The following is a 115,343-nucleotide window of genomic DNA, read 5'->3' as shown; positions in this document are numbered from 1 at the left end:
CCGGTCTGGCCGCCGTGACGCTGACGACCTACCGCGACGTGCCCTGGAACGCCCCCTGGTACGCCCGGCACGGCTTCGCCGTGCTCGACCCCGCCGAGTGGGGGCCGGAGATGGCGGAGCTGGTGCGCCACGAGCGGGAGCTGGGCATCGAGATCGCTCCCCGCGTCGTGATGCGCCGCGTCCTCTGAGCCGCCCGTTGCCTCTCCGGCAGGAGCGGGGAAGGCATCCCCGAGCGGGTCAGAGCGCCAGGCCGATGGTCAGCAGCAGCCCGTACCCGAGCTGGAAGCGGCCCGTCTGCTGGAGCGTCGCGATGAGCGCCGGGCCCGTGGCGCCCGCCCGGACCGCCTTCACCGGGGCGACGGCGAGCGGGGCGGCGAGCAGCGCCAGCGCCGCGAACGGCTGCCAGGGCGCCAGTGCGGGGGCGATCAGCAGGGGCAGCACCAGGCAGAGGGTGTAGAGGACGCGGGTGCGGGGATCGCCGAGCACCACGGCCATGGTGCGCTTGCCCGCCGGGCCGTCGGTCACGATGTCGCGCAGGTTGTTGACCACGAGCATCGCGCAGGCCAGCAGGCCGGCCGGGACGGCCGCCGCCACCGCGAGCGGGGGCAGGTATTCGAGCTGGACGTACGTGGTGCCCGTCACGGCGACCAGACCGAAGAAGACGAACACCGAGATCTCGCCGAGCGCGCGGTAGCCGTACGGGTTGGAGCCGCCGGTGTAGAACCAGGCGGCGGCGATCGCCATGGCGCCGACCAGCAGTAGCCACCACGCCCCGGTGGCCACGACGAGCACCAGCCCCGCCACCGCGGCGGCGAGGAAGCACCCGAGGGCCGCGGCGAGGACCTGGCGGGGCGGCGCGGCACCCGAGCCGACCAGGCGCATCGGGCCGACCCGGCCCTCGTCGGTGCCGCGCACCCCGTCGCTGTAGTCGTTGGCGTAGTTGACGCCCACCTGGAGGGCGAGAGCCACGAACAGGGCCAGCAGGGCACGCCACCACACCCCTCCGCCGTATCCGACCGCGACTCCGGTGCCGATGGCGACGGGGACGACGGCGGCGGGAAGGGTGCGTGGACGTGCTCCGGCGATCCACTGGCTCGGGGTGGCCATGGGGGTGCGGTGTTCCTCTCCGGCTCTAGCTGATGTCGGTCGCCAGGCGGATCATCCGCACCGTACGACCCATGTCGATGACCCGTTCGGCTCCGTCGGCACCCCAGCCGGCGGACTCCAGGAAGCCGAGCACCGCGTAGTTGTCGGCGAACACCCAGGTCACGATGGTGTGGTAGCCGTCGTCACGGAGGTAGTCGACGGTGGCGTTGAGCAGCCGGCTGCCGTGACCGCGCCGGACGTGGTCGGGGTCGATGAGGAAGGTGAGCATCTCGCCGGCGGTGGTCGGGTCGAGGTCGGGGTCCTCTGCCGGGGCGTGCGAGGCCAGGCCCGCGACCTTCTCGGCGCCCTGCATCGCCGCCATGGCCTCGATGCCGCCGGGGCCGAGCGCGGGGAAGGCGTCGGTGTCGAGGACCACCTGCTCCACGGCCACCAGCACGCGGTGCCGGGAGCTGGGCGGCGAGGTGATCGCGTCGTCCCACTGCTGCCGCCACATGTTCTCGGCCGCCGGGCCGGTCATCTGCTCCAGCGGTCCTTCGGGAAGGAAATCCCGGTAGCCGTACTTCCAGGCGCGGATCTGGGTGCTCGTCACCGCGGCGACATCCTCGTGCCGAGCCGCCCGCACGCCTACGTCTGCCATCTCGGCCCGCTCCTTCTCTGCCGTCTGCCGTCGCCTCGGAACGCGCTGTCTCGCGGATCTCGTGCCACGCGAGCGGGCATCAGGCGGGTGGATCCGTGAGTCAGGCTCTTACACCGTATCGGGGAATCCGACTCAGAGATGACGTGAACCCGGCTCCGTCTGCCGACGGGCCCGATATGCCCTTGTCTTTGTGCGGTTGCCGCAGACCCTCATGGAGCACCACGAGCGTGAACGGTTCTTGGAGGAGTCGACGAACGCCCACTGGCAGGTGCTCTCGGCACAGACCTTCAGGCGCGACCACATCCCGCCCGCGTGGGTGCCCATCACGGCGGCGGCGATCTCGGCCAGCCCGCCGAGCACTCCCGTCACGACCGGTTCGAGCACCGGCCCGTCGGCGGTCAGGGTGACCCTGAGCGGAAGAGCGGCGAACGCCCGCGGTAGCCCGGCCCCATGGCCGTCCGCACCGCCGGGACGGTCATGGTCGTGCCGGAGCGCCGCGCGAAGACCCTCGCGAAGGCCGACGGCCGTCGCCAGATCCGTCTCGTCGGCCACCTCTCCCGGCCGGATCAGGCCCCGCCCGCCGAGCCAGGCGGCCAGCGCCGCGGGGGTGGGGATCGAGTCGGTGTCGCTCTCGACGTCGTAGGTGTTGACGAAGTCGATCACCAGGTCGGCGGGATTGTCCATGTCTTCACTCACCTCTTCGCAACCACTGTACGCCGTTAGGGGGTTGTAATTCCCTGCCTCTCCCACCGGGGCGAGAGGTCAGGAGGCGGCCAGGGCGGTGGCCAGTCTGCGGACGCCCTCGACCAGTTCAGCCGGGTGGACGGCCGCCGAGTGGGTCACCCTGATGCGGGGGCCGGGAGGCTCGGCCGGGTAGTAGATGCGCCCGGGGCTCACCAGGGCGCCCGCCCTCTTGGCCGCCTCCACCACGGCGTCCTCGTCTTGGTCGTCGGGCAGCCGTACCCACATGTGCAGGCCGCCGCGGGGGACGAGGTGGATCTCGGCGGTGGGGATGTGGGTGGTCAGGGCGGTGGCGAGGGTGTTCCTGCGAAGCGTCAGCTCGGTGTTCAGCGCGGTCAGGTGGCGTCGCCAGGAGGGCGAGCTGACGAACTCCAGTGCCGTCTCCTGGAGCGGCCTGGCCACGAAGAACGACTCCACGAGCTGGTTCGCCCGTACTCGTCGTGCGGCGGGGCCCCTGGCGACGACCCCGGCGACCCGCACGCTGGGTGACAGGGCCTTGGTCAGGGAGTTGATGTGCACGACCGTGCCGTGGGCGTCCAGGGTGACCATGGGCGGCGGCGGCGGGGCCGAGGTCAGGTAGCGCGCGTAGTCGTCCTCGATCACGAAGGCCCCGGCGGCGCGGGCGATCGCCAGCACCTGCTCGCGCCGTTCGAGGGGCAGGATCGCGCCGGTGGGGTTGTGCAGGGTCGGCTGGCAGAAGAAGACCCGCGCCCCGGTGATGGCGAACGCCTCCGCCAGGAGCTCGGGTTTGACCCCGTCGCGGTCCATGGGAACAGCCGTCGCGCGGAGCCCGGCGGCCCGTGCCGCGGCCAGCGCGCCCGGGTAGGTGGGTGTCTCGACGAGCAGGGGCGTGCCCGGGGCGGCGAGGGCGCGGAAGGTGTGAACGAGCGCCGCCTGCCCGCCGCTGACGACGAGGATGTCCGACGGGGCGATGTCGCCACTCAGCTCCTGGGCGAACCACCTGCGCAGCTCGGACACGCCGGCCAGGGGTGGCATCGCCCAGACGTCGGGCCGCCGCAGCGCGCGGGAGGCAGCGGCCGACAGGGCGCCGGAGGGGCGCAGGGCCGTGTTGAAATAGCCGCCGGTGAGCGGGATGACTCCTTCCGGCGGGGAGGCGAGCAGGCCGCTGACCCCGCTGTCGTCCACCATTCGGTCGCCGAGCGCCACCGTCTGCCAGGACATGTCGGTGTCGTCACTACCGTGCGTGATCGCCGGGGCCACGTAGGCGCCGCTGCCGGGTTTCGTGATCACCCGTCCTTCGGCGGCGAGCCTGCCGATCGCGCGCGACACGGTCACGGGGCTCACGTTGTGTAATCGGACCAGCTCACGGCTCGACGGTAGCCTGTCGCCGGGGCGGAGCCGCCTGATCTCGTCGCGCAGCATGGCGGCCAATCGGACGATACTGCTATCGTCATTCATGAGAGATAAGAGTAGCGCTATCGTGCCAAATCGAGTAGCGGTCGGCGACACTCCGGGCGAATCCGCGGTCGCGGGACTCGTGTCCTCCGATGTGACGGTCGTGACGGTGCCCGGCGCGGTAGTGCAGGGAGAAGCGCGCCAGGACCGTAAAGGCGCCGGCCGTCGACCGGCCGGAGTGGCGCCATCCGGTGGCGCGCCGCCGGGCGAGCGGGAAAAGACGGCGAGGGCGCGGCGGGGGACCCTGCTGGCCGGGCTCGGGGTGCTGTCGTTCTCGGGATCGTTCCCCTCGGCGGTCTTCGCGATGAGGGGCTTCGACCCCTACCTGGTCGCGATCGGACGTGCCGCCATCGCCGCCGTCGCGGCGGTCGCCTTCCTGCTCGTGGCCCGAGCGCCGCTGCTGCCGCCCAGGTCGCAGCTCCGGTCGTACCTCGTGATCGTGGCGGGCGTGGTGTTCGGCTTCCCTCTCTTCAGCGGTCTGGCACTCGACGCCGGCGCCTCCACCTCGCACGCCGCCGTGGTGATCGGGCTGTTGCCGGCGGCCACCGCCGCCTGTGCGGTGCTGCGGGCCGGGGAGCGGCCCAGAGCGCTGTTCTGGGTGTCCTGCGGTCTCGGGGCCGTGGCGATCACGGCCTTCACCCTCAGTGTCGGCGGCGGCCACATCACCGGGGCCGACCTGCTGCTCGTCGGCGCCCTGCTGTCGGCCGCCGTCGCCTACACCGAGGGTGGGCGCCTGTCCCGCGAAACCCCCGGCTGGCGGGTGATCTCCCACGCCCTCGTCGTCGCCGCCCCGCTGACCGTGCCGATCACGGTGACGCTGGCGCTGACCACCGACATGCGGCCGGACGCCGCCTCGCTGGCCGGGTTCGCGTACGCCGGGCTGGTCTCGATGTTCCTCGGCTTCATCCCCTGGTACGCGGGCCTGGCCATGGGCGGGATCGCCCGCGCCGGGCAGACCCAGCTCGCCCAGCCGTTGCTGACGATGCTCTGGGCCTGGCTGCTGCTCGACGAGTCGGTCGGGCCGGTCACGATCGCGGCGGCACTGGTGGTCCTCGCGTGCGTGGCCCTGACACAGCGATCCCGCTCCTGAGAACCGAGGTGGGCGGGCCCTGTTGTGCCGTCGGTGATTCGCCGGAGAATGGGGGCGGAACATCGGCTTCCGCTCTGGCCGGGTACGAGGATCCCGGCGGTGCGAGCGGAGGCCCTCCGACGGCGTAGGGAGACAACCCGTGGGCATGAACCTCGCGGTGGGAGACATGGTCGAGGACTTCGAGCTTCTCGACGAGACGGGCACGCGAAGGCGGCTCAGTGAGTTTCTGGCCAAGGGGCCGGTGGTGCTCTTCTTCTATCCGGCGGCCATGACGTCGGGATGCACGGCCGAGAGCTGTCACTTCCGCGACCTGGCGGCGGACTTCGCCGCCGTGGGGGCGACCAGGATCGGAATCAGCCGTGACGGGGTCGACCGGCAGGCGAGGTTCGCCCAGGCCAACCAGCTGGGCTTTCCGCTGCTGTCCGACCCGGACGGCGCGGTCGCCCGGCGCCTCGGCGCTCGCCGTACCGTCGCGGTGGGGCCCTTCCTCACCCGCCGGATGACCTTCGTCGTCGACGAGGACCATCGCCTCCTGGAAGTGATCCACAGTGAGACCCATATGGAGGCCCACGCGGACCGCGCCCTGGAGGTGCTGCGTTCCCGTCCGCACCCCTGACCTCTCGTCCGTCCGGGTGAAAGGCGCGGGCAGGGCGGTGGCCGAGGTCTCTCAGGGGTGCAGGGGGTGGGAGTAGACCAGGCGGAAGCGATCGCCGGGAATGATGATGTCACTGGTCTCCACCGGGCGGTCTCCGGCCCAGTGAGTGCGCTCGACGTGCAGGACGTTGACGCCCGCGGGCAGGGCGAGGGCGTCGCTCTCCGCGGGCTGCGGGACGCGGGTGTGGATCTGCTCGACGACCTCGGTGATCTTGACGCCGAAGGCGGACAGGCGGGCGATCAGGCTGCGCGGGTTCTCCTCGGTGACGGGCTCGCTGAACTCCGCGGGCTCGTAGGAGGTGGCCAGCTGGATCGGCTTGCCGTCGCCGCGGAAGAGATAGCGGGTGCGGGTCAGCGGGGCGGATTCGTCCAGCCGGAGGCGGTGGGCGATGTCGGGGGTGGCGTCGGCGGGTTCGGCCCGCCAGTCCCAGGTGGCCCGGGTGCCCTGTGACTGGATGTCGGCCGCGAAGGGGGCGTGGTGGTCGTGGAAGCGCCAGCGGTGCAGCGGGAGCAGCGTCGGCTGTTCCCGCACGTAGTGGCCCGAGCCGACGCGGCCGACGATCAGGCCTTCGGCGGTGAGCACGCGCAGCGCGTGCCTGGCGGCGGTCTCGCCCACGCCGTACTTCCTGGTCAGCTGGGCGCGAGAGGGGATCGGGGAGCCGGGGGGAAGGGAGCCGTCGACGATCTGGCGCCGGATGTCGGCGACGACGCGCAGGTAGACAGGATCGGAGCTTGCCACGTGTCCATCCCTGGGTTCTGGGGCGTTGTCCCATCCTGTCGTATTCGATGCGCAACGCAGGGTGATGGTGGAGATTTGGAACTCCAACTTTGCGTGCCGCTCCCAGAAGTGCCCAAAAATATCTCAGAGACCGTGTAACACCCGCGTAAGGAGCGCCGATTCAACGGTAGAGGTCGTCGATGTGTGTACCCCCGAGCACATATCGGCGGCCTCTTTTTTCTTCAAGAATTCCCTGTCGCCACCGAAGTGGACAAAAGTATCGTTAACCATGTAATCGGGCGCTAAGCCCTGGATATCGCTCCCGGCCCCTGATCACCCCAGGTCATCTCGCTTCTGCCCGGATCGATGTGGACGGTTCCGGTCGCGTGGCGGGCCCGGAGTCCCGTGACGAGTGCGGATCGGAGTCCTTCGCCACGGTGTCGTATATCCGCGTGTACGGTGTGCAGCGGGCACCTCGGGGGGATGTTCACTCTTGGGCCCATCGGTGGACGGAGGTTAGGCGGGGTGGCGGGGTCCACCGTTTCAGCGGATCCAGGTAGCGTTCGGTCTATGGCAGCGCCAACTGGAACCTACGACGCCCCCTTCGGCCGCATGCTGACCGCCATGGTCACGCCGTTCACGAGTGACGGAGCGGTCGACTACGAGACAGCGCGTCGTCTGGCCACCTATCTGGTGGATGAGCAGCGCAACGACGGCCTCGTCGTGAGCGGTACCACGGGAGAGTCCCCGACGACCACGGACGAGGAGAAGGAGCGCCTGCTGCGCGCCGTCGTCGAGGCGGTCGGTGACCGCGCCACGGTCGTCGCCGGAGCCGGCACCAACGACACGCACCACAGTGTCGAGGTGGCCCGAGCCGCCGAGCGCGCCGGGGCCCACGGTCTCCTGCTGGTGACGCCGTACTACAGCAAGCCCCCCCAGGAGGGGATCTACCGTCACTTCTGTACAGTGGCAGACGCCACGGCCCTGCCGGCCATGCTCTACGACATCCCAGGTCGCAGCGGTGTGCCGATCCAGAGGGAGACGCTGACGCGGCTCGCCGGGCACGAGCGGATCGTCGCGGTGAAGGACGCCAAGGCCGACCTGTTCGAGGGGTCGCAGGTCATCGCGTCCACCGGCCTCGCCTACTACTCGGGTGACGACACGCTCAACCTGCCGTGGCTGTCGGTGGGGGCCGTGGGGTGTGTCAGCGTGATCGGCCACGTCGCGGGCGCGGAGATCGCCGCGATGATCGAGGCGTACCGCTCCGGGGACGCGGCGGGTGCGCTCGCCATCCACCGCCGGCTGCTCCCCGTGGTCTCCGGGATCATGATGCAGGCCGGTGGCGCGATCATGGCGAAGGCGGCGTTGAACCTGGTGGGGCAGCCCGCGGGACCGATGCGGTCGCCTCTGGTGGAGGCAACCGGCGAGCAGCTCGCCAGGCTGCGCGAAGACTTGATCACGGGCGGTGTGAAGCTGCCCGACGAAGTTGTGACATGAGAGCGACGACCGCGGCCCTCACCGGCCGCATCCGGGAGGAACGAGAGTTTGCGAGAAAGAAGACACACTGGTCCGCTAGGGGACGGAGTGCTCGGCGAGGGAGTAGTCCTGCTGCCCACGGGGGCCTTTGCCGCATGTGAGACCGCTGAGAGAGGTGTGGCCTGATGAGTCACCCCCACCCCGAACTCGGGCCGCCGCCAACGCTGCCCGAAGGCGCCCTGCGCATCGTCGCGCTGGGCGGCCTCGGTGAGATCGGCCGCAACATGGCCGTGTTCGAGTACGAGGGCCGTCTGCTGATCGTCGACTGCGGGGTGCTGTTCCCCGAGCCCGACCAGCCCGGCATCGACCTGATCCTGCCCGACTTCGAGTACATCCGGGGCCGCCTGGACGACGTCGAGGCCGTGATCCTGACCCACGCGCACGAGGACCACATCGGTGCCGTGCCGTACCTGCTGCGCGAGCGTCGCGACATCCCGGTCGTGGGGTCCAAGCTGACGCTGGCGCTGATCGAGGCCAAGCTCACCGAGCACCGCATCCAGCCGGTCAAGCGCGAGGTCGTGGAGGGAGAGCGGCACCGGTTCGGGCCGTTCGAGTGCGAGTTCCTCGCCGTCAACCACTCCATCCCGGACGCGCTGGCCGTCGCGATCAGGACACCCGCGGGCATCGTCCTGCACACCGGTGACTTCAGGATGGACCAGTTGCCCAGTGACGGGCGGCTGACCGACCTGGGCGGGTTCGCCAGGCTCGGCGCGGAGGGCGTCGACCTGCTGATGTCCGACTCGACCAACGCCGAGGTGCCGGGCTTCGTCACCAGTGAGCGGGAGATCGCGCCGGTCATCGACGAGGTCGTCCGCACGGCGGGCAAGCGCGTGATCGTGGCGAGCTTCGCCTCCCACATCCACCGCGTCCAGCAGGTCATCGACGCGGCTGAGAAGCACGGTCGCAAGGTCGCGCTGGTCGGTCGCTCGATGGTGCGCAACATGGGCGTCGCCCGCGACCTGGGCTATCTGAGGGTCTCGCCGGGGCTGATCGTCGACTCCAAGGAGATCGAGGGCTGGCCGCCGGAGGACGTGGTGCTGATCTGCACCGGGTCCCAGGGCGAGCCGATGGCGGCGCTGTCGCGGATGGCCAACCGCGATCACCCGATCCGGATCGCCGAGGGCGACACGGTTCTCCTGGCCTCCTCGCTGGTGCCGGGTAACGAGACCGCGGTCAACAACGTGATCAACGGCCTGTCCCGCTGGGGCGCCCGCGTGGTGCACAAGGGCAACGCGAAGGTGCACGTCTCAGGGCACGCCGCCGCGGGCGAGCTGCTGTACGTGCTCAACCTGACGCGACCGTCCAACTTCATGCCGGTGCACGGCGAGTGGCGCCATCTGCGGGCGCACGCCAAGCTCGCCGCGCTGACCGGGGTGCCGGACGACCACATCGTGATCGCCGAGGACGGCGTCGTGGTGGACCTGGTCGACGGCCGGGCCAAGATCGTGGGCGCGGTTCCCGCCGGTTACGTCTACGTGGACGGCACCTCGGTGGGCGACGTCACCGACTTCGCGCTGAAGGACCGCCGCATCCTGGGCGAGGAGGGCTTCATCTCCATCGTCATCGTGGTGGACACCGCCACCGGCAAGCTCGCCGGAGGCCCGGAGATCCACGCCAGGGGGTCCGGCATCGACCCGGCCATGTTCGACGACATCCTGCCGCAGGTGGAGCGGGCGCTGCAGGAGAACGCGGCCGACGGGGTGGTGGACATCCAGCAGGTCCGCCGCGTGGTCCGCAGGACCGTGGGGCGTTGGGTGAGCGACACCTACCGCCGCCGCCCGATGATCGTTCCGGTCGTCATCGAGGTCTGATCCTCACCTCCGTACGGCGGCCGCACCGGTCGTCGTACGGACGCGAGTGCCACCCTCCCCGCCGGTCGAGGCGGGGCAGCAGACGCCGGGCAGGGAGCAGACCTTGGCCGCCATCTTCCTGGCGTCCCTCAACTGCTTGGCGAACTGGGCGTCGCTCGCTTCGCTGTGGTACTCGCCCCCATGGATGTAGATCGCCAGGGCGCGGCCCTCGCGGACGACGACGGCCCGCCGGCCGCCGTCCACGGGCCTGCTCAGGTCGCACGGGTTGAATCCGAGGTTCTTGATCAGCCTGTTGCTGATCTTCCACTCCTCCGCGTCCGGGTACCACAGCGGGGACGAGACGGTCTACGTCGGCAAGCCGGAGGGGCGCGGGCTCGACCGGATGCCCTCCCGGATCGAGTCATAACTGCTCACGAGATATCAGCTGATTTTGTGAAAGGTCGGGCGAGGGGGGCACCCCTCCGGCGAGTCGGCGAGCAATCCACCATCCGTCTCGTTAACCTCCCTAGCATGGCCACCCGTACGTCTAAAGGCTCCTCAGGAAAGCCCCCCGGCAAGGGCTCCCCCGGTCGCTCGGGCGCCTCCCAGGCCCGTACGGCCCCCGCTCGGAGGGCGTCCGCCAACCGGGGGAGGGGTGCGGGTGCGGCCCGCAGGCCGGCCTCTCCGCAGCACGACCCGATCAGCTGGGTTCTCACCATGATCGGCAAGCTGTTCATGGGCATCTGGATGCTCCTCGCGGGAGGCATCGGCAGCGCCGCGCGGGCCCTGGGGCAGAACGCGCGCGAACTCGACCCCGTCCACCGCCGCGACGGGCTCGGCCTGGCGGTGTTCGCCGGGGCGATCGTGCTGGCGGCCATGACCTGGCGGGAGAACACCGGCACGGTCTCCACGGTGGTCGACGAGGTCATGCGCGCCGTCTTCGGATCGCTGACCTGGCTGGTCCCGATCCTGCTCGTACTGCTGGCCTGGCGGCTGCTGCGTCACCCCGACCAGAACGCCGACACCGGCCGGATGATCATCGGGTGGTCCGCCCTCACCATCGGTGTGCTCGGTGTCGTGCACGTCGTTCACGACACGCCGTACCCCTCGGGGGGCGGCTCGGACGGCATGGACAAGGTGGCGGCCGCCGGAGGCATGATCGGCTTCATCGTCTCGGCGCCCCCGGCGAGCATCCTGCCCTCCTTCATCACCATCCCGCTGCTGCTGATCCTGTCGGGCTTCGGCATTCTGGTGATCACCGCCACCCCGGTGCACCGGGTTCCCGAGCGGCTGGCCGAGATCAGGCACATGCTCTTCAACCGCGACCTGCCCAGCGCGCCGCGGGCGTCCAGGAAGCGGCCCTCCACCCGCAAGAAGCCGGACTCCGGCGGGGCCGAGCTGGGCGACCACGTCAAGCCCTACGACACGCCCGTGGTCGCCGAGTCGCCGGGAGGGCTCGGAGGCCACTCCCCGGAGATCGTGCCCGGCCTGGTGGACGAGGCCGAACCCGCGCAGGTCAGGGCCGACGCGCCCGAGCCTCCCGACCCGACCCCGGCACCGCGCAAGGTCGAGCAGCTCGTCCTGTCCCCGCAGGCGGGTCCCTACACCCTGCCCGAGCCGCAGCTCCTGCGCCCCGGCACCGCCCCCAAGCCGCAGACGAAGGCCAACACGGTGGTCGTCAACGCGCTGACCAGCGTGATGGAGCAGTTCGCCATCGACGCCCAGGTGATCGGCTTCACCCGGGGGCCGACGGTGACGCGCTACGAGATCGAACTCGGCCCGGCGGTCAAGGTCGAGAAGGTCACCGCGCTCACCAAGAACATCGCCTACGCGGTCAAGTCGGCCGACGTCCGGATCCTGTCCCCGATCCCCGGCAAGTCGGCGATCGGCGTCGAGATCCCCAACACCGACAAGGACCTCGTCTCACTGGGCGACATCCTGCGCTCCCCGGTGGCCCAGGCGGACCACCACCCGATGATCGTCGGGCTGGGCAAGGACGTCGAGGGGCGCACGATAGTGGCCAACCTCGCCAAGATGCCGCACCTGCTCATCGCGGGTGCCACCGGCGCCGGAAAGTCGGTCTGCGTCAACGGTCTGATCACCTCGATCCTGATGCGGGCCACCCCCGACGAGGTCCGCATGGTCCTGGTCGACCCCAAGCGGGTCGAGCTCAGCGTCTACGAGGGCATTCCGCACCTCATCACGCCGATCATCACCAATCCCAAGAAGGCCGCCGAGGCCCTGGAATGGGTCGTCGGAGAGATGGACCGCCGCTACGACGACCTGGCCGCCAGCGGCTTCCGGCACGTCGACGACTTCAACAAGGCGGTGCGTACCGGCAAGCTGGTGCCGCCACCGGGCAGCGAGCGGGTCTACCAGCCCTACCCCTACCTGCTGGTGATCGTCGACGAGCTCGCCGACCTGATGATGGTCGCCCCGCGCGACGTCGAGGACTCCATCGTCCGCATCACCCAGCTCGCCCGCGCGGCCGGCATCCACCTGGTCATCGCGACCCAGCGCCCCTCGGTGGACGTGGTCACCGGGCTGATCAAGGCCAATGTCCCCTCCCGGCTGGCCTTCGCCACCTCCTCGCTGGCCGACTCCCGGGTCATCCTGGACCAGCCGGGCGCGGAGAAGCTCGTCGGCCAGGGCGACTCGCTCTTCCTGCCGATGGGCGCCAGCAAGCCCATGCGGCTGCAGAACGCGTTCGTCTCCGAGAAGGAGATCGGCGAGATCGTCGGGCACTGCAAGGCCCAGATGGCTGTCGAGTACCGCGACGACGTGGCCGCCGTGACGACCTCCAAGAAGGAGATCGACGAGGACATCGGTGACGACCTCGACCTGCTGATCCAGGCGGCCGAGCTCATCGTGACCACCCAGTTCGGTTCGACCTCGATGCTCCAGCGCAAGCTCAGGGTCGGCTTCGCCAAGGCGGGCCGTCTGATGGACCTGCTGGAGAGCAGGAACGTCGTCGGGCCCAGCGAGGGTTCGAAGGCCCGGGAGGTCATGGTCAAGCCCGACGAGCTCCCCGGCCTGCTGACCGACCTGCGTGGAGGATGACACACCGGGAGGGAACGGACCCCCCGCCGCACACCTCCCGTCCGGTTACTGATTGAATGGGGATCGCTACGCAACGTCGGGGGCTGAGGGGCGTGCGCCATGGGCATTGGAAGCGATCTGGCGGATGCCAGGCGGTCGATGGGGATGACCGTTGGGCAGTTGAGCGCGCGGACACGCATCCGCGAGGTGCTCATCCAGGCGATCGAGAGGAACGACTTCTCCCAGTGCGGGGGTGATTTCTACGCGCGGGGCCATATAAGAAACATCGCCAAGGTCGTCGGGCTCGATCCGGAGACGCTGGTGCACCGCTACGACGAGCAGCACGGGGGTGTCCCGCTGCCGGTGCGGGCCTCCAGCGTCTTCCAGGCCGACATGCCACTGAAGATCCGTGAGCGCCGCTCGCCCAACTGGACGACGGCCATGGCGGTGGCGCTGGGCATCGTGGTCATCTTCGGAGTGGTGCGGACCATGGGCGGGGGCGACACGCCCATAGCGGACGGCCATCCCGTGCCGGTGCCCGCCGCGCTGCCGCCGCCGGCCGGCAGCGCTCCCGGCTCACCGGGCCGGGCGGCGTCCCTGGCCGAGAAGAAGCGCAAGGACATGGTCGTCCTCCAGGTCAGGGCGGAGCGCACCTCCTGGCTGGACGTGGAGGACGCGGGCGGCAAGAGGCTCTTCTCCGGAACGCTCAAGGAGGGCAAGACCTCGACCTGGAAGGCGAAGGACAGGATGAGGGTCACCTTCGGCGACGGGGGGGCGTTCACCCTGAAGGTGAACGGCAAGAACCTGGGTGCCCCGGGGAGCCCGGGGCAGATCGTCAACCGCTCCTACGACGCCCCCGCCGCCAAGGAGCGCTGACGCGGCGACCGGGAGTTCTGCCGGGGTCGCGGCGACGGCCCCGGCCAGGCTCGTGGATCACCCGGTCGGGTGAACGTCCCTGGTCGGCACGGTGGTCCTCACCTTCCGGACTCCCGTCTTCACGGCGGGATGTCCGGGGCGGACGGGGATGCGGCGGTGCTGGAGTGGGGGAGGTGCATCGGGTAGTGGCCAACTCCCGATACCGTAGTGTTCACCATGTCATCCCGCCGAACCGCATCGCTGATCACACTTGGTTGCGCACGCAACGAGGTCGACTCCGAAGAGCTCGCCGCTCGTCTTGAGGCTGCCGGCTGGCAGCTGGGCGACGACGATCCCGACGTCGTCGTCGTCAACACGTGTGGCTTCATCGACTCAGCGAAAAAGGACTCCATCGACACGCTGCTCGCCGCGGCCGACTCCGGGGCCAAGGTGGTCGCCGCGGGTTGCATGGCGGAGCGGTACGGTGACCAGCTCGCCGAGGCGCTGCCCGAGGCCGCGGCGGTCATCTCCTTCGACGACTACACCGAGATCGGCACCCGCCTCGACGACGTGCTGGCGGGCAGGCCGCTCGTCCCGCACAGCCCCCGTGACCGCAGGACCCTGCTGCCCATCTCGCCGGTGGAGCGTGCCGCCGCCCCCAAGACCGCCATTCCCGGCCACGGTGAGCTGCCCGAGGGCCTGGCACCCGCCAGTGGTCCCCGGCCGCTCCGCAAGCGCCTGGGCGAAGGGCCGGTGGCCTCGCTGAAGCTGGCCTCCGGCTGTGACCGGCGCTGCACGTTCTGCGCCATCCCCGCCTTCCGCGGGGCGTACGTCTCGCGCCGCTCCGAGGAACTCCTCGGTGAGGCCGCCTGGCTGGCCGAACAGGGCGTCAAGGAGCTGGTGCTGGTCAGCGAGAACTCCACCTCCTACGGCAAGGACCTGGGCGACCTGCGGGCGCTGGAGAAGCTGCTGCCCTCGCTCGCCGCGACCGAGGGCATCAAACGGGTGCGCGTCAGCTACCTGCAGCCCGCCGAGCTCCGCCCGGGGCTGCTGGAGATCATCTCCTCGACGGAGGGGGTGGCCCCCTACTTCGACCTGTCCTTCCAGCACGCCAGCGGTCCCGTGCTCCGCCGGATGCGCCGCTTCGGTGACCCCGCGCGCTTCCTCGACCTCCTGGAGTCGATCCGCGCCCACGCCCCCGAGGCGGGCGTGCGCTCCAACTTCATCGTGGGCTTCCCCGGCGAGACCGAGGAGGAGTTCGGTGAGCTGGTGGGCTTCCTGGAGCAGGCCAGGCTCGACGTGATCGGCATCTTCGGTTACTCCGACGAGGAGGGCACCGAGGCGGCCTCGCTCCCGGGCAAGCTTGACCAGGAGATCGTCGACGCCAGGGTGTCCGCGCTCACCGAGCTGGCCGAGGAGCTCATGGCCCAGCGGGCCGAGGAACGGATCGGCACCGAGGTCGACGTCCTGATCGAGGAGGACCTGGGCGACGGCGGCTACGAGGGTCGCGCCGCCCACCAGGGGCCCGAGGTCGACGGCTCGGTGACGGTCCAGGGCATCGGACTGGTTCCCGGCCAGATCGTCCGGGCCGTCGTGGTCGACTCGGAGGGGGTCGACCTGATCGCCCGCATCAAGGCGGCCCCATGAACGCGCCACCGGGCCGGGAGAGCGTATGACCAACACGCCAGAGACCGGCACCGACTCGACAGCGACACCCGCGCGCCCCAAGGTGAGCGCCTGGAACATCGCCAATGTCGTGACGGTGATACGACTGGCGATGGTTCCGTTCTTCGCGGCCTGCCTCTTCCTGCCGGGATCCGGCTGGAGGGTGGCCGCGCTGGTGGTCTTCATGGTGGCCTCGCTCACCGACCTGCTCGACGGCGAGCTGGCCCGCCGCTACGGCCTGATCACCGATTTCGGGAAGATCGCCGATCCGATCGCCGACAAGGCCCTCATCGGTGCCGCACTGATCAGCCTGTCGGTGCTGGGGGAACTGCCCTGGTGGGTCACCATCGTGATCCTGGGCAGGGAGCTGGGCGTCACCGCGCTGAGGTTCGCGGTCATCCGGCACGGCGTCATCCCGGCCAGTTACGGTGGGAAGGTGAAGACCGTCCTGCAGATCGCTGCGATCGTCTCCTACATCTGGCCGGATGTGCCCGACCCGATCCGCTGGGTCGTCATGGGAGCGGCGGCCGTCGTCACCGTCGGCACCGGCCTTGACTACGTGATCCGGGCGATCAAGCTCAGGCAGGTCGCGAAGCGGGCGCGGGCCGTATGAGCCACCGCCTGCTCGCGACGACCACGGTCCTCTCCCTTCTCGTCCGCGGGGGCGAGACGGTGGCGGTGGCCGAGTCACTGACCGCCGGGCTGATCGGAGCGGCCCTCACAGAGCCGCCGGGAGCCTCCGCGGCCTTCCTGGGAGGGGTCATCTCCTACTCCAGCGAGCTCAAGCAGCGGCTGCTGAACGTCCCCGCGGACCTGCTCGACCGCGAGGGCGCCGTGCACCCGCAGATCGCCGCCGCCATGGCGACCGGGGTGCGCCTCCTGGCCGGCTCCACCTACGGTCTGGCCGTCACCGGTGTGGCCGGCCCCGAACCACAGGATGGTAAACCGGTCGGTACGGTTCATCTCGCCGTTAGCGGTCCGGACGGACGGGTATGGCACCGGGATCTGCAACTCGCGGGGACTCGTGAGCAGATCCGGGAATCGACGGTGAATGAGGCCGTAGACCTTCTCCGAGGTGTGCTGGAGGCGAACGTGGGGGAACATTCCGGGTGATTACCGCGTTACGTCCCCAGCGAACATGCTCCCCATGGTCTGCCGCGGTGTCGGTGGATACAGGTACGGTGGAACTGTGAGTGAGGTAAAGGTCAAGCGATGATGACGGCGAGGAGTATGTACCAAGGGTCGCGTTCGAAGAACGGGCGGCACGAACCGATAGCGCGGAGTGTCGCGAAGGCATCCGCGCCGGGGAGGGAGCGACAGATGGTCCTGCTGCGTCAGCTGCTCGGTGACGTGCTGCGGCGGCTGAGGGTGCGGCAGAGTCGCACCCTGCGTGAGGTGTCCACACTGGCTCGGGTTTCTCTTGGCTACTTGTCCGAGGTGGAGCGTGGGCAGAAGGAGGCCTCTTCAGAACTGCTCGCGTCGATTTGCGGTGCCCTGGGCGTGCCGCTTTCACAGGTTCTCCGTGAGGTCTCCGACCAGTTCGCGTTGGCCGAACTCCAGCACGCTCCGGTGCTGGCGGGCGATGTCCCCGAGCGGGAGCGTCTGCCGATTCCCGAGACCGTGCCCGATTCCGTCTTCCCCGAGGTCAACGACATGGTCGCCGCCTAGCCGGTCGGTTCTTCCGGCTGGCAGCGACGGCACCAGACGATCAGCCGTTCCTGCGGCTGTGCACCCATCTCCCCGCGACTGATCCGATGCCCGCAGCGCAGGCAAGGCCGCCCGGCCCTGCCGTAGACCCAGGTGCCCCGTCCCGGACGGGGGTCGCCCGTCGTGGTCCTGCTCGGGCGCTCCTTGTTCGCGTCCATCAACCGTCGCGCGAGCGAAACGATCGCCTCCAGATCCTTTACCGCACCCACCGGTCGCCACGGCCACACCCCGGTGAGAAAAAGCGTCTCGGCGCGATAGATGGTGCCGATTCCCGCCAGGTTGCGCTGATCGAGCAGCGCGACCCCGATGCTCGTCTCAGGCCGCCGCGCCAGCCGCCGTACGGCTTCGGCCTCGTCCCAGTCCTCTCCGAGCAGGTCGGGTCCGAGATGCCCGACGAGTCGCCCCTCCTCCTCGGCTCGGACCAGGTCGACCATGCCCAGCCGGACCCCCACCGCCTGCCACTCCGCGTTGGCCAGCACCAGGCGGACGACGTCGCCCCGGGGCAGTCCCCGCCCCGAGGGCGAGACCTGCCAGCTCCCGTCCATCCTCAGATGGGTGTGGACGGTCAGGTCACCTTCGACGCGGGTGAGCAGGTGTTTGCCGCGTGAGACGGTCTCCAGCACCGCACGCCCGGTGAGATCGGCCGTGGAGTGGCGCGGCACACGGAAGTCCGAGCGGGTCAGCGTCCGCCCGTCGAGTGCCCGGCAGAGCCGCAGTGCGGCCTGGTGGACGACGTCACCCTCGGGCATGGCACCCGCCGGGAGACACGTGCCGGCCGTGGGTGGGCGGTACCGGCACGATCACGGGGGACGTCGCGGGCGGCACGGTCAGTCCCAGGCCGCGGGGTCGGCGGACAGGCTGCGAACCCGCTCGGGAAGGGCCCCGGTGGCCACGTTCTCAAGCGTGACCTCTTCCAGGATCGCCCGCTCACTGGCGCGCAGCGCGATCCAGACCTGCTGCAGCGACTCGGCGGGACCCCGGTAGCCGACGTGCTCGGGCCGCTCCCCTCTGACGTTGGCAAGTGGGCCGTCAACGGCACGGATCACATCGGCCAGGCTGATCTCGGCGGGCGGGCGGGCCAGCACGTAGCCCCCCTCGGGGCCACGCTGGCCGCGGACCAGCCCGGCGCGGCGCATTTGGAGCAGGATGTTCTCAAGATACTTGGGAGGCATGTCCTGCTCTTTGGCCAGCTCCCCTACCGTGGTGGGGCCATCACCTGCGGCGGCGAGTTCGGCGGCGGCACGGAGGGCATAGTCGACACGAGCGGATAGGCGCATGTAACCGATTATCCCGCCTGCTATTGGTTACTTACGCGCGAGGTCCGCTGAGACGTCGAACGGCGTCCGTCGCCCTCGGTGAGGACGGGGCCGTACGGCGACGCGCCGGTGGGTCCCGGCGCGTGCACGACGTAGCGGTGGGGGGCCATCGCGGAGGTGCGGCCCGGCAGCAGGGCGAGGCAGGCCGCGTGGATCTCCTCGGCGGTTCCTGAGGTGACGTGGCAGGTCAGAAGCCCGTCCGGAGTGCGTGCCACGAGATGGGGCCTTCCCTGGACCGCCTCACCGACGAGCCGCTCCACCGCGCGGAGGCTCACCCAGCAGGAGTCGGTGTAGATCCAGTCCGCATCACGCTCGATAGGCGAAATTCCCGATATATTCGTAATGTCGCAAGCTTGGACATCCCCGTCTCCGGCCGCGATCAGGAGCCGGGCGAGCCCGGTCCCGAAGCCCTCCGCCTGCTCCCGGCTCATCACTCGCGGATCGGTCCAGAGCGTCAGATCCACCACCTCCTCCAGCCGGTTGGCCCAGAGCGCGAGGTGTGCGGGAAGCGAGGCCTCCGGCAGCCAGTCGCACTCGACCTCGGCGGCGGGCGCCGGTTCCGGCTCGGAGACGGTGACACCGCTCATGTCGTTGAAGACGCAGTCACGGGCGAAGTCCACACCCCGCTCGGCGTTGACCGCCTCGATCACCTCCCAGAGCGCTGTGGAGTCGAAACGGCTGTGCTGGTACGCGGAGAGGGAGGCGCCGCGGAAGCGGCGGACGGCCTCGTCGAAGGTGGGGGCGTCCAGCTCCGCGGTGATCAGCGCGTCCTGAGCCAGCGGCCCGACGTAGTCGCGCAGCTCGGGCCGTACCCGGTTGCTCGCCAGCGACGCGATCACGCAGGTTCGCTGCGTGTTCCACAGGCCGATCAGGACGCCCAGCGCGGCGAGTGTGATCGCCGAGCGGCTGGCCCCCGTGCGGCTCGCGATGGCTCCCAGCGCCTTGGCCGCCGGCGCCGAGCGGACCCGCAACCGGGGGCGGATCGCGTCGGCGTCGGCGTTCTCGTCGACCGTGAACATCGACTGCGGTGCCCGCCGCAGGCCGCTCTCCCAGTACCGCAGCGCAGCCTCGGTCCGGCGCAGGGCCGCGGGGGTGCTCTCGGCGGCCGCGAGGTCCAGCGGTTGCATCGGGTACGGCGCCGGTACGGCGATTCCCCGGATCAGGCGTTCCCACTCCCTCATGAGGGTGGCCAGGCCGATGGCGTCGACCGAGGTGTGGGGCAGGACGAACACCACCAGGCGAGGCTCCTCGCCCTCGGTGATCACGGCGACCCGGATCGGAAGCTCGCCCTCCAGCTCGAACCGGGTGCCCTGCATCCGCAGGCCCACATCCTCGGCGACCTCGTCCGCAAGGCCGGTCCCGGCACTGTGCACCCCGACGGGCAGCGAGCCGGAACCGGCCACGACCTGGACGCCGGAGTGGATGGTGGCCCGCAGTCCCTCGTGCCGGGAGAGCAGCCGCCCGACAGCCTCGGCGACGGCGGGCAGGGACCTTCTCCCGGGGAGGCGCCTGGTGACGCGGAAGTTCATGTGCAGCGGCGGGTCGCGGAGCACGCAACGCGCCATGTTGGCCTGGCCCATGGTCACGGGCCCCTGCCGGGCCTGTGGCCCCGTGTAGTCGGCCGCGATCCTCATGACGGTATCCATGTCGAGACCTGCCTCGTCACCGGTCGGCCAGGGGCTTACTGAAAAGAATCTTTACCATTTCCGGGAGTGTTCCACGCGCCGCGTCGACGTCGCAAGCCCTTGATTTTCTGGATTCGCGGTGGTTCGCCGACTCCTGGGCGACGGTGTGCGGGCGGCACGCGAGAACCGGAGGGGCCCATCCTGGAGGACGGGGCGGTAGGCGGGGCCGCGGCGTGGCGGGGGACCCTCGTGCACCTCCGCCGGGCCTCCGCCGGGCTAAACTATCAGGAAGTCTTATTAATGAATAGAACCGTTATTCTTGCTTGAATGTAATTGCGACGGGGAAGCGGCGAACAAGAGAGCATGCGTATGGAGCGACGTCCTGGCGTGCCCAGGCTATTGAGGGAGATCAACGACAGGGCCGCCCTGGAGCTGTTGCTCGCCTCCGGGCCGCTGACACGGGGGCAGATCGGGGAGCTCACGGGTCTTTCCAAGGTGACGGCGTCCCAGACGCTCGCCCGTCTGGAAGGGCGCGGCCTGGTGGAGGTGGCGGGGGAGCAGGCGGGGGGCCGCGGGCCTAATGCCGCGCTTTATGGGATTATTTCCTCCTCGGCCTATGTGGCGGGCCTGGATGTCGGCCCGGAATTCGTCACGACCGCCATCGCGGATATCCATGGGGAGATCGTCGCCGAAGTGCGGGTGGCGCCGAACGGGCATGAGGATCCGGTCGCTCTGGTGCACAGCGGGGTGGTCAAGGCCTGCCGGTCCGCCAAGGTCGCGCTCTCCAAGCTGCGCGCGGTCGTCATCGGCACTCCGGGCGTGGTCGACCCCCGCACCGGCGACGTGCGGTTCTCCTTCGACCTGCCGGGCTGGCACGAGGGCATCCACGAGGCGCTCGCCCGCGACCTGCGCCGCGACGTCAGGATAGAGAACGACGTGAACCTCGTCGCCATCGCCGAGCGCACCCTGGGCGCCGCCCGCGAGGTCGACGACTTCGTGCTCCTGTGGGTGGGCCGCGGCATCGGCCTGGGTGTCGTGCTCGGCGGGCGGCTGCACCGCGGCCGGTCCGGCAGCGCGGGTGAGATCGGCTACCTGCCGGTGCCCGGCGTGCCGCTGGCCGAGGACGTGCGGGCCGTGCCCGGCAGGCTGCCGTCGCTCGCCGGTGGCCTGCAGTCCCTGGTCAGCGCCGAGGCGGTCGCCGAACTCGCCGCGACGTACGGCTTCGAGGGGGAGAGCGCCGCCGAGTGTGTCGCGGCGGCGGTCGCGGCGGGGGAGCGGGGAGAGCCTCTGATCAACGACATCGCCGGGCGGCTGGCGCTGGGCGTGGCGTCGGTGTGCGTCGTGCTCGACCCCGGGCTCGTGGTGCTCGCCGGCGAGGTCAGTACGGCCGGAGGTGACGCGCTCACCTTCAGGATCGAGGAGGCGGTGGCCAGGAGCTGCCCGGTCCGGCCGCAGGTGGTGGCCAGCGAGGTGACCGGCAACCCGGTGCTGCGCGGGGCCGTCATAGCGGCTCTGGAGCAGGCCCGGGAGGAGATCTTCGCCTCCTGAGGCGTGTTTTGTGGATCTTCGCCTGCGCTGCGGAACGGCCGGACGGATGCCCCGCACGGCGGAGAGGGAACTCATGACGGAGTCACGGGCGACGACGACAACGCCGCGGGGCATTCGTCCGGGCGACCGCGGTAGGCGGAAAGATCCACAAAACACGCTCTAGTTCCGCGGCCGGTGGTGGCCCGCCAGGAGTTCGGCGGCGGCCCGGCCCGAGGCGGCGGTCGCGCCGTGGGTGGTGATGTGCGTGGCACCGGGGGTGGCCGGACCGGGCAGACCCATCTCCACCACGATCGCGTCAGGGCGGCGTGACAGCAGGGCGCCCAGGCGGTCCGCGACCCAGGCGTGCCGGTGGGCGTCGCGGACCACGATCACCAGTGGGCGCCCGGCGGTGGGCGGCGGGAGCGCGTCCTCGGCACCGAGCCGGAGAGCCGTCGTGCCCGGCAGCAGCGCGGCCAGCGGCGAGGCGACGCCCCACGGGGTGGCACGGTCGACGGCGATGTTCGTCTCGGAGACGAGCTCGATCACCTGCGGCGCCGAGGGCAGCGGGAGCCCGTCGCCGCGGACCCGCAGGGCCCGCCTGGCCGCGGCGAGACCGGCGGGTCCGTCTCCCGGGGCCGCCGCCCCGGCCGTCCGGCGCCGCGCGGCGGACCAGGCGGCCAGGCGGCGGACCCGGGAGGCGGCCTCGGCCAGGCGTTCCTCGGGAAGGGTGCCGTCGGCCACCGCGGCCATGATGGCGTTGCGGATGAAACCGACCACTCCGGGACCCTTGCGCTCGCCGCCCACGCAGATCGCGTCGGCCCCGGCGGCGAGGGCGCGGACCGCCGCCCCGGTCACGCCGTACCGCCCGGCGACCGAGGGCATCTCCACGCCGTCCGTCACGATCAGCCCGTCGAAGCCGAGTTCCTCCCTGAGCAGCCCGACCAGGATGCGGCCGCTCATGGTGGCGGGAGAGTCGGGGTCGTAGGCGGGGACGAGCAGGTGGCCGGTCATCACGGCCCGCACCCCGGCCTCGATGACGGCCCGGTAGGGCGGGAGCGTGGTGGCCGCGAGTTCCTCGGCCGAGTAGGCGACGGTCGGCAGGTCGTCGTGCGAGTCGACGGCGGTGGCGCCGTGGCCGGGGAAGTGCTTGGCACAGCCGGCCACCCCGGCGGACTGGAGGCCGGTGACCCAGGCGCGGGCGTGCCGGGCGACCAGCCAGGGGTCGGTGCCGAACGCGCGGGTGCCGACGACGGGGTTGTCCAGGTCGGAGTTGACGTCGACCACGGGGGCGTAGTTGAGGTTGATGCCCGCGGCGGCCATGTCCAGCCCGACCTCTCGGGCGATCAGCTCGGTCAGCTCGGGGTCGTCCACCGCGCCGAGTGCGAGGTTGCCGGGGCGCGAGCTGCCGGTGAGCGCCTCCAGCCGGGTGACGTCGCCCGCCTCCTCGTCGGTGGCGATCACCACGTCGGGGTTCTCCGCGCGCAGGGCGGCGGTCAGCGTTCTGACCTGCTCGCCGTCCACGAGATTCCGGGAGTAGAGCGCGACCCCGCCGAGCCCCCCGGCGAGCCGCCTCCGCAGCCAGTCGGGCGCCTCCACGCCCACGAATCCGGGTTGCAGCACGGTGTCGGCAAGCTCGGCCAGTTCGGGGCTCGCGCCATTCGGCCCGCCCGTCCGGCCGCCACGAACGATCATCAACGCCTCCGGCTCGGTTCGTCACACGTCGCTTGTCTCAGGCGTACCACATGTGTAGCATTCGGGAGGCATAAATAAACAAGAAACTTTCCTAATAATTGCCCGTCGGGGCCTGTGCCCCGGCGCCCATCCGAGGAGAGGTCACCCACGAGGGAGCAGGACAGGATGGCGCACACCCCCTTCGACCTGCGGGGAATCCCGCTGGCGCTGCACCTGAACGGTCCCGTCGACACTCCGGCGCTACTGGGCGCGTGCGCCGCCGTGGCCGGCCGGCACCCGGTGCTCGGCCGGGTCAGGGTCACCCGTACGGAGTCGACCCCCGAGGGTTACCCCGGGGTCGCGGCGGCCGAGGCCACCCGCCCGTTCGACCTGGAGCGCGGCCCGCTCGCCCGGTTCACGCTCGTCCGGGTGGGGCCCGAGCGCGTCCGGCTGCTCTTCACCGCGCACGGGCGGGTGTTCGACGCCGGTTCCAAGGACCTCCTGGTCCGCGACCTGGCCGACGCCTACTTCTCGCGTGCGCCCCTCCCGCCGCCGGACGGTACGCCGTCCGCGACGTGCGACCCGGCACGGCCCGACGGTGCCGAGGAGTTCTGGAGGGAGCGCGAGCGCGAGCCCGCAGAACCGGTCCTGCCCGGCCTGCGCGCCGTCCCGCACGGCACCGGCCCCGGTGAGATCGTCGAGATGGTGCTCGGCGCCGCGGAGTCCGGCGCCCTCACCGGGGCCGCCGCGATTCTCGGCGCGACCAGGTTCGAGTTGCTCCTGGCGGCCGTGGGCGTGCTGCTGCGGGGCTACGGCACGGTCGCCTCGCCGCTCGCCCTCGACCTCGGGACCCGCACCTGCCGGACGCGCGAGCGCATCGGGTCGTTCGTCGCGCGGGTGCCGTTCGCCCCGCACCCCGGCCCTGACGAGGAGTTTCCCGCCTACCTGCGCGCGGTCCGGGCCGAGCTCCACGCCATGTACCGGTTCCGGCACGCGCCGCCGGAGCCGCCCGCCTCACCGGTGCTGTTCAGCTACCGCAGGAGGGCGGCCGTCCCGGAGTTCCCCGGTATCGGGGCGGGGGTGGAGTGGACCGTCTTCAACGGGGTGGCCCACGGCGCGCTGCACGTCCAGGCCGTGGACGCGGAGCGGAGTCTCACCCTCGGCCTTCGTTTCAACCCCGCGGTGATCGGTCACGACGACGTGTCCCAGATCGCGGGTCACCTGCGCGCGCTGCTGCGCGCCCTCGCCGCGGAACCCGGCGCGAAGGTCTCGGAACTGCTGGAGCCATCCCGCCCCGAGCCTTCCTAGGCTCGGGGCGGGGACAGGGGTACGGGCGCTCAGACGCCGAGGAGTTCGGCGGCGGCCTGCGCGTTGGCGCGGGCGGCGCCGTAGGTGGCCACGTAGGTCACGCCCTCGGGGCGCCAGATGGGCAGGCCCATCTCGACCACCGTGGTGTCGGGGCGGGCGGCCAGCAGCGCGGAGATCACCGACTTGCTGGCCTCGTAGCGATGGGCGTCCTTGACGACGACGATCAGGGAGCGGCCCGAGGCGCGTTCCAGGATGTCCGGCACGTCGGCGGCCTCCGGCTTGACCCGCAGCACCTCCGCCCGCGGCAGCAGCGGTGTGAAACCCCACGGCACGTCGCCGACCGCGATGGTCGGCGGGGTGTCCACCTCCACCACCAGCGGGTCGACCGGGGGAGGTGCCGAGCCGGTGAGGCTGACCGCGCGGCGGGCGGCGGTTAGGCCGATCACGTCCCGCTCGGCCTCACCCGTGCGGGGCGTGCCGAACCAGGCGCGCAGGGCGGACACCCGCTCGGCGGCCTCCTCCAGGCGGGTCGCGGGCAGCCGCCCGTCCAGTACGGCGGCGACGATCTCGTCCAGGATCCGGTGGACGTCGTCCTCGGTGGGGATCGGGCCGAGGCAGAGCAGATCGGCTCCGGCGGCGAGGGATAGCACCGAGCCGCCTGCCAGGCCGTAGGTGTCGGTGACGGCCCGCATGTCGAGGGCGTCGGTGACGATCACACCGTCGTAGCCCAGCTCGCCGCGGAGCAGGCCGGTCAGGGTGGCGGGGGAGAGCGTCGCGGGGAGCCCGCCGGTGACGGCGGGGACACGCACGTGCGCGGTCATGATGGACCTGGTTCCGGCCTCGATCGCGGCGCGGAAGGGCACGAGCTCGCGCTCGCGCAGCAGTTCGGCGGAGGCGTCGACGAGCGGGACCTCCAGGTGGGAGTCCTGCCGGGTCGCGCCGTGGCCTGGGAAGTGCTTGACACAGGCGGCCACGCCCGCCGACTGCAGGCCGTGTACGGCGGCGACGGTGTGCCGGGCGACGAGCGCGGCCTGAGCCCCGAACGAGCGGGTGCCGATCACCGGGTTGTCCTCGGCGGTGTTGACGTCCGCGGACGGGGCCATGTCCAGGTTGACGCCGCACCGGGCCAGGTCGTCGCCGATGGACCGGTAGACCCGCCGGGTGAGCTCGACGTCGTCCACGGCACCGAGGGCGGCGTTGCCGGGATACGGGCTGCCGACGTGGTAGGCGAGCCTGGTGACGTCGCCCCCCTCCTCGTCCAGTGAGATGACCGGGTCGCTTGTCTCACGCAGACGGGAGGTGAGGGCGGACAACTGCGCGGCGTCGGCGACGTTGAAGCCGAAGAGCGTGACGCCGCCGAGACCGTTCTCCAGCTCCCGCAGGACCCACTCGGGTGCCTCGGTGCCCTGGAACGCGGCGAGCAGAGTGCCGGCCGCGAGACGACGCAGCCCCTGATCGCCGCGATCCGCGATGAGCTCAGACATGGCGGTAGGTGTTCCTTACCTGAGATGTAGGGGAGCGGACATGGAACAGGCAGGGCTGGTACGGCTCGCGCCTTGTGGGTACGAGCCGTACCAGCACCGATGGGGGATCAGCCCTTGACGGCGCCCGCGACGAGTCCGGAGACCATCCGCCGCTGCACCAGGAGAAAGAAGACGATGACCGGGATGGTCATCAGGGTGGAGGCGGCCATGATGCCGCCCCAGTCCACCGACCGCTGGCTGACGAAGTAGCGCAGCGCCACGGGCATGGTGTAGCTGCCCTGGTCGCCGATGAGCGTCAGCGCGAACACGAACTCGTTCCACGCGGTGATGAACGAGAAGATGCTCGTCGCGACGAGGCCGGGGGCCACCAGCGGGAACAGCACCCGCCAGAAGGTGGCGAACCGGCTCGCGCCGTCGATCCAGGCCGCCTCCTCCAGTTCCTTGGGAACCGCCGCGACGAAGGTGCGCAGCATCCAGATGGCGAACGGCAGCGTCATCGCGACGTTCACCACGATGAGGCCGAGGAGCTGGTCGTACAGCCCGGCCCGCCTGACCATCATGAACAGCGGGATGAGCAGTGCCTCGCCGGGGACCATCTGCACGATGAGCAGCAGGATCAGGAACGAGGTGCGCCCGCGGAAGCGGAAGCGGGCCACCGCGGTCGCCGCCAGCAGCGAGAAGACCGCGCCGATGAGCACGGTGCCGAGGGCCACGATGGAGCTGTTGAGCAGGTAGCGCCAGATGGAGTGGCCGGCGACGCCCTCGGTGAAGACCCGCCGCACGTGTTCGAGCGTGGGATCGGTGGGGAAGGGGATGAAGTCCGTCGTGAAGATCTGCTCGCTGCTCTTGAAGGCGGTGCTCACCATCCAGTAGACGGGGAAGACCGCGAACAGGAACACCAGGACGGCCGCGGTGTTCAGGCCGATGTTGCCGAGTCGCTTACGCTGCCGGAGATTTCCCCGCGGCCCGCGCCTGCCGTACGTCGTCATCGCACGTCCTCCGTCTTCACGATCTGGCGGACGTAGAAGAAGGTGATGAAGAGCAGGATCAGCGTCAGCACCACCGCGATGGCCGCGCCCATGCCCATCTTGGGCGGCGCGCTGAAGGCCTGGGTGAAGGCGAACAGCGACAGGTTGAACGCCTCCCGGTTGGAGGTGCCGCCCGCCAGCACGAACAGCTGGGTGAAGACCTTGAAGTCCCAGATCACCGAGAGCACGGTGAGCACCGCGAAGACCGGCTTCAGCAGCGGGAAGGTGATCTTCCAGAAGATCCGCCACGCGGAGGCGCCGTCCACCCTGGCCGCCTCGTACAGCTCCTTGGAGATGCTCTTCAGCCCGGCCAGCACCGAGACCGCGATGAACGGGAACGACGCCCAGACCACCGCGATGATCAGCACCAGGTAGATGGTGAACGCGTCGTTCAGCCACGGCTCGCCGGTCCAGTCGGAGCGGCCGAACAGCAGGGAGGAGAACCAGTCGGGCAGCGCGTTGAGCGCCCAGTTGATGACCCCGGACTCCGCGTCGAACAGCCAGCGCCAGATGATCGCGGTGGCGATCTGCGGGGTGGCCCAGGCGGCCATGATGCCGATGATCAGGAAGGTCGACATCTTCTTGCCCAGCTTGTGCAGGAGCAGGCCGACCAGCGTGCCGAGCAGCAGGGTGAGCGCCACCGTGACGACGGCGAAGACCACCGTGTTACGCAGCGAGGTCCAGAACAGCTCGGACTCGATGAGCTTCTGGTAGTTCTCCAGGCCGACGGACTCGGCCGGTACCCCCCGGATCTGCCGCAGTCCCACGTTCTGGAAGGACATGACGACCATCTGGAAGAGCGGGTAGAGCAGCAGGCCCGCGATGACGATCAGGCCGGGGACGAGCAGCGCGTAGGGGACCACCCGAACGGGCAGCCCGGACCTGCGCGGGGGCGTGGCGCCTCGGTGCCCCCGCGCCGGGACGGAGGGGGAGCCCCCGTCCCGGGCGATGGTTGAGGTGTTCGCCATGGCTACTGGTTCAGGATCTCTTCGAGTTCCTTGTTGGCGTCGGCCAGCGCGGTGTCGACGTCCTTCTTACCCTCGATGACCGAGCGGGCCGCGCTCTGCAGGACCGCCTTGGTGTCGTTGGCCTCGGCCCAGTTGGTGTCGTTCGGGAAGCCCTTGGCGACCTTGAAGGTCTCGGCGAACGGCGCCTGCACCGGGTCGGACGCGTACTCGGTCAGAGCCTCCGGGTAGAGCGGCAGCAGGCCACCCTCCTTGGCGTAGCGGGTGCCGAACTCCTTGCCGGCGGCCAGCTTGACGTACTCGGCGGACAGTTCGAGGTTCTTGGTGTCCTTCCAGATGGCGATGTCGTTGCCGCCCTGGAAGGCCGGGGCCGGGCCGCTGCCGTCCTTGGCCGGGAGCGAGAAGAAGGACATCTTCGAGTCGTCGACCTTGCCGCCGCTCTGCTCCTTGATCGTGGTGATGTCCCAGCCGCCGGTCACGTACATACCGACCTTGCCGTTGGCGAAGCGGGTCGCGATGTCCACCGAGTTCTGGGTCAGCGCGGACTTGCGCGAGACGCCGTGCTTGGTCACCAGGTCGGTGTAGTACTGGAAGCCCTCCTTGAACCCGGGCTCGGTCAGCTTGCCGACCCACTTGCCGCCCTCGAACGCGGCGAAGTCGCCGCCGGCCGACCAGACGAACGGGGAGAGCGACATGTTGGCGTCGGAGCCGCCGTTGAAGGCGAAGCCGTCGACGTCCTTGCCCTTCTTGGCGACGATCTTCTTGCCCGCCTCGACGAGCTCCTCCCAGGTCTTGGGCACCTCGATCTTCAGGTCCTCGAACCAGTCCTTGCGGTAGAGGACGGCGCGGGTGCCGCCACCCCACGGGGCGGCGTAGATCTTGCCGTCCACCGTCTCGTAGCCCCACAGGTTCTGCGGGATCTGCTGGAAGTCGGGGGCGGCCTTGACGATGTCGGTGATGTCGGTCAGCGCGTCCTGCGCCACCCAGGCAGCGACCTGGTCGTTGCCGAACTCGGTGACGTCGGGGCCCTCGCCGCCGGCGAGCGCGGCGGTCCACTTGGCCTGCGCGTCGGGCCACGGCACCCACTGGAGCTTGACCTCGGCGCCGGTGGTCTCCTTGAACTTGGCGTTCAGGTCGCCCATGAGCTTGTTCTGCTTCTCGTCCGGAGCGCCGAGGCGCCAGACGGTCAGGGTCTGACCTGCGAACTTGGGTCCGGACGCGGCGGGTGCCGACGCGTCGGAGCCGGCGGCCGGGGTGGCGGGCTCGCTGCTGCCACACGCGGCGAGACCCAGGGCGAGGGCGGCCGTGGTGGCCGTCGTGGTGGCGATTCTCGCGAACTTCACTGGAGTTCTCCCTTTCAGGCTTTCGCCGGAGTTTGCGCTCATCTGTTATGGCCGGGGTCCCCGCGACCCTCTGCACTCACTGGGAGCTGTCGGAACTGTCACAACCCGCGGTCCCGATCACTTGCCTGCGGGCTGGCTAGGGATAAACTAACAAGAAACTTTCTTAAAAGAAACGATCGTTAGCGGATCGTGACGGGAAGGACGGCCTTGTCCACACGCCCGGGGACCCCCCGGTTGCTGCGCCAGCTCAACGACCGTGCGGCGCTGGAGCTCCTGCTGTCCAGTGGCCCGCTAACCCGGGCTGAGCTGGGAGAACACACCGGGCTCTCCAAGGTGACCGCGGGTCAGCTGCTCGCCAGGCTCCAGGAGCGAGACCTTGTCGCGGTGGTCGGCGAGCAGGCCGGCGGGCGCGGCCCCAACGCCGCGCTCTACGGGGTGGTGCCCTCCTGCGCGTACGTGGTCGGGCTTGACGTGCTCCCCGACCGGATCAGCGCCGGGATCGCCGACATCACCGGCACACTCGTCGCCGAGGTCTCGGCCGACCCCAGCGGGCACGACGATCCGGTACGGCTGGTGCGCGGTGCGGTCGGCCAGGCGTGCGGGGCCGCGGGCATCGGCGCGGACCGGCTCCGCGCCTTCGTGATCGGCACCCGGGGCGTCGTCGACCCCGGCACCGGCGACGTGCGGTTCTCCTTCGACCTGCCCTCCTGGCACAACGGCGTGCTCGCCGAGCTCCGTCGCGACCTCGGCGTCCCGGTGACGATCGAGAACGACGTGAACCTGGCCGCGCTGGCCGAGCGCGCGCACGGCGCGGCGCTGGGCGTCGACGACTTCGTGCTCGTCTGGGCCGGGGTCGGCCAGGGGCTCGGCGTCATGCTGGGCGGGCGGTTGCACCGCGGTTTCACCGGCGGCGCGGGTGAGATCGGCTGGCTTCCCGTCCCGGGCGAGCCGCTCCCCACCGACGTGAGCGAACCCCAGTCGGGCTCGTTCCAGCGCCTGGTCGGCGGCGACGCCGTGGCCGGGCTCGCGAGCGCCTACGGCATCGGTTCCGCCGCCGACGCGACTCCGGTGGGGGAGCGGGTCCGTACGGCCGTCGCGGAGGGTGCCGAGGCCTTTCTGGACGAGTTGGCCGGGCGGCTGGCGGTCGGCGTCGCCGCGGTCGCCGTGGTCCTGGACCCCGGGCTGATCGTGCTCAGCGGCGACGTCGGCAGGGCTGGCGGGGACGCGCTCGCCGCCAGGGTGCAGGATGCCGTGGCCCGGGTCTGCCCGAGCCAGCCCAGGGTCGTGGTCTCGCGGGTCAGGGGCAACCCCGTGCTGCGCGGCGCGCTGGTGTCGGCGCTGCAGCAGGCTCGGGAGCAGGTGTTCTCCGACACCGTCTGATGTCACCGTCTGACGTTCTTCCGCCCGGAGGACGCCGGCGGCAGATCCGTTCTCGATCCTCGCGGGTTCCTTACCGGACGGCGACACCGGACGGCGACACCGGACGGCGACGGCGGACGGCGACACCGGACGGCGACGGCGGACGGCGACACCGGACGGCGACGGCGGACGGCGACGGTGGCCGGCGGGGTTCCGGAGCGCCGCTCTGCCGGGAAGGGCGAAGTTGACGATCCGCCGACCGGCCCGTGACCCCTTCTGGAGGACTGGGTCTCCAACCGGCAGGTGTTTGGTGAAGAATTGCCGTCATGCGTGACATCGTGCTGATCTCCGACGCCCGAGTCGCCTCGATCCCCGTCGAGGAGTCCGGTGAGCCCTTGATCGACGTGCGGGGGCGGTTGGAGACGGACGGGCGGCTCGCCGACGCCGAGGGGGCCTTCGCCCACCTGCGGCTCGGGCTGCTGGACCGGCTGGAGAAGGCGCAGGCGCAGCTTCCCGGGGGATACCGGCTGCTGGTCGTGGAGGGCTACCGGCCACTGGCGACCCAGAAAAAGATCTTCGATGACTACTCGGCGGAGTTGCGGGCGACATTTCCGGAAATGTCGCCCGCGGAGCTCCGGAGTGCGGCGAGCCGCTACGTCTCGCCCGTCGAGATCGCCCCGCACACCGCGGGAGCGGCGGTCGATCTGACCCTGTCCGCCGAGGACGGGACCGAGCTCGACATGGGCACCCCGCTCAACGCCACCCCCGAGCAGAGCGGCGGCGCCTGCTACACCGAGGCCCCCGGCCTGTCGGCCGAGGCCCGGCACCACCGCAAGATCCTCGGCGCGGCCCTGGAGGCGGTCGGCCTGGTCAACTATCCCACCGAGTGGTGGCACTGGTCCTACGGCGACCGCTACTGGGCCATGACCACCGGCGCCCCCTGCGCCGTCTACGGCCCGACCTCCACCTGACCACGGCTACTCGCCCGTCCGGCCGCGATCCGCCCCGCCGTCGAGGAACCGTTCTCGCGGCTCACCACGCGCGAACGCCAGATCCTCGATCTCATCGCGGCGGGGTTGTCCAACCGCGGGATCGCCGAGTGCCTGGCCCTGTCACCGAAGACCGTCCGCGCTCCAGGTCGCCGACCGCGCCCACGCCGTCATCCGCGCCCGCGAAGCGGGCCTCGGCCGCCGGGTCGGAGCGTCCGGCGTCGACGGGAGCGGTGTCAGGGACGGACCGCGCCGAGGAGCCGGCCCCACCAGTAGTCGTCGAGGTCGACCACTTTGATGATGTCGCCGGTCCGCGGGGCGTGCACCATCTTGCCGTTGCCCGCGTACATGCCCATGTGGCCCAGCCCCTTGCTGAAAAGCAGGTCACCGGGCTGCAACCGGTTCAGATCCAGGGGTACCCGCCTGCCGGCCCCCCAGCTCCACTGCTCCCAGGTGGTGCGGGGGATGCTGACCCCGGCGTTGCGCCAGGCGGTTTGCGTCAGGCCTGAACAGTCATACGATCCCGGCCCCTCCCCGCCCCACTGGTACGGCTTGCCGATCTGCGCGTAGGCGAACTGCAGAGCGGTCCTCGCGTTGCCGGAGGCTGAGCCGGTGTAGGTGATGCCGGCACTGTTGGGGTCGCCGACCCGGAAGGCGCCGAGCCTGCGCAGCAGCTTCGTCTGCTCGGCGATCAGGCGCTTGGTCCTGGTCCTTTCCGCGGCCAGCGTGTCTCGCGCCTTGTCCGCTTCGGTCAGCGCGTCCTTGGCCTTGCCGTGCTGCAGTCTGAGGGCTCGGGTGGCGGCGTCGAACGTACGCAGCGACTCCGCGTGCCCGGCCGATATCTGGTCGACCGCGGCCATGCCGCTCAGGAGCGAGCGTGGGTCGTCGCTGGAGATGAGCCCCGCCCCGCCGCTCAGCCCGCCGGCCTGGTAGGTGCTGACGGCCAACGTGACGAGGTTGCGGCGCAGGGCGTCGACTGATTCGCGCTGCTGACCGTAGACCTTGTTCAGCTTGTCGTAGTGCTTCTTGGCCTTCTTCCAGCGCTCGTTGGCCAGGTTGTAGCGGTCGACGATCTTGCCGGCCTGGTCGTTGAGCTTCGCGAGTTTCGCCCTGGCCTGGGAGAGGGTGGGCCGTGGCTCGGCGACCGCTCCGTCGAGAGGTGACAGCAGGATGGCGATCACGACTCCCGCCGCCACAGGTATCCGTCTGACTCGCACCGGCATGCCTGCAACGGCCACTGTGTGATGCCTTCCCTTGTCCCGATGTCGGGCGAAATGCTACAGAAGCAGGACAGGCTATTCACCCTTTACTCCGTATTTCCGCACCGGTGCGAGACGATCATGCTTGGCAGTCGGGCGGGGCTGTGGATCCGCCCGCGATGCGCCCTGTCACATGTTTGCTGCTCAACACGGATTTCCGAAGCTTGTTCGGAGGCCTCACCGGCTGCCGACCCGCCTGAGGGGGAGAGGTCGTTGGGCGAATGGAATGACTATCAGCCGTAGTAGAAGGCACCCTATGTCGTGCCGGGCAGCCAAGCGTGTGCGGTCGGCGCGTTGGGGGACAGGCCGGCCTCGGCGGTGTCTCCTCAGCCTGTGTCGGCTCAGCCGGGTGTCAGGACGGCGGCCACGAGGGCCGCGGTGACCGCGGTGACCGCGGTGACCGCGGTGACCGCGGCGAGGATATGGCCGCTGGTGAACCTGGAAAGCGTGTCCCCGATCAGGCTGGCCGCTGCGACGCTGGAGATGGCGGCGGCTCCGATGGAGGCGCCGAACTCGTGGAATGTGCTGACGATCTTCGCCTCGCGACGTACCACCCGGCCGTTTCTCGCCGCGGCGGGATCCGCGGGACCAGTACCTAGGGTGTGGGGGTCCGCCAGCGCAGTGGGCCGTCGGGAGTGGTGCCGATCAGGCGGCCGGCGTGGGCGGTGAGGGTGGTGCTCCCGGCGGCGGAACACAGGTCGGCCCACTCGCCGGGTCCCGGCAGTGGCAGCCGGGTGCGGACGCGATCGGCGCTGTCGACGGCGTAGAGGCGGCCGTTCATGGCGGTCATGGCCACCGCGCCCGTCGGCCCGCCCGCGAGTCCGCCCGTGCTCTCGTCGGCCGGGATCCACTCCGCGGTGTCCGAGGGCAGGTACCAAAGCCCGCCGGCGGCGGTGACGGCCCACAGGTCGCCGTCCACCAGGGCCAGCCCCACCCCGCCCGGCGGGGCGTCGCCGAGCGTGACCCAGGGGGCCCGCGTGCCCGGGTCGCGGTAGACGAGACGGCCGTCGCCGGTCAGCCCGTACAGGCCGACGGGCCTGGTGCCGGACGCCTCGCGCGGGGTGGCCATGGCCACGACGCCGCCGCCCGAGTCGATGCGGCGCCAGCGCAGGTTCTGGCCGCAGACGTCCCTGCGGTACAGCGCGTCGTCGGCGCCCACCCCGTACAGCCGCGAGTCGCACGCGGTCAGCGCGCGGATCGAGCCGCCGGGGCCGATCACCTCCCAGCCGGAGACGCGGCGGGAGAGCCGGTCGAGCACGTTGCGGGTGATCCGCTCCACCGCCGGGTCGTGCAGGGTGTTTCCCCAGTTCACGGTGGAGGCGGTGAACACGGTCCCGGCGCCGAGGCCGAAGACGCCCATGGTGGCCATGCCGCCCTGGCCGTACCGGTGCCAGTGCCGCAGGTCGGCGGTGGCCAGGATGACGAAGGACGGCGGGGTGCCGTCGCGCCCGGTGGCCACCGGCACGCCGTCCACCTCGGTGAAGTCGCAGGCATCGGTCTCGTAGCCGATGGCGCCCCTGCCGAACGTGTCGCCCTCGCCCAGCTTGGTGCCCTCGAACACCCAGTGTTCGGGGAAGCGGACCGTGTAGGACTCCTCGTGCATGAGCCGCATGTACGGACCCCAGGTCCCCGCGCCGTGCCGGAAGCTGACCCCGGTCAGGCTGTTCTCCGGACGGTTCACCGGCGCGCTGGACCACTCGACGGTGGTGAGGGCGGGATTCACCGTGGCCATCGGATCGGCGACCGCGTCGCGGTAGCAGACCATGGTGCGCCCGTCGTCCTCCAGCCGGAACTGCCACCAGCAGGTGTTGCCGGAGAAGACGGCCAGGTTTCCACCCCGGCCGACGAACTCCTCGACGCTGTCGCGCATCCCCGCCGACCAGTACTCGTCGTGCCCGCTGACCATCAGCAGCCGGTAGCCGGCCAGCAGTTCGCGCCCGGAGTGCAGGTCCAGGGCGGAGCAGTAGTCGACGTCGTATCCGGCGGGCCCCAGCCAGCGGATCATGCCCTCCTCCCAGCGCTCGGGCGGCGGCCCGCCGCCCGGCCGGTCGAAGGAGACGCGCGAGGCCCGGGTGGCCTGCTCGGTCCAGTAGATGGACTCGCCGGGAATGCCCGCCCGGTTGTACGCCTGCCAGGTCGGGAACGGGATCGACAGCAGGATCGGCGAGCCGGCCCTGGCGGCCCGTACGACGAAGTAGACCTCGCAGACCCCCTCGTCGGCGGTGAAGATCGCGCGGTAGAGCGAGCTGGGCCAGCCGGCGGAGACGTCGAGCGTCCAGGACGGGCCGGTGAACTCCCCTTCGAGCACCGCCAGGTCCGTGGCCACGTCCTCGATCAGCACCGAGCCGCGCAGCGGGGCCCGGGAGGCGCGGGCGAGGTGGAAGCGGAGTGAGCCGCCCTGGACGCAGGACGTCGACTCGGCGTAGGCGTGGACCGTCATCGGGCTCCGGTTCCGGGCAGGAGGCCGGGCGGTGGGCGCCGGCCGGGGTGGGCGTGGACCGTCATCGGGCACCTCCGGCGGGGAGCACCCGGGTTCTGGTCCGGGGAAGGAAGTGGCGGAGGAGTCAACCGACGGGCTCCAGCACCTCGCGGAACGCGGCCTCGACCAGCAGGGACTCCAGATCGAGGAGATAGCGTTCCATCGCGGGGCGGGACAGGTGGCGGGTGTCGGCGGTGAGCGAGACGCCCAGCCCGCCGGGCTCGCCGGTCACGTGCAGGCAGAACCGGCAGTTGAGCCTCTCCTGGCTGAGCGGCCAGGAGAGGGTCGTCTCCGCCAGCGCGTCCCGCACGGTCCGCTCGTCGGGGGAGGCGTCCACCTGGTCGGCGAAGCGCATGTCGTTGAAACAGCAGTACGGGTGGATCGGCGTGCCCCGCTCCCGGCTGATCCGCTCGGTGATCCCGTCCCGCTCGGCGGGGTCGTGGTAGGCGGATCGGTAGGCGCGCAGCGCGGCGGGCTTGGCCGCGCGCAGCAGTTCGGTGAAGTCGCCCCGGCGCAGGTCCAGCACGAACAGGCCCTCCTGGGAGAGCGTGGTGACGGCGCCGGCCGTGTCGCCGCGGAAGCGGTTGCCCACGATCGGCAGCATCGCGCACACGTCGTGGCCGTTCACCTTCCCGGCCAGTACGGACGCGGCGGTCAGCAGGACCGTCGAGGTGCTCGTGCCGCGCACGGCGGCGATCCGCCGCACCGCCAGGTCCATCGCCCGCGAGACGAGTCGCGCCCGCCAGATCGGCGGATCCGCGGGTACGTCCTCGCGCCGGTCGAACATGGTCGGCGGAATGCGCCGGTACTCGCTCTCCCAGTGCTCGGCGGCGATCCTCGCGACCTTCAGACCCTGCTCGGAGCCCTGCCAGCGGGCCAGATCCAGCGGTGAGGGCGGGGGCGGGCCCGGCAGGGAGCCGCGCAGCAGGAGCAGCCGCAGGTCCGTGACCGCCACCTCGGCCCCGAGGCCGTCGGCGGCCAGATGGCAGAAGACGAGCACGATGTGAGTGACCTCGCCGCGCTCGACGACGAGCCCGATCCGCAGCGGCCACTCGTTCCCGTAGTCGAAGGCGGTCTGTGCCAGCGCGTCCCGCAGCCGCTCGGGGTCGCCCTCGGAGACGGTGACCGGGACGGTCCCGGTGGTCTCCAGCACCTGCCACGGCTCCGTGCCGCCGCCGCTGTCTCCGTACCCGTGAGCCTTCGCGGAGGTCTGAAGGTACGGTCGCGCGCCGCCGTCCGCGGTTCCGTACGGGGGCTCGCCCAGCCTGGTGCGCAGCGACTCGTGCCGTTCCACCAGCGCGCGCAGCGCCTCGGCGGCCCGCGCCACGGTGAGCGGTCTGGCCCGCCGGGGCACGGCGAGCACCCGGCCGAAGTTGAAGTAGTGGTCGTCCGGCGCCGTCCTTTGGATCGTGTCCCAGATGGCGCGCTGCCCCCAGGTCAGCGGTGCCGTCCCCGATCGGCTCCCTGAGAACCGGATGTCCATGTGCTCCCCCTGTTGTAGGAGTCGGAGGTCAGGAGCGCGAGCGCCGTGCCTCGTCGATGTGGCGCTCCAGCGCGTCCAGGTCGTCCAGCAGGTCGAGCCCGTCGCCCGACAGGTCGATCTCCACCCCGAACTCGGTCTCCACCGCGTCGATCAGCCGCATCTGCGCCAGGGAGGTGACCCCCAGCGCGGACAGCGGGACCGTGGCGGTCAACGCCTCCCCGGCCGTGACCGCGCCGTCGGAGGCCGAGGCCACCATCGCCGCCAGCCGTTCCCTGACCATGACGATCTCCTCTCGTACGCTCCCCGGCACCACTCGGTCGGACATCTTCAGGACCTCCTCGCGCTGAGCGGGCGCAGGTCGGTCCAGACGCGGTCGATGTGGGCGAGGCAGTCCTCCCTGGTACCGCGGGCGCCCTCGTGCCGCCAGCCGTCCGGCAGGTCCCGGCCGTCCGGCCAGATCGAGTACTGCTCCTCGTGGTTGACCACGACGTGGTAGTCCAACTCAGCTCCCGGTCTCCATGAGGCGCGCGGCCTCCTCGTCGGACAGTTCGGCCAGTTCGGCGACGAGCAGTTCCTCCACCGCCGCCGCGAGGTCGGCCACGGTGCTCCGTGCGAACAGGGTGCGGATCGGCACGTCCACCTCGATGGCGGCGCGGAGCCTGGCGACGGCGCGGGTGGCCAGCAGCGAGTGACCGCCCAGCGCGAAGAAGTCGTCGAAGGCGCCGACCTCCTCGATCCCCAGCACCTCGCCGAAGATCTCGGCCACCAGCTCCTCGGCGTCGCCACGCGGGGCGGTTCTCGTCCGGGGGCCGGCCTCGGGCGCGGGCAGCGCGGCCCGGTCGAGCTTGCCGTTCCCGGTCAGCGGCAGGGTCGTGAGGTTCACCCAGAGCGTGGGGACCATGTGGGCGGGCAGCGCCCCGGCCAGATATCCGGCCAGTTCCTCGCCGGTGGCCGTGCCGACGACGTAGCCGACCAGGGTCTCCCGGCGCACCGCCACCGCGGCCTGGCCGACACCGGGGTGGGTCAGCAGCCATGCCTCGATCTCGCCGGGCTCGATCCGGAAGCCGCGGACCTTGACCTGGTCGTCGAGGCGGCCGAGGAACTCCAGCCGCCCGTCGGACCGCCAGCGCGCCAGGTCGCCGGTCCGGTAGATCCGTTCTCCACGCAGGACGGGGAAGCGCTCGGCGGTGAGGCCCGGCCTGGCGAGGTAGCCGGTGGCCACCCCGGCCCCGCCGACGCAGAGCTCGCCGGGGGCTCCCGGCGGGACCTCCTGGCCGGTGCCGTCCAGCAGCAGGACCGAGGTGTCGGCGATCGGGACGCCGATGGGCGGCCGTCCCGGGGAGCCGTCCAGCTCGGCGGTGGTGGCGATGATCGTCGCCTCGGTCGGGCCGTAGGTGTTGACCAGCCGCACCCGGTCGCCGAAACGCTCGCGCCAGCGGGTCACGGCCGCCTCGTGCACCTGCTCGCCGCCGAGGATCACCAGACGCAGGGTCGGCGGCCAGGGGATCTCGTCGATGTCGTCGACCAGCGCGTGCCAGTAGGCCGTGGGCAGGTCGAGCACGGTGACCTGGTCGAGGTGGTCGGGCAGGGTGACGCCGCCCTCGGGCAGCAGCTCCAGCCGGGCCCCGGCGGCCAGTGCCGGGTAGATCTCCTCGGCGTGGGTGTCGAAGCTCAGCGAGGCGAACTGGACCATCCGGTCGCCCGGACCCAGCCCGTACGCCTCGCGCATCCACGCGACGCGGGCGGCCAGGTTGCGGTGCGAGACCACGACGCCCTTCGGTGTTCCGGTGGACCCGGAGGTGTAGATCACATAGGCGGCCCCGCCGTCCGGCGCCGCCGGATCGGCGATCCGGCCGGTCTCCGGAGCGGGAGGCCGGTCGTCCACGTGGACGGCCGGGGTGGTGGAGGGCAGCCGGTCGCGCAGGGCCGCCGAGGTGAGGACGAGGCGGGTGGCGCTGTCGTCCAGCATGAAGGCGAGCCGCTCGGCGGGGTGGTCCGGGTCGAGCGGCAGGTAGGCCGCCCCCGCCCGCCAGACCGCGAGCAGGGCCGCGACGGCGTCGGGCGACCTGTCCAGGCAGACGCCGACCACGTCGCCCCCGGCGACGCCGTGCCCCCGCAGGAGCGCGGCCAGCTCGTCGGCGCGGGCGTCCAGCCCGGCGTAGCCGAGCGTGACGTCCCCGGATCCGATCGCGACCGCGCCCGGCGTGTCGCGTACGGTCGCCGCGAACAGGTCGGGCACCAGGGCGGCGGTGGGCCGTACCGGGCCACGGGAGAGGCGCAGGAGCAGGGCGTCGTCGTCCCCGGTGCGCAGCGGCAGCTCCGAGACGCGGTCGCCGGACGCGCCGGGCAGCGCGGTGAGCAGCAGGCGGAACCGCGCGGCCATGGCCTCGACCGTGGCCCGGTCGAAGAGCTCGGCGTCGTAGACGAAGCTGAGCATGAGCTCGTGCTCGTCCTGCCACGCCTCCAGCATCAGCTCCAGCTTGGCCTGCCGCATGCCGTGCTCGAACGCCGTGGCGGTCAGCCCGGCGAAGGCGTCTCGGGCCTGCCCGGAGTCCTGCGTGTGCAGGATGAGCATGGTCTGGAACAGCGGCGTGCGGGTGAGGTCGCGCTCGACCCCCAGGGCCCGCACCAGCTCCTCGAACGGCACGCCGCGGTGGGAGAAGGCGTCCAGGACACCGGTCCTGGTCTCGCGGAGCAGGTCCGAGAAGGTGGGGTCGGCCGACAGGTCGCCGCGCATGACCAGGGTGTCGCTGAGATAGCCGACGACCGGTTCGAGCTCGACCCGGTCCCGGCCGGCGGTGGCCGTACCGACGAGGATGTCGCTCCGGCCGCTGTGCCGGGACAGGAGAACCTGGTAGGCGGCGAGCAGGACCATGAACATGGTGGCGCCGTGTTCCCTGCCCAGCCGGGCCAGGGCGGCGGCCTCGGTCTCCGCCAGGCGGACGGTGGCCACCTCGCCGCGCCTGGCGGCCCCGGCGGTGCGTGGCCGGTCGACCGGCAGGTCCAGCGGGGTGGGGCCGGCGAGCCTGTCCCGCCAGTAGCCGAGCAGGCCGCCGAGGTCGTGCTCACGCTGCCAGCGGGCGACGTCGCCGAACTGGAGCGGGACCGGGGGCAGGGCGGTGTCGCCGGAGTACAGGCGTGACACCTCGTCGAAGACGAGGTTGAGCGACCAGCCGTCGCCGAGGATGTGGTGGAGCACGACGCACAGGACGTGGTCGTCCTCGGCGATCCGGATCAGCGCGACGCGCAGGGGCGGTTCGGCACCCAGCTCGAAGGGCGCGTTGGTCAGAGCCGAGACCAGCTCCAGTGCCTCGGCCTCGGCTGCGGCGCTCATCTCGTCGATGGCCACGGGACCCGGTGGATCGATGACCACGACCGGCGCGCCGTCCACCTCGGGGAAGCGGGTGCGCAGGCTCTCGTGGCGGGCGGCCGTGCCCGCCAGGGCGCGGGCCAGGGCGTCCCGGTCCAGTGGCCCGCGCAGCCGTCTGACCAGGCACATGTTGTACGACGCGTCGTCTCGGTCGAGCCGGTTGAGGAACCAGAGCCGCTCCTGGCCGAAGGAGAGCGGCGGGGCGGTTCCCTCGGGCCTCGGGCGCGGCCCGTCGCTCTCACGGACCGGGACGCCGAAGCCGGACCCCGCCCCCGCGATCGGGACGCCGGGGTCGGGCAGCAGTTCCGCCAGCCCGGCGACCGTCGGCCGGGTGAACACCTCGCCGACGGGAACCTCCGTTCCGGACAGCGCCGCCAGCCGTGAGGTGACCATGGTGGCCAGCAGCGAGTGCCCGCCCAGGGTGAAGAAGTCGTCGTGCGCCCCGATCTCCGCCGTCCCGAGCACCTCGGCGAAAACCTGGGCGACCATCCGCTCGGCGGGGGTGCGGGGGGCGGTCGCGTCCCGCGCGGGCGTCCCGCCCACCTCGGGAAGCGCGTTGCGGTCGACCTTCCCGTTGGGGGTCAGCGGCAACGCCGCCACCTCGACGAACACGCTGGGCACCATGTAGCCGGGCAGCTCGCGCGCGGCGTGCTCCCCGAGACCGTCGAGCGCTCCGCGGCCGTCCGGTCCTGGCCGCGCGGGCGGTGGCGCGGCGGGTACCGCGAAGGCCACCAGCCGGTCCCCGCGCACCGCGACGACCGCCTGCCGCACACCGGGGTGGGTGTCGAGCACCGCCTCGATCTCGCCGAGCTCGATGCGGTGACCGCGTAGCTTGACCTGGTTGTCGGTACGGCCGAGGAACTCCAGGGTGCCGTCGTTGCGGAGGCGGACGCGATCTCCTGTCCGGTAGTGCCGTGAGCCGCCGGGGCCGGGGACGAAGCGCTCCGCGGTCAGGGCCGGGCGGCCCAGATAGCCGGTGGCCACTCCCGCGCCGCCGATGAGCAGCTCTCCGGCCACCCCGATCGGGCACGGTCCGCCGGCGGGGTCGGTGACGTGGACGACGGTGTTGGCGATCGGGCGGCCGATGACGATCTCGCCGGGATTCTCCGGGACTTCCCAGGCCGTGGACCAGATGGTGGTCTCGGTCGGGCCGTAGACGTTGACGAGCCGGTCGAGGTGCGGGCGGAGCTCGCGGGCGAGCCGGGGCGCGAGCGGCTCACCGCCGGTCAGGCCCACCACGCGCGGCAGGTCCCCGGTGAGCAGGATCCGCCAGCCCGAGGGGGTGGCCTGTACGTGGGTCACGCCCTCGTCCCTGATCAGGCGCGCGAGCCGCGCGCCGTCCCGGGCCGTCTCCGCGTCGGCGACGACCACCCGGCCACCGGTCACCAGCGGCAGGTAGAGCTCCAGGGCGGAGATGTCGAACGACAGCGAGGTCAGCGCCAGCCACACGTCCCGGGGGGCGGAGCGCAGCAGCGCGCGCATCGCCAGCAGGAAGTTGGTCAGCGCCCGGTGGGGCACCACCACCCCCTTCGGCCGCCCGGTGGACCCGGAGGTGTAGAGCACGTACGCGGTGTCGCCGGGGCGTGGCCGCGTGGTCACGGCGGGGGCCGCGGTCGCCGGGGGAAGGTCGTCGAGGCCGGTCAGGACCAGCGCCGCCGCGGAGTCCTCGATCACGTACGCGACGCGGGCCTCGGGGTAGTCGGGGTCGACGGGAAGGTAGGCCGCGCCGCTCATCGCCACGCCCAGCAGGGCGACGAGCATGTCGGCACCGCGTTCCATCCGGACCGCGACCAGCGAGCCGTGCCCGATCCCCGCCGCGCCCAGCCGCCCGGCGAGCTCCGCCGCCCGCCCGGCCAGTTCCGCGTACGTGAGTTCCTCAGCTCCGGACCCGCCCGCCGGCGCGGTGCCGACGGGCGCGGCCCGTACCGCGATCGCGCCCGGGGTCGCCGCGGCCTGTTCGAGCAGCAGGTCGATCAGCGTGATCTCGGGCGGTTCGGTCCCGGTGTCGTTCCACTCCTCCAGCAGGGCGAGCTCGGCCTCCGGCAGCATCCGCAGTGAGCTCACCGGCGAGCCGGGGTCGGCCACCACGGCCGCGAGCAGTTCCTGGAAGCGGGCGACCAGCCGTTCCACGCTCTCGCGGTCGAACAGCTCGGTGCTGTAGATGACGGTGCCGTACAGGTGGCCGTCGTCGCCGGGGGAGAGGTCCATGGACAGGTCGAGCCGGGCACGGGACCAGCCGCTGGGGAAGGGCGTGGCGTCGAGGCCGGGCAGGGGCTCGGCCCACTCGCCGTGGGTGTGGAAGGCGAACATGGTCTGGAACAGCGGCGTGCGGCTGAGATCACGTTCCATGTCGAGGTCCGCCACCAGGCGCTCGAAGGGGACCTCCTGCCGCGAGAGCCCGTCCAGCACCATCCTGCGGGTGCGCCTGAGCAGGTCGTCGAAGGTGGGGTCGCCGGACAGGTCGCAGCGGAGGGCCAGCGTGGTCGAGAGGAAACCGATCATGGTCTCCAGCTCGGTGCTGCCGCGACCGGCCGAGGGGGTGCCCACGCAGAAGTCGTGCTGGCCGGTGTGCCGGTGGAGCAGGACCTGATAGGCCGCCAGCAGCACCATGAACGGCGTGCATCGGGCACGCCGGGCGAGGGCGCCGATCGAGGCGGCCATGCCGGCCTCGATCCGGAAGTCGACCTCGGCGCCCTCGCCGGTCCGCAGGGCGGGGCGCGGCCGGTCGGCCGGGAGCTCCAGGGCGGGCACCCCGGCGAGCCGCTCGGTCCACCAGCGGAGCTCGGAGTCCGCGGGGCGCAGGTCGCGCGCGTACTCGCCGTACTGCAGGGGAAGCTCGGGCAGCGCCGCGCCGCCCCGGCTGCCGTAGTGGACGGCGACCTCGGAGCGGAGCACGTTCAGCGACCAGCCGTCGCCGTTGATGTGGTGCAGGACGACGCAGAGCACGTGCTCCTCGGGGCCGAGTTCGATCAGCGAGACCCGGAACGGCGGCGCGGCGGCCAGGTCGAAGGCCGTGTTGGTGACCGCGGAGACCAGGGCGGCGGCCTCCCTCGCGTCCCGGGCCGCCAGTCGCTCGACCGGTACCGGCGAGGGCGGGTCGACGATCGCCAGGGGCTTCCCGTCCACCTCGCGGAACCTGGTCCGCAGGCTCTCGTGCCGGGTGGCCGCGGCGGTGAACGCGGCCTCCAGGGCGGCCCTGTCAAGGCGACCTTTCAACCTGTAAACATAGGATGTGTTGTAGGTCGAGTCGCCCGGGTCGAGCCGGTGCAGAAACCAGAGCCGCTGCTGGCCGGGTGACAGGGGGTACTCCATCGCCGGCCGGCCGGTTGGAACGGTCTCTGGTTGGAACACGCAGGGCTCCTTTTTCGGCCGCGGGTCCGGTAACTCGCGCAATCGCGCTGGAAATTGGTACGCAAAAGGCCCACTCCGTGCATATTTGCCCAGTTGGGCGGGCCTCGGGAAAGGTCACTTTCTGGAAAGAAACCTTTCAGTTAGTTCTGGGTGGTCAGTGTTACACCTTCACTCCAAGGGCGCAAGGCCCACTCTCGCGAGGGTTTTGTCCTCCCATCGAACCTCCGCCAAAGGTCTTGCAAGGCTGTGGCGATCATGTAAGACTGGCGCTCGATTTTGAATAGTAAAGATTCTTTCCTGTAGTGGCCTCAATGGCCACACGCCTTGATCGCATATACATCCGATCTTTAGTGGGAGGTTCACCCGGTGAACCTGACCGTCCCCCAACTGCTCGGAGACCGGGCACTCGCCGACCCCGACGGGGTCGCACTGATCGTGCACGGCTCGGCCCGGCTCACCTACCAGCAGTGGCACGAGCGGTCCCTCGCGCTCGCGAACGGCCTGCTCGCGCGCGGTGTCACCTCGGGTGACCGGGTGGGCCTGGTGTTCGGGGCCGCCGACTGGGCGGACTACGCCGTGGCGTTCTGCGGGGTTCTGGCGGCCGGGGCGGTGGCCGTACCGCTCTCCGACCGCCTCGCCCCCGATGACCTGCGTCTCATGCTGGCCAACTGCCGTGCGACCGGGATCGTCCACGCGGCCGGCCTCACCGCCGACCTCGCCGTGCCCGAGGTCGGCTGGAGCACGACCGTCGACCGCCTGAGCGCCGAAACGTCCTATGAGAAGGCCGACCTCGCGGCACCGGAGCCGGGAGATCTCGCCCAGATCCTCTACACCTCCGGCACCACGGGCCGCCCCAAGGGAGTCTCGGCCACCCATGCCAACCTGACCTATGGCTGCGGTTCCAGACGCCGCCCGTTCGCGCACTCCCGGCATCTCGTCCACGCCTTCCCGATCGGCACCAACGCCGGGCAGACGATGCTGATCAACGCGCTCGACGCCCAGCCGGCCGTCGTGACGCTGCCGCGCTTCACCCCCGGCCGCTTCGCGTCGCTGATCGAGTCCTACCGGGCGGGGACGGTCTTCCTGGTCCCCGCGATGGCCATCGAGCTGATCAACGCGGGAGTGGCCGAGCGGCACGACCTGTCCAGCGTGCTGCTGCTCGGCTCGGCCGCCGCGCCGCTGCCCTCGGCCGTCGCCCAGGCGCTGACCACGGCCTTCCCCAGCGCGACGATCGCCAACTACTACACCTCGACCGAGGCGGCCCCGGCTCAGACGATCATGATGTTCGACCCGGAGCGGCCGGGAAGCGTCGGCCGCGCCATCGCCGGGGGACGGGTCAGGATCGCCACCGCGACGGGTGAGCCGCTGGCGCGGGGGGAGACCGGAGAGGTCTGGATGCGATCCCCCGCGGTACCGCGCGCCTACTACGGCGACCCCGGCAGCGAGACCTTCCGCGATGGCTGGGTGCGGATGGGCGACCTCGGCTACCTCGACGCCGACGGTTACCTCTACCTCGTCGACCGGGAGAGCGACGTGGTGAAGTCCGGGGCCTTCAAGGTCTCCACGATCCACGTCGAAGAGGCCGTCCACCGGCACCCGGCGGTGATCGAGGCGGCCGCGTTCGGGGTTCCCCATCCGGTGCTCGGAAGCGTCGTCACCGTCGCCCTCGCCACCAGGGCGCCCCTCGCGCCGGAGGAACTGCGGATCTTCCTCAAGGGCCGGTTGGCCCCGCACGAGCTGCCCGCGCACATCGTCACCGTCGGTGCCCTGCCGCGCAACGACGGCGGCAAGGTCGACAAGAAGGCGCTGCGCCGGACGATGGGGGGCGTGTGATGTCCGGGTCCGAGGTCACGTTCACCCAGCAGGGCATGTGGGTGACCGAGCAGGCCGCGGGTGGTGGCACCGCCTACCACATGCCGTTGGTCGTTCACCTCCGCGGCGACCCGGACACCGGCGCGCTGCTGGCGGCCTGCGCCGCGGTGGTCGACCGGCACCCGGCGCTGGGCGGCGTGGTGGCGGAGGTGGGCGACGAGCTGCGGCTCGTGCCCGGCGCCGAGGTTCCGGTACGCCGGGCGGCGGCCTTCCCCGCTGATCTCCCGGCCGACACCCCGGGCTCCCCGGACCACGGGCCGGGCGTGCGGGAGGAGATCCTTCGCGCCTTCGACCTGGAGAAGGGCCCGCTGGCCCGCTTCACCCTGTTCGAGACCGGCCCCGGGCGGCACCTGCTGCTCTTCGTCGCCCATCACCTGATCTTCGACGGGCAGTCCAAGGACATCCTGGTGCGTGACCTGGCCGCCTTCTACAACGGCGAGCCGCCGCTCCCGCTGCCCGGAATCGACCACGGCAGGGCCGAGCGCGACCGGGTGGCCGCCGTGCTTCCCGCCGCGCGCGAGTTCTGGAAGCCCCGCTGGCGAGATCCGGGCGAGACCGTCGTGCTCGGCCGGGCGCTGAGGTCCCGGCGGGCGGGCGAGGGGCGGGTGCTCCGGTTCACCCTCGACCCACAGGTCCCCTCGGTTCCCGGCCTGACCCGCTTCGAGGTGCTGCTGGCCGCGCTGCACACGCGGCTCCTCGGCTACGGCAACGCCTCGGTGACCACCGCCGTCGACCTGTCCACCCGGCCCGAACAGGCCACCGGCCACATCGGCCTGTTCGTCAACGAGCTCCCGGTCGCCTCCACCCCGTCCGGGCGGGAGACCTTCCGCGAGTTCGCCACCGCGCTCCGCGCCGAGCTGCGCGAGGTCTACCGGTTCCGCCAGGTGCCGCTCTCCCGGGCGCTGCCCCGCATCCGGCCGCACGCCGCGCTGGTGCCCGTCTCCGTCAGCTACCGCACCCGCCGCGCCGCCGACCCGGTCTTCACCGGCCTCGACGCGTCCGTGGAGTGGACGGTCTTCAACCACGGGGTACGCGGCGCGCTGCACCTGCAGTGCGTGGACGGCCCCGGCGGGCTGGAGATCAGCCTGCGCCACGACCCCGAGACGGTGCCCGACGCCGCCGGGGTGGCCGAGGACCTGCGTCTCCTGCTGGAACGCGCCACCGATGACCCCGACCTGCCACTGCACGAACTTCTGGAGAACGAATGGGTTCCGTCACCACGCTGACCGACCAGGTGCGCGAGATCTGGGAGGAGGTCCTGGGCATCTCGCCGATCGAGGACGACGACGACATCTTCGACCTGGGCGGTCATTCGCTGACCATCACCCAGATCATCGCCCGGATGCGCAAGCGCCTGGACATCGAGGTCTCCCTGGACGACTTCTTCGACAACCCGACGATCGCCGGGATCGCCGGGATCGCGAGCTCCCTCGGCGATGACTGAGACCCTCGACGGGCTCCGTCTCTCCCGCCTCGCCGACGAGGACCTGGAGCTCCTGCTGCTGGTCAGGCACTTCGAGCTCAAGCTCCTGGAGCTGTACGGCAGGGGCGAGCTCAACGGCACCACCCACACCTGCCTGGGCCAGGAGTACGTCCCGGTCGCGCTCCGCCCCCTGCTCGGCCCGGCCGACCACGTCTTCAGCAACCACCGGGGCCACGGCCACTACCTGGCCAGGTTCCGCGACCCGCACGGCCTGCTCGCCGAGATCATGGGCAGGCAGGGTGCGGTCTGCGGAGGCGTCGGCGGCAGCCAGCACATCCACCGCGACCGCTACCTGTCCACCGGGGTGCAGGGCGAGAGCATGCCGGTCGCCGCCGGTGTCGCGCTCCATCTCAAGCGCGCCGAGCCAGGGGCCCTGGCCTGCGTCCACATCGGCGACGGCACCTGGGGCGAGGGAGCGGTCTACGAGGCACTGAACCTCGCCGCGCTCTGGCGGCTCCCGCTGCTCGTCGTGGTGGAGAACAACGGCATCGCCCAGTCCACCCCGACCGCGTCGCAGATGGCGGGCACGGTGGCCGGTCGGGCGGCGGCCTTCGGCATCCCGCACCTGCTGGTCGTCTCCACGGACGTCAACGAGATCCGCCTCGCGCTGGAGGAGGAGGTGGCGCGGGTGCGCGAGGCGGGGCCGCTGGTGGTCGAGTTCGTCACCCACCGCCTCGGGCCGCACAGCAAGGGCGACGACGTGCGCCCGGCCGACGCGGTACGGGCCGCCAGGGACAACGACTGGTACGGCCGCTACGCCCACGACCATCCCGGGCAGTTCCACCGGATCGACGGCGTGGTCAGGGCCGAGGTCCAGGCCGTCGCCGACGAGGTCGCGGCGCGCCCGCTCTCCCGCTGGGAGGCGCCGTGCGCGTAGCGGAGAACCTCAACGCGGCACTGCACGGGCTGCTGGACGACGACCCCACCGCCTACGTCCTCGGCGAGGACATCCTCGATCCGTACGGGGGCGCCTTCAAGGTCACCAAGGGCCTGTCCAGCCGCTTTCCCGGACGCGTGATCGGCACTCCGATCAGCGAGGGCGCGCTGACCGGCGTCGCGGCGGGTCTGGCGCTGACCGGCAACACGGCCGTGGCCGAGATCATGTTCGGCGACTTCGTGTCGCTCGCCTTCGACCAGCTCTGCAACTTCGCCGCCAAGTCGGTGTCGATGTACGGCGGGCGGCTGCCGCTGCGGATGGTGGTGCGCTGCCCGACCGGCGGCGGCCGGGGCTACGGCCCCACGCACAGCCAGAGCCTGCAGAAGCACTTCGTCGGCATGCCGGGGCTGTCGCTGTACGAGATGTCCCCCTTCCACGACAACCGCGTGGTGCTCGCGGCGATGCTGGAACGGGGCGAGCCGTGCGTGTTCTTCGAGGACAAGATCCTCTACACCCGGCCGATGGGCCGGGTGGACCCGCTGTTCCTCCTCCGCCGCGACGGAGACCTGGCCGTGGTGGACATCCGCGACTCCACAGAGCGCCCCGACTGCGTTGTCATCGCCCCCGGCGGGATGGCCCACCGGGTGCTGGCCGCGATGCGCTCCCTGCTGGTGGAACAGGAGATCTCCACCCGGCTGCTGGTGCCCTCCCGCCTCTATCCGCTGGACGCCGACGCGCTCCTGCCACACCTCGCGGACGTCGTCGTGGTCGCGGAGGAGAGCACCGCCGGGGGCACCTGGGGCAGCGAGGTGGCCCACCTGCTGCACGCCCGCGTCTGGGAGCGCCTGCGCGGCCCCGTCCGCCTCGTCCACTCGCGGGCCGCCGTGATCCCCACCGCCGCGCATCTGGAGAACGAGGTCCTGGTCGGGGAGTCCACGATTCACCGTGCCGTACGGGAGGCCCTGCGTGGCTGACATCCGCGTCCCCAAGCTCAACAACAACGACACCGAGTACCTGATCGTCGAGTGGCTCGTCGAGGACGGCGGTCCCGTCGTCGCGGGGGAGGCGGTCGCCGTGCTGGAGACCTCCAAGGCCGCCGACGAACTGGAGGCGGGGGAGTCCGGCCACCTGCACCACGCCGCCGCCCTCAACACCTGGATCGCTCCCGGCGCGCTCCTCGCCCGCGTCACCGCCGAGGCCACCCCGCCGCCCGCCTTCCCCGTCCTGGAGAGTCCCGCCCCGGCTCCGTCCGGCTCTGTCCTCTCCGGCTCTGTTCTTTCCGGCCCCGAGCCGGTGGCAGGCGAGGGCGTGGCGGGACGAGGGAACGCGCCGGCTCTCCAGCCGGTCGTCACCGATCCCGCCCGCGCCGCCATGGAGGAGTTCGGGGTCTCCGACTCCGATGTCGCGGCCCTGGGCCTGGCCGTCATCCGCCGGGCCGACGTGGCGGCCCTGGTCGCCCGCCGTACCGGGGAGACGACCACCACTGTGCGGGCCGACGCGCCGGAACCCGGCACGGATCCGGACAAAGCCGGCGGGCGACAGGCGGGCACCCACCGCCTGTCGCGGGTGCAGCGCGCCGTCGCGCGCGCCGTCACCGTCTCGCACGCCGCGATCCCCGCCGCGTACACGGTCGTGAGGTTCGAGGTGGGCCCGTTGCTGGCGCGGACCGGGGAGCTGAGCAGACAGGTCCGCAGGCCGGTCGGCCTGGCGGAGCTGTTCGTACAGGCCGTGGCGGCGCTGCACCCCGCCTTTCCGCTCTTCTTCGCCTCGATCGACGGGGACGAGGCACGGCTGGCCGACGCCCCGCGCGTCGGCGTCACATTCGACCTGGGCGAGGGCCTGTACGTGCCGGTCGTCCGCGACACCGGGTCGCTCAGGGAGATCGCCGAGGCGCTCATGCGTTACCGGCTCGCCGCGGCCGAGGGAGACTTCCGCGAGAAGGACCTCACCGGCGCCAACATCGCCGTCACCCTGCACACCGACGCCGACGTCGTCCTCGCGATCCCGCTCATCTTCCCCGGCACCGTCTGCGCCCTCGCGATCACCTCGCCGCAGTCCGAGCCGGTACTCGCCGAGGACGGCACGGTGACCGTGCGAACCGTCGCCAACATCGGCCTCGCCTACGACCATCGACTGATCAACGGCCGGGACGCCGCGCTCTTCCTCGCGGCCCTCAGAACGGAGCTGCGGGCTTGAGCGAGACAACGCTGTCGGACGCGAAGAAGGCACTGCTCGCGAGAAGGCTCCGGAACCGGGGGGAGTCGCGGGCCGTCGTCGCCCGCGCTCAGGGAACCGCCCCGCCCCTGTCCCACGCGCAGGAGCGCCTGTGGTTCCTGGAGCAGTACCGCCCCGGCACCACCACCTACACGGTCCCCGTCGCGGTGCGCCTGCGCGGGGAGCTGGACGCCGACGCGCTGCGCCGGGCGCTGGACGAGATCGTCGCGCGCCACGAGGCCCTGCGGATGCGGTTCCTCACCACCGAGGACGGCACCCCCGAACTCGTCGTCGACGAGCCGGGACCCGCCGAGCTGCGCGTCACCGAGGCGGCCGACGTGGCCGCCGCGATCGAGCTGCTCGACGCCGATCTCGCCGTCCCGTTCGACCTGGAGCGCGGCCCGCTCTTCCGCACGGTGCTGGTCCGGGTGGCGCCCGACGACCACGTGCTCCTGCTCGCCGCCCACCATACGGTCATCGACGGCTGGTCAAGCGACCTGCTCATCCGCGAGCTGCTCGCCCTGCACGACGGCGAGACCCCGCCGCCCGCGCCGGTCGGCTACGGCGACTACGCGCTCTGGCAGCGGGGCCGGGACCACCGCCGTGAGCTCGGTCACTGGCGCGACCGGCTCGCCGGGCTGCCCGCCCTCGAACTGCCCACCGACCGGCCGCGCCCCGCCGAGCAGCGTCACGAGGGAGCCGCGCTCGACGTCCGGGTGGACGCCGACCTCACCCGGCGGCTGGCCGAGCTGGGCGCCGCGTCCGGCGCCACGCCGTACATGACGTTGCTGGCCGCCTTCCAGGTGCTGCTGGCCCGCTACTCGGGGCAGGCGGACTTCGCCGTCGGCTCCCCGGTCGCCGGACGCGGGCTGCCCGAGCTGGACGGTGTCGTCGGCATGTTCGTCAACACCCTGGTCCTCCGCGCCGACCTGGCGGACGACCCGCCGTTCACCACCTTCCTGGCCCGTACCCGGGAGAGCGCGCTGGACGCCTTCGCGCACCAGGAGCTCCCGTTCGACCAGCTGGTCAGCGAGCTGAACGTGGTCCGCGACGTCAGCCGCTCGCCGCTCGCGCAGGTCACGTTCGCGCTGCAGAACTTCAAGGCGGGCCAGGAGGACGGGCGCGTCTCCTACCTCACCCTCCCGGCCAGGACGACCCGGTTCGACCTCGGCCTCTACCTGTTCGAGAGCCCGGACGGGCTGGTCGGTCACCTCTCCTACAGCACCGCGCTGTTCGACCCCGAGACCGTGGAGCTGCTGGCGGCGCGGTTCGAGACGCTACTGCGCTCGATCGTGGCGGATCCCGGTGCGCGGGTGGGCGAGCTCTCGCTGCTCGGTGATGACGAGCGGGACCGGGTCCTGGGCTTCGGGGCCGGACCCGCGCTCCGGCCGTCCGGCCATGACCTGCTCCACGACCTCCTCACCGCGCAGGCCGCGCTGACCCCCGGCGCGACGGCGGTGGTCCACGCCGGCTCGCCGGCTTCGGGCACGGCGTCCGCGGCGTCTGTGACGTTCGGGGTTCGCGGCGGCTCGCTGACCTACGCCGAGCTCGACGAGCGTTCCACTCGGATCGCCGCCCTGCTGCGGAACCGCCACGGCGTGGGGCCGGACAGCAGGGTCGGTGTCCTTCTCGAACAGTCCACGGACCTCGCGGCGGCGGTCATCGGCGTGCTGAAGGCCGGTGGCGCGTACCTGCCCCTCGACCCCAAGCAGCCTCGCGACCGCCTGGCGTACATGCTCGCCGACGCCGGGGTCGTCGCCGTCCTCACCGCCTCCGACCTGTGCGACCTGGTCCCCGATCTCCCCGAGGCGCCGGTGATCCGCCTGGACTCCGAGGCGCTGGACGAGACCGGGTTCGAGCCTCCCGGGGTCTCACCGGACCACCTGGCGTACGTGATCTACACCTCGGGGACCACCGGGCGGCCGAAGGGCGTCGGGGTGCAGCACCGGCAGGTGCTCAACTACCTCACCGGGGTCAGGGAGCGCTTCGAGGTCGAGCCCGCCTCGGTCCACACGCTGCTGCAGTCGCTCTCGTTCGACTTCGGGGTGACGATCCTCTACCTGTCGATCATGACCGGCGGTGAGCTGCACCTGGCCGACCCGCAGGCCCCGGCCGAGGAGCTCGCCGGGCAGCTGAGCCGCACCGACTACCTGAAGATGACCCCCTCCCACCTCGCCTCGCTGCTCGCCGCGGTGGACGACCCCGCCGAGCTGCTCCCGCGCAGGCTCCTCATCCTCGGCGGTGAGGCCTCCGGGTGGAGCTGGGCCCGCGAGCTGGCCGCGCACACCACGGTGGTCAACCACTACGGCCCCACCGAGGCCACGGTCGGCATCTCCACCCACGCCGTCACCGGCGAGGAGGAGCGGGCGCTGAACCTGCCGATCGGCAGGCCACTGCCCGGCGCCCGGGTCTACGTGCTGGACGAGCACCTGCGGCCGGTTCCGCCGGGTATGACCGGCGAGATCTACCTCGGCGGTGACCGGCTCGCCCGCGGATACCTCGGCCGCCCCGGGCTGACGGCCGACAGGTTCCTGCCCGACCCGTACGGCGAATCCGGTGCCCGGATGTACCGGACGGGTGATCTGGGCCGCTGGCTGCCCTCGGGCGACCTGTGCTTCCTCGGCCGCCGCGACCTGCAGGTCAAGGTCAGGGGCTACCGGGTGGAGCTGCCGGAGATCGAGTCGGTACTCGCCGGCCAGCCGGGGATCGCCCACGCCGTCGTCGAGCTGCGCGCGGACCGGCTGGTCGGGTACGTCGTCGCGGAGACCGCCGGCGACCGGAGCAGCGTCAGCGAGCTGCGGGCGAGGCTCGGCGAGCGGCTTCCCGAGTACATGATCCCCGGTCGGTTCGTCTGGTTGGACGAGCTGCCGCTGAAGTCGCACGGCAAGGTCGACCGGGCAAGGCTGCCGGAACCCGACGAGGCACGACCCGAGCAGGAGGCCGGATTCGTCCCGCCGGGAACGCCGCTCGAAGAGGCGATCGCAGCGGTATGGGCGAAGGTGCTGGGACTCGTCCAGGTCGGCGTGCTGGACGACTTCTTCGACCTGGGCGGACACTCGCTGCTCGCCGCGCAGGTGGTCGCCCGCCTCAGGAAGGCCATCCCGGAGGGCGGGCGCCAGGTCACCATCCTGGACCTGTTCAAGAACCGGACGGTCCGCGAGCTCGCCCGGCTCGTCGAGACGGCCGACGACGGCCCGCGCATGCTCCTGCACCGGCTCACCCCGGCCCGCACGGCCACCTCGACCCTGGTCTGCGTGCCGTACGGCGGTGGCAGCGCGGCCATCTACCAGCCGCTGGCCGACGCGCTGCCGGCGAACTGGGCACTGCACGCGGTCGCCGTCCCCGGCCAGGAGATGGGGCTGATCGAGGAGACCCGGCCGGTGGAGGAGGTCGCGCGGGGCTGCGTGGCGGAGATCCTCAGGGACGTCCGGGGGCCGCTCGCGCTGTACGGGCACTGCGGGCTCGGCGTCATGCTGACCGTGGAGATCGCCCGCCACCTGGAGGCGGCGGGCCGCCAGGTCGAGGCGATCTACCTCGGCGGCATCTTCCCCTTCGCGCGCCCCAACTCGCTGCTGGCCCGGCTGTCGAACCTGACCGACCGCCTCCGTAGCGACCAGGTCTGGGCCAACGCCCTGCAGGCCGCCGGTCTCGACGTGGAGGACCTGGAGCGCGACCAGCTCAAACTGATGATCGACAACCGCCGCAAGGGCACCAGGGAGGCGGAGCGCTACTTCACCCGCCTCTTCACCGACGGCGTCGAACCGCTCAGGGCGCCGATCATCTCCGTGGCGGGCGACCGCGATCCGGCCACCGAGTTCTACCAGGAGCGCTACCGCGAGTGGCACCTGCTGACCGGCTCCACGGCCGTGGTCGTCCTCGACGAGGCCGGGCACTTTTTCCTGAAATATCGGGCGGAGGAGCTCGCGGTCATCGTCACCGGCACCCACCGGGCCATCGCCTCCGGCGACACGGCGAAGCTGGGCCGCACCGACAGGTCCACCTGGTGGCTCGACGGCGTCTCCACCCAGGACGCCTCTGCTCGGGGCGTCTCCGTTCAGGACACATCGGCCCGGGCCGCCTTCACCCGAGCCGTCACGCCTCCGGCCGGGCCGGTAAAGGACACGGAGGCCGGAACCGGTCAGGACCCCGGTGAGCAGACCGTACCCACCGGAGCCGTCGTCCGGGCCGGGCGGACCCCGGCCGGGCCCGCTCTCGCCGGTCCCGGCACGGGCGGCGCGCCACCGGCGACCGGGCACCCCGGAGCGGCGGTCTCCTCGGTGAGTCCCGGCCCCCAGCCGAGCATGAGGCGGTTCGCCACCGTGGCCGCGGGACAACTCATCTCGATCGTCGGGTCGTCGCTGACCGAGTTCGCCGTACCGCTGTGGATCTACATCACCACCGGCTCACTCGCCAGGTTCGCCCTGTTCTCGGTCCTCGCGCTGGTCCCGGGCATGCTGGTCTCCCCCCTCGCCGGTGCCCTCGTCGACCGTTACGACCGGCGCCGGGTCATGCTCGCCGGAGACGTCGGCGCGTTCGGCACCCAGCTGGCCCTCGGCGTCCTGCTGTGGACCGGCAACCTTCAGGTCTGGCACATCTACCCGCTCCTGGTACTGCTCTCCGTGGCGCTGACCTTCCAGCGCCTCGCGTACAACTCGGCGGTACCGCAACTGGTCCCCAAGCGCTTCCTCGGCCACGCCAACGGGGTGGTCCAGATGGTCACCGGCACCGCGCAACTGGTCGTCCCGCTGCTCGCGGTCGGCCTGATGGCGGTGGTCGGCCTGGAGGGCATCCTCGTCCTGGACGTCGTCTCCTACGTCTTCGCGATCGGGGTGCTGCTCTTCGTCCGCTTCCCGAGGACCATGGCGTGGAAGCGCAGGGAGTCGCTGGTCGCCGAGATGGTCGAGGGCTGGAGGTTCTCCTGGGGTAACCGGGGCTTCCGCGGCATGCTGTTCTTCTTCGCGGTGCTCAACGTCTTCCTGTCCCCGCTCTTCCTGCTCATCTCGCCGCTGGTCCTTGGCTTCGCCACGCTGGAGGACGTCGGCCGGATCTCCTTCGCCGGCGGCCTCGGGGTCTTCCTCGGCGGCCTGACCATGACCGTCTGGGGAGGACCGAGGCGGCGGCGGCTGCGCGGCGTCATGCTCTCCACCCTTGTGCTGAGCCTCTTCTGCCTGGTCACCGGTTTGCGGCAGAACCTGCCCCTGATCGCGGTGGGCGCCTTCGGGATGTCGTTCTGGCTGACCATGCTCAACGGCGTCTACGCCACGATCATCCAGGTCAAGGTGCCGCAGCGGTTCCACGGCCGGGTCATCGCGCTCAACACGCTCATCGCCTGGTCCACCCTGCCGATCGGGTTCGGCCTGGTCGCGCCGTACGGCAGCGCCCTGTTCGAGCCGCTGCTCACGCCAGGAGGGCCGCTCGCCGGCACGGTCGGCCTCGTGCTCGGCACCGGCGAGGGCCGCGGCGTCGGCCTGATGTACGTGCTGTTCGCGGTCGCCATCGCGGTCACGGCGCTGGTCGCGATGCGGACCCGCACGCTGTCCAGGTTCGACCTGGACGTGCCCGACGCGCTCCCGGACGACCTGGTCGGCTTCCAGAGCATCCAGAGGCGCCAGGAACGGGAGCGCGACGAGCCGGCTGCCCAGGTGATCTCCACCTAGGCCCCGCCCCCTCCTCGCCGGGGCGAGGAGGGGGCGGGCGACGCCTCGCGGGGTGGAGGCTCGCGGGACGGGGACTCGCGGGGCGGGGGGAGGGAACCGTGGCGTGCCGCAGTGACCGGCGGCGACACGATGAGGCACCGCCCGGCGGGCCGAGGTGGGCAGAGGCTCCGACGGCCAGGTGCTAACCCCGCAGACGCAGCCCCCGGGGGGTCGGGTGGAAGCCCGCGGACTCCAGGGCGGCGGCCAGGGGGGAGTCGTTGATGGCGGTGCCGTCCGCGCGCTCGACGGTCAGCTTGCCGAGGGCGCCGTCGCGTACGGCGAGCGCGAGGGCGTCGACGGCGGGCCTGAGGCGGTCGTCTCCGGAGAAGGAGAGCAGGGTCTTACCGCCGCGCTCGACATAGAGGATCAGGTGCCCGTCGACGAGCACGACCAGGGATCCGGCCTTCCTGCCCGGCTTGTGGGACACCTCGCCAGGGTGGGCGGGCCACGGCAGGGCCGCCCCGTACGGGTTGGCCGGGTCGGTCGCCGCCAGCACCACCGCTCGCCGGCCGCTTTCCCCCGCGCCCTCGGGCTTCCGGGAGCTCCACGGGTCGGGTACCGGTGCCGCGCTCGGCGGTGCGGTGAGTGAGACGGACATGGCGCGCATCCGGTCGACGGCACCGGGAAGGGCGAACTGGGCGCCGCCCAGCCCCTCCACGAAGTAGCCCCTGCGGCACCGGCCGCTCTCCTCGAAGGCGCGAAGCACCTGGTAGACGGCGGCGAACCCGCCGGGCAGCCGCTCGGCGGTCACCGCGCCCCTGGTCACCACGCCGTACCGCTCCAGCAGCACCTCGGCCTGGGCGTGGGCGCGCTGGGTGGCGTCCTCGGCGGGGGCGGGCAGCGTCCACCAGCGCCCGCCCACCGTGGGCGGGCCGCTCCGGCTCGGCAGCACCGCCCGCCGACGCCGGGTCGGAGCCGGGCGATGCGCGGGGCGCCCCGTCCCGAGCGTGGCCCGCAGCGGCGCCAGCGTGTCACCGGTGATCCGGCCCGACCACACCAGGTCCCACACGGCGGCCGACAGGGCACGGTCGTCCGGGACCGAACCGGCCAGAAGAACGCCGGCCCGGCTCGCCAGCTCGCGGAAGAAGAGCGCGCCCCCACCGCCCAGCACCTCCAGCACCGCCCCGTGCACCGGGGTCAGCGTGATGTCGGCGGGATCGGGCATCAGCAGCGGCGCGGTGTCGGCGAAGTAGAGCGACACCCAGCCGTCGCCACCCGGCAGAGACCCCTGCCCCGCCCAGATCACCTCGCCGGAGGCCGTCAGCTCGTCCAGCAGCGACGGGTCGTATCCGGGCACCCGCGAGGGCAGGATCAGCGTCTCCAGCGCCGAAGCGGGCACCGCCGAGCCCTGTAACTGCTCGATCGCGCTCACCAGCGCGTCGATCGGCGGCCTGCCCCGCCGCGGGGAGTCGGTGATGCCGTGCCAGGCGGGGGCGAAGACGGCCAGAGTCTCCGCGGAGACCGGTTCCACCTCCTTGCGGAGCCTGGCCAGGGACCTGCGGCGCAGCATCCGCAGCACCCCGGCGTCACACCACTCCTCGCCTCGGCCACCCGGCCTGAACTCCCCGCTCACCACCCGCCCGGAGGCCGCCAGGCGGCGCAACGCGTCGGTGACGACCGCGGTGCCGAGGCCGAACCTGGCCGCGGCCGTGCTCGCGGAGAAGGGGGCGCGCGTGCGGGCGTGCCTGGCGAGCAGGTCGCCCAGCGGATCGTCCACCGGTTCCAGGAACGCGTGCGGCACTCCCATCGGCAGCGGCACGCCGAGCGCGTCGCGCAGCCGGGCGGCGTCCTCGATCGCCGCCCACCGCTCCTGCCCGGCCACCCGAACCCTGATCGCCCGCCGGGAACCCTCCAGCATGGCCAGCCACGCCGGGTCACCCTCGCGCACGCTCACGTCCTCGGCCACCAGGGGGCCGTGGGAGCGGAGCAGGTCGGCCAGGTCCTCGGCGTCGCGCAGCGGCCGGTCCAGCCGGGCCAGCTCCCGCTCGGTGTCGGCGATCACATCGGGGTCGAGCAGTTCGCGCAGGTCGGCCTGGCCCAGCAGCTCGGCCAGCAGGCTCGTGTCGAGCGCGAGTGCCTGGGCGCGGCGCTCGGCCAGCGGAGCATCCCCCTCGTACATGAACGCGCCGATGTAGTTGAACAGCAGCGACGCGGCGAACGGCGACGCCTTCCCGGTCTCCACCTCCACCAGCCGGACCCGCCGCGCCTCGATGTCGCGCATCAGCCGGACCAGCCCCGGAACGTCGAACACGTCCTGAAGACACTCGCGCATCGTCTCCAGCACCACGGGGAACGACGCGTAGCGGCCGGCCACGTTCAGCAGGTGCGACGCGCGCTGCCGCTGCTGCCAGAGCGGCGACCGCCTGCCCGGCACGCGGCGCGGCAGCAGCAGGGACCGCCCCGCGCACTCGCGGAACCGCGCCGCGAACAGCGCCGAACCGCCGAGCTCCTCGGTGACGATCCGCTCGATCTCGTCCGGGTCGAAGGCGGCGATGTCGGACGGAGGTTCCGAGAGAGTGTCGGGGATGCGCAGCACGATCCCGTCGTCGGAGTGCACGGCCTGCACGTCGACGCCGTAGCGCTCCCGCAGCCGCCGCCCGATCGCCAGCGCCCACGGCGCGTGTACCCGTGCTCCGTACGGGGAGTGCACCACCACCCGCCAGTCGCCCAGCTCGTCGTGGAACCGCTCGACCAGCAACGTCCGGTCGTCGGGCACATAACCGGTCGCCTGCCGCTGCTCGGCCAGGTAGGCGAGCAGGTTGGCCGCGGCGAACCCGTCCAGCCCCGCCGCCCTGATCCTCTCCAGCGCCCCATCCCGTGCCGCGTTTCCGGCCTCGGCGTTTTCCGTCCCCGCGCTTTCCGCTTCTGCCTTCGCCCTTCCCGACTTAGGGTTTCCCGTCCCTGAGCCCGGTGTTTCCGGATGCCCTGTCCTCGTGCCTCCCGTCCGTGCGTTCCCCGCGACCGAGCTCGGCGTTCCTCGGGCTCCCGCCCCCGCGTCCCTCGGCAGCGCGCTCTCCGTACCACCGTCTCCCGCCTCGGCGTCCGCGCCCGCCGAGGACATCTGGCGGAGGAACGCGCCGATGGCCTTCCCCAGCTCCGCCGGGCGCCCCGCGGTGTCGCCGTGCCAGAACGGGAGCTTCCCCGGCTGTCCGGGCGCGGGAGTGACCAGCACCCGGTCAGCCGTGATCTCCTCGATCCGCCAGGAGGTCGCGCCCAGCACGAACACGTCACCGGCCCGCGACTCGTAGACCATCTCCTCGTCCAGCTCACCCACCCGGGAGGACTTCTCCCCGACCAGGAACACGCCGAACAACCCCCGGTCGGGGATCGTGCCGCCGTTGGTGACCGCCAGCCGCTGGGCTCCGGGACGGCCTCGCAGGGTGCCGGCCACCCGATCCCAGACGATGCGCGGTCGCAGCTCGGCGAACTCCTCGCTCGGGTAGCGCCCGGCGAGCATGTCGAGGGTCGCCTCCAGCGCGCTTCTGGGCAGCGTCCGGTAGGGGGCGGCTCGTCGTACCACCTCCTCCAGCTCGTCGACGGTCCACTCGTCCAGCGCGGTCATCGCCACGATCTGCTGGGCGAGGACGTCGAGAGGATTGCGCGGATAGCGCAGCTCCTCGATCTCCCCACTTCTCATCCGTTCGGCCACCACGGCCGTCTGGACCAGGTCACCCCGGTACTTGGGAAAGATCACACCACGTGAGACGGCTCCCACCTGGTGCCCGGCCCTGCCGATCCGCTGCAGGCCGCTCGCCACGCTCGGCGGTGCCCCCACACAGGCCACCAGGTCCACCGCACCCATGTCGATGCCGAGTTCCAGGCTGGAGGTCGCGACCACGGCGGGCAGTCGCCCGGACTTGAGCGCCTCCTCGATCTGGGAACGCTCCTCCTTCGACACCGACCCGTGGTGGGCCCGCACGATCTCCGGGACGACCCCCTTGGCCGAACCGGCCTGCGCCATCATGGCCGCCGGGGTGGAGAGGGAGGCGGGGAGCTCGGGGAAGTTCTCGGCCCAGTGCGCGGGATCCGCCTCCGTGCCCTCCTCGGCCCGCTCCGCCTCGGCGGCCCGCCGCTCCCACGCCAGCTCGTTGAGGCGGGTACAGAGCCGTTCGGCCAGCCGCCGTGAGTTGGCGAACACGATCGTGGAACCGTGCCCCCCGATCAGGTCGAACAGCCGCTCCTCCACATGCGGCCAGATCGACCGCTTGGCCGGGGTCTCGGTCAGCCACCGGTCGTCGTCGGAGGCGGGGGAGGTGGGCGGCGTGTCGAGCTCTGTCATGTCCTCGATCGGGACGACCACCTCGACCTCGATCTCCTTACCCGCGGGCGGCTGGACCACGGTCGCCGGACGGGGCCCGCCCAGGAAGGCGGCGACCTCGCTCACCGGCCGTACGGTCGCCGACAGGCCGACGCGCTGCGCGGGCCGGGGCAGGAGGGCGTCGAGCCGCTCCAGGCTGAGTGCCAGGTGCGCGCCGCGCTTGGTGGCGGCCACCGCGTGCACCTCGTCGACGATGACCGTCTCCACGCCGCGCAGTGCCTCGCGGGCCTGGCTGGTGAGCAGCAGGAACAGCGACTCGGGGGTGGTGATCAGAATGTCTGACGGCCTGGTCGCGAACCGGCGCCGCTCCTCGGCTGAGGTGTCGCCCGAGCGGATCGCCACCGAGATCTCCGGCACCGGGAGGCCGAGCCTGCTCGCGGTCTGTCGCAGCCCGGCCAGCGGCGCCCGGAGGTTGCGCTCGATGTCGACGGCCAGAGCCTTGAGCGGCGACACGTAGAGGACCCGGCACAGCCTCGGTGGCTTCTCGTCCCGCCGGGAACGGCTCCGCCTCCCCCCGGCGCCCGTGCCGCCCGTCATGTCCGGGACGGCGGCGCCCGCCGGGGCGTCCATGATCGTGGTGGCGGCTCCGGCGCTTCCGGGGAACCCGGCGTCCTCGCCGGGCGGGGGAGACCCGGTGGCCGAGTGCCCGGCCGCCAGCCGGTCGAGCGACCACAGAAAGGCGGCCAGCGTCTTGCCGGAGCCCGTGGGGGCGACCACCAGGGTGTTGTCACCCCGGGCGATCGCCGCCCACGCCCCCTCCTGTGCCGCGGTCGGCGCGGCGAAGGCCCCGGTGAACCAGTCCCTGGTCATCCGGGTGAAGTGCCCCAGCGCCCCGTCCGCGCCCGCCGTCTCGCTCATCGCGCCCCCTGCCTCCCGGCTCGGCCGGCCAACCGGGCCACCGCCCATACTGCACGGCGCCACCGACAGAACCCGTCACCGCCTGCCGCGGGCCGGTGGCCGGCTCATCGGCTGCGGATACGTGATCCACCGGTGCCACCGCCAGATCACCGGATCTGTACGCCGGAGGCGTTCGACGGGGCATCGCCGGTATGGCTCGCCCCAGGAGTAGGTTGGCTCCTGTCGCCGCAGGCATGCTTTGGCGAACACAGGACGCATTGAGTGGTGAGCTAACGGTGAGCATCGACTACCAGGCCATCGAGGCGAAACGCGAGCGGATCAAGGCGGAGCACCTCAGGGAGAACCGTCCGCCGAGCAGCGCGAGAGGGCTGCACCACTTCGCGCTGATCTCCTCAGACGTCGAGACGACGATCAGGTTCTACCAGGACCTGCTGGAGTTCCCCCTCACGGAGATCTTCGAGAACCGCGACTACCAGGGGTCGAACCACTTCTTCTTCGACATCGGCAACGGCAACCTCCTCGCCTTCTTCGACTTCCCGGGGCTGGACCTCGGCCCCTACCGGGAGGTCCTCGGCGGGCTCCACCACGTCGCCATCTCCGTGGACCCCTCCACCTGGGAGCGCCTGCGAGGCAAGCTGGCGGCGGCGGGCGTGCCGCACCAGGTGGAGAGCGGTACCTCCATCTACTTCACCGACCCGGACGGGGCGCGCGTGGAACTGCTCGCCGACCCCCTCGGCGAGATGTACGGCTCCCGCGTGCTCTGACGGTCCGCGCCGCCCCTCAGCCGCGAGCCGGTCGCCCTCGGTTACGGTTCCCGCGTGCTCCGACGGTCCGCCCTGCCCCCGTGGCGGCCCGTACTCCCGCCGACGCGCGGACCCCGCCCCCGCCGGTCCCCGTCCCCGGGTCTCCCTTTCACCGAGACCGGGCGACCGGGACGCCGCCGACGTGCGGCGTGCCGGGCGCGGGCCGCGGCACGCCGGTGTGGTCTCATACTTGGGGCATGCGCCTGTCGGATTTCTGGAAGCGGATGAAGCTGCACTTCGGTGACCAGTACGCCGAGTCGTGGGCCCATGACTACGTCATCGCCGACCTCGGCGGCCGGACCGTGATCCAGGCGCTGGCCGAGGGGGTCGGGGCGAAGGAGGTCTGGCACGCCGTGTGCGGGGTGACCGACGTCTCTCCCAGGCTCCGCTGAGGAGTGGCCGGGGATGGTCAGGAGGGCTCCGTGGGTGGAGCGAGAAGTCTCTCCACCGAGCCGGCCGCGTGCACGGGGTCGTCGGCACTCTCCTCGCCGTCCGGCGACCACAGAAACAGCCAGCCGTCCCTGACGGGGGTGGCGAAGACGATGGTCTGCCGGCCGCTGTCCGGATGCCATACCCACAACACCGGAGCGGCGCCTCCGAGGGTGCGGCTCACCAGCCCCCGTTGTCGCAGTTCGGCGGCCAGGGAGTCGAGATGGGCTAGGCGTTGCTGCGTGAACGTGTTGGGCACGTCGGGCACCTCGGGTCGTTTCCCCTCAGGATCGCCCCAGGTCAGCCTGGTTACAACAGGCTCAGGACAATTCCCGGAAATGTCGCCTCCCGGATGGGTCCGCGCTCCTCGCGACCACGGCCCCAGGTCTGTGACCGGCCCCGCGCGGAAGAGTCCCGCGGTGGATCACGGTTCCCGGAACACGTGATGCCAACGGGCCGCGATCGAACAGTCGTTCGGCTATATTGAACAGGCCGTCACTCCTGGCGTGCCCTCCCGAAATTGTCGGCGGCACCCCGTAGCTTTCTGGCAACCGATCCAACCCGCGACCCTCCAGGGGGGCTCCCATGGCAGCTAACGACCGCGAGAAGGCGCTCGAGACCGCGCTCGCTCAGATCGAGCGGCAGTTCGGCAAGGGCTCCATCATGCGCCTGGGCGACGAGACCCGGGCGCCCATCGAGGTGGTCCCCACCGGTTCCATCGCGCTCGACGTGGCGCTCGGCATCGGGGGCTTCCCGCGCGGCCGTATCGTCGAGGTCTACGGTCCCGAGTCCTCGGGAAAGACCACGATCGCCCTGCACGCGGTGGCCAACGCCCAGCGTGGCGGCGGCATCGCCGCGTTCATCGACGCCGAGCACGCGCTCGACCCCGAGTACGCCCAGAAGCTGGGCGTCGACACCGACGCGCTGCTCGTCTCCCAGCCGGACACCGGCGAGCAGGCGCTGGAGATCGCCGACATGCTGATCCGGTCCGGCGCCGTCGACCTGCTGGTCATCGACTCGGTCGCGGCCCTGGTGCCCAAGGCCGAGATCGAGGGTGAGATGGGCGACAGTCACGTCGGCCTCCAGGCACGCCTGATGTCCCAGGCGCTGCGCAAGGTCGCGGGCGCGCTCAACAACACCGGCACCACCGCGATCTTCATCAACCAGCTCCGCGAGAAGATCGGCGTCATGTTCGGCTCGCCCGAGACCACGACCGGTGGAAAGGCGCTGAAGTTCTATGCCTCGGTCCGTCTCGACATCCGCCGTATCGAGACGCTGAAGGACGGCACCGAGGCGGTCGGCAACCGCACCCGGGTGAAGGTCGTCAAGAACAAGATGGCCCCGCCCTTCCGGGTGGCCGACTTCGACATCCTCTACGGCGTCGGCATCTCCCGCGAGGGCGGCCTGATCGACATGGGTGTGGAGCACGGCTTCGTCCGCAAGTCCGGAGCCTGGTACACCTACGAGGGCGACCAGCTCGGCCAGGGCAAGGAGAACGCGCGAAACTTCCTCAAGAACCACCCGGACATGGCGAACGAGATCGAGAAGAAGATCAAGGAGAAGCTCGGCGTCGGCCCGCGCGTCGACAGCCCGGCCACCCCGCCGCCCGCCGCTCCGGTGACCGCCGCGTCCGGCCGTGGTTCCGGTCCGGCTCCGGCGGCCGCCGCGTCCGGTCGCGGTTCCAAGGCGGCCACTCCCAAGCCGGGTGACGCCTGATTCGGGCTGAACGATGATGATGGGAGCCGACCTCGGTCCGCCCGGTGAGGTCGGGCCGAGAGACTGGGGTGCCTGGCCTGACGAGCCCCAGGTCGGCTCGCCGGGCAGAAGCGGGCGGGGGCGGGGCGATGGTCTCCCCGCTTCCGAGGGGGAGGCCGCAGGTCCTGCCGGTGGCGAGCCGCGAAGCCGGAAGGGACGTGGCTCCCGGCGTGGTGGGCGACGGTCCGGGGGCGGCTCCCCGGGCGCCCTTCCTGATGGCTTCCTTCCTGACGGACCGGTCGAGGAATCTCCCGCGAGGAAGGGAGCCGGGGCCGATCCGCAGGCGGTGGCGCGGGCGATCTGCCTGCGGCTGTTGACGATGGCGCCGCGCACCCGAGCTCAGCTCGCGGAGGCGCTGCGCAAGCGTGAGGTGCCCCAGGAGGCGGCGGACGCCGTGCTGGAGCGCTTCTCCGAGGTCGGGCTCATCGACGATGAGGCGTTCGCCGCGGCATGGGTGAGCTCTCGCCATGCCGGGCGGGGGCTTGCCAGAAAGGCCCTTGCCTCCGAGCTCCGGCACCGGGGGGTGGACGAGGAGACCGTGAAGGACGCGATGGAGCAGCTCGACCCCGAGCAGGAGGCGGAGACCGCCCGTGGCCTCGTGCGGCGCAAGCTCTCCTCGACCCGTGGCCTGGACCCCGCGGTCAGGACCCGCAGGCTGGCCGGCATGCTCGCTCGGAAGGGATACGGTCCTGGCCTGGCGTTTCGCGTTATCCGCGAAGTGCTGGAGGATGATGAGGCAGAAACAGCGCCATTCACGGAAGATTCGGGCTATCCCCTCGACTAGCTCAAAGCAGCCCGACGCTAGGTCTTTGCTTGCTCGTTACCTCTCTGACGCTTAATCTCAACGGCAGTGAGGAGTTACTCCGCGCAGTGCGGATTGTCATAGCGGTGTAATACGGACAAGCAGGCTTGGCGGATGAGGGCGAGAGAGCGGGCCGGCGGGAAAAGCCGGTGAGTGATCCCTCTGGGCTCACTTCTGTCCCGACAGCGCCGTCTCTTGAGCTTTCCGTGCCGTGCGTGTGACCCCTCGTGTGCTTGATATTTGCGACGCGAGGAAGGTGAGGCGCGCATGGATCCGGTCGTGGTCGTCATATTGGCAGTGGCGGTTGTGGCTCTTGTCGTGATGACAGCCGTGCTGGTCGTGTTGCTGCGTCGCATCGGAGGAGCCGGGCCAAGGGGCCTCACCTCGGAGCAGGAGGCCGAGGTCTCGGCCCAGCTGGAGGAGGCCAGGCGTGAGGCCGCCGGTATCCGGGCGAAGGCCCAGGACGACGCCGGAGAGCTCCTGCGCAAATCGGAGTCGGCGGTCGAGGCGGCGGCCGAGATGCGCAAGGAGGTCGAGGCCGAGGGCAAGGTGCTGAAATACGAGCTCAAGGAACTCCGGGCAGACCTCGAACGCAGGGAGAACCGGCTGGCCGAGCGGGAGCAGCGCCTCGACGATGAGGCCAGGCGCCAGGCCGACCGGGCCCGCAAGCTCGCCGAGACGGAGACCGAGCTGGCCGATCGCCGCGAGGATCTCGAACGGGTGGCCGAGGAGCGCAAGGCCATCCTGGAGCGGGTGTCCGGGCTCACCGGCGACCAGGCCAGAGCCGAGCTGGTCCGGGAGATCGAGAACCAGGCCAAGCGCGAGGCGGCCCTGATCGTCAGGGAGATCGAGAGCGAGGCACGCAAGGAGGGCGAGAAGCGCGCCACCAAGATCGTTACATTGGCGGTCCAGCGGGTGGCCACCGAGCAGACCGCCGAGTCCGTCGTGAGCGTCCTGCACCTGCCGGGTGACGAGATGAAGGGGCGCATCATCGGCCGCGAGGGCCGTAACATCCGTGCCTTCGAGTCGACCACCGGAGTCAACCTGATCATCGACGACACGCCGGAAGCCGTGTTGCTGTCGTGCTTCGACCCGGTCCGCCGCGAGACCGCGCGGCTGACCCTGGAGAAACTCGTCCTCGACGGCCGCATCCATCCGCAGCGCATCGAGGAGGCCCACGAGCGCAGCAAGGCCGAGGTCCAGGAGCTGTGCGTGCGGGCGGGGGAGGACGCCCTGGTGGAGCTCGCCATCACCGACATGCACCCCGAGCTGGTCACCCTCCTCGGCCAGCTCCGCTACCGCACCTCCTACGGTCAGAACGTGCTCGGCCACCTCATCGAGTCCGCCCACATCGCCGGTATCATGGCGGCCGAGCTGCGGCTCGACACGACGCTGCTCAAGCGCTGCACGCTCCTGCACGACATCGGCAAGGCCCTCACCCACGAGGTCGAGGGCAGCCACGCGCTCATCGGCGCCGAGATCGCCAGGCGGTACGGCGAGCACGAGGACGTGGTCCACGCCATCGAGGCCCACCACAACGAGGTCGAGGTCAAGACCGTCGAGGCCGTCCTCACCCAGGCCGCCGACGCGATCAGCGGCGGCCGTCCGGGCGCCCGCCGAGAGTCGCTGGAGGCCTACGTCAAGCGACTGGAGCGCCTGGAGGAGATCGCCGCCTCCTACGAGGGGGTCGAGAAGGTCTTCGCCATGCAGGCGGGCCGTGAGATCAGAGTCATGGTCAAGCCGGGCTCGGTCGACGACATCCAGGCTCAGGTGATCGCCCGCGACGTCGCCAAGCAGGTCGAGGAGGAGCTCACCTACCCCGGTCAGATCCGCATCACGGTCGTCCGTGAGTCCCGGGCCACCGAGTTCGCCCGCTGACCGGCCCGGCACTCGAAAGGTCGCCCGCCGGACGGAGACTCGCGCCGGGGGCGAGAGGCCGCAGGTGAGCGTTCAGACGTGGAAGATCTGCTGGTAGAAGGCGAGCTCGGTGGCCAGCGCCGCGCTGCGGGTCTCGGCGCGGCGGAAGCCGTGGGCCTCGCCCTCGAACGTGAGGTAGGTGCAGGGAATGCCACGCTCGGCGAGGGCGTCGACGAAGGCCTGCGACTGCTCAGGCGGGACCACGGGGTCGGAGAGGCCCTGCAGGAGCAGCATCGGGCAGCTCACCCCGGCCACCTGGCCGAGAGGCTCGCGCGAGGCGTACAGAACAGGATCTTCCGGGCCGATCAGCCATTCGATGTAGCGTGACTCGAAGTCGTGGGTGGTCGCGCTGAACGTGGCGAGCGAGCTTATGCCGTAGTAGGAGACGCCCCCGGCGAACGCGTCGGACGTGCAGCAGGCCGCCATGACCGTCCAGCCGCCCGCGCTGCCGCCCCGGATCGCGATCCGCGCCGGGTCGGCCAGTCCCTCCGCGGCCAGCCATTCGGCCGCGGCGATCGAGTCCTCGACGTCGACCACGCCCCACTGGCCGCGCAGCCGCTCGCGGTAGGCGCGGCCGTAGCCGGTGGAACCGCCGTAGTTGACGTCGATCACCCCGATGCCCCTGCTGGTGAAGAACGCCTTCTCCAGGTCGAGCGCTCCGACGCTGTGCCCGGTCGGCCCGCCATGCACGAACACGACGTACGGCGGGGGACCCTCGCCGCGCGCCGAGGGGTTGGACGGCGGGTAGAGGAACGCGTGCACCTCGCGCCCGAACCGGGTCTCGAACTCCACGGTTCTGGGGAGTGGCAGGTAGGCGGGGTCGGGCAGCTCGTTGATGTCCCTGCGCAGCTCCTGCGCGCCGCCGGTCACCGTGTCGACCCGGACGATCGAGCGGGACAGCGCCGGTCCGTACCCGATACCGACCAGGGCGTGCCCGTCGGTGGCCAGCGCCGGATCCCAGCCGTCGTAGGGCACGTCCAGGTCGCTCAGCAGGCCGCTGTCCGGGTCGAAGACGCCCAGCCGCAGACCGCCCAGCCCGTGCAGGACCGCGAGGCTGCCGTCGGCCATCAGCGCGTACGGTGTCGCGCCGAGCTGCCACAGCGGGCCCGCGAACTCCTCCTCCGCCGGGTAGAGCGCCCGGGTCGCGGTGCCGTATATCCCGACCAGGTAGAGGTTCCACCAGCCGGACCAGTCGGAGATCGCGTAGAGGTGCCGCTCGTCACGCCACTGCGGGGCGAGCACCGACTCGGAGATGCCCCCCTTGACCTTCCAGGAGGTGCCGTCGGCCAGCCGGCAGACCCGCAGCTCGGTTCCGTTCCACGGCATCTGGGGATGGTTCCAGCAGATGAAGGCCAGGTGCTCGCCGTCGGGGGAGACGGTGGGGGAGGCGTAGAAGTCGTGCCCGCTGATCCGCTCGCGGGGCTCGGCCTCGCCGGAGAGAGGGATCGACACGATCGACCGGCTCACCTCACCGTCGTCGTGCCGCTCCCTGACGCACCAGACCTGACCGTCGTGGACGAGGAGGTCCGCGTAGCGCAGGGCGGCGGACTGCTCGGGCTCGGGTGTGAGCGGCCGGGGCTCGCCATCGGTGGGCAGCAGGTAGAGCCGCTGGTCTGTGAAGTTCGTGAACACCAGGCCCTCGCCGGGCACCACCGCGTACGACCGCCCGCCGTACTCGTGGACCCTGGTCCTGGCGCTCCACGGCGCGCTCAGCAACTCGCGCCGCGTGCCGTCCGCGCTCTGGTGCACGATGGTGGTCCGACCGCCCTCGGCGGGACGGTCCTCGGTCCACCAGACCTCCTCGCCGAGCACCGTCGGGAACCCGAGGCGCAGCCCGGAGCGGGCGACGTCGGAAGTGGAGATCGGCGAGGGCCAGGTGGCGTACGGCAGGATGGCCTGCTCGGGGGACATGGCGCAATCCTGCCCGATAACCCGCTCCGTGTCGCCGGTATCACGCTCGCGTCACCAGAGATATGCCGCCGGCGGTCGGCACGAGCCGCAGGACCGGGGGGGAATGAGGGGGTAGAGGTAGTTGATCCGACCTCTTCCACAGGTGAGGATTTCACCGCCGGTGGGACCCTCACCTGCCGCGGAGCACCCGGCCCGGCATAGGAGGAGGGCGGCCACCGGACCCGGTGACCGCCCTCGACCGCTGCGGTTTCTATGGCGCCGGATTTCCCGGGCCGCCCTCGACCGCGGTCGGTGAGTCGGGCCGGGCGATCGGCTGTGCTGCCGTCTTCCTGCTGCGACGGCTCCGCATCTCCAGCCAGGTGGCGACGGTGCCCACCATCACGTTGATGATGATGTAGATGATCGCGATGACGATCACCGCGGGAATGATGTTGTTGAAGTTGGAGGGCAGCACGCGCGCCCCCGCGTTCAGCAGGTCCTCGAACGACACGATGAAGCCCAGGGCGGTGTCCTTCAGCAGCACCACCAGCTGCGCGACGATGGCCGGCATCATCACGGTGACAGCCTGCGGCAGCAGGATCATCCGCATCACCTGACCGGGACGCAGGCCGACCGCCAGCGCGGCCTCCCGCTGTCCCCGGGGGATCGACAGGATGCCCGCCCGCACGATCTCCGCCAGCACCGAGCCGTTGTACAGGACCAGGCCGACGACCACCGCGGTGAACGGCGTCACGGTGAGCCCGAAGACCGCGCTCCCGCCGAACATCACCGCGAAGATCATGATCAGCAGCGGGATCGCCCTGAAGAACTCGACCACCGCACCCGCCGCGAGGCGGATCCAGGCCCGTTCCGAGAGCCGGCCGATGCCGAAGACGAAGCCGAACGGCACCGCGATCACGGCGGCGACCGCGGCCGCGCTGAGCGTGTTCAGCAGGCCGGGCAGGATCAGGTTGAGCCACACGTCGCCGCGCAGGAACGGCGTCCACATCTCGGCGCTGAGCTGGTTCTTCTCGTCGAGCTTGGTCACCATCACGTACACCGCGAACAGCGTGGCGGCGATGACCAGCACGGTGAGCACGGTGTTGCGGATCCTGGCCCTGGGACCGGGAATGTCGTACAGGACGCTGACGCGCTCGGAGTTCCCGGCGCGCCCGCGCGCCGGGCGCCGGGGGCGCTCGGTGGTCACCGCGGTCATCGGACCACCGCCAGACGCTTGGCCAGCCAGCCGAACAGCAGCCCGGTCGGCAGGGTCAGGATCAGGAAGCCCAGCGCGAACCCGGCGAAGATCTGCACGACCGCGTCGCCGTGCGCCTCGAAGAGCGTTTTCATCGTCAGGGACGCCTCTCCGACCCCGATGGCGGCGGCGATCGTGGTGTTCTTGGTCAGCGCGATCAGGATGCTGCCCAGCGGGGCGATCACCGCGCGGAACGCCTGGGGCAGCACGATCAGCCTCAGGTTCTGGCCGAAGGTGAGCCCGATGGCCCGGGCCGCCTCGGCCTGGCCGACCGGCACCGTGTTGATCCCGGCCCGGAGGGCCTCACAGACGAACGCCGCGGTGTAGGCGGACAGGCCGATGATGGAGAGCCACATGTAGTTGGTGGACAAACTCGTGGAGAACGAGACGTCCAGGACCAGTCCGAGGCCCAGCCCGCAGAACACGATCACCAGGGTCAGCGGGGTGTTCCGCAGGACGTTCACGTACGTCGTGCCGATTCCGCGCAGCACAGGTAACGGGCTGACCCGCATCCCCGCGAGGATCGTCCCGAGCACGAGCGCCACCAGCCCGCTGGCGAGAGTGAGCCGGATCGTCAGCCAGAAAGCGCCCAGAATGACCGGGAATTCATCGAAGAGTGCCTGCACTCGTCCCTCCAGTGGTCACCGGCCGGGGCGTCCGCGCGCCCCGGCCGAGATGTGACCGGTCAGTAGCGCTCGACAGCCGGCGGGTTGGTGAAGAACTTCCCGAACTCCCCGAAGTTGGCGTCGACGGCCTTCTTCCAGCTGCCGTCCTGGAACATCTTCTCCACCGCCGCGTTGACCTTCTCGCGGGTCTCCTTGTCCTCCAGCTTCAGGCCGATGCCGTACTTCTCCTCGGAGAAGGGCTGGCCGACGAGGCGGAACTTGCCGGGGGACTGGGCGGCGAAGCCGGCCAGGATCGTCGCGTCCGTGGAGATCGCGTCAACCTGCTTGTTCTCCAGCAGGGGCAGGCAGGCGCCGTAGCCCTGCTGCTCGGTGAGGAACTGGCTCTTCCACTCGTCGCCGAACTTCTCGACCAGGCGCGCGGGAGAGGACGAGCCCTGAGCGCCGCAGACCTTCTTGGTCTTGAGGTCCTCGACACTGCTGATCGTGGTGTCGTCCGCCCGGGTCAGGATGTCCTGGCCGGTGACCAGGTACGGGCCGGCGAAGGAGACCTTCTTCTTGCGGTCGTCGGTGATCGAGTAGGTCGCGATCACCGCGTTGACCTGGCCCTGCTGGATGAAGGACTCACGGTTGGCCGAGATGGCCTCCTTGAACTCAATCTTGTCGTCGGCGTAGCCGAGCTCCTTGGCGACATACCTGGCCACATCGACGTCGAAACCCTTGAAGGAGCCGTCGGGCTGCTTCTGCCCGAGGCCGGGCTGGTCGACCTTGATACCCACGACGAACTTGTCGCTTCCGCTGCCGCCGTCACCGCACGCGGTCAGGCCGGCCATCGCCGCGGCGGCTGCGATCACCACGGCTCCAATACGACGTACACGCATTCTTGCTACCTCGTCTTTCCTCAGGGGTTGAACAGAGCCGTCAGTGAGTGAGGATCTTGGAAAGGAAGTCCTTGGCCCGGTCGGTACGGGCGTTGGTGAAGAACTCCTCGGGGGTGTTCTCCTCCACGATCTGGCCCTCGGCCATGAAGACCACGCGGTCGGCCGCGCGGCGGGCGAAGCCCATCTCGTGGGTGACGACCATCATCGTCATGCCCTCCTGGGCAAGGCTGATCATGACGTCGAGCACCTCCTGGACCATCTCGGGGTCCAGCGCAGAGGTCGGCTCGTCGAACAGGATCATCTTCGGGTCCATGGCCAGGGCGCGGGCGATGGCCACGCGCTGCTGCTGGCCTCCGGAGAGCTGCGCGGGATATTTCGACGCCTGCGCGCCGATGCCCACCCGCTCCAGCAGCTCCATGCCCCGCCGCTCGGCGTCGGCCCTGGCGATGCCGCGGACCTTGATCGGCCCGAGCGTGACGTTCTCCAGGATCGTCTTGTGGGCGAACAGGTTGAAGGACTGGAACACCATCCCGACCTCGGACCTGAGCTTGGCCAGCGCCTTGCCCTCGACGGCGAGCGGCTGCCCGTCGAAGGTGATCGTCCCTTGGTCGATCGCCTCCAGCCGGTTGATCGTCCGGCAGAGGGTCGACTTGCCGCCCCCTGAGGGGCCGATGACGACGAGGACCTCACCACGAGAGATCGTCAGGTTGATGTCCCGCAGGACGTGCAGGCTACCGAAGTGCTTGTTGACGCCTTCGAGCACCACCAAAGGAGTCTTGTCCCCGTTCTCCGTCATGGTGGATAACGTAATTCTGTAAAGGGCACCCCGTGCTAACCCTGCGGTACCGATCAGATCACGGCCTACTTACCTCTTGGTAATCGGCGGACGGTGACGTGCCCGTTACCCTGAGTCCGGCCGATGGCGGGCCGTACCGAAGGTTCGGCGGAGCGCCTACCCTTGTCGTGAGATGACTGCCACCGTGGAGAGCGCCCGCACGTACGAGGTCCGTACCTATGGGTGCCAGATGAACGTGCACGACTCCGAGCGTCTGTCGGGTCTGCTGGAAGACGCCGGATACGTTCCGGCAGCCCAGGGGGAGACGGCCGACGTGGTCGTGTTCAACACCTGTGCCGTACGGGAGAACGCCGACAACAAGCTCTACGGCAACCTCGGGCACCTGCGCCCCTCGAAGCTCGGCAATCCCGGCATGCAGATCGCCGTGGGCGGCTGCCTGGCGCAGAAGGACCAGGGAGAGATCGTCCGCAGGGCGCCCTGGGTGGATGTGGTGTTCGGCACCCACAACATCGGCTCGCTGCCGGTGCTGCTCGAGCGCGCGCGCGTCCAGCAGGAGGCCCAGGTCGAGATCAAGGAATCCCTGGAGACCTTCCCGAGCACGTTGCCGACCAAGCGCGAGTCCGCCTACGCCGCCTGGGTGTCGGTCTCCGTGGGCTGCAACAACACCTGCACGTTCTGTATCGTGCCCGCCCTGCGCGGCAAGGAGAAGGACCGCCGCCCCGGCGACATCCTCAACGAGGTCCGCACCCTGGTCGACCAGGGCGTGCTGGAGATCACCCTCCTCGGCCAGAACGTCAACACCTACGGTGTGGAGTTCGGAGACAGGCTGGCCTTCGGCAAGCTGCTGCGGGCCTGCGGCGAGATCGAGGGGCTGGAGCGGGTCCGCTTCACCAGCCCGCACCCGGCGGCGTTCACCGACGACGTCATCGCGGCCATGGCCGAGACGCCTAATGTGATGCACCAGCTCCACATGCCGCTGCAGTCGGGCTCCGACCGGGTCCTCAAGGCGATGCGCCGCTCCTACCGGGCCGAGCGCTACCTCGGCATCATCGAGCGGGTCCGCGCGGCCATGCCCGACGCGGCCATCTCCACGGACATCATCGTGGGCTTCCCCGGCGAGACCGAGGAGGACTTCCAGGGCACCCTCGACGTGGTGCGCGAGTCGCGGTTCGCCAACGCCTTCACCTTCCAGTACTCCATCAGGCCGGGCACCCCTGCCGCCACCATGGACCACCAGATCCCCAAGGAGGTCGTGCAGGAGCGCTACGAGCGACTCGTCGCCCTGCAGACCGAGATCTCCTGGGCGGAGAACAAGAAGCAGGTCGGCCGGACCCTCGACGTGCTGGTGGCCGAGGGCGAGGGCCGCAAGGACGAGGCGACCAGGCGCATGTCGGGGCGGGCCCCCGACAACCGCCTGGTGCACTTCACCCCGGGGGCCGAGGTCCCGCGCCCCGGCGACGTGGTGAGCGCCGAGGTCACCTACGCGGCGCCGCACCACCTGGTGGCCGACGGTCCCGCCCTGAGGCTCCGCCGTACCCGCGCGGGCGATGCCTGGGAGGCCCGCCAGGGCGCCCCGGCGGGCTCCGGCTCCGGTGTCATGCTCGGCATGCCCTCGATCGGCCGCCCGGCTCCGCTCCCGGACATCTCGGGCTGCTCCGCCACCTGAGGTCCCGCACGAGGCTTCGGGTACGCCTCCGCTGAGATTTTTTCCGGACGGATCTCCCCCGGGACGTCCCTTGCGGAGGCGGCCGTTCCGGGGGGCGTACGCTCATGATCGAATAGTTGGAATCCCCTGCGGGAGCGGGGATTCCGGCGCTGTCACCTTCCCTGCCAGGGCATACGCGCACGATGACATCATGAGTCCTCTAAGGGAGGATATTTCGTGATTCATTTGTGATTGGTGTGTGAGCATTTCCCCACTGTGGTTACTGTGGTTCGGCACCCTTCGGAAACCGAGGAGGTTTCCCCCCGAGAACCGCAGGGAGTTTTCCCCATGCATGTCCCTCCATCTCCGGGCGGTCCCGGAGAAACAGAGATCCTTACCGGTCCCGCCGGTGAGCCCGGCAAGCCACGCAGGTCCCGCAAGTCCCGGCGGAGAAGCGGCCCGGCCATAGCCGTCTTCTCCGTCCTCGCCGCCGCCCTCCTGGGCGGGGGCGTCGTCTTCGCCGTCGTGAACGGCGGCCAGGACGGCCCTGGAGCGCCGCCGCCAAGGGCGCCGGAGAGCGCCCAGGAGGCCGCTCAGAACCCCGAGCCTGACCAGAACGCGCCGCAGGAGGAGAAGCAGAAGCCGGAGAAGGAGTCGAACACCGCCTCCGGCGGCGATGACACCTCCACCGGAGGCGCGGGTACCGACACGGGCACAGGCACCGACCGGACGGGCCAGAGCGAGTCGGGAGCCGATTCGGCCGCGGGGAAACCCGCGGCGGACAAGCCGTCGCAGCAGCAGAGCAGTCCGCAGAAGCCACCGGAGGTTCCGGACGACCCCCGTGCCGACGGCGCCACCGGCTACGTGCACCCCCAGGGCCCGATCGGCGGCTGACGCGGGGCCGAAAGCCGTGCCTCCTGCCTCTGCGCGGCTTTCGGTCATGAGCGGGACGCCGGGGCGCGCTGAGAGAATCACCGTGCCCCGGCGCTCTTTCCCGGGGAGGTTCCCCGGGAGGACTCGGTTAGTCTGGCCGGGTGCTTGTCGCCGCGGCTGTGTGCCCGCACCCCCCGCTGCTGCTCCCCGAACTGGCCGGAGCGGCGGCTGTGGAACTCGACGATCTCCGGGCGGCCTGCGCGGCCGCGCTCGGCGCGTTGCGTGATGCCGGAGCCGACACGATCGTGGTGGTCGGCGGCGCGGACCGGACCGTCACGTACGGCGCGGACGCCGCGGGAAGCCTCGCTCCCTGGGGCGTCGACGTGCGAAGCGGCGAGGGGGAGCCCGTCCTGCCACTGTCGCTGTCGGTCGGCCGCTGGCTCCTCGACAGGGAGCACCTGACCGCCTCGGCATTTCATGCGATCTCCTTCGACGCGCCCCCGGCGGAGTGCGCGGCCCTGGGCGAGCGGCTGGCGGCCACGGCCGGTCGCGTGGCGATGCTCGTCATGGCCGACGGTTCGGCCTGCCTCACCGAGAAGTCCCCCGGTTATTTGGACTCGCGTGCCGAGCCGTACAACAGGGCGATCGCCCTGGCGCTGGCCCGCGCCGAGATCCCGCCGCTCGACCCCGGAGAGGCCGCCGAGCTGTGGGTCGCCGGCCGTGCGGCCCTGCAGGTCCTGGGCGGCTGCGGCAGCGCCCTGCGCGGAGAGCTCCTCTATGACGACGCGCCCTACGGCGTCGGCTACTTCGCCGCCCGCTGGACGGAACGGACGGCCCCGCCGACGGACTGACGCGCGAGATGGCAACGAACAGGTAGGCCGCAGTGGTCACGGTGACGGATGGGCGCCGTGCCCGAGGTGATGGGGATGCGAGGTCGATGGTGGGAACCGTGGCGTTCGGGAGTGTCGCGACGCAGTTGGGGGACATGGTCGTCGCGGTGACCGAGGAGGGGGTGGTGAGCGTGGGCTGGGGTGACCCGGCGGCGTTCAGGACCCGCGCGCTTGAGCGGCTGAGGCTGGACGAGGTGGACGATCCAGGCAGGACCGCCGGGGTGCTCGCCGAGCTGGGCGACTATTACGCGGGCAGGCTGAAGGTCTTCGGCGTGCCGGTGGACTGGCGGCTGACCTCGCCGGTGCAGCGCAGGGTGCTCGGCACGCTGTACGAAACGGTGCCGTATGGCAAGGCGGTGACCTACGGGGAACTGGCGGCCCGGAGCGGGACGGGCGTTCCGGCGCGGGCCATCGGGTCGATCATGGGAGCCAACCCGATCCCCGTCATCGTGCCGTGCCACCGGGTGGTCGCCGGAAACGGCCTCGGCGGGTTCAGCGGGGGCGAAGGCGTGGAGTCGAAGCGGTGGCTGCTGACCCTGGAAGGCTATCTGCAGCCGACGCTTGACTGGGACTGACCGGGATCGGGATCCGCTCCATCGTGCGGCCGGCGCCTACGGGCCGTAGGGCGGAGGCGCGTCGGGCCGGCCGGTCTGACCGGGATCGGGCGCGGCGCCGCTCTGGCCGGTGCCGGGTGTCGTGCCCGGCTGATCGTCGATCTTGTCAGCCATCTCCCTTGCCTTCTGCGCGGCGGTGCTGATCTGCTGGTCGTGCTTCCCTCCGGTCTTCTCCCTGGCGATCTGCTCCGCCTTGTCGATGCCCTTCTTGACGAGTTCCTCGGTCTTGGCATCGCCGCCCAGCATGTTCTTGACCTTGTCGAAGATGGACATGATGTATCCCCCAATCCCGATGCACGGGATGCATCGCCTCTCCCCCATACCCAGCGAGTTGGCAGAATTACCCCGTGCCTCAGCTACCCGTCATAGCCGTCGTCGGCCCGACCGCCGCCGGAAAGTCCGATCTGGCCGTGGATCTCGCCCTCGAACTGGGGGGCGAGGTGATAAACACCGACTCGATGCAGCTTTACCAAGGTATGGACATCGGGACGGCGAAACTCTCCATGGGGGAGCGGCGGGGGGTTCCCCACCACCTGCTGGACATCTGGGACGTGACCAGAACCGCCAGCGTGGCCGAGTACCAGTCGCTGGTCCGGCCGCTGATCGACAACCTGCGGGCCAAGGAGGTGGTGCCGATCCTGGTGGGCGGGTCCGGGCTGTACGTGCGGGCCGCCCTGGACGACCTGGAGTTCCCCGGTACCGACCCGCGGGTCCGTGCCCTGCTGGAGGCCGAGCTCGACCTGCACGGCCCCGCCCCGCTGTACGAGCGGCTCCGCGAGCGCGACCCCAAGGCGGCCGAGACGATCCTGCCGAGCAACGGCCGCAGGATCGTCCGCGCACTGGAGGTCATCGAGATCTCCGGGCGGCCGTTCTCGGCCACGATGCCGTCGTACGACGCCGTCTACGACAGCGTTCAGCTGGGGGTGGAGGTGCCGAGGGCGGTGCTGGACGCCCGGGTCGAGGCGCGGGTCGAGCGCATGTGGCGGGCCGGGCTGGTGGACGAGGTCAGGGAGCTCGCCGCACACGGGCTCGCCGGAGGCCGCACGGCCAGTCGTGCCCTCGGGTACGCGCAGGTGCTGCGCTTCCTCGGCGGTGAGTGCACCGAGGAGGAGGCGAAGGAGGAGACGGTACGGGCGACGCGCAGGTTCGTCCGCCGTCAGGAGTCGTGGTTCCGTCGCGACCCCCGGGTGATCTGGCTCCCCCAGCAGGAACCCGACCTGCTGGGACGCGCGCTCGCCGCGATTCGCGGCTGACCGCGCTGACCCTCCCGGCGCCGGCCTTCCCGGCCGGGCGGGACCGGGAACCACGCCGAACCGGCCTGACCCGCGCTGACGCGCCGGTCGGCGATCCGGCGGTTCCCCGGCCGATGTGCCGGAGGATGGGCCGTTCACCGGGGCGACGGGGGGCGGACGCGGGCCTGGATAGAGTTGGGGCATGCGATTCGCGAAGGGGCACGGCACCGAGAACGACTTCGTCATCCTTCCCGACCCGGACGGTGAGCTGGAGCTGCCCGCGACACTCGTGGCGGCGCTGTGCGACCGGCGCGCCGGGATCGGCGCGGACGGCGTGCTACGGGTGACGCGGACGAAGCTCAGCCCGGAGGTGTCCGGCCAGGCCGGCGAGGCCGAGTGGTTCATGGACTATCGCAATGCCGACGGCGGCATCGCCGAGATGTGCGGCAACGGGGTGCGGGTCTTCGCCCGTTACCTGGTCGACGAGGGGCTCGCCGCGCCAGGGGAGTTCGGCGTCGCGACACGCACGGGGGTCAGGCGCGTACGGCTGGCGGAGACGGGGGACGTGACCGTCGACATGGGCCCGCCCCGGGTGCTGGGGTCGAGCCGCGCGATCGTCGCGGGCCACGAGTACGAAGGCATCCACGTCGACATGGGAAACCCCCACCTGGCCTGCGTCATCGGCGACCCGGTGGCCCAGCTCGACCTGAGCCACCAGCCCGCGTTCGATCCCGAGGTGTTCCCCTCCGGAGTCAACATCGAGCTGCTCAATCCGGTGGGTCCGCGCCGGGTCGTCATGCGGGTCTTCGAGCGCGGTTCCGGTGAGACGCGCTCCTGCGGCACCGGCGCGGTCGCCTCGGCCGTGGCCGCCGCGCGACTGGCCGGTGAGACCAGTGGCACCTGGGCGGTCGAGGTGCTCGGCGGCACCGTCACCGTCACCCTGGACGAGCGGACCAGCTACCTGGCGGGGCCCGCCGTCCTCGTCGCGTCCGGTGAGATCACGCTCTGACCCGCGCGGCACCGTCGCGGGCGCGTCGGGTCCGGTGAGGTCACGCTCCAAGCCGTGCAGGCAGAAGCCGTAACGCCGCCCCTCTGGACCGTGCGGGATCGCCAAGTCGTTTGGGGCATGCTTCCCGACCTGGCAGACTGACGTCTCATGGACGTGGACATCTGGGCCTGGGTGGGCGACACCCAGCGGCAACTGCATGAAGCAGGTAACACCGGTCTGGCTATGGCGATCGGAGATGTGCCCGCGCAGGCGCTGGAAGGCCGATACGCGCAGCTCGACGTGCTCGCGCCCGCGATCGCGCAGCAGGCGGAGAACCTGCAGATGCCCTGGCTGGAGTTCTACGCCCGCTACTGGCATCTGATCGGCCGTATCGGCGACCGTGCGCAGGGGGCGGTCGCGATCTCCGACGCCGAGGCGCTGGTCGAGTTCACCAGGCGCGAGGACGTCCGCGAATGCCCGGCCGCGCCCGGTGCCGTCGTGGCGCTGGCCCTCGCCCAGGCGAACGCCGACGGCCCCGGTTACGCCGCCGAGCGGCTGGCCGCGCTCTCGGCACTGGAGGTCGAGCCCGGCTCGCTGGCCTTCGCCTCCGTCGCCGAGCACTATGTCGCGGCGCTTCTCGACGCGGGGCGCGTCGAGGAGGCCGTCTCCCACGCCGAGACCGCCGTGGCGGCGCTGGGCGGCGCGGGCCGCGAGGCGAGCTGGGAGCTGGGGGCCGCCTCGGCCCGCGCGTTGCTCGCCGCAGGCCGCGCCGAGGACGCGCTCACCGCGCTCGACGCCGCGGCCGGTTTCAAGCCGGACGACCCGGTGGCCAAGGGGTATCGCGAGGGAGTGCTCCGTGCGCTCGTGCTCGTGACCCTCGATCGCGTACAGGAGTCCGTCGACGCCCTGCCCGATCTCGACGTGGTCGGCGAGCACCCCCGCGCCTGGGTCGAGTGGTCGTACGCCATCCGTGCACTCGCCGGGTCGGCGCAGATCACCAACACCTGGCAGCTGGGCCGGGTGCTCAAGCAGTGGATCGACTACTTCGCGATGATGGGCGGCTACCGCGCCCGGGTCGAGCTGGCGCTCGTCGCCGGGCAACTGGCGGTCGCCCGCCAGGGAATCTGGCAGGTCCGTCTCCTGGCCGACCTGGCGGAGTCGGCGGCGGGAGAGCTCAGGAACTCCGGTGACGTCGCCGAGCGGATCGCCGCGCTGCGCGCCGCCGCCGACGAGGCCACCGCGCTTCCTGCCCCGGTCTCCGAGGACGAGCTGGTCGGCTCCTTCGACGCCGCCGACGGCTTCAACGCCGACCCGGAGCGCTGGGTGGGCTGGCTGGCCCCGCTGTCCGGCCGCGACGTGGAGGGCACCCGGCGCCACACCACCACGCTGGGCTTTCTCGGCTACCCGGCGAGGGGTGCCGACATCTACTGGACCATGCTGGTCGAGTCCGGCGACATCGAGAACGCCGACCCGCAGGACTCCGCGTACCTCAGCAGCCTGCTGATCGAGGCCCGTCAGGACGAGCGCCTGGAGCAGATGGCCGAGCGGCTGCCCGCCGTGCAGCGCCACATGGCCCTGGGGCGCCTGCACACCGCACGGGAGCGCTGGGAGCAGGCGGCGGCCGAGGGAGAGGCGGCGGTCGCCGCCGGCGGCGGTATCGACGCGGCCAGGCTGTGGTCGGCCGCGGTGCAGCAGCTCGGCGACAACGCCAAGGGCGCGGGTATCCTGCGCGATCTCCTCGACTCCGAGGAGATCGAGCAGCAGGACCTGTGGAGGATGGTCGTCATGGCGACGGCCGCCGAAGACTGGGAGACCGTCCGCCTGGGCGCCGCCAGGATCGGGATTCCGCTGCAGTCGAGCGAGGGACCGATCGAGGAGGAGATGGGCCTGGTGCGCATCATCCTCCCCGCCCCCGACGGCAGCCAGCGTCAGGTCCTGAGCGTGCGCACGGGCCCCGCGACGGCGCGCCTGGCCATTCCCCAGCCTCCCGGCATGGAGTACAACGCCGGTGACCTGGTCGTCTTCGAGCCGCAGTTGCTGGAGCCGATTCCGGAGAGCGCCGAGGAGCAGGAGAAGTTCGTCCCGCCTTTCGCCGCGGTGAGCATGCTCCGCCCCGGTGGTTACACCAGCTGGTTCTTCGACGGTGCCGCGCCCAGCCAGGCCGACTGGACGGAGTTCAACGAGGTCATGGCCGAGCGTGGCTGGCCGATGTGGGTCTACAGCGACGACAACTACACCGTGACCCACCCGACCACGGGCGAGCCGCTGCCCGGCGTGTTCGGCTGGATCGCGGTCCCGCCGGACATCAGCCCGGTCGAGCTCGACGCGCTCCTGGACGACGCCACCGAGCGCTGGGTGCACCCGCTGGCCTGGCTCGATCTGGCCAAGGCCGTCGATGTCGAGGTGGAGCGGCACGAGCGGATCACCAAGGAGTACGGCCTGTAGGACGGATCGCCGCGGGCCGTTCCCGAAGCCCGCGGCGCCGTTCGGAGCCTTGAGCCCGGAAAACCGCACCGCCCGTGAGGAGGCCCCTCACGGGCGGTTCTTTTCTTGGTCATTAGAATCTTGTTCGGCATGTGGGGCGGACTGGGGAGGATTAAATGCTGGACCGATTCCGGCTGGACGGCAAGGTCGCGATCGTCACCGGCGCGTCCTCGGGGCTCGGCGTCGCGTTCGCCAGGGGCCTGGCCGAGGCGGGTGCGGACATCGTGATCGGCGCTCGCAGGAAGGACCGTCTTGAGGAGACCCGCGCCCTGGTCGAGGAGACCGGCAGGCGCTGCGTGGCCCTCGTCACCGACGTGGTCAAGCCCGAGGACTGTCAGGCCCTGGCCGAAGCCGCGGTCGCCGAACTGGGTGCGGTGGACATCCTGATCAACAACGCGGGTGTGGGCACCGCGGTCCCGGCGCTGAGGGAGACGCCCGAGCAGTTCCGGCAGGTGGTGGAGATCAACCTGCACGGCACCTACTGGATGGCGCAGGCCTGCGCCAGGGTCATGAAGCCCGGCTCCTCGATCGTCAACGTCGGCAGCATCCTGGGCGAGACGACCGCCGGGCTGCCGCAGGCCGCCTACAGCGCGTCCAAGGCGGGGGTCGTCGGCCTCACCCGTGACCTCGCCCAGCAGTGGACGGGACGTCGCGGGATCCGGGTCAACTGCGTCGAGCCGGGTTTCTTCGCCTCGGAGATGACCGACCAGTACGCGGAGGGCTACCTGGCCTGGCAGCTTGAGCACCGGGTGCTGATGAAGCGCCCTGGAGATCCGGCCGAACTCGTCGCGGCGGCGATCTTTCTCGCCTCGGACGCCGCCTCGTATGTCACCGGTGCGGTGATCCCGGTCGACGGCGGGATCTTGATCACCTGACCTGGGCGGTCGCGGAGACCTTCTCCCCGAGGCCCGGACGGGCGGGCGCGCGGGGAGAAGAAAGGGGGGCGGGGGTCAGTAGCGCCAGTCGACGGCGTCGACGCTGTCGTTGGTCTCGGGGGGCTCCTCGAAGGAGTTGCCGGGATACAGCGTGCGCTCCTCGCCTTCGTAGTCGATCAGCAGGACGTAGTAGCCGGTGTTGTTGATCCATGACGAGACGTTGTTCGCGGCGGTGGAGGAGCCACCCACCCCGCCCGGCATCGGCACGTTGTTCAGATCGGTCGGGTAGCCCGCGGGGATGCTGTATCCCGGTCCGTTGAAGCCGTAGTCGCGGTAGAGACAGAGGCTGTTGAAGGGGCAGCTCGCGTTCTCCGCGAGCTGGACCACTCTCGGCGGCAGGCTGGAGGCCTGCTGAGCGGCCGCCGCGGTGGAGCCGGTGGAGGCCAGGAGCAGGGCGGCCGCGGTGGTGAACAGTCCTGTCGCGGTCCGTGCGAGGTGGGGATGACGCGATGAGATCTTACCCATGCGAATCCTCTTCGTAGTTGTTTGCTCACCCATCGTGAGCACTCCTGGCCATTAGAGCATCGTTACTTTACGTAGTCGATAGTCGCCTTGAGTAAAAATTCCGAGTCGTGCTTCCGGCGGGATGGTGCTCGCAATGCATTTATGCAGGTCAGATGTGAGACGTGGTTAAGGTGCGGATTGACGCGCCGAAAAGCCTCCCGGTCTCCCACAGACTGCTTGAGGCTTTTAGGATTGAAGGAGGTATCTGGAATAATTTGCCGCTTCAGAGGTAGTGAACGCGCGGGAGAGGTGGCATAGTGCGGGCTGCGCTGGCACGAGGGATGGTCATCGCGACGATCGCGTTCACGGTGGCGGGCTGCGGTCCGATTCCGGGCGGTCCGGACGAGGGTACGAAGTCCTCCGGCGGCGGGCAGTCCGCGTCCGAGGCGCTCCAGGATCTGAAGAAGCTTGAGGTCAAGGGCCGCGCCCCGATGACCGGTTTCGACCGTGGCGAGTTCGGGCCCGCGTGGTCGGACGTCGACAAGAACGGCTGCGACACCCGCAACGACATTCTCATCCGCGACCTGAAGGATGAGACTTTCAAGGAGGGTGGCAAGGACTGCATCGTGCAGTCCGGCATTCTCGACGACCCCTACAGCGGTAAGACCATCAAGTTCGAGCGTGGGACACGGACCAGTTCGGCGGTGCAGATCGACCACGTGGTCGCGCTCGCCGATGCCTGGCAGAAGGGTGCCCAGGAGTGGACCAAGACCAAGCGCAAGGAACTGGCCAACGACCCGCTGAACCTGCTGGCCGTCGACGGGCCGCTGAACAGCCAGAAGGGCGCCGGTGACGCGGCGACCTGGCTCCCGCCGCGCCACGCCTACCGGTGCCCCTACGTCGAGCGCCAGATCAAGGTGAAGGTCAAGTACGGCCTGTGGGTGACGCCCGCGGAGAAGGACGCCATGCAGGCCGTACTCAAGGCCTGCTGATCAGTCGTCGTACTCGCGCTTCAACTTGATGATCTTCCCTGTCCGCGCCGACACGTAGACGTCGTACTCCCAGGCGCCCTTGCGCAGCTCGATCTTCCAGGCGCGCTGGCCGTGCTCCCACTCGCGCTCGACCTTGGTCACCCGCGCGCCGGGGACGCGCTTCTTGGCGATCTGTACGGCCTTGCGGGAGGAGATGTCCGCCGCGGTCGTGCCGGCGGCGGCGATGGTGGTGGTGGAGGTGATCGCCGTGCTGTCCGTCTGGTGCGCGGCGAGGGCGACGCCGCCCCCAGCGGTCAGCAGGGCGGCGGTTGCGAGGGTTCCGACGGTGATTCTGGTGATTCGCTTCATGGGTCAAGATTTGCGGAGATTTTGATAGGGGCACGCTAAGAGATCGTTAAGCAAGGGAATCCGGTTTCGGATCTCCCCCTGGGCAGGCCGGATCGGGCTTCCCGGCTGTCAGGGCAGTGCCACCCGAACGCGGCCCGTCATCCGGCCGGACGCCCGTAGGGCCCGGTGCTCGTTCACGACGAGCACCGGTGCGAAAGGGGGAACGCCGCCGCGGCAACCCGCTGAGCCGCTCAGCCGGAGGCCGAGGATCGGCGAACGGCCGCCGATCCTCAGGACGTGGCGGCGGGCAGGAACAGGATCACGCCCGCCCCGCCCGCGGCAGAGGTCCGCAGGGACAGCGAGCCGCCCGCCGACTCGGCGGTGCGGCGGGCGATGTCGAGGCCGAGGCCGGTCGACCCGGCCCCGCTCTCACCGCGCTGCAGCGGGTCGGAGGTGGCGAAGCCGGGACCGGCGTCGGCGACGGTCAGCAGCGCGCCGCCCTCGGCCGGCTCCAACCGTACGGAGAACGAGACCCCCTCGGGCGTGTGCGCGAACACGTTGCCGAGCAGCGCGTCCACGCAGGCGGCCAGCTCGTCCGCGGGGACGGCGACCGGCAACGGGCCGGGAGCCAGGTCGAGGGTGAAGTGCCGCGCCTGATCCTCGGCGAGCACCGACCAGAACGCGACCCGGGCCGCGGTCACCGCCGCCGCGTCGCACTCGGCCCGGTCCCGCACCCGCCGTCTGGCCTCGTTGATCACCGAGGTGACGGCGCGTTCCAGGGCGTCCACCCGGGCCTCGATCCTGGCCGACTCCTCCGGGTCGGTCAGGGACTCGGCCTCCAGCCTCAGCCCGGTCAGCGGGGTGCGCAGCCGGTGTGACAGGTCGGCGGCGCTCTCCCGCTCCTCCGCCAGCAGGCCGGTGATGCGCTCGGCCAGGTGGTTGAGGGCGAGACCGACCGCGTGCACCTCGACGGGGCCGTCGGGCACGGTTCTGGCGGACAGGTCGCCCGCGGCGAGCCGGTGCGAGACCCCCGCCAGCGCGGTGATCGGCCTGATCACCGCGCGGGCCAGCCGGTCGCCGACCAGCACGCCCAGCCCGACCAGGGCCAGGCCGAGCGCCGCCAGCCCGGCCCAGACCTGGGGCACCCCCCTGGTCAGCCGGTCGTCGTCCAGGAACACCCGGACCACCGCGGTGCCCCCGGGCGCCCCCTGGACCGAGACCAGGATCTCCCTCCCGCCGGGGGCGGCGGCGGTGACGCTGCGACCGAGGAAGGCCAGCTCCACGGCGGTGGAGCGTGGGGCCGGGGCACCGATCACCTGGCCGTCGGGGAGGAAGACGGTGACCGGGTGCGAGGTCTGTTCCGTGGTGAGCCGCAGGGTCTCGGCGTCCACGGCGCCGACCGCGACGGCCACCGACTCGGCCTCGCTCTCGGCCGCGCTGACCGCCCCGCTCACCGCCACCGTGCGGACCAGGAGCGCCAGCGGGACCATCAGCGCGATCAGTACCAGGGAGGTGGTCGCCGCGACCAGCAGGGTCAGCCAGCGCCTCATGCCGGGGCGGCCAATCGCACGCCGACACCCCGGACGGTCTGCAGGTAGCGGGGCTCCTGCGAGGTCTCGCCCAGCTTGCGGCGGAGCCATGACAGGTGGACGTCCACGGTCTTGTCGGCTCCGCCGTAGGGGATCTGCCAGACGTGGGTGAGCAGCTCCCGCTTGGTGACCACCTCGCCGGGGCGGGCGGCCAGGTAGTGGAGCAGGTCGAACTCCCGTGGGCTCAGATCCAGCGGCGTCCCGTCCAGGGTCGCCTCCCGGGTACGCGGGTCGATCCGCAGGCCCCCGACGGTGACCGAGCTGTCGGCGCGGTTCTCGCCGGCCACCCGCCGGAGCACCGCCCGGATCCGGGCGTCGAGCTGGGTCGCGCTGAACGGCTTGACCACGTAGTCGTCGGCGCCCGCGTCCAGCAACCTGACCATCTCCGCGTCCCCGTCCCGCGCGGTCGCCACGATCACCGGGACCCGGCTCACCGCCCGGAGCATCCGAAGGAGGTCCAGCCCATCCATGTCGGGCAGGCCGAGATCGAGTACCACCAGGTCGGGGCGTTCCTCAACGGCCAGCCGGAGGCCGTCGAGAGCGGTGGGAGCGGACGACACGGCGTGACCGCGGTCGCGCAGGCCCCGGGTGAGGGAGGTGCGGATCGCGGCGTCGTCCTCGATGAGCAGTACGTTCGACATTTGCCGCCACGTTAGCCTCCTTCCACACCACGTCAAAAGCGGGTTATCGGCCCCTTAACCTTGTCTTATCGTTTCAGATGGCACAGTGAACGCATGCGCAAGCGTCTTCCCCTGGTCGTGGCCGGATGGCTGGTCACCGGACTCCTCGCGATCGGAGTGGGTGTGGCGGTGATCGACCGTCTCAGCGAGCCGCTGACGGACACCGGGCTCCAGCCGCTCTCCGCCGCCGAGGTCGACGAGGCGCTCGCCCTGGCCTCGTCCCTTCCCGGCGGTCTTCCCACCGCCGTTCCCACGTCCGCTCCCGCGGCCGTCCCCACGTCCGGGGTCACCTCGGATCCCGCCGAGTCCGCTCCCCAGCCGACCGTTACCGTCACCACCACCACCGCCGCGCCCGTCGCGGAGCCCGGCGAGAGCCGAGTGATCACCACGGCGGGCGGCAGGGTCATCGCCCGGTGTAAGGACGGCCTGGTCACCCTCCGGTCGTGGAGCCCGGCCCAGGGATTCCAGACCGACGACGTCGAGCGTGGACCCGCCGACCGGGCCCGCGTCGAGTTCGAGTCCGAGGAGACCGAGGTCAAGGTCGAGGTCAACTGCGCGGCCGACGGATCACCCGTCCACCGCGTCCACAGCTGATCGGCCGTGGCCGGGGCTCCCCGTCCGCGAAGTCGGGTCCACGGCGCCGCGGCGGGCGGGGGTCAGGCAGGAGCGGCTGTCAGCCGCAGCGGTCCGCGTCCCCGACCTCCACCTCGGGAGCCTCGTCGGCCACCGTGACCGAGAGCTGGGCGGTCGAGGCGACCAGGCTGCCCCTGGGGGACTTGGCGGCCTTCTCGTCGACCACGATCCCGCGCTCGCCGAGCAGATCGTACGTCTTCGCGTCGAAGATCAGATCCTGCCTGACGCCGTCGAGGCCGACCCTGCCGACGCCGATCCCCTCGCGTCCCGCCGCGTCCTCGGCCCGCTCGGTGACGTCGACCCCGGGGATGGTGCCCACCGCCTTGAACAGCGCCGCCCGCTGCGCCGGGGGCATGTAGGTCTCCCTGAGCATGTCGCCCGCCGCGGTGAAGGCCGCCTCGTCCTTGGAGTTGCCGCCCCGGTCGCCGGTGTAGAGGTGGGCGCGCATCCCGTCGGCGTCCGTGGGGAGCCTCCTGAGCGCCGCGTGGTCGGTACGCATGTATTCGGGGGTCTTCCCGCAGTTCACCAGCGGCATCGTCTCGACTCCGGGCTCCTTGTACGCCGTCTCGGGGATCGGCCAGCCCGGGTAGGCCCTGGGCTCCAGGTGTTCGATCCGCAGCACGCCGTTCCTCGTCCCGTCGGCGGACAGCCAGATGGCCCGCCTGGTCCGGTAGAGGTAGCGGGTCTCCTCATCTGGCTCGCCCGTCTCCGGGTTCATCGCCTCGAAGCCGAAGGAGCCGTACATCGTCTCCGACTCGACCTTGACGAACTGGTCGTCACGCGGGGCGAGGTCCCTCTTCACGGCCGCTCGCGCCGCCCTGTCCAGTACCTCGCTCGCCGAGACGGCGACGATCTTGGGCATCGTCACCACGACCTCCTCGACGTCTCCGGAGGGGCCGCCGCCCGGAGCCCGCGCCAGGGTGATCGCGGTCGCCCCCACCGCCACCGCGAGCGCCCCGGCCAGCGCCATCGCGTACGGCCCGCGCCACCGCGGTCCGTTCCGCAGCGGGTTCCGTCCCCGTGCCCGCGGCGCGGCGGCCGCGGCCAGCCCCCGCCTGGCCGCCTGCCTAGCCTCGTCGGCGTACGGGGGAGCCTCAGGCCGGATGGCGGCCACCAGCTCGATCTCGTCCTTGTTCATCTGTGTGACTCCAGGGAGCGGCGGATCTTGGTCCGGGTGCGGGAGAGGCGGGACCTGACGGTCCCGATCGGGATGCCGAGCGCCTGCGCGGCCTCCTCGTAGGTCAGGTCGGCCCAGGCCACCAGCAGGAGCAGGTCCCGCTCCGCGGAGCCGAGCCCGGCCAGCGCGGCGGCGAGGGCGGGTCTGAGCCGGTCGGCGCTGACGCGCTCGGCGCTGCGGTCCTCGAATTCGGCCGCGGGCTCGGGAACCTGCCGGGCGAGCGTCTTCAACCTGCGGGTCTCCGACCTGCGGTGGCCGGAGATCAGGTTGGAGGCGATCCCGTACAGCCAGGGTCTGGCGTCGGCGCGGCCGAGGTCGTACCGGGCCCGCTTGCGAAAGGCTACGAGGAACGTCTCGGCCGTCATGTCGTCGGCCGTGGTCACGTCGTCCAGCCGCCGGGCCACGTACCGGTGGATCTCGTCGGCGTGCCGGTCGAAGAGCCCGGCGAACCTGTCGGGGTCCGTCAGGGACTCCCCGATCAGCGTCGCGTCGGTCGCGTCGTCGGTGGGCGGGGACAGCGGGAACACCCCGGTCCGTTGGGGGAGATCCAGTGTCACCACCTGTTTCGTCCAGTCGTCATCAAGAGGGAATCCTTCCGGAGCGCGTACGCACTCTCATTCCCTACTCCGCCGACCGCCTCCATCGGGTTCCATAGACGGACATGTCTCCCTTGGGTGTCGTCCGACGGCTGGCGGCGGATGCTCAACATCTACATGCGGGTGCCGCTGGACCGGGCCATGGACGCCGCCTCGCAGGAGTTCGAGTGGCGGGGGCTGTTCAACGACCCGAAGGTGAAGCAGGCGTGGGAGGCGCGGGTCGGTCGGCTCGCCAGGGAGTTCATCAAGGAGACGGCGGGGGGCGACTACTTCTGCAACCAGAACTACGCGGGCAGTGGGCAGTGCGGTGACATCTCCCTGACCATCCAGAAGCCCGAGCCGCCGGAGGCCCTGGTCAACGCCCTGGCCTCGGAGCAGGCGGCCAAGGCGGAGAACGTCGCGCAGACCCAGCGCAACGCCAGGGTCCGCACCGAGATCGAATCGATCAAGGACCTTGTCAAAGTCCTCGGCCCGCAGGGCGCCGTGCTCTGGCAGGCCATCCAGAAGGGGCAGGTCAGCGTGGTCCCGGTGCCGCAGGGCAGCAACCTCAACATCACCCCTCCCGGCCGCTGACCCCGGTGGCCGGAACCGTCACGGGTGACCGGTTCATGCCGTGCCGTCCGCCTTGGTGGAAGTGGCCGGACCCAGCTCGGCGCCGAAGTCGCGCGCGATCCTGCGCATCCCCTCGGTGAGGTCCCGCCGGTCGAGCGCGGAGATCCGCTCGGCGGGCCCGGAGACCGACAGCGCGGCGACGGTCCGCGCCCCGTCGTGTACGCCCACCGCCAGGCAGTGCACGCCGATCTCCTCCTCGCCCAGGTCCATCGCGTACCCGTGCTCGCGCACCCGCTCGAGCTCGGTGAGCATCCCCTGCAGGTCGGTGATCGTGTTGGCGGTCCGCCGGGGCATGCCGGTGCGCTTGACCAGCGACGCCACCTCGGTGTCCGGACGGTCGGCCATCAGCACCTTTCCCACCGCCGTGCTGTGCGGCAGCACCCGCCTGCCGACCTCGGCGAACATCCGCAGCCGCCGCGGCGAGAGCACCTGGGCGACGTAGACCACGAAGTCCCCCTCCAGCACCGCCAGATTGGCCGTCTCTCCCCACAGCTCGACCATCTTCGTCAGGTGGGGCTGCGCCCATACGCCGACCATGCGCTCGGCCACCCCGCCGAGCCGTACCAGCGCGCCGCCCAGGGCGTAGCGGCGGTCGGACTCCTGGCGCACGTAGCCCCGTGCGAGCAGCGTGCGCAGCAGCCGGTGGATCGTCCCGTAGGGCAGGCCGGTCCTGGCCGCGATCTCGGAGAGCCCCGCCTCCCCGCCCTGCTCGGCCAGCGCCTCCAGCACGTCCAGTGCCCGGTCGACCGACTGCACGGCGCTCATCTGACCTCCTCGCCGGGCGACCCCGGATCCTTACGTGCCCCATGGCCGCCGGACGGCTCGTTCACGGCACCTCCGTGAGCCCGCGCAGCGAGGCGTCGAGGACCTGGGCGGTGTGCGCCACGGGGATGGGCGCGTCCCCCCGGCGGCGGATCGCCGAGGCGATCTGCATGGTGCAGCCGGGATTGGCCGAGACCAGCAGGTCGGCGCCGGTGGCCAGCACCCGCTCCGCCTTGCGGTCACCGAGATCCCTGGCGGCCTGGGGCTGGAACAGGTTATAGGTTCCCGCGGAGCCGCAGCAGATCGCCGACTCGGCGATCTCCCTCAGTACCAGGCCGGGCACGCCTTCCAGGAGCCTGCGGGGCTCGGACCTTATCCCCTGCGCGTGGGCCAGGTGGCAGGCATCGTGGTAGGCCACGGTGAGCGGCAGCGGGTGCCGTTCGGCCACCGGCCCGAGCGCGACGAGATACTCGGCCAGGTCGACGACTCTGATCGCCCGTGCTCTGTCGGCCCACTCGCCTTCCTCGGCTTCGAGGATCTCCGCGTAGTCCTTCATCGTCGATCCGCAGCCGGCGGCGTTGACCACGATCGTGTCGACGCCCGCCCGCTCGAAGACGGAGATCGTCCGCTTCGCGAATCGCAGGGCCTGCCTCTCCTGGCCCGAGTGCAGTGACAACGCCCCGCAGCAGCCCTGCGACGGCGGGATCACCACGTCGCAGCCCTCCATCGCGAGCACCCGGGCCGTGGCCGCGTTCACCTGCGGGAAGAACTCGCCCTGCACGCAACCGGTGAGCATCCCGACCGTCGCCCTGCGCGGGCCCCGCGCCGGGAGCACGCGCGGCAACTCCTCCCTGGCGGCGGCCGGGGGAGCGAGGTCGGCCATCGCGGCCAGGGACGGGTTGATCCGCTCCAGCCTCGGGGCGATCGCGCGGCGCAGTCCGGCACTGAGCCGCAGCGGCAGCCGCATCGCCCGCAGTCGCCGGGGGTAGGGGAACAACTGGAAGACCAGCGCCCGCAGCGCCCGGTCGTCGGGCCTGCGCACGTGCACCCGCTCCACCTCGGCGCGGGTCTGCTCGATCAGCCGGTCGTACCTCACCCCGGACGGGCAGGCGGACACGCACGCCATGCACCCCAGGCACGCGTCGAAGTGCCCGGCCATCTCCGGTGTCAGCGGTGTGCCCTCGACGTGCTGCTTCATCAGGTGGATCCGGCCGCGCGGGGAGTCCATCTCCTCGCCCCACAGGACGTACGTCGGGCATGAGGGCAGGCAGAAACCGCAGTGCACACAGTCATTGATCAGCTTCGGGTCCATGTCAGATCCCTCCCGCGAACCGGCCGGGGGACATCCTCCGGTCGGGGTCGAACCGTTCCTTGATCCGCCGCATCAGCGGCAGCGCGCCCGACGGACCCCAGCGATCCACCCCGCGGGCGGTCTCGGGAGGCGCGGTGAGCACGGTCAGCCCGCCGCCGAGCTCGCGGAGGTCGTCGCGCAGGCCCGTCACGAACCCGGCGAAGACCGCCTCGTCGACGTCCGCGGGCAGGGCGACCCGCAGGACCGCCGAGGCCACCGAACCGCGCACCCGCGCGGGCAGCCCGCGCGCGGCGACCGCCCGCAGCGCCAGGTGCGCGGCGGCGGGCGGGACCCGCAACTCCAGCAGCACGTCCGCACCGGGCGGTACCGCCCACCAGGCGGGCGCCTCCATGGTGATCAGCGCGCTCCCGTACCCGTCCATGAGCCGGCGCACGGCCTCCGCCCGGGCGCCGGCCGCCACCCCCTCGACGAGCGCGGACACGGTGGGCGCGCCCAGCGGGTGGTCCGGCCAGTCCAGCTCGATCGCGCTCGGCTCGGCCAGGGCGGCCGCGAGCTCGGTGACCAGCGCGGCCGTTCCGTGGCCGGCTCCGGCCCGGGAAGCCGGCTCCACGGTGATCCAGCGGCGGTCGGCCGGGATCGGGTGGAGACGGAAGGTGGCCTCCGTGATGACGCCGAGCGTGCCGTACGAGCCGGTGAAGAGCTTACCCAGATCGTAGCCCGCGACGTTCTTGACGACGTTGCCGCCCGAGGAGGCGGTCGTGCCGTCGGCCAGCACGACCGTGATGCCGATCAGCAGGTCGCGGGCGGTGCCGTAGCGGAACCTGCGGGGGCCGGCGGCCGCGGTGGCGAGCGTGCCGCCGACCGTGCCGGCGCGCGGGGCGCCGTCCAGGGCCAGTTCCTGCCCGAACCGCGAGAGCGTGGAGTCGAGGACGTCGAGGGGAAGCCCGGCGCTGACCCGCGCCACGAGGTCGCCGGCGGAGTGCTCGACCGCCGATCCGTTGCCGAGAAGCAGGCGGCGGGTGTCGATCAGCAGGTCACACCGCTCGGGGGGATTTCCCCAGCCGAGCTTCGTGCCGCCTCCTGTCGGGACCACGGCCAGGTCGTGCGCGGCCGAGACACGCATCAGCGCGGCGACCTCATCGGTGCTCTCGGGCAGGGCCACCCAGCGGGGGAGGACTCCACCCACCGTCTCGCCGGGGGTCGCCGGGCGGACCGTCACACCCGTCTCGTGCAGTGCCTCCATCAGAAGTGCTCCGCCTGTCCGGACTCGACCAGCGGGTGCACGCCCTTGCGGACCCCGGGGACCTCGCCGCACAGCCGCGGGGTGGGGAAGATCTTGCCCGGGTTCGACAGGCCGCGGGGGTCGAAGGCGCAGCGCACCAGCTGCATGGTGTCGAGGTCGTCGTCGGAGAACATTTTTGGCATATATCGGGATTTGTCCACTCCGACGCCGTGCTCACCGGTGATGGAACCGCCGTGCTCGATGCACAGGTCGAGGATCCTTCCCGAGACGATCTCCGCCCGCTCGCCCGCGCCCGGCTCCGCGTCGTCGAACAGCACCAGTGGGTGCAGGTTGCCGTCACCGGCGTGGAAGACGTTCGCGACCCTGATCCCGTACTCGCGGGAGAGCCCGTCGATCCTCGCCAGCACCTCGGGCAGCGCGGTCCGCGGTACGACGCCGTCCTGGACGATGTAGGCGGGGCTGATCCGGCCCACCGCGGCGAACGCCGACTTGCGGCCCCGCCAGATGGCCGCCCGCTCCACCGGGTCGTCGGCGACCCGTATCTCGAACGCGCCGTTCTCCCGGCAGATCCGCGTCACCTCGCCGAACTGGTGCGCGACCTCCTCGGCCGGACCGTCCAGCTCCACGATGAGCACCGCGCCGGCCCCTTCGGGGTAGGCGCACGCCACGGCCGCCTCGGCCGCCTCGACGGCCAGGGCGTCCATCATCTCGATCGCGGCCGGTACGATGCCGCCGCCGATGATCGCCGAGACCGCCCGCCCGCCCCGCTCGATGTCCTCGAACGCCGCCAGCAGCGTCGTCACGGCCTCCGGAAGCCGGCTCAGCCGTACGACGACCTTGGTCGCGATGCCGAGCGTGCCCTCCGAGCCGACGAACGCGCCCAGCAGGTCGTAGCCGGGATCGACGTCGGCGAGTTCGACGATGTCACCGTCGGGGGTGACGATCTCCAGGCCGACCACGTGGTTGACCGTGAAGCCGTACTTCAGGCAGTGCGCGCCGCCCGAGTTCTCCGCCACGTTGCCACCGATCGTGCAGACCTGCTGGCTGGAGGGGTCGGGCGCGTAGTAGTAGCCCAGGTCGCGGACGGCCTCGGTGATCGCCAGATTGGTGACTCCCGGCTCCACGGTCGCCCGCCGGTTCGGCACGTCGACGGAGAGGATCCGCCGCATCTTCGAGGTCACCACCAGCACCCCGTCGGTCCTCGGCAGAGCCCCGCCGGACAGACCCGTCCCGGCGCCCCTGGCCACGAACGGCAGACCATACTCGTTGCAGATCCTCACCACGGCCGCGATCTGCTCGGCGCTCTCCGGAAGCACCACGACGCCGGGAGTGGCCCGGTGGTGGGTCAGCCCGTCACATTCGTAGGTGCGCAGCCGCACGGGGTCGGTGATCACCGATCCGGGGCCGAGGAGCTCCTCGAACCTGCGGGCCGACTCGTCCAGCGTCTTCGTCGACATCGTTCCTCCTGCGATGTGACCGAGGGTCCGGCGACGACGGGGACGCCGTCGCCGTCGCCCACCGGCCTGCATCGGCCGATTAACGACATAACCCTCATCTCGCATTCTCGCTCAGTGCGGGGGCACCGGCGTTCCTGCCGTGCCTGGGGCCCTCGTCCAGCAGGCCGGCGAACTCCCGCTGGGCGGACCGGCAGTCGGGGACCGGCGAGATACGGGCGGGGCCTGGCGGGGAGTGACGGATACGGAGGTGGAGCCGACCTTTGATCATCGTGATCAGGACGCCCCTGGCCCACCCCTCGTCCGCGGTCTTGCGCGCGTAGAACTCCCTCGTCGTCCGGCTGTCCAGCATGTCCAGCAGGACGATGTGGTGGCCCCACGGGATCGGCCGCCCGGTCTGCGGGACGGAGTCCGGCCAGGCCGCCGCGAATGCCCTCATGTAGAGGAGGTTGGTCCGCGAGTAGCCCATGGCCTCGGGGAACGCGCCGCGCAGGTCGATCGAGAGCCGGGGCACCGCCTTCCTGCCCCAGTCATCGTCCGTCTGCCGTTCGAGGATGTGGCGGCCGATCCGCCAGTACTGCCGGATCAGCTCGGCATCGGTGGTGAGCAGGGCCACCCGCCCCCGGCTGCCGGTGATCTCGCGCTTGACGGCGTCGAGCAGCGACCCGTAGTCGCCCCGACCGGCTTCCTCGCCGTTCCTGTCATCACTCATGCACGCAAAGTATCCACTCGGCTCGGCCTCCGCATCCGCCGCCGGTGACCGCCTGGAGTGAGGAATCCTCGTCAGGGGATGAGGATTCCTCACCGTCGGGCCGGTCATGTCATGGCATACGCGCATAGGCAGGGAGAGTAAGGAACTCCGCGAAGTCGTCGTCCAGGGCGACCTCCTTGAACAGCGCGGTCGCCTGGTCGTAAAGGGCCTCGTCGTATCCGGGCTCTTCCTTGATCTTGGCGAGCTCCTCGTCGATGATCTGCTCGACCAGTTCCCTGGTCACCACGGCGCCGGTGTCGGCGAGCTTGATGTCGTTGTGGATCCACTGCCAGATCTGGGAGCGGGAGATCTCGGCGGTCGCCGCGTCCTCCATCAGGTTGTGGATCGCGACCGCGCCCAGCCCGCCCATCCAGGCGGCCAGGTAGCGCAGTGCCACGTCCACGTTGTTGCGCAGCCCCGCCTCGGTGATGTCGCCGGGAGTCTGGGCGACCGCGAGCAGGTCGGCGGCGGAGACGGAGACGTCCTCGCGCAGGCGGTCGAGCTGGTTCGGCCGCGACCCGAGGACGGCGTCGAAGACGTCGCGGCAGATCGGCACCAGGTCGGGGTGGGCGACCCACGAACCGTCGAAGCCGTCGCCGGACTCGCGGGTCTTGTCGGCGGTGACCTTCTCCAGAGCGATCTTGTTGACCTCGGGGTCGCGGCGGGAGGGGATGAACGCGGCCATCCCGCCGATGGCGTGGGCCCCGCGCCGGTGGCAGGTGCTGACCAGGAGTTCGGTGTAGGCGCGCATGAACGGGGCGGTCATCGTCACCGCGTTCCGCTCGGGCAGCAGGAACTCGCGGCCGCGGGTGCGGAACTTCTTGATCACACTGAAGAGGTAGTCCCAGCGGCCCGCGTTGAGGCCGGCGGAGTGGTCGCGCAGCTCATAGAGGATCTCCTCCATCTCGAACGCGGCCGGGTAGGTCTCGATGAGCACCGTCGCCCGGATCGTGCCCTGGGCGATGTCGAGCAGCTCCTGGGCCCTGACGAAGACGTCGTTCCAGAGGCGGGCCTCCAGGTGTGACTCCATCTTCGGCAGGTAGAAGTAGGGGCCCTTGCCCTTGGCGATCTGCCGCTGCGCCGAGTGGAAGAAGTAGAGCCCGAAGTCGACGAGGGAGGCGGAGAACGGCACCCCGTCGAGGGTGAGGTGCTTCTCGTCCAGGTGCCATCCGCGGGGGCGGACCACGATGGTGGCCAGCTCGGAGTCGGGCTTGAGGGCGTAGCTCTTCTCCCCGGCGGAGAAGTCGATGGTCCGGTCGAGCGCGTCGCGGAGGTTGAGCTGGCCGTTGATGGTGTTTTCCCAGGTGGGAGCGTTGGCGTCTTCGAAGTCGGCCAGCCAGACCTTGGCGCCGGAGTTCAGTGCGTTGATCGTCATCTTCCGGTCGACCGGGCCGGTGATCTCCACGCGGCGGTCCTCCAGGCCGGGCGCGGGCGGGGCGACGTGCCACTCGGACTCGCGCACGTGCCTGGTCTCGGGCAGGAAGTCGAGGGTGCCGCCCGCCGACAGCTCCGCCTGACGGTCCTGGCGGGCCTGGAGCAGCTCCAGACGCCGGTCGTTGAACTCGCGCTGGAGGGTGGCCACGAAGGCCAGTGCCTCCGGCGTGAGGATCTCGTCAAAACGGTCCTGACCGGGGCCACTGATCTCAACACCGTCCATGAGCCCTCTTTCCGTATCATGGAAAACCACTTCTGAATTGTGGAATAGACGCTACTTGACGGCCGGTTCTCGGTCAAAGGCAGGGTCCTCCTCAGGGGTCGCTCGGGGAATTCCCCGATGATCTGGGGGATGTACTGGGAGACAGTTGGATCAGCGCCTCCCGGTAGAGGGAGAGGACGGACAAGTCGCGAATGGGAAGCGGAGACTTCCCGGGAAGTCGAGGATTGAGCGCATGAAGAGGAACACGCTCGTCGCCGGTGGGCTGTTGGGGGCGGTTTTCATGCTCTCGGGGTGCGAGTTCGCCCTGGACTTCCGTGACCGGCAGCAGGACGTCGTCTCCTACGACGTCACCGGCAGGGTGACGGCCCTGGACGTCGCCACGGGCTCGGGCGACATCGTGGTCACCGAGTCGGACCGGCAGGCCGTCCACGTGACCGAGACCATCCACTGGCGCGGCGGCGACAGGCCCACCACCGAGCATCCGGTGGACGGCGGCACGCTCGCCCTGCGGCACCGCTGCGACGGGATGAGCTGCTCGGTCGACTACAAGGTCGAGATCCCGCCAGGTCTGACGGCCAAGCTCGACACCGGTTCCGGGACCATCACGCTGCGTGGGCTGACCGGGGGAGTGAGCGCCGAGAGCGGCTCCGGCGACATCGAGGCGGGAAACCTGGGTTCCAAGCAGTTCACCGCCGACACCGGCTCCGGCGAGGTCGAGGCGAGGTTCGCGGTCATGCCCGACAGGGTGGAGATCAAGACCGGTTCCGGCGACGTGGCCGCGTACCTTCCCAAGGGCGGCTACGACGTGACCACCGAGACCGGCTCCGGCGACGAGACCGTGGAGGTCGTCAGGGACCCCTCGGCGCCGCACAAGATCACGCTGAAGACCGGCTCCGGCGACGCCCGGGTCCTGCTCTCCTGAACCCGACACCGACACCGCGCCGGTCGGCGGACGGAGCGGTGATAACCAGGTGATGACGGAGCGGTTCCCATGGCACCATCGGGGGGAAGAGACCCGGGGTGTTCGGGCGTTCACTCATATGAGAAGAACGTATACGGACCCACCATCTGAATGGAGCGACGACATAGACACTCGTGAGCCGCTGGACATGGACATCGATCGATTCGACGACCTGCTCGACACCGGTGAGATGGATCTGGCCGAGCGCCAGGCGCTCCGCCGGGTGGCGGGCCTCTCCACGGAGCTGGAAGACGTCACCGAGGTCGAATACCGCCAGCTGCGACTTGAGCGGGTCGTCCTGGTCGGCGTCTGGACCTCCGGTACGGCGATCGACGCCGAGAACTCCCTCCTGGAGCTCAAGCTCCTCGCCGAGACCGCGGGTTCACAGGTGCTGGAGGGGCTGATCCAGCGCCGCCAGAAGCCCGACACGGCGACCTACATCGGTTCGGGCAAGGCGCAGGAGCTCGCCGACATCGTCTCCGCCACCGGTGCCGACACCGTGGTGTGCGACGGTGAGCTGAGCCCCGGCCAGCTCCGTCAGCTCGAGGAGACGGTCAAGGTCAAGGTCATCGACCGGACCATGCTGATCCTCGACATCTTCGCCCAGCACGCCAAGAGCCGCGAGGGCAAGGCCCAGGTCGAGCTCGCGCAGCTCAACTACCTCCTGCCGCGCCTGCGAGGCTGGGGTGGCAACCTGTCCCGCCAGGTCGGCGGGCGCGCCGCGGGCGGCGTCGGCATGGGCGGTCGCGGTCCCGGTGAGACCAAGATCGAGCTGGACCGCCGCCGGATCCGCGAGCGGATGGCCAAGCTACGCCGCCAGATCGGCGAGATGACCACCGCCCGCGAGACCAAGCGGGCGCGACGCCTGCAGCGCGAGGTCCCCGCCGTGGCCATCGCCGGATACACCAACGCGGGCAAGTCCTCGCTGCTGAACCGGCTGACCGGTGCCGGAGTGCTGGTCGAGGACGCCCTGTTCGCCACGCTCGACCCGACGGTCCGCAGGGCGCACACGCCCGACGGCCGCCTGTTCACGCTGGCCGACACGGTCGGGTTCGTCCGGCACCTGCCGCACCAGCTCGTCGAGGCGTTCCGCTCCACGCTTGAGGAGGTCGGCGATGCCGACCTGATCCTGCACGTGGTCGACGGCTCGCACCCCGACCCCGAGTCGCAGCTCACCGCGGTGCGTGAGGTGTTCGCCGATATCGAGGGCGCCCGCGACATCCCGGAGATCGTGGTCATCAACAAGGCCGACGCCGCCGACCCGGTGGTGCTGGCCCAGCTGACCGCGCGGGAGAAGCACACGGTCGTGGTCTCGGCCCGCACGGGCGCCGGGATCGACGAGCTGAGGGCCGTGATCGAGCGGGAGCTGCCCCGGTTCGACCAGGAGGTCAGGCTTCTCGTGCCGTACGAGCGCGGCGACCTGATCTCCAGGGCGCACGGGGAGGGTGAGGTTCTCGGCATCGAGCACACCGAGGACGGCACGGTGCTGCACGCCAGGGTTCTGCCCGGCCTCTTCGCCGAGCTGGAGAAGACCGCCAAGCCGGTCGAGACCGTCTGATCGGCTCCTTCCGCCGTACCGCCCCTTGGGGGCGGTACGGCGGAACGGCGACGCCTTCCCTCACCTCTCGCGGCGGAACATGACCAGTGCCACGTCGTCCTCCCTGGCGCCGAACCTCTCGATCAGCCGGTCGCAGAAGACCTCCAGGTCCTCCTCCGCCTCCTCGGCCAGGTGCCGTACGATCTCCAGACTCTCGTCGAGCAGCTTGTCGCGGTCCTCGATGAGTCCGTCGGTGAACATCAGCACCGCGGCTCCCCGCGGCACGTTCACCCGGTCGACCCGGTAGCTCTCCTCGGCCACGCCCAGCAGGAGATTGCCCAGGCGGTGGTAGCGGGCCTGGCCGTCGGCGATGAACAGGGGCGGGATGTGCCCGGCGTTGGCGATCTCCATCTCCCCGGTCACCGGGTCGAGCAGGAGCAGGCAGACGGTGGCGGTCATACCGGGGTGGTAGCGCCGCAGCACATCGTTGAGCAGGGCCATCGACGTGCCGAGGTCCGAGGTGCCGATGATGGAGGCACGCAGTGCGTGGCGCAGCTCCGCCATGACGGTGGCGGCCAGCAGCGAGTGTCCCTGGACGTCGCCGATGGCGATGAGCACCCGGTGGCCCAGCCGTAGGACCTCGTAGAAGTCGCCGCCGACCTCGATGTTGTCGACCGCGGGCTGGTACCGCCAGCTGATCGTGAGCCCGGGGGTCTCGGGGATCCGCGCCGGCAGCAGGCTGCGCTGCAGGGTGAGGGCGATCGCGTGCTCCTCGGCGTACGCCCGGAGCGCGTCCACGGCGAGGGCGAGGGCCTGGCCGAGCTGGCGCAGCACGTTGGACTCGTCGACGTCGAGCGGCGGGACCCCGTCCACCCCGAGATAGACGGGGGGCCTGCCCAGCTTGGTGCGGCAGACCACGGCTGAGACATCGCCGCTGATCTTCGAGTCGGGCACCAGCCCCATCCACTCGGCGGCGGGGACCGTGAAAACCTGGGTGCCCGCGGAGTCGCCCAGGGACATCGCGCTCAACCTGTTCAGCGTGTCCGACGCCGCGACCTTGGCGACGACGACGTTCTCCGGGGGCATGGCGGAGAACCTGCGGGTCCGGCCGTCGGGAGGCAGGGCGAGCGTGCCCGCCTGCCGCTCCAGGATCCTGGAGGTCCCCTCGACGGCCGTACCGAGGAGCTTGTCGAACGTCTCGGCGGAGTTCATCGAGAGCGTGACCTCGGTGAGGGCGGCCAGCCGCCGGGCCATCAGCTCGGCCCGTTGCCGGGCGCGGTAGTAGCGCAGCGTGGCCTCGACCGTCGCGGCGAACTCGTCAGGCTCGACCGGTTCCGCCAGGTAGGCGTCGGCTCCGCGTTCGAGCCCCTGGGCGCGGTCGGCCGGGGTGATCGCCGCTCCGGAGATCTGGATGACCGGTATCGACGACGTCGCCGGGTCGGCCTTGATCCGCTCGCAGACCTCGTAGCCGCTGATGTCGGGCAGTCGTACGTCGAGGACGACCAGGTCCGGCTGGAGCTCCCTGACCTTGGTGAGCGCCTCCAAGCCGCCGGTGGCCTGCACGACCTGGTGTCCCGAGCGGCGCAGCCAGCTCGACAGGATGTACAGCTTGGTCGGGGTGTCGTCCACGACCAGTACCGTCGCTCCGCCGCTACCCATGGGCGTGTCCCAGAGCGCTTCCGATCGCCTCCAGCAGGGTGTCACGGCGGAGCCCCTGCTTGGAGATCACCATGTGTGCTCCCTCCGGGGCCTGCCGTGACGTGGCGACGGTCACGATGATCACCGGTATCCCGCACAGTCGTTCGTCGTCGGACATCCGCAACATCAGCGCGGTGCCGTCGAGACGGGGCATCAGCAGGTCCACCAGCGCGAGGTCGGGCGGGTTCTTCGCCATCGTCTCCAGCGCCCCCAGCCCGTCGGAGGCCTCGTCGATGTGCGCGGCGAAACCGGTGAGCATCCGCCGTACCGTGGCGCGGAACTCCGCGTCGTCGTCCACGACGAGCAACCGGCCGACCATCGGGGCCTCGTCGTGCCGGTAGGGCAGCCTCAGGGTGGCCGTGGTTCCGGATCCCACCGTGCTGGCCAGCTGCAGTCCGCCGCCCAGAGCCTCGGCCAGCCTGCGGGCGTACGGCAGGCCGAGCCCGGTCCCCTTGGTCCGTGCCTGGATCACCCCCGGCACCTGGAAGAACTCCTCGAAGACGCGTTCCAGGTGCTCCTCGGGCACGCCTACCCCCGTGTCGGTCACGGTGAAGACCAGGTCGTGGGTGGCGGCGTCGATGCTCACCTCCAGCCTGACCTCGCCCCGCTCGGTGAACTTCAGCCCGTTGGAGAGCAGGTTCCGCAGGATCCGGGTGAGCATCACCTCGTCCACCATCATCTCCAACGGTGCCTGCGGGATCTCCACCGTGAGCGCCACCTCGTCGTTGCCGCTGGTGGGGTGGAGCGTCATACGCAGCCGTTCCGCCAGTGCCACCAGGTCGACCATGGCGGGCTGGGGATCGAGCCGCCCGGCCTCGGCCTTCGCCATGTCGAGCAGCTCGCTCACCAGTGCCAGAAGCGTCTGCGCCGAGGAGCCGATGAGGTTCACCTGGTGGAGCTGCTCGGCGGCCAGGGGCTCCCCGCCGGGACCCACCAGGAGGCGGACCAGGCCGATGATCGAGTTGAGCGGGGTGCGCAGCTCGTGGCTGACCGTGGCCCAGAACCTGTTCTTCGCGTCGCTCGCCGTCCGGAGCTGCGCGGACTTCTCGTCCAGCTCGGCATAGAGCGCCACGACGCCGCGGTTGGTCTCCTCCAGTTCCTCGGAGAGCTGGTTGTAGAGCGCCAGCACTCCCTGGTTGGTCTCCTGCAACTCGGTGTTGAGCTGCAGGACCTCCTCCAGGGTCTCGGCGAGCTCGCGGTTCTGCAGGCGCAGCTCGTCGAGGGCGGTGGTGGGCGCCACGCCGGCGAGTCTGCCGCGTATCTCCTCTGCCGAGAGCCTCGGCTTGCGGCCCTGCGGGAGCCGTTTGACCATGCTGATTCTTCCCTCTGCGGAATCGACCTCGATGAGGTCGACGAGACGCCCCGCCAGCGTCACACCGTCCGAGGGGCGGAAATCGGTCTCCGCCGAGAAGCCGACGGTGACGAGCAGGGCGTCCCGCTCCAGCCGGAAGGCGACGAAGGCTTCGATCTCGGCCTCGAGGAGTTCCCTGCCGATCTCGCTCAGCGCGGTGGCCACCCGGATCTGGTCCTGGGCCTCCAACCCGACGCTCTCCGCGACCTCCCGGCCGAGCCTGCGCATGGCGAAGACGTCCTGGTCGTCCCGGACGCCGACCCTGATCAGCTCGTCCCCGGTCATGCGCCCGGCCTGACGGCGACCACGCAGGCGTCGTCCCTGCGGGTACCGGCCTCGCGCAGCAACGTGCCGGCGACGACGGAGGGGAGGCGTGTGACCAGCCCGGGGTAGGAGGTGATGTCCCAGCGCTCGGACAGGCCGTCGGAGTGGAACAGGACGACACTGTGCCGCGGCACGGTGTACTCGTACTGGCGCAGGGTCCTGGCCTTGTGGCCGGCGATGCCCGGTACCGAGATCATCCCCTGACGGCCGTCGCCGTGGGCGATCCACGCGGAGATGTTGCCGAGGCCGGCGAAGCTCACCGTGCCCGCGGCGCCGTCGACGCGGGCCACGGCGACCGCGCCGCCCCTGGTGTGGCCCAGGCCGGTGTGGATGCGCTCCAGGGCGGTGACCGGTGCGAGGTCCGCGTGCCGCAGGAACAGGCGCACCGCCTCCTGGGAGGCATGGGCGGCGGCGGGGCCGTGGCCGAGCCCGTCGCAGAGCATCACGGTCATCGCGGTGCCGGTCTCGGTGACCACGAAGGCGTCGCCGCAGACGGTTTCCTCGCCGATCGGGCGCGTCAGGCCGCTCACCTGGGACGGGGGCCGCGGGGCGCCCTGCGCGACGAAGTACATGCCGAGCACGGTTCCCCGGCCGGGCATGGAATGAACCTCGTATCCGCTGGCCATCCGGGCGATGCCGCCCAGCCCGATGCCGAGCGTGCCCGCAGTGGAGTAGCCGTCGCGCAGGGCACGGGAGACGTCGTGCATCCCCGGCCCCCGGTCGATCGCGAGAACCTCGACCGCCGAGTCCAGTTCGGGATGCGGCCGGATCAGCATGACCCCCTCGATCGCGTGCTTCACCAGGTTCGACGCGGCCTCGCTCACCGCCACGGCGACCCGCCCGGTGTCCTCCTCGCCGAATCCCCGGATCTCGGCGAGCGCCACGGCGGTACGGCGGAGCGCGCCGATCGCACTGGCGTCCTCGGCACGCACCCAGACGTCGTGCCGCGAGCGGATCAACGTGCCCATTTCGTCACCGTGATCAGCGTGCCCTCACCGGGAGTCGACTCCAGGGCGAATTCGTCGACCAGACGGCGGGAGCCGCTGAGGCCGAGACCGAGGCCGTTGCCCGTGGTCCACCCGTCGGTCAGCGCCTGCTCGATGTCCGGGATGCCGGGCCCGTTGTCGCTGAAGATCATCCGTAGGCCGCGCCGTACCCCCTTGTGCACGACCTCGACCCGTACCTGTCCCCCTCCCGCGTAGACCAGGGCGTTGCGGGCCAGCTCGCTGGCCGCGGTCACCACCTTGGTCTGGTCGACCAGGGACAGGCCCACGTTCACGGCGACGGTCCTGACGCGCTGGCGGACCAGCACGACGTCGCCGTTGACGTTGATGGGCAACTCCTCGGCGGTTGTCACCAGGCGGCCGTAGAGGTCTGGGAGCTTTCGATCTGGTTCAGCAGCGCGACACCCTTCTCGAGATTGAGCGCCGTGCGCACGCCACCGAGGGAGAGGCCGAGCTCGACGAGGGTGATCGCCACCGCCGGTCGCATGCCGACGACGATCGTCTCGGCGTCGAGCATGCGGGAGATCGCCGCGATGGTGGCCAGCATCCGGCCGATGAAGGAGTCGACGATCTCCACGGCGGTGATGTCGATGATCACCCCTCGGGCGCCGGTCGCGACCACCCTCTCCGACAGGTCCTCCTGGAGCGCGAGCACGCTCATGTCCTGCAGGTCGATCTGGATGGAGACGATCAGGATGTCGCCGAGCTTGAGGATGGGTACGCGCTCCATCAGCCCTCAACCGTTCTCACGGCGATGCGGGACTCCCCGCCCTTGACGACCCTGACGCCGCTCGCCCGCAGGGTGTGGGCCAGCGCGTCGGCGAGCGTGGCCTTGGTCACGATGTCGCCGAACTCGATGCCGAGGGTGACGATGGTGTGGGCGATCTGCGGGCGGATGCCGGAGATCACGCACTCGGCGCCCATCAGCCGGGCCGCCACCACGGTCTTGAGCAGGTGCTGCGCGACCTCGGTGTCCACGGCAGGCACCCCGGTGATGTCGATGACCGCGTGCTCGGAGCCGGTGTCGACGAGCGTCTGCAGCAGCTTCTCCATGACGACCTGGGTCCTGGCCGAGTCGAGCGTGCCGACCAGCGGCACCGCGACGATGCCGTCCCAGAGCTTGACCACCGGGGTGGACAGCTCCAGCAACTGCTCCGCCTGGTCGATGATGATCTTCTCCCTGGCCGCCGCGTAGCTCTCCACGGTGAAGAGCCCGAGGTCGTCGATTACCCGGGAGAACCAGATGAAACCTCGCAGGGCCTCGGGGGAGGCGTCCTCCTCGACGCTTTCGTAGAGCGCCTCCTTCAGGCCGAACACCACGATCGCGGTCTCGGTCGGGGTGAACCCCTGGCGGGCGCGGTCGCGGGAGAGTTCGGCGAGGAGGCCACGCAGGTCGCTGAGGTCGCCGGAATCGCCGAACGATCGACGCAGTGCCTGGTAGAGCTCACGTAGCTGCTCGGCCAGTCCTCCGCGATCCACCTGGCTTCCGGTGGAGGAGCCGGCGACCTCAAGCCAGCGCTTGAGGATGCGTTCCTCGTGCCCCTGGAGAAGTTCTTCAATGCGACGCCGACCGGCGTCCGCGTGGACGGACAAGGCAACTCCTATGCGTGTGACCTGCAGACAGCTCGTACGAAAGGCTACATGGAGCGTCCTACTTGTGGCCTTTTCTTGGGGTTCGGTCGGCAGGTGGTCGATGTCGCCGCTCATCCCGGGTGCCCGCACGGCGACGCAACCGCCCGACGCCGATGTGGAGGCGGTTAAGGATCACGGTCCAAGCCTCCCGATTACCAGCCTAGGTTGATCGCGAATCGCGTTTCAATGACGGGGGCTTGCGCTGGGCGGCTCTGTGGGGTGCACTGTGGTCGCGAAAACGCACAAAAGCCGCGAAAGCCGCAGTGGTCGGCCGGGGTTTAGATTGCTACCATAAGGCAAATCTAGCGAGATGTTATGACGCAAGTTGCTCTGGTGACTACTGTTACGGACGATGAAGAAGTAGTCTGAGCTGTGGAAAGGTGCTCAACGCCACGCGTGATCGTCGAGCCGGCGGGCGAGGTGCGGTCGCGGTGAGGCGGCGTTCTTCCCAATTAGCCTGTACAGCGGGCTGACTTGTGAAATAACGTAACTGAACTGAAATCGCCCGATCATGATCTCGGCGATACTGTCGCCGCACAACAGATACGCGGATGAGAGCAGGAGACCCCCGATGCCGTCCGGAGTCACAGCGGGCTTGAAGGGCACGGTGCCCGGCAGTGTCAGGGGCGACTCGTCCCGTCCGGGTGTGGTCCTCCTCCTCCAAGCGTCTTCCCCTGAACACAAGGCGGTGATGCGATGACGGTCCGCCTTCTGACCAACATCGGCCGGCTCTGGACCGGAAACGATGTGTTCAGCAACGCGGCGATCCTCGTTCACAACGACAGGATCGCCTGGGTCGGCCGGGCCGCGGATCTACCGCAGAGCGTGCCCGGCGTCGTCGACGACATCGTCGACGTCGACCATGTCGAGAACCTGGGCGGCGCGTTGGTCACCCCCGGCCTGATCGACGCGCACACCCATCCGGTCTACGCGGGCAACCGCTACGCCGAGATGGCGATGCGCTCCGGTGGTTCCACCCCCTCCGCGATCACCGCGGCGGGCGGCGGCATCGGTTCCACCGTGACGGTCACCCGGGGCACCGATCCCTGGACGCTCTGCAACGGTGTCCGTGAGCGGCTCCGAGACTGGCTGCTCAGCGGCACCACCACCATCGAGGCCAAGACCGGCTACCACCTCACCCGCGACGGCGAACTCGCCGACGTGCGGCTCCTGCGCGAGCTGGAGAAGGAGCCGATGATGCCGCGGGTGCACGTGACCTTCATGGCCGCGCACGTCGTCCCGCCCGAGTACTTCGGCCGCCAGCGCGACTACGTCGAGGCCGTGGGCTCCTGGTGCGCCGACGCCGCGGCGGCGGGAGCCGACAGCGTCGACGTCTACTGCGACGAGGGTCACTTCACCGCGGAAGAGGCCCGCTGGGTCCTGGCCTCCGGGCGCAACGTCGGCCTGCAGCCCCGCGTGCACGCCGGTGCGTACACCCGCCGGGGCGCCGTCCAGCTCGCCGCCGAGCTCGGCTGCGCCTCCGCCGACCTGCTCCACCACACCACCGACGAGGACATCGCGATCCTGGCCCGCTACGGAGTCCCCGCCGTGGTCTGCCCGGGAACCGCCCTCCAGCGTGGCAGCCTGCCTCCCGTCCGCCGGATGCTCGCCCAGGGGGTCACCGTGGCCCTCGGCAGCGATCACAACCCGGGCCACTGCGGCATCACCTCGATGTCACTGGTCATCAGCCTCGCGGTGGCGGCCTTCGGCATGAGCGTCGGCGACGCCCTGCGCGCCGCCACCCTCGGCGGTGCCACGGTCCTCGGGGCTTCCGACCGCGGTGTTCTCGCCCCAGGTCGCCTGGCCGACATCGTCCAGTGGGACGCCGACCACGAGGGCGCCTTCGCCTGGGCCTTCGGCCTCAAGCCCCGCCGGGTCTGGCGTGGAGGCACCCCCGTCCAGTAGGTCCAACGTCCGTGACTCCGGCCTTCTTCGTCTGATCTTCTCCGAGTAATCTCTGGACATGTCGCCATCGGTCGCCGTCGTCACCGACTCCACCGCCTACCTTCCGCGAGAGCAGGTCTCCCGCCTGGGAATCATCGTGGTACCGCTCCAGGTGGTCGTGGGAGGCAGGTCGCTCGACGACATGGCGCGGCTCGACGGCGCGAGCGTGGACGACGCGCTCGGGGAGCGGGCTCCGGTGACGACCTCCAGGCCCGCTCCGCGGCGTTTCGCGGACGCCTACGACCAGGCGGCGGCCCAAGGCGCGACCGGCATCGTCTCCATCCACCTGTCGGCGGAGATGTCCGGCACGGTCGAGGCCGCCCGCGCGGGAGCCGAGGATTCACCGGTTCCGGTCGACGTCATCGACAGCAGGTCCATCGCGATGGGCCTGGGATTCCCCGTCCTCGCCGCCGCAGGTGCCGCCGCCGCGGGCGCGACCCGGACGGAGGTGGCGGATGCCGCCCGCCGCCGTGCGGAGTCGATCCGCAGCTTCTTCTACGTCGACACCCTGGAATACCTGCGCCGGGGAGGCCGGATCGGTGCGGCGGCGACCCTCCTCGGCTCGGCACTGATGATCAAACCGATCCTGCACATCCGTGACGGTGCGATCGTTCCGCTGGAGAAGGTCCGTACGGCGAGCCGGGCCATCGCCCGTCTCGAGGATCTCGCGGTCGAGGCCGCGGGCACCGCCCCGGTGGAGGTCGCGGTCCAGCATCTCGGCGCCGCGGCCCGTGCCGAGGCGCTGGCGGCGCGCCTGCCCCGGCGCATCCCCGCACTCGTCGAGGTCACAGTCGTCGAGGTCGGTTCGGTCATCGGCGCCCACGTCGGCCCCGGGATGCTCGGCATCACCGTCTCCTTCCCGCCCTCCTGACACCTGTGGGCGCGCATGCCCGGTCCGGGCGCCCGTCCGCCGGATCGCCGTCCACAGCCTGGCCGTACGGTCGGCCGGATATCCACAGAACGGAGTTCGGCGAGGATGTTCCCGGTGCCGCCGCCGTAGCGTCCTGCGGGTGCGGACCACAGGCCAGAACATCGAGCGGTTCCGAGCCGAGTCGCGGCTGCGGATCCTGACAGGGCGTGGATCACCTACCGCCGTGCCCCTCCCACGCAGGTCGACCGACCTGCTCGCCCTGCCGCCGCCCAACGATCGGTTCTCGCCGTTCCGGCCGGTAGGCCCCGCCGATTCGGGAGATCCGCTCTCTCATGGGGAGGCCGGGGCCGGTCTGCCCTGTTCGGCTGGGGATGCGTGGTCCGGTGGGCAGGGCCGGCCGCAGGATGCCGTCTCCCTCGACGGTCCCGCCGCGCGCATGCGTTCCATGCCGCCTCCCCCGGCCTTCGAGGCACTGCGCAAGGTCGTGGCCGCACAGGGGCAGGCTCTCGGTCCGGGCAGGCCGGGGTTGCGCCTCCTGCTGCTCGTCGCCCTGACGGCCGCCGTCGCCGGCGGCGTGTATGCCTGGAGGTCCCAGCCGGAGCCCGAGCCGCTGGCCCCGCCGGTGCCGATCTCCGGGGCCCCGCTGTCGGAGCCTGTCAACGCCGCACGGTCCCGGCCCGCGCCGGCCACCGAGCTGACAGTTCACGTGACCGGCAAGGTCCGCCGCCCCGGGGTGATCACGTTGCCCGGAGGTTCCCGGGTCGCCGACGCGGTCCAGGCGGCCGGGGGCGTTCGCAGGGCAGCCGCCACGGGTTCTCTCAACCTCGCGCGCAGACTCGTCGACGGCGAGCAGATCGTCGTCGGCTCGACCGGCCCCGCCATCGCGGCGGCACCCGCCTCGGTGGACCCGGCGGACCCCGCCACCGCCGTCGTCGACCTCAACACGGCCACGGCCGAGCAGCTAGAGCGGCTACCGGGCGTGGGCGAGGTGCTCGCCCGGCGCATCACCGAGTACCGCGCCGCCCATGGCGGCTTCCGCACCGTTGAGCAACTCCGCGACGTGAGCGGCATCGGCGACCGTAAGTATGCCGAGATGCGCGACAAGGTCCGCGTGTGATCCGCCGGTCGGGGAGGGCGGTCGCGATGCGAGCCGGCCCGGCCGCCGAGGTCGAGCGCGCCGGGGATACCAGGGGCACCGGGGATACCGAGAGCCCTGATGGTTCCGGCGCTCCCGGGAAGGCCGGCGGTTCCAGGAGTTCCGGAAAGGGGTGGGGCGCGCATGCCGCGCATCTGCTCCTGCCCGCGGCGGCATCGTGGGTGACCGCCCTCGTCCTGCTGGGCTGTCCTGCGGCGACGGGTGCCGTGGTGGCCGGTCTCACGGCCGTGGGTGCCCTGGCCGTGGCTGTTCCGGTCCGGACAGGGAGGACGGCGGGCTGGCGTAACGCGGTGATCGCGGTCCTGGGGTGCACGGCCGCGGTGGCCGGATCGGTGGCCTTCCGGGTGCACGCCGCCGGTACGGGGCCGGTCGCCGAGCTGGCCGGAAGGCACGCCTCGGCGGTGGCGGAGGCGGTGGTGACCGACGACCCCCGGGAGGTGGCCCGGCGTGGCGGGCTGTTCCGACGGGAGAGCTTCGTGGTGCCCGCCCGGGTCGAGTCGGTCGGGACGGGAGCGGACAGGGTGACGCTGCGGGCTCCGGTGCTGCTTTTCGTCTCCGGCGCGGAGTGGCGCTCGCTGCTGCCCAGCCAGCGGGTCGAGGTCGGCGGGCGCTTCGGCCCGGCGGACCCCGGTGAGTTGCTCGCGGCGGTGGTGCTGGTCAGGGGGGCACCGCGAGTCCTGAGCGGGCCCTCCTGGGAGCAACGCGCGGCCGGGGTGCTCAGATCGGGGCTGAGGAAGGCGGCCGAGGTGTTGCCGCCGGCGCAGCGCGGGCTGCTGCCCGGCCTGGTGGTCGGTGACGTGTCCCGGATGGACGACCAGGTCAGGGCCGACTTCAAGGCGGCCGGCCTCAGCCACCTGCTCGCCGTCTCCGGCGCGAACCTCGCCGTCGTGGCCGGTGCGGCGGTCGCGATGGCCAGGATGGCCGGTCTGCCACTCGCCGCGCGGGCGGTGCTGGCGATCTCGGCCATGATCGCCTTCTCGGTCGTCGCCCGGCCCTCGCCCAGTGTGCTCAGGGCTCTCCTGATGGGCGGGGTAGCCGCCGTGGCACTCGGCACGGGCCGCTCGCGCGACGGCGTCGCGGCTCTGTCGGCGACGGTTCTGGGGTTGATCTTCTTTGTCCCCGACCTCGCCCGCTCCTACGGCTTCGCCCTGTCGGTCTTCGCCACCGCGGGCATTCTGGTCCTCGCACCGCGCTGGCGCGACCGGCTCTCGACCCGAATGCCTCGCTGGGCGGCGGAGGCGATCGCCGTGGCCGCCGCGGCCCAGGCCGCCGTCACCCCCGTCCTGGTCCTCATGTCCGGGCAGCTCGCACCGGTGGCGATCCCGGCCAACCTGCTCGCGGGCCCGGCCGTGGCCCCGGCCACCCTGCTCGGCTTCGTGGTGGCGCTGGTCGCCCCCCTGCACATGGGGCTCGCGCAGCTGCTGGTCCGGCCGGCGGGTCTGGCCACCGGATGGATCATCGAGGTGGCCGGGCACACCGCGGGGCTCCCGCTGGGTGTGCTCCCGTGGCCGGGCGGTGTCACCGGGCTGCTTCTGCTGGCCGCTGCCGTCCCGCTCGCCGTGCTGGTACTGCGGCACCGGGGGACACGCCTGATCGCCCTGGCGACCGTCGTCGGCCTGGTTCTCGCCGTGACGGTGGCCGCGCCGATCGTGACTCGCTGGCCGCCTCGCGGATGGTTGCTGGTGGCCTGCGATGTCGGCCAGGGAGACGCGTTGCTGGTCGCGGCAGGGCCTGGACGAGCCGTGGTGGTGGACGCGGGGCCCGATCCCGTCCGGGTGGACCGCTGTCTGCGTTCCATGGGAATCGGGGAGGTGCCGCTGGTCATCCTCACCCATCCGCACCTCGACCATGTGGGAGGGCTCGACGGTGTCTTCCGCGGGCGTGCGGTGGGAGCGGTGCTGGTGACCCCGCGCGGCACCGGAGGCGATGCCGGGGAGCACGAGGGGGTGAGGCTGAGCGAGGATCTCGCCCGCCGCCGTGTGGTCGAGTGGGCGGCGAGTCCGGGGGCGAGCTGGCGGTTCGGGCCCTCCGAGCTGACGGTCATCGGCCCGGTGGCCGAGGCGTCCCTGACCGGCGCGGGGAAGGGAGCGGCCGTCAACAACGCCAGCGTCGTGGTGCATGTTCGCTGGGCCGCGGGGTCGGCTCTGCTCAGCGGCGACATCGAGACCGAGGCTCAGGCGGAGCTGCTCCGCAGGGGCCTGCCGCCCGCCGAGATCCTCAAGGTTCCGCATCACGGGTCCAGCAGGTACGACCCGGCCTTCTTCGCCGCCATCGGTGCTCGTGCCGCCCTCATCAGCGTGGGGGCGGACAACGACTACGGCCATCCCGCCCCGTCGACCCTGGCCACGCTGTACCGGCTCGGTGTGCGCGTCCACCGGACGGACCTGTCGGGGGACCTCGCCGTGGTGGACAGTGGGGGAGCCCTGTCCGTCATCCCCCAAAGGAGCGCTCCGGCGACCATAACAACCTTGATCAACAACAGATAGTGGTCACGAAAGAACTGTTCAAGGGCGGCACGCGGGTTGCCCTGTTGGCGCGCATCGGCCTCAGCCGTGCTCCTATCCAGTTGAGCCACCCGCTGACCTCCGTGTGCTCGGGCCTCGTTGCCCGTTCTCTTGATGTAGGTCCGCGGGGAGAGTGAATTGTGAAAGAAGGGAAGGGAGGAAGAAGATTCTGTTTGGCCAGGCGCGGCAGGCACCTGCCTGACCGATCCCAGCAGCGTGATGGTCGCGGTGGCGACCGCCACAAGGGCGGTGGGTAGAGCCTTTCGGTCGTACCGATCTCGCACAGTCGGTAGGGGAGCCTTCTATGTCTCCTGTAGCCGACGCGGCGTCCGACCGCCTCTAGCCCCGGGTCTGCGTTCGGTGATCCTGTGGTGGATCTGTAGGCGGCCCAGCCTGATGGAGGCTGGCGTCTACAACTGCCCGGCGCCCCTGAGGAACAGGCGTTGCGCCCGCCTCGGCGGGGCTTGCCCCCGAGAAGATCGGGGCTTGGGTTTTGGACATGATGAGCTGCAGGGGCACCGAGGTGGGTGGCGGCGCTGTGACGCAGCTGGTGCAGGTCGAAACCGGCGTAGGTGTCGAGCAGGGCGCGGGCGCGGTCGTAGCCGAAGCGGGGCGGGCGGTGTGCGGGCAGATGTCGCCGGGGGCGGGGCGACGGGCCGTGACTGCTACGTACTGGTCCAGAGGCATCACGGAGAACTACTTTTGGGCTGGTCGCTCGGACCCGAGTGGAGAACCATCTACCGTGCCCTGGCCGAGCACGACAAGGCGCAGGCCTACCCCGACGCGGTCGCCCAGGCCCACTCAGAGTTCGCCGAGCTCGCAACAGGAACTTGACCACATCTCTGCAGGTCAGAGCTATATCTGTTGGATTCTTCGACAGGACTACCGGGACCCCTCTTAACGGCACCCCTTCATGCACGAGGCCAAGATGCTCCAGATCGTGGAGGGCACCAACCAGATCCAGCGCGTGGTGATCGCGCGGGCGCTCACCAATGATCAGTGACGCGGGTTTTTCGCGGGCCGGGAGGTGCGTTCGCGCCTCCCGGCCCTCTGGCGTCGCGCGGCTACTCGGGCTCGTCGACGACGACGGCCGGATGGGAACGCTCGAACCAGTCCCGGTCCAGGCGCGCGCCGGCGCCGGCCTCTACGATGGCCATGGCCATGGCCTGCGAGGCCGGCCAGGGTGCGTCGACGGCCGGGCCCAAGGCCGCCAGTTCGGCTTCGATGGCAGCGGGGTCGTCTCCCCTGACATAGGCAGGATCCAGATGCGGGACCTCGACCAGAACCCGCCCATGCGCGGCGTAGATCAGCCGGGAGTTTCTCGTCACCTCCCACGACACATGCCAGACCCGCGCGTTCACGCTGAGCCGGCCGAGAACATCCGATTCCCAGACATAGTTCTTCCCGAAGGTCTGGACGATCATCGTCGCGTTCCCCGTTTGTCCCAGCAGGAGGGCGCCCTCCTCGTACGCCTCCTCGTCATCCAGTTCGATCAACGGCGGATGCTCGCCGTCGACCAGGCGGGACACCGTCTCGTCCAGCGACAGCGGGCCTTCGACCGGCAGGATGGCGGTCCAGGCCAGCCCCTCCGACAGCCAGCCCGAACGCGCCCGGAGAAGGCCCTCGTAGTGCTCCGTCAAATGCTGAAACTCCAAGTCGTCCTCCGTTGAAGTTGTGAACATAAGCCGGTCGCCGCGGGCGATGCATCCGTTACTCGCGGCGACCGGCCATATCGGCTGCTAGTCCTGAGGTTTGTCGACGGCGAAAGTATTGAGCGTGGCCAGCGGCTGGTAGCACAGCTGCTGCATCGTCTCCACGTTGGTCAGTTGAGTGGAGAACCGGTTGAAGAAGTCCTGCCCATACAGGACCCGGTCCTTGTTATAGAGGCGGGTGAGCGCCTTTCCTGCCTTCTGATTAGGCCCGGACGGGCCGCCGGGCATGGCGCAGACCGAGAAGTTCCGCTGCTTGTCGCTGGCGTCGGTCCGGTTTCCCGCAGACGCGAACGGATACTCATCGCACTCATGCTTGGCGATAAGGTATCCCGACCACAAGCCGTTGCATCGAGTGCCGGCGCGAGCGTTGTTGTTCTTCGCAGCCGGGTCCGAGACGCGCCAAAGATATTGCTCCTTGGGCGGCCTTCCGGTGCCGTTCACCGCACAACCAGGGATCTGCTTCGCCGAGTCCTTGGGGTAGGTGTCGGTCTTCTGGTAGCAGGCCTTCCAGTAGTGCTTGTAGGCGGTGTCGTAATCCCCGTTCAGCTTCCACTCGATGGAGGGCACCACGGGAAGAGTACATCCCCCGGCCTTGGCGGCCACACCACGAGCGGAGTCACAGGTAATCTGCGCCTTCTCCTTGATGGTGCCGTACTCCAAGAGGACCCAGTGCGAGCCTGTCCGCTGAATTTTCGCATATGGCTTGAAGACACAGTTGGAGATTCTGTCGTACTCGTCGCCGCTGTTCTGAACGATCGATCCGTCGCGCTCCTTCCTGGTAGCTGGCGCGTGATCCTGGTCCGCCCGGAAACGGAACGTGGCCAGCTTCGACCACTCCCCGCTGGCTGTCTGGTCGGCGGCGTCCACCCAGTCTTCGACATCCATCGTCAGATGATTCTGCTGCGTGCCGCCCGCGAATGTCGTGACGTTCCGGCAGGCCGTCTGGCCTGAGTCGGGCAGCATTCCAATCGTGAGATCTGTATCCGACGGATCGACATCGGTTCGCTCACTGTGGCCTACATAGAGGTCGAACCAGATGTCGCGAGGCGTCGCGCCGGATTCGATCTGGGGTTTGCCGTTCCACGTTTTCGCGACGAGCATCACTCTGCCTTTCCACTCCTCGTCGGCGTAGAACTGCACGTCATCAGCATCGTCGCCGGTGACGACGGCGGAGCCCTCGGTCACCGTGACTTTGTGGACCATGCAACCACTGAAGCGGTTCTTCATCAGGCCGTACGTGCGGGTCTGGTATCCGTGGTTCTGCCAGCAGTCCTTGGGCGTTATCCGGTCGTAGCGGGCCACGGGTGCCGCGCTGGTCTCGGCGCTGCTCTTCGCGGCGGCCTGAGCGGATTCGACGCCGGTGGTCGCGCTGCCGTCGGCGAGGGCGAAGACCTCTGTGGGGATGAGGTCGTGGCTGTAGATCCAGACCTCGTCCAAGCTGCCCGATATCAGGGTGCCGAGGGTCAGCGGGCTGGTGGCGTTCCAGGAATCGAAGGCGAGCGTGGCGCTTCCGATCTCCAGTCCGTTCAGGTAGAGAGACGTCGTGCGGGAGCTGGCGGTATAGACCCCGGTGAGATGGAACCATTCGTTGACCGGTGGTTCGACGCCGGAGAGCACACCCTCGGTCGTCGCGCCGGTGGTGTCGGCGCTGGTGAAGGTGAACACCAGGCCGTCCTCCAGGTCGTTGCCCAGGCGGAAGGGCGCCTGGTTGACGCCTCTCTGCTCGGCGACGGTGTAGTCGCCGTCCTTGTCGCTCAAGCGCACCCAGGCTCCGACGGTGAAGCTCTGATCGCTCTGGATCACCGGTCCGGCGGTCTGGGCGAAGGGCCCGGTTCCGGCCTGGGGCAGCAGGACGGTGAACTGCTGCCAGTCCGACCAGGGCGAGGACTGACCCGAGGCGACGGCGCGGGCGCGCCAGCGTACCTGCCAGCCGTCGGTGAGTTCTCCGGCCGGTACGGTGACGCTCGCCTGGGCGCCGGAGGCGACGCCGTCGACGTCACCGGCCCAGATCTGGCCGCTGCCCTGGCCTTGCGGGGCGGCGGGGTCGTGCTCGATCTCGAACTCGGCCCGAAGCGGCTCCCCGAGGGGATGGGTGACGGTGGCCTTCAGGCTCGGGGTGAGCACTCTGGCCGCCGTCACGCCGTTCACCACCGCCGACGGGCTGATGGTCAGGCTGTCCACGGTCGGTTTGGGCAGCGCGACGGTGAGCTGCTGCCAGTCCGACCAGTTTGAGGAGGCGACGGCCGAGACGGCGCGGACCCGCCAACGCACCAGCCAGCCGTCGGCCAGCGTGTCCGCCGGGACCGGGACGGTGGCCTGTGCGCCAGCCGGGACGCCGTCCACGCCGCCCGCCCAGATCTGGCCGGTGCCCTGTTCCTGCGGCGCGGCGGGGTTGTGTTCAAGTTCCACCTCGGCGCGCAGGCTTCCCCCGGCCGGGTCGTTCAGCTGCGCGAGCAGGGCCGGGGTGAGGGAGGAGGTGACGGTCCCGCCGTTCACCTGCTGGGAGGGATTGACCTGCGGACTGCTCACCGTCGGGTCGGACTCCGGGGCGGGCAGGTCCACGGCAAGGTCCTGCCATTCCGACCAGGGCGAGCCGACCGTGGTGGCGGTGTTGACCGCGCGGGCCCGCCAGCGCACCTTCCACCCGTCCGTCAGCTCTCCAGCCGGTACGGCGATGCTCGCCTGAGCACCGGAGGGCACATTGGCGACCGATCCGGCCCAGATCTGGCCGCTGCCCTGCCCGGTCTCGGCCGGGTCGTGCTCGACCTCGAACTCCGC

96 protein-coding genes (2 of these 96 only partly in view) are annotated in these 115,343 nt (G+C 70.8%); 47 read left to right on the top strand and 49 right to left on the bottom strand.

Translation table 11 applies throughout. The features are described from left to right. Positions 1-188, top strand: the 3' portion of a protein-coding gene (locus ACWD3H_RS03225) for a GNAT family N-acetyltransferase (protein ID WP_355561299.1). The gene continues 322 nt to the left of window position 1, outside the view; 188 of the gene's 510 nt are visible here — the last part of the coding sequence; the start codon falls outside the window, past its left edge; the stop codon is at positions 186-188. A gap of 49 nt (positions 189-237) precedes the next feature. Here the strand turns inward: ACWD3H_RS03225 and ACWD3H_RS03220 are convergent, their stop codons facing one another. From ACWD3H_RS03220 to ACWD3H_RS03205, 4 genes are all read right to left on the bottom strand, one after another. Continuing rightward, complete coding sequence (locus ACWD3H_RS03220; protein WP_451953846.1) at positions 238-1,107, bottom strand: 1,4-dihydroxy-2-naphthoate polyprenyltransferase; 870 nt, start codon at positions 1,105-1,107, stop codon at positions 238-240. A gap of 25 nt (positions 1,108-1,132) precedes the next feature. Then, entirely contained in the window at positions 1,133-1,744 is a 612-nt protein-coding gene (locus ACWD3H_RS03215; RefSeq protein ID WP_350913053.1) for a GNAT family N-acetyltransferase, read from the bottom strand. A gap of 132 nt (positions 1,745-1,876) precedes the next feature. Beyond that, a complete protein-coding gene (locus tag ACWD3H_RS03210) occupies positions 1,877-2,428 on the bottom strand; it encodes a CGNR zinc finger domain-containing protein (RefSeq protein WP_451935223.1) in 552 nt (183 codons plus the stop codon). Positions 2,429-2,506: 78 nt separating this feature from the next. Then, entirely contained in the window at positions 2,507-3,904 is a 1,398-nt protein-coding gene (locus ACWD3H_RS03205; protein WP_451953845.1) for an aminotransferase-like domain-containing protein, read from the bottom strand. A gap of 175 nt (positions 3,905-4,079) precedes the next feature. Here ACWD3H_RS03205 and ACWD3H_RS03200 point away from each other — a divergent pair, with 175 nt between their 5' ends. Next, positions 4,080-4,991, top strand: a complete 912-nt coding sequence (locus ACWD3H_RS03200; RefSeq protein WP_451953844.1) for a DMT family transporter — start codon at positions 4,080-4,082, stop codon at positions 4,989-4,991. A gap of 145 nt (positions 4,992-5,136) precedes the next feature. Beyond that, positions 5,137-5,607 (top strand): peroxiredoxin, encoded by a 471-nt coding sequence (locus ACWD3H_RS03195; protein ID WP_350913431.1) that lies wholly within the window; start codon positions 5,137-5,139, stop codon positions 5,605-5,607. 51 nt (positions 5,608-5,658) lie between these two features. On the opposite strand, the gene ACWD3H_RS03190 is transcribed toward ACWD3H_RS03195, so the two are convergent. Next, complete coding sequence (locus tag ACWD3H_RS03190; protein ID WP_451953843.1) at positions 5,659-6,384, bottom strand: GntR family transcriptional regulator; 726 nt, start codon at positions 6,382-6,384, stop codon at positions 5,659-5,661. Positions 6,385-6,933: 549 nt separating this feature from the next. On the opposite strand from ACWD3H_RS03190, the gene dapA reads away from it, so the two are divergent. Both dapA and ACWD3H_RS03180 read left to right on the top strand, forming a co-directional pair. Beyond that, a complete protein-coding gene (dapA, locus tag ACWD3H_RS03185) occupies positions 6,934-7,860 on the top strand; it encodes a 4-hydroxy-tetrahydrodipicolinate synthase (RefSeq protein WP_451953842.1) in 927 nt (308 codons plus the stop codon). A 164-nt stretch (positions 7,861-8,024) separates the two neighbouring features. After that, complete coding sequence (locus tag ACWD3H_RS03180) at positions 8,025-9,710, top strand: ribonuclease J (protein ID WP_355561279.1); 1,686 nt, start codon at positions 8,025-8,027, stop codon at positions 9,708-9,710. A gap of 3 nt (positions 9,711-9,713) precedes the next feature. Here ACWD3H_RS03180 and ACWD3H_RS03175 read toward each other — a convergent pair whose 3' ends face one another. Then, positions 9,714-9,953: a hypothetical protein gene (locus ACWD3H_RS03175; protein ID WP_451953841.1), complete on the bottom strand. Its 240-nt coding sequence runs from the start codon at positions 9,951-9,953 to the stop codon at positions 9,714-9,716. Positions 9,954-9,990: 37 nt separating this feature from the next. Here ACWD3H_RS03175 and ACWD3H_RS03170 point away from each other — a divergent pair, with 37 nt between their 5' ends. From ACWD3H_RS03170 to ACWD3H_RS03140, 7 genes are all read left to right on the top strand, one after another. Further along, complete coding sequence (locus ACWD3H_RS03170; RefSeq protein ID WP_451953840.1) at positions 9,991-10,116, top strand: hypothetical protein; 126 nt, start codon at positions 9,991-9,993, stop codon at positions 10,114-10,116. Between the two features lie 104 nt (positions 10,117-10,220). Further along, positions 10,221-12,749 carry a DNA translocase FtsK gene (locus tag ACWD3H_RS03165; protein ID WP_355561271.1) on the top strand — a complete coding sequence of 843 codons (2,529 nt, stop codon included), beginning with the start codon at positions 10,221-10,223 and terminating at the stop codon, positions 12,747-12,749. 159 nt (positions 12,750-12,908) lie between these two features. Then, complete coding sequence (locus ACWD3H_RS03160; protein ID WP_451935458.1) at positions 12,909-13,604, top strand: helix-turn-helix domain-containing protein; 696 nt, start codon at positions 12,909-12,911, stop codon at positions 13,602-13,604. 216 nt (positions 13,605-13,820) lie between these two features. Continuing rightward, complete coding sequence (gene rimO, locus ACWD3H_RS03155; RefSeq protein WP_350955656.1) at positions 13,821-15,230, top strand: 30S ribosomal protein S12 methylthiotransferase RimO; 1,410 nt, start codon at positions 13,821-13,823, stop codon at positions 15,228-15,230. A 25-nt stretch (positions 15,231-15,255) separates the two neighbouring features. Beyond that, positions 15,256-15,861 carry a CDP-diacylglycerol--glycerol-3-phosphate 3-phosphatidyltransferase gene (pgsA, locus tag ACWD3H_RS03150; RefSeq protein ID WP_350913078.1) on the top strand — a complete coding sequence of 202 codons (606 nt, stop codon included), beginning with the start codon at positions 15,256-15,258 and terminating at the stop codon, positions 15,859-15,861. After that, positions 15,858-16,361, top strand: a complete 504-nt coding sequence (locus ACWD3H_RS03145) for a CinA family protein (RefSeq protein WP_355561264.1) — start codon at positions 15,858-15,860, stop codon at positions 16,359-16,361. Before pgsA ends, ACWD3H_RS03145 begins: the two co-directional genes overlap by 4 nt. A 207-nt stretch (positions 16,362-16,568) precedes the next feature. Next, positions 16,569-16,916 (top strand): helix-turn-helix domain-containing protein, encoded by a 348-nt coding sequence (locus ACWD3H_RS03140; RefSeq protein ID WP_030904158.1) that lies wholly within the window; start codon positions 16,569-16,571, stop codon positions 16,914-16,916. Here ACWD3H_RS03140 and ACWD3H_RS03135 read toward each other — a convergent pair. The 3 genes from ACWD3H_RS03135 to ACWD3H_RS03125 all read right to left on the bottom strand — a co-directional run bounded on the left by ACWD3H_RS03135 (position 16,913) and on the right by ACWD3H_RS03125 (position 19,917). Next, complete coding sequence (locus ACWD3H_RS03135; protein WP_451953839.1) at positions 16,913-17,704, bottom strand: Fpg/Nei family DNA glycosylase; 792 nt, start codon at positions 17,702-17,704, stop codon at positions 16,913-16,915. The genes ACWD3H_RS03140 and ACWD3H_RS03135 overlap by 4 nt on opposite strands. Before the next feature lie 78 nt (positions 17,705-17,782). Beyond that, entirely contained in the window at positions 17,783-18,232 is a 450-nt protein-coding gene (locus ACWD3H_RS03130; protein WP_326637143.1) for an RrF2 family transcriptional regulator, read from the bottom strand. 20 nt (positions 18,233-18,252) lie between these two features. Beyond that, positions 18,253-19,917, bottom strand: a complete 1,665-nt coding sequence (locus ACWD3H_RS03125; RefSeq protein ID WP_451953838.1) for a condensation domain-containing protein — start codon at positions 19,915-19,917, stop codon at positions 18,253-18,255. A gap of 348 nt (positions 19,918-20,265) precedes the next feature. Between ACWD3H_RS03125 and ACWD3H_RS03120 the strand changes: the two genes are divergently transcribed. Then, positions 20,266-21,444 carry an ROK family transcriptional regulator gene (locus ACWD3H_RS03120; RefSeq protein WP_350913087.1) on the top strand — a complete coding sequence of 393 codons (1,179 nt, stop codon included), beginning with the start codon at positions 20,266-20,268 and terminating at the stop codon, positions 21,442-21,444. Between the two features lie 159 nt (positions 21,445-21,603). Here the strand turns inward: ACWD3H_RS03120 and ACWD3H_RS03115 are convergent, their stop codons facing one another. Continuing rightward, positions 21,604-23,115 (bottom strand): glycoside hydrolase family 3 protein, encoded by a 1,512-nt coding sequence (locus ACWD3H_RS03115; protein WP_451953837.1) that lies wholly within the window; start codon positions 23,113-23,115, stop codon positions 21,604-21,606. Positions 23,116-23,280: 165 nt separating this feature from the next. Here ACWD3H_RS03115 and ACWD3H_RS03110 point away from each other — a divergent pair, with 165 nt between their 5' ends. Next, positions 23,281-24,402: a condensation domain-containing protein gene (locus tag ACWD3H_RS03110; protein ID WP_451953836.1), complete on the top strand. Its 1,122-nt coding sequence runs from the start codon at positions 23,281-23,283 to the stop codon at positions 24,400-24,402. A 29-nt stretch (positions 24,403-24,431) separates the two neighbouring features. Here ACWD3H_RS03110 and ACWD3H_RS03105 read toward each other — a convergent pair whose 3' ends face one another. The 4 genes from ACWD3H_RS03105 to ACWD3H_RS03090 form a co-directional block, all read right to left on the bottom strand. Beyond that, positions 24,432-25,886 carry a glycoside hydrolase family 3 protein gene (locus tag ACWD3H_RS03105; protein WP_451953835.1) on the bottom strand — a complete coding sequence of 485 codons (1,455 nt, stop codon included), beginning with the start codon at positions 25,884-25,886 and terminating at the stop codon, positions 24,432-24,434. Positions 25,887-25,993: 107 nt separating this feature from the next. After that, on the bottom strand, positions 25,994-26,875 hold the full coding sequence (locus ACWD3H_RS03100; RefSeq protein WP_355627718.1) for a carbohydrate ABC transporter permease: 882 nt from the start codon (positions 26,873-26,875) through the stop codon (positions 25,994-25,996). Beyond that, the gene (locus tag ACWD3H_RS03095; protein WP_355549002.1) at positions 26,872-27,882 is read right to left on the bottom strand and encodes a carbohydrate ABC transporter permease; all 1,011 of its coding nucleotides are present in this window, start codon (positions 27,880-27,882) and stop codon (positions 26,872-26,874) included. Before ACWD3H_RS03095 ends, ACWD3H_RS03100 begins: the two co-directional genes overlap by 4 nt. A 2-nt stretch (positions 27,883-27,884) precedes the next feature. Further along, a complete protein-coding gene (locus ACWD3H_RS03090) occupies positions 27,885-29,222 on the bottom strand; it encodes a sugar ABC transporter substrate-binding protein (RefSeq protein ID WP_350913098.1) in 1,338 nt (445 codons plus the stop codon). Positions 29,223-29,429: 207 nt separating this feature from the next. Here ACWD3H_RS03090 and ACWD3H_RS03085 point away from each other — a divergent pair, with 207 nt between their 5' ends. The 3 genes from ACWD3H_RS03085 (at position 29,430) to ACWD3H_RS03075 (ending at position 31,846) form a co-directional block, all read left to right on the top strand. After that, the gene (locus ACWD3H_RS03085; protein WP_350913100.1) at positions 29,430-30,602 is read left to right on the top strand and encodes an ROK family transcriptional regulator; all 1,173 of its coding nucleotides are present in this window, start codon (positions 29,430-29,432) and stop codon (positions 30,600-30,602) included. Between the two features lie 305 nt (positions 30,603-30,907). Then, positions 30,908-31,552: a M15 family metallopeptidase gene (locus ACWD3H_RS03080; protein WP_350913102.1), complete on the top strand. Its 645-nt coding sequence runs from the start codon at positions 30,908-30,910 to the stop codon at positions 31,550-31,552. Positions 31,553-31,657: 105 nt separating this feature from the next. Next, a complete protein-coding gene (locus tag ACWD3H_RS03075) occupies positions 31,658-31,846 on the top strand; it encodes a hypothetical protein (RefSeq protein ID WP_451953834.1) in 189 nt (62 codons plus the stop codon). On the opposite strand, the gene ACWD3H_RS03070 is transcribed toward ACWD3H_RS03075, so the two are convergent. The 7 genes from ACWD3H_RS03070 to ACWD3H_RS03040 all read right to left on the bottom strand — a co-directional run bounded on the left by ACWD3H_RS03070 (position 31,807) and on the right by ACWD3H_RS03040 (position 43,512). After that, on the bottom strand, positions 31,807-32,751 hold the full coding sequence (locus ACWD3H_RS03070) for an NlpC/P60 family protein (protein WP_451953833.1): 945 nt from the start codon (positions 32,749-32,751) through the stop codon (positions 31,807-31,809). The two genes, ACWD3H_RS03075 and ACWD3H_RS03070, sit on opposite strands and share 40 nt — an antisense overlap. Positions 32,752-33,170: 419 nt before the next feature. Next, on the bottom strand, positions 33,171-33,383 hold the full coding sequence (locus tag ACWD3H_RS03065; RefSeq protein ID WP_451953832.1) for a hypothetical protein: 213 nt from the start codon (positions 33,381-33,383) through the stop codon (positions 33,171-33,173). Between the two features lie 41 nt (positions 33,384-33,424). Next, the gene (locus ACWD3H_RS03060) at positions 33,425-35,269 is read right to left on the bottom strand and encodes a N,N-dimethylformamidase beta subunit family domain-containing protein (RefSeq protein ID WP_451953831.1); all 1,845 of its coding nucleotides are present in this window, start codon (positions 35,267-35,269) and stop codon (positions 33,425-33,427) included. A gap of 124 nt (positions 35,270-35,393) precedes the next feature. Next, a complete protein-coding gene (locus tag ACWD3H_RS03055; RefSeq protein WP_451953830.1) occupies positions 35,394-36,791 on the bottom strand; it encodes a hypothetical protein in 1,398 nt (465 codons plus the stop codon). A 28-nt stretch (positions 36,792-36,819) separates the two neighbouring features. Then, on the bottom strand, positions 36,820-37,116 hold the full coding sequence (locus tag ACWD3H_RS03050; RefSeq protein ID WP_350913115.1) for an acyl carrier protein: 297 nt from the start codon (positions 37,114-37,116) through the stop codon (positions 36,820-36,822). Between the two features lie 2 nt (positions 37,117-37,118). After that, positions 37,119-37,292, bottom strand: coding sequence for an MbtH family protein (locus tag ACWD3H_RS03045; protein ID WP_350913117.1), 174 nt, complete (start codon positions 37,290-37,292; stop codon positions 37,119-37,121). 1 nt (position 37,293) lies between these two features. Then, positions 37,294-43,512 (bottom strand): amino acid adenylation domain-containing protein, encoded by a 6,219-nt coding sequence (locus ACWD3H_RS03040; protein ID WP_451953829.1) that lies wholly within the window; start codon positions 43,510-43,512, stop codon positions 37,294-37,296. Positions 43,513-43,878: 366 nt separating this feature from the next. On the opposite strand from ACWD3H_RS03040, the gene ACWD3H_RS03035 reads away from it, so the two are divergent. Genes ACWD3H_RS03035 through ACWD3H_RS03005 form a run of 7 tightly spaced genes read left to right on the top strand, consistent with a single transcriptional unit; the run spans position 43,879 to position 55,615 of the window. Beyond that, a complete protein-coding gene (locus ACWD3H_RS03035; RefSeq protein WP_355549020.1) occupies positions 43,879-45,345 on the top strand; it encodes a class I adenylate-forming enzyme family protein in 1,467 nt (488 codons plus the stop codon). Continuing rightward, positions 45,345-46,610 (top strand): condensation domain-containing protein, encoded by a 1,266-nt coding sequence (locus ACWD3H_RS03030; RefSeq protein WP_451953828.1) that lies wholly within the window; start codon positions 45,345-45,347, stop codon positions 46,608-46,610. The genes ACWD3H_RS03035 and ACWD3H_RS03030 overlap by 1 nt, the downstream gene beginning before the upstream one ends. Continuing rightward, complete coding sequence (locus ACWD3H_RS03025; protein WP_350913125.1) at positions 46,589-46,828, top strand: phosphopantetheine-binding protein; 240 nt, start codon at positions 46,589-46,591, stop codon at positions 46,826-46,828. The genes ACWD3H_RS03030 and ACWD3H_RS03025 overlap by 22 nt, the downstream gene beginning before the upstream one ends. Then, positions 46,821-47,744: a thiamine pyrophosphate-dependent dehydrogenase E1 component subunit alpha gene (locus ACWD3H_RS03020; RefSeq protein WP_451953827.1), complete on the top strand. Its 924-nt coding sequence runs from the start codon at positions 46,821-46,823 to the stop codon at positions 47,742-47,744. Before ACWD3H_RS03025 ends, ACWD3H_RS03020 begins: the two co-directional genes overlap by 8 nt. After that, complete coding sequence (locus tag ACWD3H_RS03015; protein ID WP_451953826.1) at positions 47,735-48,718, top strand: alpha-ketoacid dehydrogenase subunit beta; 984 nt, start codon at positions 47,735-47,737, stop codon at positions 48,716-48,718. The genes ACWD3H_RS03020 and ACWD3H_RS03015 overlap by 10 nt, the downstream gene beginning before the upstream one ends. After that, on the top strand, positions 48,711-49,940 hold the full coding sequence (locus tag ACWD3H_RS03010; RefSeq protein WP_451953825.1) for a 2-oxo acid dehydrogenase subunit E2: 1,230 nt from the start codon (positions 48,711-48,713) through the stop codon (positions 49,938-49,940). The genes ACWD3H_RS03015 and ACWD3H_RS03010 overlap by 8 nt, the downstream gene beginning before the upstream one ends. Then, the gene (locus tag ACWD3H_RS03005; RefSeq protein WP_451953824.1) at positions 49,937-55,615 is read left to right on the top strand and encodes an amino acid adenylation domain-containing protein; all 5,679 of its coding nucleotides are present in this window, start codon (positions 49,937-49,939) and stop codon (positions 55,613-55,615) included. The genes ACWD3H_RS03010 and ACWD3H_RS03005 overlap by 4 nt, the downstream gene beginning before the upstream one ends. A gap of 181 nt (positions 55,616-55,796) precedes the next feature. Here ACWD3H_RS03005 and ACWD3H_RS03000 read toward each other — a convergent pair whose 3' ends face one another. Beyond that, on the bottom strand, positions 55,797-60,830 hold the full coding sequence (locus tag ACWD3H_RS03000; protein ID WP_451953823.1) for an ATP-dependent helicase: 5,034 nt from the start codon (positions 60,828-60,830) through the stop codon (positions 55,797-55,799). Between the two features lie 275 nt (positions 60,831-61,105). On the opposite strand from ACWD3H_RS03000, the gene ACWD3H_RS02995 reads away from it, so the two are divergent. Next, the gene (locus tag ACWD3H_RS02995) at positions 61,106-61,594 is read left to right on the top strand and encodes a VOC family protein (RefSeq protein WP_451953822.1); all 489 of its coding nucleotides are present in this window, start codon (positions 61,106-61,108) and stop codon (positions 61,592-61,594) included. A gap of 236 nt (positions 61,595-61,830) precedes the next feature. Further along, positions 61,831-62,025 (top strand): DUF3046 domain-containing protein, encoded by a 195-nt coding sequence (locus tag ACWD3H_RS02990; RefSeq protein ID WP_030904097.1) that lies wholly within the window; start codon positions 61,831-61,833, stop codon positions 62,023-62,025. Between the two features lie 17 nt (positions 62,026-62,042). Here ACWD3H_RS02990 and ACWD3H_RS02985 read toward each other — a convergent pair whose 3' ends face one another. Then, positions 62,043-62,321, bottom strand: coding sequence for a hypothetical protein (locus ACWD3H_RS02985; RefSeq protein ID WP_451953821.1), 279 nt, complete (start codon positions 62,319-62,321; stop codon positions 62,043-62,045). 326 nt (positions 62,322-62,647) lie between these two features. Here ACWD3H_RS02985 and recA point away from each other — a divergent pair, with 326 nt between their 5' ends. The 3 genes from recA (at position 62,648) to rny (ending at position 66,497) form a co-directional block, all read left to right on the top strand. Continuing rightward, the gene (recA, locus tag ACWD3H_RS02980; protein ID WP_355549042.1) at positions 62,648-63,778 is read left to right on the top strand and encodes a recombinase RecA; all 1,131 of its coding nucleotides are present in this window, start codon (positions 62,648-62,650) and stop codon (positions 63,776-63,778) included. A 13-nt stretch (positions 63,779-63,791) separates the two neighbouring features. Next, entirely contained in the window at positions 63,792-64,601 is an 810-nt protein-coding gene (gene recX / locus ACWD3H_RS02975) for a recombination regulator RecX (protein ID WP_451953820.1), read from the top strand. A gap of 285 nt (positions 64,602-64,886) precedes the next feature. Further along, entirely contained in the window at positions 64,887-66,497 is a 1,611-nt protein-coding gene (rny, locus tag ACWD3H_RS02970) for a ribonuclease Y (RefSeq protein WP_350913146.1), read from the top strand. Positions 66,498-66,569: 72 nt separating this feature from the next. Here rny and ACWD3H_RS02965 read toward each other — a convergent pair whose 3' ends face one another. The 5 genes from ACWD3H_RS02965 to ACWD3H_RS02945 form a co-directional block, all read right to left on the bottom strand. After that, positions 66,570-68,447: a S9 family peptidase gene (locus ACWD3H_RS02965; protein WP_451953819.1), complete on the bottom strand. Its 1,878-nt coding sequence runs from the start codon at positions 68,445-68,447 to the stop codon at positions 66,570-66,572. Between the two features lie 250 nt (positions 68,448-68,697). Next, positions 68,698-69,642: an amino acid ABC transporter permease gene (locus tag ACWD3H_RS02960; protein WP_355549048.1), complete on the bottom strand. Its 945-nt coding sequence runs from the start codon at positions 69,640-69,642 to the stop codon at positions 68,698-68,700. Further along, the gene (locus ACWD3H_RS02955; protein WP_451953818.1) at positions 69,639-70,307 is read right to left on the bottom strand and encodes an amino acid ABC transporter permease; all 669 of its coding nucleotides are present in this window, start codon (positions 70,305-70,307) and stop codon (positions 69,639-69,641) included. Before ACWD3H_RS02955 ends, ACWD3H_RS02960 begins: the two co-directional genes overlap by 4 nt. A 59-nt stretch (positions 70,308-70,366) precedes the next feature. Beyond that, positions 70,367-71,185, bottom strand: coding sequence for a glutamate ABC transporter substrate-binding protein (locus ACWD3H_RS02950; protein ID WP_451953817.1), 819 nt, complete (start codon positions 71,183-71,185; stop codon positions 70,367-70,369). 40 nt (positions 71,186-71,225) lie between these two features. Further along, entirely contained in the window at positions 71,226-71,981 is a 756-nt protein-coding gene (locus ACWD3H_RS02945; RefSeq protein WP_326637213.1) for an amino acid ABC transporter ATP-binding protein, read from the bottom strand. Between the two features lie 172 nt (positions 71,982-72,153). On the opposite strand from ACWD3H_RS02945, the gene miaB reads away from it, so the two are divergent. From miaB to ACWD3H_RS02925, 4 genes are all read left to right on the top strand, one after another. Continuing rightward, positions 72,154-73,647, top strand: a complete 1,494-nt coding sequence (gene miaB / locus ACWD3H_RS02940; protein ID WP_451953816.1) for a tRNA (N6-isopentenyl adenosine(37)-C2)-methylthiotransferase MiaB — start codon at positions 72,154-72,156, stop codon at positions 73,645-73,647. Between the two features lie 327 nt (positions 73,648-73,974). After that, a complete protein-coding gene (locus ACWD3H_RS02935) occupies positions 73,975-74,520 on the top strand; it encodes a hypothetical protein (RefSeq protein WP_451953815.1) in 546 nt (181 codons plus the stop codon). A gap of 140 nt (positions 74,521-74,660) precedes the next feature. Beyond that, the gene (locus ACWD3H_RS02930) at positions 74,661-75,350 is read left to right on the top strand and encodes a class III extradiol ring-cleavage dioxygenase family protein (RefSeq protein ID WP_350955596.1); all 690 of its coding nucleotides are present in this window, start codon (positions 74,661-74,663) and stop codon (positions 75,348-75,350) included. 98 nt (positions 75,351-75,448) lie between these two features. Beyond that, positions 75,449-75,964, top strand: coding sequence for a methylated-DNA--[protein]-cysteine S-methyltransferase (locus ACWD3H_RS02925; RefSeq protein ID WP_451953814.1), 516 nt, complete (start codon positions 75,449-75,451; stop codon positions 75,962-75,964). Between the two features lie 36 nt (positions 75,965-76,000). Here the strand turns inward: ACWD3H_RS02925 and ACWD3H_RS02920 are convergent, their stop codons facing one another. Continuing rightward, positions 76,001-76,276, bottom strand: coding sequence for an antitoxin (locus tag ACWD3H_RS02920; RefSeq protein WP_355549060.1), 276 nt, complete (start codon positions 76,274-76,276; stop codon positions 76,001-76,003). 74 nt (positions 76,277-76,350) lie between these two features. Here ACWD3H_RS02920 and miaA point away from each other — a divergent pair, with 74 nt between their 5' ends. The 4 genes from miaA to ACWD3H_RS02900 all read left to right on the top strand — a co-directional run bounded on the left by miaA (position 76,351) and on the right by ACWD3H_RS02900 (position 81,582). After that, entirely contained in the window at positions 76,351-77,256 is a 906-nt protein-coding gene (miaA, locus tag ACWD3H_RS02915; RefSeq protein ID WP_355549062.1) for a tRNA (adenosine(37)-N6)-dimethylallyltransferase MiaA, read from the top strand. 181 nt (positions 77,257-77,437) lie between these two features. Further along, positions 77,438-78,244, top strand: a complete 807-nt coding sequence (gene dapF / locus ACWD3H_RS02910) for a diaminopimelate epimerase (RefSeq protein WP_451953813.1) — start codon at positions 77,438-77,440, stop codon at positions 78,242-78,244. A gap of 147 nt (positions 78,245-78,391) precedes the next feature. After that, a complete protein-coding gene (locus ACWD3H_RS02905) occupies positions 78,392-80,668 on the top strand; it encodes a tetratricopeptide repeat protein (protein WP_451953812.1) in 2,277 nt (758 codons plus the stop codon). A gap of 155 nt (positions 80,669-80,823) precedes the next feature. Continuing rightward, positions 80,824-81,582 (top strand): SDR family NAD(P)-dependent oxidoreductase, encoded by a 759-nt coding sequence (locus ACWD3H_RS02900; protein WP_350913174.1) that lies wholly within the window; start codon positions 80,824-80,826, stop codon positions 81,580-81,582. Between the two features lie 75 nt (positions 81,583-81,657). Here the strand turns inward: ACWD3H_RS02900 and ACWD3H_RS02895 are convergent, their stop codons facing one another. After that, on the bottom strand, positions 81,658-82,107 hold the full coding sequence (locus ACWD3H_RS02895; protein ID WP_355549070.1) for a peptidase inhibitor family I36 protein: 450 nt from the start codon (positions 82,105-82,107) through the stop codon (positions 81,658-81,660). Between the two features lie 296 nt (positions 82,108-82,403). Here ACWD3H_RS02895 and ACWD3H_RS02890 point away from each other — a divergent pair, with 296 nt between their 5' ends. Further along, the gene (locus tag ACWD3H_RS02890; protein ID WP_451953811.1) at positions 82,404-83,078 is read left to right on the top strand and encodes an HNH endonuclease family protein; all 675 of its coding nucleotides are present in this window, start codon (positions 82,404-82,406) and stop codon (positions 83,076-83,078) included. On the opposite strand, the gene ACWD3H_RS02885 is transcribed toward ACWD3H_RS02890, so the two are convergent. The 3 genes from ACWD3H_RS02885 to ACWD3H_RS02875 all read right to left on the bottom strand — a co-directional run bounded on the left by ACWD3H_RS02885 (position 83,079) and on the right by ACWD3H_RS02875 (position 85,635). After that, on the bottom strand, positions 83,079-83,426 hold the full coding sequence (locus tag ACWD3H_RS02885) for a PepSY domain-containing protein (RefSeq protein WP_350913179.1): 348 nt from the start codon (positions 83,424-83,426) through the stop codon (positions 83,079-83,081). A gap of 269 nt (positions 83,427-83,695) precedes the next feature. Then, positions 83,696-84,955 carry a sensor histidine kinase gene (locus ACWD3H_RS02880; RefSeq protein ID WP_451953810.1) on the bottom strand — a complete coding sequence of 420 codons (1,260 nt, stop codon included), beginning with the start codon at positions 84,953-84,955 and terminating at the stop codon, positions 83,696-83,698. Continuing rightward, positions 84,952-85,635 (bottom strand): response regulator transcription factor, encoded by a 684-nt coding sequence (locus ACWD3H_RS02875; RefSeq protein WP_030904055.1) that lies wholly within the window; start codon positions 85,633-85,635, stop codon positions 84,952-84,954. The genes ACWD3H_RS02880 and ACWD3H_RS02875 overlap by 4 nt, the downstream gene beginning before the upstream one ends. Positions 85,636-85,728: 93 nt before the next feature. Here ACWD3H_RS02875 and ACWD3H_RS02870 point away from each other — a divergent pair, with 93 nt between their 5' ends. Next, positions 85,729-86,268 carry a hypothetical protein gene (locus ACWD3H_RS02870; protein WP_451953809.1) on the top strand — a complete coding sequence of 180 codons (540 nt, stop codon included), beginning with the start codon at positions 85,729-85,731 and terminating at the stop codon, positions 86,266-86,268. A gap of 79 nt (positions 86,269-86,347) precedes the next feature. Here ACWD3H_RS02870 and ACWD3H_RS02865 read toward each other — a convergent pair whose 3' ends face one another. Together ACWD3H_RS02865 and ACWD3H_RS02860 are read right to left on the bottom strand one after the other, a co-directional pair. Continuing rightward, on the bottom strand, positions 86,348-87,445 hold the full coding sequence (locus tag ACWD3H_RS02865) for a CU044_5270 family protein (RefSeq protein WP_451953808.1): 1,098 nt from the start codon (positions 87,443-87,445) through the stop codon (positions 86,348-86,350). Beyond that, a complete protein-coding gene (locus ACWD3H_RS02860) occupies positions 87,442-88,035 on the bottom strand; it encodes an RNA polymerase sigma factor (protein WP_451953940.1) in 594 nt (197 codons plus the stop codon). The genes ACWD3H_RS02865 and ACWD3H_RS02860 overlap by 4 nt, the downstream gene beginning before the upstream one ends. Before the next feature lie 123 nt (positions 88,036-88,158). Between ACWD3H_RS02860 and ACWD3H_RS02855 the strand changes: the two genes are divergently transcribed. After that, positions 88,159-88,653: a hypothetical protein gene (locus ACWD3H_RS02855; protein ID WP_451953807.1), complete on the top strand. Its 495-nt coding sequence runs from the start codon at positions 88,159-88,161 to the stop codon at positions 88,651-88,653. Between the two features lie 33 nt (positions 88,654-88,686). On the opposite strand, the gene ACWD3H_RS02850 is transcribed toward ACWD3H_RS02855, so the two are convergent. The 6 genes from ACWD3H_RS02850 to aceB form a co-directional block, all read right to left on the bottom strand. Continuing rightward, the gene (locus ACWD3H_RS02850) at positions 88,687-89,457 is read right to left on the bottom strand and encodes an IclR family transcriptional regulator (RefSeq protein WP_355549085.1); all 771 of its coding nucleotides are present in this window, start codon (positions 89,455-89,457) and stop codon (positions 88,687-88,689) included. Between the two features lie 61 nt (positions 89,458-89,518). After that, the gene (locus ACWD3H_RS02845) at positions 89,519-90,766 is read right to left on the bottom strand and encodes a (Fe-S)-binding protein (RefSeq protein WP_355549087.1); all 1,248 of its coding nucleotides are present in this window, start codon (positions 90,764-90,766) and stop codon (positions 89,519-89,521) included. Position 90,767: 1 nt separating this feature from the next. Further along, entirely contained in the window at positions 90,768-92,009 is a 1,242-nt protein-coding gene (locus ACWD3H_RS02840; protein ID WP_451953806.1) for an FAD-binding oxidoreductase, read from the bottom strand. Then, on the bottom strand, positions 92,009-93,466 hold the full coding sequence (locus ACWD3H_RS02835; protein ID WP_451953805.1) for an FAD-binding oxidoreductase: 1,458 nt from the start codon (positions 93,464-93,466) through the stop codon (positions 92,009-92,011). The genes ACWD3H_RS02840 and ACWD3H_RS02835 overlap by 1 nt, the downstream gene beginning before the upstream one ends. A 94-nt stretch (positions 93,467-93,560) precedes the next feature. Beyond that, a complete protein-coding gene (locus tag ACWD3H_RS02830; protein ID WP_350913199.1) occupies positions 93,561-94,175 on the bottom strand; it encodes a DUF1016 N-terminal domain-containing protein in 615 nt (204 codons plus the stop codon). Positions 94,176-94,284: 109 nt separating this feature from the next. Further along, entirely contained in the window at positions 94,285-95,871 is a 1,587-nt protein-coding gene (aceB, locus tag ACWD3H_RS02825) for a malate synthase A (protein ID WP_451953804.1), read from the bottom strand. 232 nt (positions 95,872-96,103) lie between these two features. Here aceB and ACWD3H_RS02820 point away from each other — a divergent pair, with 232 nt between their 5' ends. After that, on the top strand, positions 96,104-96,793 hold the full coding sequence (locus tag ACWD3H_RS02820) for a DUF4097 family beta strand repeat-containing protein (RefSeq protein ID WP_355549096.1): 690 nt from the start codon (positions 96,104-96,106) through the stop codon (positions 96,791-96,793). Between the two features lie 187 nt (positions 96,794-96,980). Next, positions 96,981-98,390 (top strand): GTPase HflX, encoded by a 1,410-nt coding sequence (gene hflX / locus ACWD3H_RS02815; protein WP_355549098.1) that lies wholly within the window; start codon positions 96,981-96,983, stop codon positions 98,388-98,390. A gap of 60 nt (positions 98,391-98,450) precedes the next feature. Here hflX and ACWD3H_RS02810 read toward each other — a convergent pair whose 3' ends face one another. From ACWD3H_RS02810 to ACWD3H_RS02785, 6 genes are read right to left on the bottom strand one after another with little or no spacing between them, the layout of a single operon-like run. Then, positions 98,451-100,028, bottom strand: a complete 1,578-nt coding sequence (locus tag ACWD3H_RS02810) for a SpoIIE family protein phosphatase (protein ID WP_451953803.1) — start codon at positions 100,026-100,028, stop codon at positions 98,451-98,453. Next, on the bottom strand, positions 100,021-101,703 hold the full coding sequence (locus tag ACWD3H_RS02805) for an ATP-binding response regulator (RefSeq protein ID WP_451953802.1): 1,683 nt from the start codon (positions 101,701-101,703) through the stop codon (positions 100,021-100,023). The genes ACWD3H_RS02810 and ACWD3H_RS02805 overlap by 8 nt, the downstream gene beginning before the upstream one ends. After that, complete coding sequence (locus ACWD3H_RS02800) at positions 101,700-102,710, bottom strand: ATP-binding protein (protein WP_355549104.1); 1,011 nt, start codon at positions 102,708-102,710, stop codon at positions 101,700-101,702. Before ACWD3H_RS02800 ends, ACWD3H_RS02805 begins: the two co-directional genes overlap by 4 nt. Beyond that, positions 102,698-103,099, bottom strand: a complete 402-nt coding sequence (locus ACWD3H_RS02795; RefSeq protein WP_433375556.1) for an anti-sigma regulatory factor — start codon at positions 103,097-103,099, stop codon at positions 102,698-102,700. The genes ACWD3H_RS02800 and ACWD3H_RS02795 overlap by 13 nt, the downstream gene beginning before the upstream one ends. Further along, positions 103,096-103,476: an STAS domain-containing protein gene (locus ACWD3H_RS02790; RefSeq protein ID WP_451953801.1), complete on the bottom strand. Its 381-nt coding sequence runs from the start codon at positions 103,474-103,476 to the stop codon at positions 103,096-103,098. The genes ACWD3H_RS02795 and ACWD3H_RS02790 overlap by 4 nt, the downstream gene beginning before the upstream one ends. After that, a complete protein-coding gene (locus tag ACWD3H_RS02785) occupies positions 103,476-104,339 on the bottom strand; it encodes an STAS domain-containing protein (protein WP_355549109.1) in 864 nt (287 codons plus the stop codon). The genes ACWD3H_RS02790 and ACWD3H_RS02785 overlap by 1 nt, the downstream gene beginning before the upstream one ends. Before the next feature lie 735 nt (positions 104,340-105,074). On the opposite strand from ACWD3H_RS02785, the gene hutI reads away from it, so the two are divergent. The 5 genes from hutI (at position 105,075) to ACWD3H_RS02760 (ending at position 111,687) form a co-directional block, all read left to right on the top strand. Continuing rightward, on the top strand, positions 105,075-106,283 hold the full coding sequence (hutI, locus tag ACWD3H_RS02780) for an imidazolonepropionase (RefSeq protein WP_343979893.1): 1,209 nt from the start codon (positions 105,075-105,077) through the stop codon (positions 106,281-106,283). Positions 106,284-106,341: 58 nt separating this feature from the next. After that, entirely contained in the window at positions 106,342-107,193 is an 852-nt protein-coding gene (locus ACWD3H_RS02775; protein ID WP_451953800.1) for a DegV family protein, read from the top strand. A 139-nt stretch (positions 107,194-107,332) separates the two neighbouring features. Next, positions 107,333-108,310, top strand: coding sequence for a helix-hairpin-helix domain-containing protein (locus ACWD3H_RS02770; RefSeq protein ID WP_451953799.1), 978 nt, complete (start codon positions 107,333-107,335; stop codon positions 108,308-108,310). A gap of 26 nt (positions 108,311-108,336) precedes the next feature. Beyond that, positions 108,337-110,835 carry a ComEC/Rec2 family competence protein gene (locus tag ACWD3H_RS02765; RefSeq protein WP_451953798.1) on the top strand — a complete coding sequence of 833 codons (2,499 nt, stop codon included), beginning with the start codon at positions 108,337-108,339 and terminating at the stop codon, positions 110,833-110,835. Positions 110,836-111,474: 639 nt separating this feature from the next. Further along, complete coding sequence (locus ACWD3H_RS02760) at positions 111,475-111,687, top strand: hypothetical protein (protein WP_451953797.1); 213 nt, start codon at positions 111,475-111,477, stop codon at positions 111,685-111,687. 230 nt (positions 111,688-111,917) lie between these two features. Here ACWD3H_RS02760 and ACWD3H_RS02755 read toward each other — a convergent pair whose 3' ends face one another. Further along, positions 111,918-112,508 (bottom strand): hypothetical protein, encoded by a 591-nt coding sequence (locus ACWD3H_RS02755; protein ID WP_451953796.1) that lies wholly within the window; start codon positions 112,506-112,508, stop codon positions 111,918-111,920. Positions 112,509-112,592: 84 nt separating this feature from the next. Then, on the bottom strand, positions 112,593-115,343 hold the 3' end of the coding sequence (locus ACWD3H_RS02750) for a DNRLRE domain-containing protein (protein WP_451953795.1). 3,597 nt of this gene lie beyond the right edge of the window; the window shows 2,751 of its 6,348 coding nt (coding positions 3,598-6,348); its start codon lies beyond the right edge, outside the window; the stop codon is at positions 112,593-112,595.

The sequence above is a fragment of the Streptosporangium sp. NPDC002607 genome (assembly GCF_053592655.1).
This window is presented reverse-complemented; position numbering and strand designations above follow the sequence as displayed.

Excerpts from the sequence above, each read along its gene's own strand:
- ACWD3H_RS03220 (WP_451953846.1), bottom strand. The coding sequence starts at position 1,107 with ATGGCCACCCCGAGCCAGTGGATCGCCGGAGCACGTCCACGCACCCTT.
- ACWD3H_RS03215 (WP_350913053.1), bottom strand. The coding sequence starts at position 1,744 with ATGGCAGACGTAGGCGTGCGGGCGGCTCGGCACGAGGATGTCGCCGCG.
- ACWD3H_RS03210 (WP_451935223.1), bottom strand. The coding sequence starts at position 2,428 with ATGGACAATCCCGCCGACCTGGTGATCGACTTCGTCAACACCTACGAC.
- ACWD3H_RS03205 (WP_451953845.1), bottom strand. The coding sequence starts at position 3,904 with ATGAATGACGATAGCAGTATCGTCCGATTGGCCGCCATGCTGCGCGAC.
- ACWD3H_RS03195 (WP_350913431.1), top strand. The coding sequence starts at position 5,137 with ATGAACCTCGCGGTGGGAGACATGGTCGAGGACTTCGAGCTTCTCGAC.
- dapA (WP_451953842.1), top strand. The coding sequence starts at position 6,934 with ATGGCAGCGCCAACTGGAACCTACGACGCCCCCTTCGGCCGCATGCTG.
- ACWD3H_RS03180 (WP_355561279.1), top strand. The coding sequence starts at position 8,025 with ATGAGTCACCCCCACCCCGAACTCGGGCCGCCGCCAACGCTGCCCGAA.
- ACWD3H_RS03165 (WP_355561271.1), top strand. The coding sequence starts at position 10,221 with ATGGCCACCCGTACGTCTAAAGGCTCCTCAGGAAAGCCCCCCGGCAAG.
- rimO (WP_350955656.1), top strand. The coding sequence starts at position 13,821 with ATGTCATCCCGCCGAACCGCATCGCTGATCACACTTGGTTGCGCACGC.
- pgsA (WP_350913078.1), top strand. The coding sequence starts at position 15,256 with ATGACCAACACGCCAGAGACCGGCACCGACTCGACAGCGACACCCGCG.
- ACWD3H_RS03145 (WP_355561264.1), top strand. The coding sequence starts at position 15,858 with ATGAGCCACCGCCTGCTCGCGACGACCACGGTCCTCTCCCTTCTCGTC.
- ACWD3H_RS03140 (WP_030904158.1), top strand. The coding sequence starts at position 16,569 with ATGGTCCTGCTGCGTCAGCTGCTCGGTGACGTGCTGCGGCGGCTGAGG.
- ACWD3H_RS03135 (WP_451953839.1), bottom strand. The coding sequence starts at position 17,704 with ATGCCCGAGGGTGACGTCGTCCACCAGGCCGCACTGCGGCTCTGCCGG.
- ACWD3H_RS03130 (WP_326637143.1), bottom strand. The coding sequence starts at position 18,232 with ATGCGCCTATCCGCTCGTGTCGACTATGCCCTCCGTGCCGCCGCCGAA.
- ACWD3H_RS03125 (WP_451953838.1), bottom strand. The coding sequence starts at position 19,917 with ATGGATACCGTCATGAGGATCGCGGCCGACTACACGGGGCCACAGGCC.
- ACWD3H_RS03120 (WP_350913087.1), top strand. The coding sequence starts at position 20,266 with ATGGAGCGACGTCCTGGCGTGCCCAGGCTATTGAGGGAGATCAACGAC.
- ACWD3H_RS03115 (WP_451953837.1), bottom strand. The coding sequence starts at position 23,115 with ATGATCGTTCGTGGCGGCCGGACGGGCGGGCCGAATGGCGCGAGCCCC.
- ACWD3H_RS03110 (WP_451953836.1), top strand. The coding sequence starts at position 23,281 with ATGGCGCACACCCCCTTCGACCTGCGGGGAATCCCGCTGGCGCTGCAC.
- ACWD3H_RS03105 (WP_451953835.1), bottom strand. The coding sequence starts at position 25,886 with ATGTCTGAGCTCATCGCGGATCGCGGCGATCAGGGGCTGCGTCGTCTC.
- ACWD3H_RS03100 (WP_355627718.1), bottom strand. The coding sequence starts at position 26,875 with ATGACGACGTACGGCAGGCGCGGGCCGCGGGGAAATCTCCGGCAGCGT.
- ACWD3H_RS03095 (WP_355549002.1), bottom strand. The coding sequence starts at position 27,882 with ATGGCGAACACCTCAACCATCGCCCGGGACGGGGGCTCCCCCTCCGTC.
- ACWD3H_RS03080 (WP_350913102.1), top strand. The coding sequence starts at position 30,908 with ATGCGTGACATCGTGCTGATCTCCGACGCCCGAGTCGCCTCGATCCCC.
- ACWD3H_RS03060 (WP_451953831.1), bottom strand. The coding sequence starts at position 35,269 with ATGACGGTCCACGCCTACGCCGAGTCGACGTCCTGCGTCCAGGGCGGC.
- ACWD3H_RS03055 (WP_451953830.1), bottom strand. The coding sequence starts at position 36,791 with ATGGACATCCGGTTCTCAGGGAGCCGATCGGGGACGGCACCGCTGACC.
- ACWD3H_RS03050 (WP_350913115.1), bottom strand. The coding sequence starts at position 37,116 with ATGTCCGACCGAGTGGTGCCGGGGAGCGTACGAGAGGAGATCGTCATG.
- ACWD3H_RS03030 (WP_451953828.1), top strand. The coding sequence starts at position 45,345 with ATGTCCGGGTCCGAGGTCACGTTCACCCAGCAGGGCATGTGGGTGACC.
- ACWD3H_RS03025 (WP_350913125.1), top strand. The coding sequence starts at position 46,589 with ATGGGTTCCGTCACCACGCTGACCGACCAGGTGCGCGAGATCTGGGAG.
- ACWD3H_RS03020 (WP_451953827.1), top strand. The coding sequence starts at position 46,821 with ATGACTGAGACCCTCGACGGGCTCCGTCTCTCCCGCCTCGCCGACGAG.
- ACWD3H_RS03000 (WP_451953823.1), bottom strand. The coding sequence starts at position 60,830 with ATGAGCGAGACGGCGGGCGCGGACGGGGCGCTGGGGCACTTCACCCGG.
- ACWD3H_RS02990 (WP_030904097.1), top strand. The coding sequence starts at position 61,831 with ATGCGCCTGTCGGATTTCTGGAAGCGGATGAAGCTGCACTTCGGTGAC.
- recA (WP_355549042.1), top strand. The coding sequence starts at position 62,648 with ATGGCAGCTAACGACCGCGAGAAGGCGCTCGAGACCGCGCTCGCTCAG.
- recX (WP_451953820.1), top strand. The coding sequence starts at position 63,792 with ATGATGATGGGAGCCGACCTCGGTCCGCCCGGTGAGGTCGGGCCGAGA.
- rny (WP_350913146.1), top strand. The coding sequence starts at position 64,887 with ATGGATCCGGTCGTGGTCGTCATATTGGCAGTGGCGGTTGTGGCTCTT.
- ACWD3H_RS02965 (WP_451953819.1), bottom strand. The coding sequence starts at position 68,447 with ATGTCCCCCGAGCAGGCCATCCTGCCGTACGCCACCTGGCCCTCGCCG.
- ACWD3H_RS02960 (WP_355549048.1), bottom strand. The coding sequence starts at position 69,642 with ATGACCGCGGTGACCACCGAGCGCCCCCGGCGCCCGGCGCGCGGGCGC.
- ACWD3H_RS02950 (WP_451953817.1), bottom strand. The coding sequence starts at position 71,185 with ATGCGTGTACGTCGTATTGGAGCCGTGGTGATCGCAGCCGCCGCGGCG.
- ACWD3H_RS02945 (WP_326637213.1), bottom strand. The coding sequence starts at position 71,981 with ATGACGGAGAACGGGGACAAGACTCCTTTGGTGGTGCTCGAAGGCGTC.
- miaB (WP_451953816.1), top strand. The coding sequence starts at position 72,154 with ATGACTGCCACCGTGGAGAGCGCCCGCACGTACGAGGTCCGTACCTAT.
- ACWD3H_RS02935 (WP_451953815.1), top strand. The coding sequence starts at position 73,975 with ATGCATGTCCCTCCATCTCCGGGCGGTCCCGGAGAAACAGAGATCCTT.
- ACWD3H_RS02920 (WP_355549060.1), bottom strand. The coding sequence starts at position 76,276 with ATGTCCATCTTCGACAAGGTCAAGAACATGCTGGGCGGCGATGCCAAG.
- dapF (WP_451953813.1), top strand. The coding sequence starts at position 77,438 with ATGCGATTCGCGAAGGGGCACGGCACCGAGAACGACTTCGTCATCCTT.
- ACWD3H_RS02905 (WP_451953812.1), top strand. The coding sequence starts at position 78,392 with ATGGACGTGGACATCTGGGCCTGGGTGGGCGACACCCAGCGGCAACTG.
- ACWD3H_RS02900 (WP_350913174.1), top strand. The coding sequence starts at position 80,824 with ATGCTGGACCGATTCCGGCTGGACGGCAAGGTCGCGATCGTCACCGGC.
- ACWD3H_RS02895 (WP_355549070.1), bottom strand. The coding sequence starts at position 82,107 with ATGGGTAAGATCTCATCGCGTCATCCCCACCTCGCACGGACCGCGACA.
- ACWD3H_RS02885 (WP_350913179.1), bottom strand. The coding sequence starts at position 83,426 with ATGAAGCGAATCACCAGAATCACCGTCGGAACCCTCGCAACCGCCGCC.
- ACWD3H_RS02880 (WP_451953810.1), bottom strand. The coding sequence starts at position 84,955 with ATGAGGCGCTGGCTGACCCTGCTGGTCGCGGCGACCACCTCCCTGGTA.
- ACWD3H_RS02875 (WP_030904055.1), bottom strand. The coding sequence starts at position 85,635 with ATGTCGAACGTACTGCTCATCGAGGACGACGCCGCGATCCGCACCTCC.
- ACWD3H_RS02870 (WP_451953809.1), top strand. The coding sequence starts at position 85,729 with ATGCGCAAGCGTCTTCCCCTGGTCGTGGCCGGATGGCTGGTCACCGGA.
- ACWD3H_RS02865 (WP_451953808.1), bottom strand. The coding sequence starts at position 87,445 with ATGAACAAGGACGAGATCGAGCTGGTGGCCGCCATCCGGCCTGAGGCT.
- ACWD3H_RS02850 (WP_355549085.1), bottom strand. The coding sequence starts at position 89,457 with ATGAGCGCCGTGCAGTCGGTCGACCGGGCACTGGACGTGCTGGAGGCG.
- ACWD3H_RS02845 (WP_355549087.1), bottom strand. The coding sequence starts at position 90,766 with ATGGACCCGAAGCTGATCAATGACTGTGTGCACTGCGGTTTCTGCCTG.
- ACWD3H_RS02840 (WP_451953806.1), bottom strand. The coding sequence starts at position 92,009 with ATGGAGGCACTGCACGAGACGGGTGTGACGGTCCGCCCGGCGACCCCC.
- ACWD3H_RS02835 (WP_451953805.1), bottom strand. The coding sequence starts at position 93,466 with ATGTCGACGAAGACGCTGGACGAGTCGGCCCGCAGGTTCGAGGAGCTC.
- ACWD3H_RS02830 (WP_350913199.1), bottom strand. The coding sequence starts at position 94,175 with ATGAGTGATGACAGGAACGGCGAGGAAGCCGGTCGGGGCGACTACGGG.
- aceB (WP_451953804.1), bottom strand. The coding sequence starts at position 95,871 with ATGGACGGTGTTGAGATCAGTGGCCCCGGTCAGGACCGTTTTGACGAG.
- ACWD3H_RS02820 (WP_355549096.1), top strand. The coding sequence starts at position 96,104 with ATGAAGAGGAACACGCTCGTCGCCGGTGGGCTGTTGGGGGCGGTTTTC.
- hflX (WP_355549098.1), top strand. The coding sequence starts at position 96,981 with ATGGACATCGATCGATTCGACGACCTGCTCGACACCGGTGAGATGGAT.
- ACWD3H_RS02810 (WP_451953803.1), bottom strand. The coding sequence starts at position 100,028 with ATGGGTAGCGGCGGAGCGACGGTACTGGTCGTGGACGACACCCCGACC.
- ACWD3H_RS02805 (WP_451953802.1), bottom strand. The coding sequence starts at position 101,703 with ATGACCGGGGACGAGCTGATCAGGGTCGGCGTCCGGGACGACCAGGAC.
- ACWD3H_RS02800 (WP_355549104.1), bottom strand. The coding sequence starts at position 102,710 with ATGGGCACGTTGATCCGCTCGCGGCACGACGTCTGGGTGCGTGCCGAG.
- ACWD3H_RS02790 (WP_451953801.1), bottom strand. The coding sequence starts at position 103,476 with ATGGAGCGCGTACCCATCCTCAAGCTCGGCGACATCCTGATCGTCTCC.
- hutI (WP_343979893.1), top strand. The coding sequence starts at position 105,075 with ATGACGGTCCGCCTTCTGACCAACATCGGCCGGCTCTGGACCGGAAAC.
- ACWD3H_RS02775 (WP_451953800.1), top strand. The coding sequence starts at position 106,342 with ATGTCGCCATCGGTCGCCGTCGTCACCGACTCCACCGCCTACCTTCCG.
- ACWD3H_RS02765 (WP_451953798.1), top strand. The coding sequence starts at position 108,337 with ATGCGAGCCGGCCCGGCCGCCGAGGTCGAGCGCGCCGGGGATACCAGG.